103 protein-coding genes, 1 tRNA gene, 1 pseudogene and 1 riboswitch (1 of these 106 cut by a window edge) are annotated in these 114,025 nt (G+C 57.0%); of the genes and pseudogenes, 51 read left to right on the top strand and 54 right to left on the bottom strand.

Annotated features, from left to right (window positions below; all coding sequences use genetic code 11):
- From baeS to yegS, 4 genes are all read left to right on the top strand, one after another.
- Nucleotides 1-1,356, top strand: the 3' portion of a protein-coding gene (baeS, locus tag E0L20_RS17320) for an envelope stress sensor histidine kinase BaeS (RefSeq protein WP_131635033.1). It extends 48 nt beyond the left edge of the window; 1,356 of the gene's 1,404 nt are visible here — the last part of the coding sequence; its start codon lies beyond the left edge, outside the window; it ends in the stop codon at nt 1,354-1,356.
- Entirely contained in the window at nt 1,353-2,075 is a 723-nt protein-coding gene (gene baeR, locus E0L20_RS17315) for an envelope stress response regulator BaeR (protein ID WP_131635032.1), read from the top strand. Before baeS ends, baeR begins: the two co-directional genes overlap by 4 nt.
- Before the next feature lie 210 nt (nt 2,076-2,285).
- Entirely contained in the window at nt 2,286-3,647 is a 1,362-nt protein-coding gene (gene trhP / locus E0L20_RS17310; protein WP_131635031.1) for a prephenate-dependent tRNA uridine(34) hydroxylase TrhP, read from the top strand.
- Between the two features lie 248 nt (nt 3,648-3,895).
- Nucleotides 3,896-4,795, top strand: a complete 900-nt coding sequence (yegS, locus tag E0L20_RS17300) for a lipid kinase YegS (RefSeq protein ID WP_131635030.1) — start codon at nt 3,896-3,898, stop codon at nt 4,793-4,795.
- Between the two features lie 80 nt (nt 4,796-4,875).
- Here yegS and E0L20_RS17295 read toward each other — a convergent pair whose 3' ends face one another.
- The 7 genes from E0L20_RS17295 to fbaB all read right to left on the bottom strand — a co-directional run bounded on the left by E0L20_RS17295 (nt 4,876) and on the right by fbaB (nt 12,588).
- Complete coding sequence (locus tag E0L20_RS17295; RefSeq protein WP_131635029.1) at nt 4,876-5,649, bottom strand: ABC transporter ATP-binding protein; 774 nt, start codon at nt 5,647-5,649, stop codon at nt 4,876-4,878.
- A 9-nt stretch (nt 5,650-5,658) separates the two neighbouring features.
- Entirely contained in the window at nt 5,659-6,519 is an 861-nt protein-coding gene (locus E0L20_RS17290; protein ID WP_131635028.1) for an ABC transporter ATP-binding protein, read from the bottom strand.
- Nucleotides 6,491-7,396 carry an ABC transporter permease gene (locus E0L20_RS17285; RefSeq protein ID WP_131635027.1) on the bottom strand — a complete coding sequence of 302 codons (906 nt, stop codon included), beginning with the start codon at nt 7,394-7,396 and terminating at the stop codon, nt 6,491-6,493. The genes E0L20_RS17290 and E0L20_RS17285 overlap by 29 nt, the downstream gene beginning before the upstream one ends.
- Entirely contained in the window at nt 7,393-8,430 is a 1,038-nt protein-coding gene (locus E0L20_RS17280; protein WP_131635026.1) for an ABC transporter permease, read from the bottom strand. The genes E0L20_RS17285 and E0L20_RS17280 overlap by 4 nt, the downstream gene beginning before the upstream one ends.
- The gene (locus E0L20_RS17275; protein WP_131635025.1) at nt 8,427-10,043 is read right to left on the bottom strand and encodes an ABC transporter substrate-binding protein; all 1,617 of its coding nucleotides are present in this window, start codon (nt 10,041-10,043) and stop codon (nt 8,427-8,429) included. Before E0L20_RS17275 ends, E0L20_RS17280 begins: the two co-directional genes overlap by 4 nt.
- Nucleotides 10,044-10,076: 33 nt before the next feature.
- Nucleotides 10,077-11,231 carry a mandelate racemase family protein gene (locus E0L20_RS17270; protein WP_131635024.1) on the bottom strand — a complete coding sequence of 385 codons (1,155 nt, stop codon included), beginning with the start codon at nt 11,229-11,231 and terminating at the stop codon, nt 10,077-10,079.
- Between the two features lie 304 nt (nt 11,232-11,535).
- Nucleotides 11,536-12,588 (bottom strand): class I fructose-bisphosphate aldolase, encoded by a 1,053-nt coding sequence (gene fbaB / locus E0L20_RS17265; RefSeq protein ID WP_131635023.1) that lies wholly within the window; start codon nt 12,586-12,588, stop codon nt 11,536-11,538.
- 250 nt (nt 12,589-12,838) lie between these two features.
- On the opposite strand from fbaB, the gene E0L20_RS17260 reads away from it, so the two are divergent.
- From E0L20_RS17260 to E0L20_RS17250, 3 genes are read left to right on the top strand one after another with little or no spacing between them, the layout of a single operon-like run.
- Nucleotides 12,839-14,116, top strand: a complete 1,278-nt coding sequence (locus E0L20_RS17260) for a nucleoside permease (RefSeq protein ID WP_131635022.1) — start codon at nt 12,839-12,841, stop codon at nt 14,114-14,116.
- Nucleotides 14,113-15,117, top strand: coding sequence for an ADP-ribosylglycohydrolase family protein (locus tag E0L20_RS17255; protein ID WP_131635021.1), 1,005 nt, complete (start codon nt 14,113-14,115; stop codon nt 15,115-15,117). The genes E0L20_RS17260 and E0L20_RS17255 overlap by 4 nt, the downstream gene beginning before the upstream one ends.
- Entirely contained in the window at nt 15,114-16,067 is a 954-nt protein-coding gene (locus E0L20_RS17250) for a PfkB family carbohydrate kinase (protein WP_131635020.1), read from the top strand. The genes E0L20_RS17255 and E0L20_RS17250 overlap by 4 nt, the downstream gene beginning before the upstream one ends.
- Here the strand turns inward: E0L20_RS17250 and E0L20_RS17245 are convergent.
- The 3 genes from E0L20_RS17245 to thiM are packed head-to-tail and all read right to left on the bottom strand — an operon-like array spanning nt 16,041 to nt 18,398.
- Nucleotides 16,041-16,787 (bottom strand): GntR family transcriptional regulator, encoded by a 747-nt coding sequence (locus E0L20_RS17245; RefSeq protein WP_131635019.1) that lies wholly within the window; start codon nt 16,785-16,787, stop codon nt 16,041-16,043. The two genes, E0L20_RS17250 and E0L20_RS17245, sit on opposite strands and share 27 nt — an antisense overlap.
- Nucleotides 16,788-16,830: 43 nt before the next feature.
- Nucleotides 16,831-17,631 (bottom strand): bifunctional hydroxymethylpyrimidine kinase/phosphomethylpyrimidine kinase, encoded by an 801-nt coding sequence (gene thiD, locus E0L20_RS17240; protein WP_131635018.1) that lies wholly within the window; start codon nt 17,629-17,631, stop codon nt 16,831-16,833.
- Entirely contained in the window at nt 17,628-18,398 is a 771-nt protein-coding gene (gene thiM / locus E0L20_RS17235) for a hydroxyethylthiazole kinase (protein ID WP_131635017.1), read from the bottom strand. Before thiM ends, thiD begins: the two co-directional genes overlap by 4 nt.
- Before the next feature lie 35 nt (nt 18,399-18,433).
- Nucleotides 18,434-18,531: riboswitch (TPP riboswitch) on the bottom strand.
- A gap of 602 nt (nt 18,532-19,133) precedes the next feature.
- Here thiM and E0L20_RS24100 point away from each other — a divergent pair.
- The 4 genes from E0L20_RS24100 to E0L20_RS17215 all read left to right on the top strand — a co-directional run bounded on the left by E0L20_RS24100 (nt 19,134) and on the right by E0L20_RS17215 (nt 23,980).
- Nucleotides 19,134-20,180 carry a YadA C-terminal domain-containing protein gene (locus E0L20_RS24100; protein WP_242673416.1) on the top strand — a complete coding sequence of 349 codons (1,047 nt, stop codon included), beginning with the start codon at nt 19,134-19,136 and terminating at the stop codon, nt 20,178-20,180.
- A 187-nt stretch (nt 20,181-20,367) separates the two neighbouring features.
- Nucleotides 20,368-20,805, top strand: coding sequence for a hypothetical protein (locus E0L20_RS17225; RefSeq protein WP_131635016.1), 438 nt, complete (start codon nt 20,368-20,370; stop codon nt 20,803-20,805).
- A gap of 313 nt (nt 20,806-21,118) precedes the next feature.
- On the top strand, nt 21,119-22,495 hold the full coding sequence (locus E0L20_RS17220) for a diaminobutyrate--2-oxoglutarate transaminase (protein WP_131635015.1): 1,377 nt from the start codon (nt 21,119-21,121) through the stop codon (nt 22,493-22,495).
- Between the two features lie 18 nt (nt 22,496-22,513).
- The gene (locus E0L20_RS17215) at nt 22,514-23,980 is read left to right on the top strand and encodes a pyridoxal phosphate-dependent decarboxylase family protein (protein WP_131635014.1); all 1,467 of its coding nucleotides are present in this window, start codon (nt 22,514-22,516) and stop codon (nt 23,978-23,980) included.
- A 36-nt stretch (nt 23,981-24,016) separates the two neighbouring features.
- On the opposite strand, the gene E0L20_RS17210 is transcribed toward E0L20_RS17215, so the two are convergent.
- Nucleotides 24,017-24,532, bottom strand: coding sequence for a protein disulfide oxidoreductase (locus E0L20_RS17210; RefSeq protein WP_131635013.1), 516 nt, complete (start codon nt 24,530-24,532; stop codon nt 24,017-24,019).
- Between the two features lie 70 nt (nt 24,533-24,602).
- Nucleotides 24,603-25,523, bottom strand: coding sequence for a LysR family transcriptional regulator (locus E0L20_RS17205; protein ID WP_131635012.1), 921 nt, complete (start codon nt 25,521-25,523; stop codon nt 24,603-24,605).
- 122 nt (nt 25,524-25,645) lie between these two features.
- Here E0L20_RS17205 and E0L20_RS17200 point away from each other — a divergent pair, with 122 nt between their 5' ends.
- Both E0L20_RS17200 and E0L20_RS17195 read left to right on the top strand, forming a co-directional pair.
- Entirely contained in the window at nt 25,646-27,424 is a 1,779-nt protein-coding gene (locus E0L20_RS17200; RefSeq protein WP_131635011.1) for an adenine deaminase, read from the top strand.
- A gap of 20 nt (nt 27,425-27,444) precedes the next feature.
- Nucleotides 27,445-28,788 carry an NCS2 family permease gene (locus E0L20_RS17195; protein ID WP_131635010.1) on the top strand — a complete coding sequence of 448 codons (1,344 nt, stop codon included), beginning with the start codon at nt 27,445-27,447 and terminating at the stop codon, nt 28,786-28,788.
- Here E0L20_RS17195 and E0L20_RS17190 read toward each other — a convergent pair.
- Genes E0L20_RS17190 through E0L20_RS17180 form a run of 3 tightly spaced genes read right to left on the bottom strand, consistent with a single transcriptional unit; the run spans nt 28,785 to nt 32,568 of the window.
- Nucleotides 28,785-30,980 carry a polysaccharide biosynthesis tyrosine autokinase gene (locus E0L20_RS17190; protein ID WP_131635009.1) on the bottom strand — a complete coding sequence of 732 codons (2,196 nt, stop codon included), beginning with the start codon at nt 30,978-30,980 and terminating at the stop codon, nt 28,785-28,787. The genes E0L20_RS17195 and E0L20_RS17190 overlap by 4 nt on opposite strands.
- Nucleotides 30,980-31,429 carry an arsenate reductase/protein-tyrosine-phosphatase family protein gene (locus tag E0L20_RS17185; protein ID WP_131635008.1) on the bottom strand — a complete coding sequence of 150 codons (450 nt, stop codon included), beginning with the start codon at nt 31,427-31,429 and terminating at the stop codon, nt 30,980-30,982. The genes E0L20_RS17190 and E0L20_RS17185 overlap by 1 nt, the downstream gene beginning before the upstream one ends.
- Nucleotides 31,429-32,568 carry a polysaccharide export protein gene (locus E0L20_RS17180; protein WP_131635007.1) on the bottom strand — a complete coding sequence of 380 codons (1,140 nt, stop codon included), beginning with the start codon at nt 32,566-32,568 and terminating at the stop codon, nt 31,429-31,431. Before E0L20_RS17180 ends, E0L20_RS17185 begins: the two co-directional genes overlap by 1 nt.
- 466 nt (nt 32,569-33,034) lie before the next feature.
- Between E0L20_RS17180 and E0L20_RS17175 the strand changes: the two genes are divergently transcribed.
- Together E0L20_RS17175 and E0L20_RS17170 are read left to right on the top strand one after the other, a co-directional pair.
- Entirely contained in the window at nt 33,035-33,367 is a 333-nt protein-coding gene (locus E0L20_RS17175; protein WP_131635006.1) for an RcnB family protein, read from the top strand.
- Nucleotides 33,312-33,797, top strand: coding sequence for a GNAT family N-acetyltransferase (locus E0L20_RS17170; RefSeq protein WP_131635094.1), 486 nt, complete (start codon nt 33,312-33,314; stop codon nt 33,795-33,797). Before E0L20_RS17175 ends, E0L20_RS17170 begins: the two co-directional genes overlap by 56 nt.
- A 97-nt stretch (nt 33,798-33,894) precedes the next feature.
- On the opposite strand, the gene apbC is transcribed toward E0L20_RS17170, so the two are convergent.
- On the bottom strand, nt 33,895-35,004 hold the full coding sequence (apbC, locus tag E0L20_RS17165) for an iron-sulfur cluster carrier protein ApbC (RefSeq protein ID WP_131635005.1): 1,110 nt from the start codon (nt 35,002-35,004) through the stop codon (nt 33,895-33,897).
- A gap of 137 nt (nt 35,005-35,141) precedes the next feature.
- Between apbC and metG the strand changes: the two genes are divergently transcribed.
- A complete protein-coding gene (gene metG / locus E0L20_RS17160) occupies nt 35,142-37,175 on the top strand; it encodes a methionine--tRNA ligase (RefSeq protein ID WP_131635004.1) in 2,034 nt (677 codons plus the stop codon).
- A gap of 105 nt (nt 37,176-37,280) precedes the next feature.
- Here the strand turns inward: metG and E0L20_RS17155 are convergent, their stop codons facing one another.
- The 3 genes from E0L20_RS17155 to E0L20_RS17145 are packed head-to-tail and all read right to left on the bottom strand — an operon-like array spanning nt 37,281 to nt 40,197.
- A complete protein-coding gene (locus E0L20_RS17155) occupies nt 37,281-37,751 on the bottom strand; it encodes a YehS family protein (protein ID WP_006176388.1) in 471 nt (156 codons plus the stop codon).
- Between the two features lie 47 nt (nt 37,752-37,798).
- Nucleotides 37,799-38,518: a two-component system response regulator BtsR gene (btsR, locus tag E0L20_RS17150; RefSeq protein ID WP_131635003.1), complete on the bottom strand. Its 720-nt coding sequence runs from the start codon at nt 38,516-38,518 to the stop codon at nt 37,799-37,801.
- Entirely contained in the window at nt 38,512-40,197 is a 1,686-nt protein-coding gene (locus tag E0L20_RS17145; RefSeq protein ID WP_131635002.1) for a sensor histidine kinase, read from the bottom strand. Before E0L20_RS17145 ends, btsR begins: the two co-directional genes overlap by 7 nt.
- 217 nt (nt 40,198-40,414) lie before the next feature.
- On the opposite strand from E0L20_RS17145, the gene mlrA reads away from it, so the two are divergent.
- A complete protein-coding gene (gene mlrA / locus E0L20_RS17140) occupies nt 40,415-41,155 on the top strand; it encodes an HTH-type transcriptional regulator MlrA (protein WP_131635001.1) in 741 nt (246 codons plus the stop codon).
- Between the two features lie 69 nt (nt 41,156-41,224).
- On the top strand, nt 41,225-41,338 hold the full coding sequence (locus tag E0L20_RS17135) for a protein YohO (RefSeq protein WP_010433613.1): 114 nt from the start codon (nt 41,225-41,227) through the stop codon (nt 41,336-41,338).
- On the opposite strand, the gene E0L20_RS17130 is transcribed toward E0L20_RS17135, so the two are convergent.
- From E0L20_RS17130 to bglX, 5 genes are all read right to left on the bottom strand, one after another.
- Complete coding sequence (locus tag E0L20_RS17130) at nt 41,313-42,050, bottom strand: ABC transporter permease (RefSeq protein WP_131635000.1); 738 nt, start codon at nt 42,048-42,050, stop codon at nt 41,313-41,315. The genes E0L20_RS17135 and E0L20_RS17130 overlap by 26 nt on opposite strands.
- Nucleotides 42,034-42,984, bottom strand: coding sequence for an ABC transporter ATP-binding protein (locus tag E0L20_RS17125; protein ID WP_131634999.1), 951 nt, complete (start codon nt 42,982-42,984; stop codon nt 42,034-42,036). Before E0L20_RS17125 ends, E0L20_RS17130 begins: the two co-directional genes overlap by 17 nt.
- Nucleotides 42,977-44,134, bottom strand: a complete 1,158-nt coding sequence (locus E0L20_RS17120; protein ID WP_131634998.1) for an ABC transporter permease — start codon at nt 44,132-44,134, stop codon at nt 42,977-42,979. Before E0L20_RS17120 ends, E0L20_RS17125 begins: the two co-directional genes overlap by 8 nt.
- 12 nt (nt 44,135-44,146) lie before the next feature.
- Nucleotides 44,147-45,064, bottom strand: a complete 918-nt coding sequence (gene osmF / locus E0L20_RS17115) for a glycine betaine ABC transporter substrate-binding protein OsmF (protein WP_131634997.1) — start codon at nt 45,062-45,064, stop codon at nt 44,147-44,149.
- A 146-nt stretch (nt 45,065-45,210) separates the two neighbouring features.
- The gene (bglX, locus tag E0L20_RS17110; protein WP_131634996.1) at nt 45,211-47,508 is read right to left on the bottom strand and encodes a beta-glucosidase BglX; all 2,298 of its coding nucleotides are present in this window, start codon (nt 47,506-47,508) and stop codon (nt 45,211-45,213) included.
- A gap of 190 nt (nt 47,509-47,698) precedes the next feature.
- Here bglX and dld point away from each other — a divergent pair, with 190 nt between their 5' ends.
- Nucleotides 47,699-49,447 (top strand): D-lactate dehydrogenase, encoded by a 1,749-nt coding sequence (gene dld / locus E0L20_RS17105; protein ID WP_131634995.1) that lies wholly within the window; start codon nt 47,699-47,701, stop codon nt 49,445-49,447.
- Nucleotides 49,448-49,559: 112 nt separating this feature from the next.
- The gene (locus E0L20_RS17100) at nt 49,560-50,114 is read left to right on the top strand and encodes a GNAT family N-acetyltransferase (RefSeq protein WP_131634994.1); all 555 of its coding nucleotides are present in this window, start codon (nt 49,560-49,562) and stop codon (nt 50,112-50,114) included.
- A gap of 96 nt (nt 50,115-50,210) precedes the next feature.
- Here the strand turns inward: E0L20_RS17100 and pbpG are convergent, their stop codons facing one another.
- Complete coding sequence (pbpG, locus tag E0L20_RS17095) at nt 50,211-51,134, bottom strand: D-alanyl-D-alanine endopeptidase (RefSeq protein WP_131634993.1); 924 nt, start codon at nt 51,132-51,134, stop codon at nt 50,211-50,213.
- A gap of 166 nt (nt 51,135-51,300) precedes the next feature.
- On the bottom strand, nt 51,301-51,888 hold the full coding sequence (locus tag E0L20_RS17090) for a Yip1 family protein (protein WP_131634992.1): 588 nt from the start codon (nt 51,886-51,888) through the stop codon (nt 51,301-51,303).
- A gap of 157 nt (nt 51,889-52,045) precedes the next feature.
- On the opposite strand from E0L20_RS17090, the gene E0L20_RS17085 reads away from it, so the two are divergent.
- Nucleotides 52,046-52,618 carry a DedA family protein gene (locus E0L20_RS17085; protein WP_131634991.1) on the top strand — a complete coding sequence of 191 codons (573 nt, stop codon included), beginning with the start codon at nt 52,046-52,048 and terminating at the stop codon, nt 52,616-52,618.
- A gap of 105 nt (nt 52,619-52,723) precedes the next feature.
- Here E0L20_RS17085 and E0L20_RS17080 read toward each other — a convergent pair whose 3' ends face one another.
- Nucleotides 52,724-53,488, bottom strand: coding sequence for an SDR family oxidoreductase (locus E0L20_RS17080; RefSeq protein ID WP_131634990.1), 765 nt, complete (start codon nt 53,486-53,488; stop codon nt 52,724-52,726).
- Between the two features lie 50 nt (nt 53,489-53,538).
- Complete coding sequence (gene mdtQ / locus E0L20_RS17075; RefSeq protein WP_131634989.1) at nt 53,539-54,957, bottom strand: multidrug resistance outer membrane protein MdtQ; 1,419 nt, start codon at nt 54,955-54,957, stop codon at nt 53,539-53,541.
- Between the two features lie 204 nt (nt 54,958-55,161).
- Between mdtQ and yohP the strand changes: the two genes are divergently transcribed.
- Nucleotides 55,162-55,245: a small membrane protein YohP gene (gene yohP / locus E0L20_RS24330; protein WP_015572324.1), complete on the top strand. Its 84-nt coding sequence runs from the start codon at nt 55,162-55,164 to the stop codon at nt 55,243-55,245.
- Between the two features lie 37 nt (nt 55,246-55,282).
- Here yohP and E0L20_RS17065 read toward each other — a convergent pair whose 3' ends face one another.
- The 5 genes and pseudogenes from E0L20_RS17065 to dusC form a co-directional block, all read right to left on the bottom strand.
- Nucleotides 55,283-56,677: a glycoside hydrolase family 1 protein gene (locus tag E0L20_RS17065; RefSeq protein ID WP_131634988.1), complete on the bottom strand. Its 1,395-nt coding sequence runs from the start codon at nt 56,675-56,677 to the stop codon at nt 55,283-55,285.
- A gap of 12 nt (nt 56,678-56,689) precedes the next feature.
- Nucleotides 56,690-58,655, bottom strand: a pseudogene (gene bglF, locus E0L20_RS17060) (PTS beta-glucoside transporter subunit IIABC).
- A 24-nt stretch (nt 58,656-58,679) separates the two neighbouring features.
- Nucleotides 58,680-59,513, bottom strand: coding sequence for a transcriptional antiterminator BglG (gene bglG / locus E0L20_RS17055; protein WP_131634986.1), 834 nt, complete (start codon nt 59,511-59,513; stop codon nt 58,680-58,682).
- A gap of 155 nt (nt 59,514-59,668) precedes the next feature.
- Nucleotides 59,669-61,015, bottom strand: a complete 1,347-nt coding sequence (locus tag E0L20_RS17050) for a carbohydrate porin (protein ID WP_131634985.1) — start codon at nt 61,013-61,015, stop codon at nt 59,669-59,671.
- Between the two features lie 300 nt (nt 61,016-61,315).
- The gene (gene dusC, locus E0L20_RS17045; RefSeq protein WP_131634984.1) at nt 61,316-62,248 is read right to left on the bottom strand and encodes a tRNA dihydrouridine(16) synthase DusC; all 933 of its coding nucleotides are present in this window, start codon (nt 62,246-62,248) and stop codon (nt 61,316-61,318) included.
- A gap of 167 nt (nt 62,249-62,415) precedes the next feature.
- On the opposite strand from dusC, the gene E0L20_RS17040 reads away from it, so the two are divergent.
- From E0L20_RS17040 to E0L20_RS17020, 5 genes are all read left to right on the top strand, one after another.
- A complete protein-coding gene (locus tag E0L20_RS17040; RefSeq protein ID WP_119937011.1) occupies nt 62,416-62,811 on the top strand; it encodes a CidA/LrgA family protein in 396 nt (131 codons plus the stop codon).
- Nucleotides 62,808-63,503, top strand: a complete 696-nt coding sequence (locus E0L20_RS17035; protein ID WP_131634983.1) for a CidB/LrgB family autolysis modulator — start codon at nt 62,808-62,810, stop codon at nt 63,501-63,503. The genes E0L20_RS17040 and E0L20_RS17035 overlap by 4 nt, the downstream gene beginning before the upstream one ends.
- A gap of 129 nt (nt 63,504-63,632) precedes the next feature.
- Nucleotides 63,633-64,517: a cytidine deaminase gene (gene cdd / locus E0L20_RS17030; protein WP_131634982.1), complete on the top strand. Its 885-nt coding sequence runs from the start codon at nt 63,633-63,635 to the stop codon at nt 64,515-64,517.
- Nucleotides 64,518-64,643: 126 nt separating this feature from the next.
- Nucleotides 64,644-65,363: an outer membrane permeability protein SanA gene (gene sanA / locus E0L20_RS17025; RefSeq protein ID WP_131634981.1), complete on the top strand. Its 720-nt coding sequence runs from the start codon at nt 64,644-64,646 to the stop codon at nt 65,361-65,363.
- 16 nt (nt 65,364-65,379) lie between these two features.
- Nucleotides 65,380-65,658 (top strand): hypothetical protein, encoded by a 279-nt coding sequence (locus E0L20_RS17020; protein ID WP_131634980.1) that lies wholly within the window; start codon nt 65,380-65,382, stop codon nt 65,656-65,658.
- Nucleotides 65,659-65,720: 62 nt separating this feature from the next.
- On the opposite strand, the gene mglC is transcribed toward E0L20_RS17020, so the two are convergent.
- The 7 genes from mglC to E0L20_RS16985 form a co-directional block, all read right to left on the bottom strand.
- Nucleotides 65,721-66,731 (bottom strand): galactose/methyl galactoside ABC transporter permease MglC, encoded by a 1,011-nt coding sequence (gene mglC / locus E0L20_RS17015; protein ID WP_119937015.1) that lies wholly within the window; start codon nt 66,729-66,731, stop codon nt 65,721-65,723.
- 15 nt (nt 66,732-66,746) lie between these two features.
- Complete coding sequence (mglA, locus tag E0L20_RS17010) at nt 66,747-68,267, bottom strand: galactose/methyl galactoside ABC transporter ATP-binding protein MglA (RefSeq protein WP_131634979.1); 1,521 nt, start codon at nt 68,265-68,267, stop codon at nt 66,747-66,749.
- A gap of 79 nt (nt 68,268-68,346) precedes the next feature.
- The gene (gene mglB, locus E0L20_RS17005) at nt 68,347-69,345 is read right to left on the bottom strand and encodes a galactose/glucose ABC transporter substrate-binding protein MglB (protein WP_119937017.1); all 999 of its coding nucleotides are present in this window, start codon (nt 69,343-69,345) and stop codon (nt 68,347-68,349) included.
- 296 nt (nt 69,346-69,641) lie between these two features.
- On the bottom strand, nt 69,642-70,664 hold the full coding sequence (gene galS, locus E0L20_RS17000) for an HTH-type transcriptional regulator GalS (protein ID WP_131634978.1): 1,023 nt from the start codon (nt 70,662-70,664) through the stop codon (nt 69,642-69,644).
- 155 nt (nt 70,665-70,819) lie between these two features.
- Nucleotides 70,820-71,977: a DUF418 domain-containing protein YeiB gene (gene yeiB / locus E0L20_RS16995; RefSeq protein ID WP_131634977.1), complete on the bottom strand. Its 1,158-nt coding sequence runs from the start codon at nt 71,975-71,977 to the stop codon at nt 70,820-70,822.
- 18 nt (nt 71,978-71,995) lie between these two features.
- A complete protein-coding gene (folE, locus tag E0L20_RS16990; RefSeq protein ID WP_131634976.1) occupies nt 71,996-72,664 on the bottom strand; it encodes a GTP cyclohydrolase I FolE in 669 nt (222 codons plus the stop codon).
- A gap of 102 nt (nt 72,665-72,766) precedes the next feature.
- Nucleotides 72,767-73,915, bottom strand: coding sequence for a YbfB/YjiJ family MFS transporter (locus E0L20_RS16985; protein ID WP_131634975.1), 1,149 nt, complete (start codon nt 73,913-73,915; stop codon nt 72,767-72,769).
- A 138-nt stretch (nt 73,916-74,053) separates the two neighbouring features.
- On the opposite strand from E0L20_RS16985, the gene fghA reads away from it, so the two are divergent.
- Nucleotides 74,054-74,881: an S-formylglutathione hydrolase gene (gene fghA / locus E0L20_RS16980; RefSeq protein WP_131634974.1), complete on the top strand. Its 828-nt coding sequence runs from the start codon at nt 74,054-74,056 to the stop codon at nt 74,879-74,881.
- Nucleotides 74,882-74,992: 111 nt separating this feature from the next.
- On the opposite strand, the gene cirA is transcribed toward fghA, so the two are convergent.
- The 3 genes from cirA to yieE form a co-directional block, all read right to left on the bottom strand.
- Nucleotides 74,993-76,963 (bottom strand): catecholate siderophore receptor CirA, encoded by a 1,971-nt coding sequence (cirA, locus tag E0L20_RS16975; RefSeq protein WP_131634973.1) that lies wholly within the window; start codon nt 76,961-76,963, stop codon nt 74,993-74,995.
- Between the two features lie 227 nt (nt 76,964-77,190).
- Entirely contained in the window at nt 77,191-78,657 is a 1,467-nt protein-coding gene (locus E0L20_RS16970; protein WP_131634972.1) for an amino acid permease, read from the bottom strand.
- A 223-nt stretch (nt 78,658-78,880) separates the two neighbouring features.
- Nucleotides 78,881-79,747: a DNA-binding transcriptional regulator YeiE gene (gene yieE, locus E0L20_RS16965; protein ID WP_131634971.1), complete on the bottom strand. Its 867-nt coding sequence runs from the start codon at nt 79,745-79,747 to the stop codon at nt 78,881-78,883.
- A 98-nt stretch (nt 79,748-79,845) separates the two neighbouring features.
- Between yieE and E0L20_RS16960 the strand changes: the two genes are divergently transcribed.
- Nucleotides 79,846-80,892: a YeiH family protein gene (locus E0L20_RS16960; protein WP_131634970.1), complete on the top strand. Its 1,047-nt coding sequence runs from the start codon at nt 79,846-79,848 to the stop codon at nt 80,890-80,892.
- 63 nt (nt 80,893-80,955) lie between these two features.
- Nucleotides 80,956-81,813, top strand: a complete 858-nt coding sequence (gene nfo, locus E0L20_RS16955) for a deoxyribonuclease IV (protein ID WP_131634969.1) — start codon at nt 80,956-80,958, stop codon at nt 81,811-81,813.
- Between the two features lie 47 nt (nt 81,814-81,860).
- Here nfo and fruA read toward each other — a convergent pair whose 3' ends face one another.
- The 3 genes from fruA to fruB are packed head-to-tail and all read right to left on the bottom strand — an operon-like array spanning nt 81,861 to nt 85,631.
- A complete protein-coding gene (gene fruA, locus E0L20_RS16950) occupies nt 81,861-83,546 on the bottom strand; it encodes a PTS fructose transporter subunit IIBC (RefSeq protein ID WP_131634968.1) in 1,686 nt (561 codons plus the stop codon).
- Between the two features lie 16 nt (nt 83,547-83,562).
- Nucleotides 83,563-84,501, bottom strand: coding sequence for a 1-phosphofructokinase (gene fruK, locus E0L20_RS16945; RefSeq protein WP_131634967.1), 939 nt, complete (start codon nt 84,499-84,501; stop codon nt 83,563-83,565).
- Nucleotides 84,501-85,631, bottom strand: a complete 1,131-nt coding sequence (gene fruB / locus E0L20_RS16940; protein WP_131634966.1) for a fused PTS fructose transporter subunit IIA/HPr protein — start codon at nt 85,629-85,631, stop codon at nt 84,501-84,503. Before fruB ends, fruK begins: the two co-directional genes overlap by 1 nt.
- A 358-nt stretch (nt 85,632-85,989) precedes the next feature.
- Between fruB and setB the strand changes: the two genes are divergently transcribed.
- Nucleotides 85,990-87,171 carry a sugar efflux transporter SetB gene (setB, locus tag E0L20_RS16935; protein WP_131634965.1) on the top strand — a complete coding sequence of 394 codons (1,182 nt, stop codon included), beginning with the start codon at nt 85,990-85,992 and terminating at the stop codon, nt 87,169-87,171.
- Here the strand turns inward: setB and E0L20_RS16930 are convergent.
- Complete coding sequence (locus E0L20_RS16930; protein WP_131634964.1) at nt 87,168-87,422, bottom strand: YkgJ family cysteine cluster protein; 255 nt, start codon at nt 87,420-87,422, stop codon at nt 87,168-87,170. The genes setB and E0L20_RS16930 overlap by 4 nt on opposite strands.
- Before the next feature lie 164 nt (nt 87,423-87,586).
- Here E0L20_RS16930 and yeiP point away from each other — a divergent pair, with 164 nt between their 5' ends.
- Complete coding sequence (gene yeiP / locus E0L20_RS16925; protein ID WP_006176435.1) at nt 87,587-88,159, top strand: elongation factor P-like protein YeiP; 573 nt, start codon at nt 87,587-87,589, stop codon at nt 88,157-88,159.
- A 116-nt stretch (nt 88,160-88,275) separates the two neighbouring features.
- On the opposite strand, the gene uxuA is transcribed toward yeiP, so the two are convergent.
- On the bottom strand, nt 88,276-89,466 hold the full coding sequence (gene uxuA / locus E0L20_RS16920) for a mannonate dehydratase (RefSeq protein WP_131634963.1): 1,191 nt from the start codon (nt 89,464-89,466) through the stop codon (nt 88,276-88,278).
- A 205-nt stretch (nt 89,467-89,671) separates the two neighbouring features.
- Between uxuA and E0L20_RS16915 the strand changes: the two genes are divergently transcribed.
- The 9 genes from E0L20_RS16915 to yejF all read left to right on the top strand — a co-directional run bounded on the left by E0L20_RS16915 (nt 89,672) and on the right by yejF (nt 101,254).
- Nucleotides 89,672-91,138 carry a mannitol dehydrogenase family protein gene (locus E0L20_RS16915; protein WP_131634962.1) on the top strand — a complete coding sequence of 489 codons (1,467 nt, stop codon included), beginning with the start codon at nt 89,672-89,674 and terminating at the stop codon, nt 91,136-91,138.
- Between the two features lie 123 nt (nt 91,139-91,261).
- Nucleotides 91,262-92,248, top strand: coding sequence for a CobW family GTP-binding protein (locus tag E0L20_RS16910; RefSeq protein ID WP_131634961.1), 987 nt, complete (start codon nt 91,262-91,264; stop codon nt 92,246-92,248).
- Nucleotides 92,249-92,281: 33 nt separating this feature from the next.
- Nucleotides 92,282-92,995: a phosphatase PAP2 family protein gene (locus E0L20_RS16905; RefSeq protein ID WP_131634960.1), complete on the top strand. Its 714-nt coding sequence runs from the start codon at nt 92,282-92,284 to the stop codon at nt 92,993-92,995.
- Between the two features lie 416 nt (nt 92,996-93,411).
- Nucleotides 93,412-93,981: a bifunctional murein DD-endopeptidase/murein LD-carboxypeptidase gene (mepS, locus tag E0L20_RS16900; protein ID WP_131634959.1), complete on the top strand. Its 570-nt coding sequence runs from the start codon at nt 93,412-93,414 to the stop codon at nt 93,979-93,981.
- A gap of 126 nt (nt 93,982-94,107) precedes the next feature.
- Nucleotides 94,108-95,664 (top strand): cyclic di-GMP phosphodiesterase, encoded by a 1,557-nt coding sequence (locus tag E0L20_RS16895; protein WP_131634958.1) that lies wholly within the window; start codon nt 94,108-94,110, stop codon nt 95,662-95,664.
- Nucleotides 95,665-95,728: 64 nt separating this feature from the next.
- Nucleotides 95,729-97,534 carry an extracellular solute-binding protein gene (locus E0L20_RS16890; protein ID WP_131634957.1) on the top strand — a complete coding sequence of 602 codons (1,806 nt, stop codon included), beginning with the start codon at nt 95,729-95,731 and terminating at the stop codon, nt 97,532-97,534.
- A gap of 9 nt (nt 97,535-97,543) precedes the next feature.
- Nucleotides 97,544-98,638 carry a microcin C ABC transporter permease YejB gene (locus E0L20_RS16885; protein WP_131634956.1) on the top strand — a complete coding sequence of 365 codons (1,095 nt, stop codon included), beginning with the start codon at nt 97,544-97,546 and terminating at the stop codon, nt 98,636-98,638.
- Nucleotides 98,638-99,663, top strand: a complete 1,026-nt coding sequence (locus tag E0L20_RS16880; protein WP_131634955.1) for an ABC transporter permease — start codon at nt 98,638-98,640, stop codon at nt 99,661-99,663. Before E0L20_RS16885 ends, E0L20_RS16880 begins: the two co-directional genes overlap by 1 nt.
- 1 nt (nt 99,664) lies before the next feature.
- Complete coding sequence (gene yejF, locus E0L20_RS16875; protein WP_131634954.1) at nt 99,665-101,254, top strand: microcin C ABC transporter ATP-binding protein YejF; 1,590 nt, start codon at nt 99,665-99,667, stop codon at nt 101,252-101,254.
- A gap of 3 nt (nt 101,255-101,257) precedes the next feature.
- Here the strand turns inward: yejF and E0L20_RS16870 are convergent, their stop codons facing one another.
- From E0L20_RS16870 to rsuA, 3 genes are all read right to left on the bottom strand, one after another.
- Entirely contained in the window at nt 101,258-101,602 is a 345-nt protein-coding gene (locus E0L20_RS16870) for a YejG family protein (RefSeq protein WP_131634953.1), read from the bottom strand.
- A 278-nt stretch (nt 101,603-101,880) separates the two neighbouring features.
- Entirely contained in the window at nt 101,881-103,077 is a 1,197-nt protein-coding gene (locus E0L20_RS16865; RefSeq protein ID WP_131634952.1) for a Bcr/CflA family multidrug efflux MFS transporter, read from the bottom strand.
- Nucleotides 103,078-103,092: 15 nt separating this feature from the next.
- Entirely contained in the window at nt 103,093-103,800 is a 708-nt protein-coding gene (gene rsuA, locus E0L20_RS16860; protein ID WP_131634951.1) for a 16S rRNA pseudouridine(516) synthase RsuA, read from the bottom strand.
- Between the two features lie 151 nt (nt 103,801-103,951).
- Between rsuA and radD the strand changes: the two genes are divergently transcribed.
- Together radD and rplY are read left to right on the top strand one after the other, a co-directional pair.
- Nucleotides 103,952-105,712 (top strand): DNA repair helicase RadD, encoded by a 1,761-nt coding sequence (gene radD, locus E0L20_RS16855; RefSeq protein ID WP_131634950.1) that lies wholly within the window; start codon nt 103,952-103,954, stop codon nt 105,710-105,712.
- A gap of 125 nt (nt 105,713-105,837) precedes the next feature.
- Entirely contained in the window at nt 105,838-106,122 is a 285-nt protein-coding gene (rplY, locus tag E0L20_RS16850) for a 50S ribosomal protein L25 (protein ID WP_022648733.1), read from the top strand.
- 52 nt (nt 106,123-106,174) lie between these two features.
- Here the strand turns inward: rplY and yejK are convergent, their stop codons facing one another.
- Nucleotides 106,175-107,182: a nucleoid-associated protein YejK gene (gene yejK / locus E0L20_RS16845; RefSeq protein ID WP_131634949.1), complete on the bottom strand. Its 1,008-nt coding sequence runs from the start codon at nt 107,180-107,182 to the stop codon at nt 106,175-106,177.
- Nucleotides 107,183-107,316: 134 nt separating this feature from the next.
- Here yejK and E0L20_RS16840 point away from each other — a divergent pair, with 134 nt between their 5' ends.
- From E0L20_RS16840 to E0L20_RS23895, 8 genes are all read left to right on the top strand, one after another.
- Entirely contained in the window at nt 107,317-107,544 is a 228-nt protein-coding gene (locus E0L20_RS16840; RefSeq protein WP_001135586.1) for a YejL family protein, read from the top strand.
- A gap of 19 nt (nt 107,545-107,563) precedes the next feature.
- Entirely contained in the window at nt 107,564-109,324 is a 1,761-nt protein-coding gene (yejM, locus tag E0L20_RS16835; RefSeq protein ID WP_131634948.1) for an LPS biosynthesis-modulating metalloenzyme YejM, read from the top strand.
- 72 nt (nt 109,325-109,396) lie between these two features.
- Nucleotides 109,397-109,473: transfer RNA gene (locus tag E0L20_RS16830), tRNA-Pro, on the top strand.
- 212 nt (nt 109,474-109,685) lie between these two features.
- Entirely contained in the window at nt 109,686-109,925 is a 240-nt protein-coding gene (locus E0L20_RS16825; protein ID WP_097535544.1) for a DinI family protein, read from the top strand.
- Between the two features lie 225 nt (nt 109,926-110,150).
- Nucleotides 110,151-110,822: an SOS response-associated peptidase gene (locus E0L20_RS16820; RefSeq protein ID WP_131634947.1), complete on the top strand. Its 672-nt coding sequence runs from the start codon at nt 110,151-110,153 to the stop codon at nt 110,820-110,822.
- A 105-nt stretch (nt 110,823-110,927) separates the two neighbouring features.
- Nucleotides 110,928-111,281: a helix-turn-helix domain-containing protein gene (locus E0L20_RS16815; protein ID WP_063157297.1), complete on the top strand. Its 354-nt coding sequence runs from the start codon at nt 110,928-110,930 to the stop codon at nt 111,279-111,281.
- Between the two features lie 17 nt (nt 111,282-111,298).
- The gene (locus E0L20_RS16810) at nt 111,299-111,781 is read left to right on the top strand and encodes an ImmA/IrrE family metallo-endopeptidase (protein WP_063157296.1); all 483 of its coding nucleotides are present in this window, start codon (nt 111,299-111,301) and stop codon (nt 111,779-111,781) included.
- Nucleotides 111,782-111,959: 178 nt separating this feature from the next.
- Nucleotides 111,960-112,109, top strand: coding sequence for a hypothetical protein (locus tag E0L20_RS23895; RefSeq protein ID WP_154816095.1), 150 nt, complete (start codon nt 111,960-111,962; stop codon nt 112,107-112,109).
- A gap of 31 nt (nt 112,110-112,140) precedes the next feature.
- Here the strand turns inward: E0L20_RS23895 and E0L20_RS16805 are convergent, their stop codons facing one another.
- Nucleotides 112,141-113,409: a Y-family DNA polymerase gene (locus E0L20_RS16805; RefSeq protein ID WP_131634946.1), complete on the bottom strand. Its 1,269-nt coding sequence runs from the start codon at nt 113,407-113,409 to the stop codon at nt 112,141-112,143.
- A gap of 2 nt (nt 113,410-113,411) precedes the next feature.
- Nucleotides 113,412-113,831, bottom strand: coding sequence for a translesion error-prone DNA polymerase V autoproteolytic subunit (locus E0L20_RS16800; protein ID WP_131635093.1), 420 nt, complete (start codon nt 113,829-113,831; stop codon nt 113,412-113,414).
- Between the last annotated feature and the right edge of the window lie 194 nt (nt 113,832-114,025).

Genomic DNA, 114,025 nt, shown 5'->3' with positions numbered 1-114,025 from the left:
TTTGCCACCTGTATCGTCCTGCTGATCACCATGCACTGGGCGGTGCGGGTCAGCTTTGAGCGCGGGTTTATTGACTACATCAAGCACGGCAACGAGCAGCGCCTGCAGGGCCTGAGCGATGCGCTGGGCGAGCAGTATACGCAGCACGGCAACTGGCGGTTTTTGCGCAATAACGATCGCTTCGTCTTTCAGATCCTGCGCTCGCTGGAGCACGACAATGACGACGACCGCCCGGGCCCCGGCATGCCGCCGCACGGCTGGCGCACCCAGTTTTGGGTGATCGATCAGGATATGCGCGTACTGGTTGGCCCACGCGCGCCGGTGCCGCCGGACGGCACGAAGCGCGCCATCGTCTCTAACGGAGCTACCGTGGGCTGGGTAATCGCCTCGCCGGTCGAGCGGCTGACGCGCAACACCGATATCAACTTTGACCGCCAGCAGCGCCAGACCAGCTGGCTGATTGTCGCCCTCTCGACGCTGCTCGCCGCGCTCGCCACCTTCCCGCTGGCGCGCGGCCTGCTGGCGCCGGTTAAGCGGCTGGTGGAAGGCACGCACAAGCTGGCCGCAGGCGATTTTTCCACCCGCGTCGACACCCGCAGCCAGGACGAGCTGGGCAAGCTGGCGCAGGACTTCAACCAGCTCGCCAGCACGCTGGAGAAGAACCAGCAGATGCGCCGCGACTTTATGGCCGATATTTCGCACGAGCTGCGCACCCCGCTGGCGGTGCTGCGCGGCGAGCTGGAGGCGATACAGGACGGTGTGCGCCAGTTCACCCCCGAGTCCGTGGCCTCGCTGCAGGCGGAAGTGGGCACGCTCACCAAGCTGGTGGACGACCTGCATCAGCTCTCCATGTCCGACGAAGGCGCGCTGGCCTACCAGAAGGCGCCGGTAGACGTCATCAATATTCTGGAAGTGATCAGCGGCGCGTTCCGCGAGCGCTTCGCCAGCCGCAACCTGACCATTGACCTCTCCCTGCCGGACAGCGCCGTGGTGTTTGGCGACAGGGACCGCCTGATGCAGCTGTTCAATAACCTGCTGGAGAACAGCCTGCGCTACACCGACAGCGGCGGCGGGCTGCATATTTCGGGCAGGCAGGAAAACGGGCGCTTCGCCCTCACCTTCGCGGACTCCGCCCCCGGCGTACAGGACACGCAGCTGGAGAGACTGTTTGAGCGCTTCTACCGCACCGAAGGGTCGCGCAATCGCGCCAGCGGCGGCTCCGGGCTGGGGCTGGCGATCTGCGTTAACATCGTCGAAGCCCACAACGGCACCCTTCGCGCCGCCCATTCGCCTTTTGGCGGGGTTAGCATTACAGTAGAGTTACCTCTGGAACGGGATTTATCGAGAGAAGCATGACCGAATTACCGATTGACGAAAACACGCCGCGCATTTTGATTGTGGAAGACGAGCCTAAGCTTGGGCAGCTGCTGATCGACTATCTACGCGCGGCCAGCTACGCCCCGTCGCTGATTAATCATGGCGATCGGGTATTGCCCTATGTGCGCCAGACGCCGCCGGATCTGATCCTGCTGGACCTGATGCTGCCGGGCACCGACGGCCTGACCCTGTGCCGGGAGATCCGTCGCTTTTCCGACGTGCCGATCGTCATGGTCACCGCAAAAATTGAAGAGATCGACCGCCTGCTGGGCCTCGAAATTGGCGCAGACGACTACATCTGCAAGCCGTACAGCCCGCGCGAGGTGGTGGCCCGCGTGAAGACCATTCTGCGCCGCTGCAGGCCGCAGCGCGAGCTGCAGGTGCTGGATGCCGAAAGCCCGCTGATTGTCGACGAAAGCCGCTTCCAGGCGAGCTGGCGGAGCAAGCTTTTGGATCTCACTCCTGCGGAGTTCCGCCTGCTGAAAACCCTCTCCCACGAGCCGGGAAAAGTGTTTTCCCGCGAACAGCTGCTGAACCACCTGTATGACGACTACCGCGTGGTCACCGACCGCACCATCGACAGCCACATCAAAAACCTGCGCCGCAAGCTGGAGGCGCTGGACGCCGACCAGTCGTTTATCCGCGCGGTGTACGGCGTGGGGTATCGCTGGGAAGCGGATGCGTGCAGGATCGCCTAATGAACCCCCCCCTCACCCTAACCCTCTCCCCAAAGGGGCGAGGGGACTAAAACACCCTCTCCCCTTTGGGGAGAGGGTAGGGTGAGGGGTAAGGACTCTTTACCTGTCTTCTCCGCAGCGCTACAATGCCCGCCCTTAAAGTGGGGGATCTCCCCTTACCGCTGCACCAGGTGCACGCGGATCTGACCTGTCATCAGAACGAGAACAAACATGTTTAAACCGGAACTCCTTTCCCCGGCGGGAACGCTGCAAAATATGCGTTACGCTTTCGCTTATGGTGCCGATGCGGTGTACGCGGGCCAGCCGCGCTACTCGCTGCGCGTGCGCAACAACGAATTCAACCACGAGAACCTGCAGCTCGGCATCAACGAAGCGCACGCCCTGGGCAAAAAATTCTACGTGGTGGTGAACATCGCGCCGCACAACGCCAAGCTTAAAACGTTCATTCGCGACCTGAAACCGGTGGTGGATATGGGGCCGGACGCGCTGATCATGTCGGACCCGGGTTTAATCATGCTGGTTCGGGAAAACTTCCCGGAGATGGATATTCACCTTTCCGTACAGGCCAACGCCGTCAACTGGGCGACGGTGAAGTTCTGGAAGCAGATGGGGCTCACCCGCGTCATTCTGTCTCGCGAACTGTCTCTGGAAGAGATCGAAGAGATCCGCACCCAGGTGCCGGATATGGAAATCGAGATTTTCGTCCACGGCGCGCTGTGCATGGCCTACTCCGGCCGTTGTCTGCTCTCTGGCTATATCAACAAGCGCGACCCGAACCAGGGCACCTGCACCAACGCCTGCCGCTGGGAATATAACGTTCAGGAAGGCAAAGAGGATGACGTGGGCAACATCGTGCACAAGCACGAGCCGATCCCGGTCACCAACGTCGAGCCAACGCTGGGCGTCGGCGCGCCAACCGACAGCGTGTTTATGATTGAAGAAGCCAAGCGTCCGGGCGAGTACATGACCGCCTTTGAAGACGAGCACGGCACCTACATCATGAACTCGAAAGACCTGCGCGCCATCGCGCACGTAGAGCGCCTGACGCAGATGGGCGTGCACTCGCTGAAAATCGAAGGCCGAACCAAGTCATACTACTACTGTGCCCGTACCGCGCAGGTGTACCGCAAGGCCATCGACGATGCCGCTGCCGGTAAACCGTTCGATACCACCCTGCTGGAAACCCTGGAAGGCCTGGCGCATCGCGGCTATACCGAAGGCTTCCTGCGTCGTCACACCCACGACGATTATCAGAACTACGAGCACGGCTACTCCATTTCTGAGCGCCAGCAGTTTGTCGGCGACTTCACCGGCGAGCGTAAAGGCGCGCTGGCGGCCGTGGCGGTGAAAAACAAATTCACCAAAGGCGACAGCCTGGAACTCATGACCCCACAGGGCAACATGAACTTCCGTCTGGAGCATCTGGAAAACAAAAAAGGTGAAGCGATCGACGTCGCGCCGGGCGACGGTCACGTCGTCTGGCTGCCGGTTCCTGAAGAAGTGGAGCTGGAGTTTGCGCTGCTGATGCGCAATTTTGAAGGCGAAAACACCCGTAATCCGCACGGTAAATAGTCAATCAACGGGATTTTTTCACGGTGGGATAATTCTTAGAATCGGATCACATACCGCTTCGTTCAATACGGGTATTATCCCCCCGCTGAAAAACATAACCCATAAATGCTAGCTGTACCAGGAACCACCTCCTTAGCCTGCGTAATCTCCCTTACGCGGGCTTATTTTTTGCCTTTCATCCTGTTCTTACCCGCTTTTTACTTCTCTGGGATACACTCTTTCTAAAGCAAAAAAAGGGAGCAACCCGGATGGCAACCTATCCAGACAGTTTATTGATTCTCAATGGCAAAAGCGCGGGCAACGATGTGCTTCGCCAGGCCATTACCGATTTACGGGAAGACGGCGCGCGCATACACGTGCGGGTGACGTTTGAAAAAGGCGACGCGGCGCGTTATATCGATGAAGGTATACGCCTGGGCGTCGGGACCATTATTTCCGGCGGCGGCGACGGGACCATCAACGAGATCGCCAGCGCGCTGATTGAGCTTGATCCGGCAGTGCGCCCGGTGATGGGTATTTTACCGCTCGGCACCGCCAATGATTTTGCCACCAGCGCCGGTATTCCGGAGGACCTGGGGAAAGCGCTGCAGCTGGCGATCCTCGGTAAAGCAACCGCCGTTGATATTGCGCAGGTGAATGATAAAACCTGTTTTATCAATATGGCGACGGGCGGCTTCGGTACGCGCATTACCAGCGAAACGCCGGAAAAGCTGAAGGCGGCGCTGGGCGGCGTGTCGTATCTGATCCACGGCCTGATGCGCATGGATACCCTGAAACCCGACCGCTGCGAAATCAACGGTGAAAACTTCCACTGGCAGGGCGACGCGCTGGTGATTGGCATCGGCAACGGGCGTCAGGCGGGCGGCGGGCAGCAGCTTTGCCCCGAGGCGCTGATTAACGACGGTCAGCTCCAGCTGCGCATTTTCACCGGCGACGGGCTGCTGCCCGCGCTGTTCACCACCCTCACCCAGCCGGAAGAAAGCCCAAACATCATTGACGGGAAATCCGCGTGGTTTGAGGTGATCGCCCCGCACGGCATGACCTTTAACCTTGATGGCGAACCGCTGAGCGGAGAGAAATTCCGCATTGAGGTTGTTCCGGGCGCGCTGCAGTGCAGGCTGCCGCCGGACTGTCAGCTCTTGCGCTGAGGTTTTGTCGGGTGGCGGCTACGTTTTTCTCCCTCTCCCTGTGGGAGAGGGCCGGGGTGAGGGCACCAAACCGCACAACCCTAATAAATCGCCACCTCCCGCGCCATCTCGCGCGAATACTGCTGGCTGGCATTGACCAGCATCCGCGTATAGTCGGTTTTGGCCTGCCCGGCGACCAGCGCGTCGACGGTCAGGCTTTCGAGGATTTTACCGTACTGCATCACCGCCACCTTCTGGCACAGGTGGGCAATCACGCCCAGATCGTGCGTCACCATCAGGTAGGTCAGATTCGACTCGCGCTGAAGCTCCGCCAGCAGGTTGAGGATTTCCGCCTGCACGGAGACGTCCAGCGCCGAGGTCGGCTCGTCCAGCAGCAGCACCTGCGGCTCCAGAATTAACGCCCGGGCAATCGCCACGCGCTGGCGCTGGCCGCCGGAAAGCTGGTGCGGATAGCGATCGCGAAACGCCCGGTTCAGCCCCACCTTGTCCAGCAAGGTATAAATGCGCCGCTCCCGATCGCCGATGCCGTGGATCTGCAGCGGCTCCTCCAGAATATCCCCGATGGTGTGGCGCGGATGCAGCGAGCCGTACGGGTCCTGAAACACCATCTGCACCCGACGGCACCGTTCCCGGCTAATGCGCTTTTCCAGCGGCCTGCCGTCAATGGAAAGCTCGCCGTCCCAGTGGGTAAACAGCCCGGCCAGGCATTTGAGCACCGTGGTTTTGCCCGAACCGGACTCTCCCACCAGGCCATAAATCTCGCCCTCCTTCACGCTGATGTTTACGTCATCCAGCACCTGATTGCGCTTCTCGCCCTCGCCGAACGCCAGGTTGAGGTGGTTAATCTCGATCATCTTTGCTCCTTAGTCGGTGAGCCAGCTGGCCTGACGCTGTAATACCGGCAGCGTCGGGCGGCGATGGTTGATTTCCGGCAGCGCGCTGATTAACCCCTGCGTGTACGGATGCTTCGCGTTGTGCAGGTCTTTCGCGGCAATGGACTCCACCACGCGCCCGGCGTACATCACCAGCACCCGATCGCAGAAGCTGCGCACCAGGCTGATGTCGTGGCTGATAAAGATCAGCCCGAGCCCGCGGGACTGCACCAGGTCGTCGAGCAGTCCGAGCACCTGTAAACGCACCGACACGTCCAGCGCCGAGGTCGGTTCGTCGGCAATCACCAGCTCCGGCTCAGCGATCAGCATCATCGCAATCATGATGCGCTGCCCCTGCCCGCCGGAAATCTCGTGCGGATAGAGGTGATACACCCGCTCGGGCTGGCGAATGCGCACGACGTCGAGCATCTCCAGCACTTTGGCCCTGGCTTCGGCCCTGCGCCCCGGATGATGCGTCAGCCAGGCTTCAGCAATCTGATCGCCCACGCAGACCACCGGGTTGAGCGAGTATTTCGGGTCCTGCATGATCATCGAGATACGCTTGCCGCGAATGCCGCGCATCTGCGCCTCGCTGACGGCCTGTAAATCGACGTCGCCAAACTGCATCCGCGCGGCGTTGATTTGCGCTTTGGCCGGATGCAGGCGCAGCAGCGCCCGCCCGACGGTAGATTTGCCGGAGCCGGACTCGCCGACGATCGCCAGCTTTTCGCGTCCAAGCTGGAAGGAGACGCCGCGCACCGCGTGGGTGACCGCGCCGCCGTTGATGAAATCGACGTGGAGATCGCGCACGTCGAGCAGAGGGTTATTCGCTGCGAGGATCGAGGATGTCACGGAGGCCATCTCCTAAGAAGTTGAACGCCAGGCTGTTGATCAGGATCGCCAGCCCCGGAATAGTCACTACCCACCAGCACTCCATCATGTAGGTGCGGCCGCTTGAGATCATCGCGCCCCACTCCGGCTCCGGCGGCTGGGCGCCGAGGCCGAGGAAGCCCAGCCCGGCGGCGGTGAGAATGATGCCCGCCATGTTCATGGTGATGCGGATAATCACCGACGGCAGGCACAGCGGCACGATGTGGCGCCACAGCACGCGGGCCGGTGACGCCCCCTGCAGGCGCACGGCGGAGATAAAATCGGCCTGTCGCAGGGAGAGCGTTTCGGCGCGCGCCAGACGGGCGATCGGCGGCCAGGCGGTGAGCGTAATCGCTATCACTACGTGCTCCAGCCCGGGACCGAGCGCCGCCACAAACGCCAGCGCCAGCACCAGGCTCGGGAAGGAGATAAAGATATCGGTCACGCGCATCAGCACAGCATCCACCTTGCCGCCAAAATAGCCTGCGGTGACGCCCAGCAGCAGCCCCAGCGGCCCGACGGTCACGGAGACCAGCAGCACGATATAGAGCGTGATGCGCGAGCCGTACACCAGGCGGCTGAAGATGTCGCGGCCAAACTCGTCGGTGCCGAACCAGTGCCGCGCGTTCGGGGCGGCGAGCGCGTTGCTAAGGTCCTGAACCAGCGGGTTGTACGGGGCAATCAGCGGCGCAAAGGCCGCCACGATCAGCAGCAGCAGGATAATCCCGCCGCCGATGGCGGTGAGCGGGTTGCGCGCCATCTTGCCGACAAAACCGGCGGCGCGGCCCAGCGCGCGCCTGATACGCTGGCGGCTTTCGGACGGCCCTGCCCCCAGCGGCGTATCCAGAGAAACGGTCATGATTTCGTCCTCGGGTCAAAGAGTTGATACAGCATGTCGGAGAGCAGGTTGAGCATCACGAAGATAACCCCCACCAGCAGCACGCAGCCCATCACCGCGTTCATATCCCCGAGCAGCAGGCTGCCGGTGAGATACGAGCCGAAGCCCGGCCAGGAGAAGACGGTCTCGATCAGCACTGCCCCTTCCAGCAGCGAGCCGTAGGCCAGCGCCACCACCGTCAGCAGCTGCACGAGGATGTTGCGAAACGCGTGGTTCCAGATCACCTGACGTTCGGTCAGGCCTTTCACCCGCGCGGTGATGATGAACTCCTGCAACAGCTGCGCCAGCATAAAGCTGCGGGTCATGCGGCTGATGTAGGCCAGCGAGTGGAAGCCAAGCAGCGAAGCGGGCAGCACCAGATGGTTAACGGCGTTCCAGAACACCGCGCCGTTCCCGGCCAGCAGCGCATCCACCGTCATCAGCCCGGTGCGCCGCGGGACTAAGCCCTCCAGCCCCAGATCCAGACGCCCTGCGCCTCCCACCCAGCCAAGCCAGGCGTAGAACAGCAGCAGCCCCATCATCCCGACCCAAAAGATCGGCGTCGAGTAGCCCGCCAGGCTGATGATCCGTACCACGTAGTCGGAAACGCTGTTACGCCGCGCCGCCGCCAGCACGCCGAGCGGAATGCCCAGGCCCGCGCCGACGATAATCGCCATCGTCGCCAGCTCCAGCGTCGCCGGGAAGACGCGCAGGATATCGGCGGTCACCGGTTTGCCCGTCAGCAGCGCGTTGCCCAGATCGCCGTGCAGAAGGTTGCTAAGGTAAATGCCGAACTGCGTCAGCAGCGATTTATCGAACCCCAGCTGGTGATACACCTGCTGGTAGGTGCCGTGGTCGGCATCCGGGCCGACGATCGCCAGCACCGGGTCGACGGGCATCACGCGGCCAATGAAAAAGGTCAGCAGCAGCAGGCCGAACAGCGTTACCAGCACCTGCGTCAGCCGCTTTGAGAAGCGCCGGGTCCGGGAGCCGGGAGAGAGGATCGCCACGCTCATTTTTCACCTCCGGTTTTGTAGACGTCGCGCAGGAAAGTGGTGGCCGACGGGTGCGACTGGAAGTTCTTCACCTCGTTACGCACCACCACCGAATCGACCATCTGCGACAGGGGGATCATCGCCGGGATCAGTTCGTCGTAGCGCACCTGGATCTGCTGGTACTCGGCAATCTGTTTCTTCGGATCGCGCTCCAGCAGGGCCTTGTCGATCATCTCGTTAAGCGGCTTATCGTAAAAGCTGGTGCGCCAGCCCTGGAAGTTGGTTAGACGCGCTTCGTCGCTGTTGTCCGGGTTGTAGACCAGCGCGCGCAGGCTGGAGTGCGGGTGCGGCTCTACCCCGCTGCCGCCGCGCCCGACCAGCATGTCGAACCTGCGTTCGCGCATCGCGCCGTAAATCTGGTTCCCGGTGCCGGTGATGATTTTGGCGTTGATCCCCGCCTGCATCATCGTCGACTGCACGGCGATAGCGATGTTGAGGAACGGCTGATCCGCCAGCACCCGCAGGGTGGTATCAAACCCGTCCGGGTAGCCCGCCTCCGCCAGCAGCTTTTTGGCGCGCGGGATATCGAGCCTGTAGCCCGGGTCCGGTAGCGTGGAGGGCATTCCGGCTTTAATCGGGCGCTGGTGCAGCACGCCGTAGCCCGGCATCAGGGCGTTGTTGATGCCCTGATAGTCAATCAGGTAGCGCACCGCCTCGCGCACCTTCGGGTTGGCAAAATGGGCCTCCTTCATGCTCATCGCCACGTAGTAGACCGTGCCCTTTTGCACGGCCTCGACGGTAAGCTGCGGGTCCTTGCGCAGGGCGTTGATGTCCGCCACCGCCATGTTGTTGGCAACGTCGAGGTCGCCCTTTTCAATCATCAGGCGCAGGGTTTGCGACTCCTGGAAATGGCGCAGCACCACGCGGCTCATCTTCGGCGTTTCCCGCCAGTAGTGCGGGTTGCGCTGCATGCGCAGCACGTCTTTCGCCTGCCAGGTTTCCAGCATAAACGGCCCGGAACCGGCTTCGTTGGTGGTCAGCCAGCGGTTGCCCCAGTCGTTGTTGACCGCGTGCTGCTGCACCGTTTTGCTGTCGAGCACGCCGAGGTTGCCGAGCGCGCCAAGGGAGTAGATCACCAGTTGCGGGTCGTTGGCTTTGGGCAGGACAATCTGCACCGTATACGCATCCGGGGCGCTGATTTGGCTATCGATATTTTTCTTTGAAAACCCGTAGGATTTCCACACCGAGGCCTGCGCCAGGTTGAGGTGCAGCAGGCGGCGCATCGACCAGACCACGTCCTCCGCCGTCAGCGGATTACCGGAATGGAACGTTACGTCATTGCGCAGGTGGAAGGTCAGGGTTTGACGGTCCGGAGAAATATCCCAGGACGTCGCCAGCGCGGGCCTGACGTGGGTGAGTTCGTTCGGGTCAAGCTCCACCAGCGAGTCGTAGAGATTGACCACAATACCGACCACCTCGTTACCGGTCATCGCTGCCGGATCGAGGGTCAGAAGGTTGTTCATATTCATGCCGATGATGAGCTGGTCGGGCGGCGTTTTTGCGTATGCCGCACCGCTCCCCATCATCAGCGAGAGCGCGAGCAGGCACGCCCCGGCTAAAGGAGATCGTTTCATGTATATATCGCCTGTAGGGTACGTTTTTATCTGTCAGTCGTGGCTGACGGTATTGGCTTCGATATATGCAAAATTAATGTCTTCGCCCAGTCCCGGGCGGGTCGGCAGGCTGACCATGCCGTGCTCGTCCATCGGGTCGACCAGGCTGTTGAGGTAGGCCGCCGGCTGGTCGTAGTCGAGGAACGGATGCAGCAGGCCGCGCTCGTACCAGCGGCAGTTTTTGATGGCGCCAATCACCGCCAGGCTCGCCGCACCGTTGCCGTGCACTTCGCAGTCCATGCCAAATGACTCCGCCAGGTTCGCCACCTTCAGCGTCGGTGAAATGCCGCCCACGCCGTTTGCCCCCGCACGCAGGATGTCGCACGCTCCGGCTTTGATCCAGTCCGCGCGGCTGTGATGCTTTCCGCCCAGGCTTTCCGGCCCGATAATCGGGATCGACAGGTTTTCCGCCAGCCAGGCGTAGGAGGCCATGCTCTCCTCTTCCATTGGCTCTTCGAACCAGGCGAAGTTGAGTTTCTCCAGCTCTTTGCCGATGTACAGCGCCTCGGTGCGGCTGTACCAGTGGTAGCCGTCGATCATGAGATCGATATCCGGGCCCACCGCCTCACGCACGGCGGCACAGGCCTTGACGTCCATCTTCGGATTGGGCGCAAAGGAGACGGGCGGCATCCAGGTGTGCAGCTTGATGGCCTTATAGCCACGCGCCACCAGCGTCTCGGCAAAGCTGGCGTACTCGTCCGGCGTGGATAAGCCACCGGGCAGATCGTCCCCGCACATGGTGCTGCCGTAGGCCGGAACCGTGTCGCGGTAGCCGCCCAGCAGCTTCCAGACCGGCATATTGAGCTTGCGGCCAATCAGATCCCACAGCGCCTGTTCGACGAAGCCCAGCGCGCGCTCGGTCAGCTGATGCGCGCTGCCCCGCTGCCAGTGCGCCAGATCCTGCCAGATGCGCTCGCGGTTGAACGCGTCCTGGCCGACCAGCACTTTGCGAAAGAAGGTGTTGACCACAAAGGGGCGCACCACTTCCGGCGGCGCGAAGGAGTATCCGCGGGTGCCATCCTCTGCCGTGATGGTCAGCATCGCCATTTTGGCCATGCTTTCCGGCCCCGGATGCGAATGCCCGGCGGCGTCAGAAACCCGGCGCGTCGGATACTGAAAGACGGTGACGTTTACAGATTCAATTTTCATTATCGGTCCTTAACACTACGGAGGTTCAGCGCAACGTTCATTTTGAAAAGCTGTTTCGAAATAAACTTTAAGCGCAAAATTCATCCGCTGCCTTAGACAAATTCCGCTAAGCGCCGACCATTTTTTGTGCATATGCACGGTAAGAAGTGACAGTTTTCACAAAAGGGAGGGGAAGTGTGAGGTGGATCGGGAGAAATAAAATGCGGTATTTATTGCCCCTCACCCCGACCCTCTCCCGGAGGGAGAGGGAGCAAACCATCCCCTCTCCCCTGCGGGGAGAGGGTTAGGGTGAGGGGGACATGTCTTAAGCAATCGTCACTTTACTGTCCAGATACACATCCTGAACCGCATTAATCAGCTTCACGCCGTCGGCCATGGTTTTCTTAAACGCCTTACGGCCCAGAATCAGCCCCATGCCGCCCGCACGTTTGTTGATCACCGCCGTGCGCACCGCGTCGGACAGGTCGGTATCGCCGCCTGCCGCCCCGCCGGAGTTAATCAGACCCGCGCGCCCCATGTAGCAGTTCGCCAGCTGGTAACGCACCAGATCGATCGGGTTTTCGCTGGTCAGCTTGCTGTACACGCGATCGTCGGTGTAGCCAAAGTTCACCGCCTTATAGCCGCCGTTGTTTTCGGCCATTTTCTGCTTCACGATATCCGCGCCGATGGTCGCCGCCAGGTGGTTCGCCTGGCCGGTCAGATCGGCTGACACGTGGTAATCCACGCCGTCTTTCTTGAACGCGTTGTTACGCAGGTAAGCCCAAAGCACCGTCACCATCCCCAGCTCGTGCGCGCGCTCGAACGCCGCAGAGATCTCTTCAATCTGACGACGCGACTGCTCGGAGCCGAAATAGATGGTCGCTCCCACCGCCACCGCGCCCATGTTGAACGCCTGCTCCACGCTGGCGTACAGGGTCTGGTCATATTCGGTCGGGTAGCTCAGGGTTTCGTTGTGGTTAAGCTTAACGAGGAACGGAATGCGGTGGGCGTAGCGGCGGGAAACGGAGGCCAGCACGCCGTAGGTAGACGCAACGCAGTTACAGCCCGCCTCAATCGCCAGTTCAACAATGTTCTTCGGATCAAAATAGAGCGGGTTGGCCGCGAACGATGCGCCAGCAGAGTGCTCAACGCCCTGGTCAACCGGCAGAATCGATAGGTAGCCCGTGCCGGCCAGTCGTCCGGTATTGTAAAGCGTCTGCATGTTTCGCAGCACGGCAGGCGGACGGTTGTTATCCATCATCACGCGGTCTACGTAATCGTGGCCGGGCAGGTAAAGCTGGTCGGCTGGAATGGTCATACAACGATGCTGTAAAAGGCTGTCGGCGTCTTTGCCAAGCAACTGCGCAATATCAGTCATAGTGATGCTCCCGTAAGTCCGACGAGAAGTCGGAGCGTGTAATCCAAACCTACAAATTGCAGGCAGACTAAGCCTGGTACCGACTTAACAGATTTTCCACCGTCTGCAACTTTTTTAAGCACAATCTGCTGGCTCGTTTCATGTACAACAATTTTGTTACACTGATCAAACAATCGCCTCAAAGGTATTTAAAAGGTATTATTAGATGGTATGTTAAAGGCGTACCCTCTCTGACATGCAGGATTAAAAAATGAAAACGAAAGTCCAACTGTCATTCATGATGTTTGTTGAATGGTTTATCTGGGGCGCCTGGTTTGTGCCGCTGTGGCTGTGGCTGAGCAAAAGCGGCTTCACCGCCGGGGAAATCGGCTGGTCCTATGCCTGTACCGCCATTGCCGCGATCCTCTCGCCTATTCTTGTCGGCTCGCTGACCGACCGCTTCTTCGCCGCGCAGAAAGTGCTGGCGGTACTGATGTTTGCCGGCGCCATTCTGATGTACTTCGCCGCACAGCAAACCCAGTTCAGCACCTTCTTCCCGCTGCTGCTGGCCTACTCGCTCACCTATATGCCGACCATCGCGCTGACCAACAGCATCGCCTTCGCCAACGTGGACGACGTCGAGGCCGATTTCCCGCGCATCCGCGTGATGGGCACCATCGGCTGGATCGCCTCGGGCCTGGCGTGCGGGTTCCTGCCGCAGATGATGGGCTATAGCGATATCTCCGACACCAACATCCCGCTGCTGATGACCGCCGCCAGCTCTGCGCTGCTGGGCGTGTTCGCCCTGTTCCTGCCAAACACACCGCCGAAGAGCACCGGCAAGCTGGACGTCAAGGTAATGCTGGGGCTGGACGCGCTGATCCTGCTGCGCGACAAAAACTTCCTGGTTTTCTTCTTCTGCTCGTTCCTGTTCGCGATGCCGCTGGCCTTCTACTACATCTTCGCCAACGGCTACCTCACCGAAGTGGGGATGAAAAACGCCACCGGCTGGATGACCCTCGGCCAGTTCTCCGAAATCTTCTTTATGCTGGCCCTGCCGTTCTTCACCAAACGCTTTGGTATTAAGAAGGTCTTACTGCTGGGCCTGATCACCGCCGCTATCCGCTACGGTTTCTTTGTTTACGGCGGCGCGGATCAGTACTTCACCTACGCCCTGCTGTTCCTCGGCATACTGCTGCACGGCGTGAGCTACGACTTCTACTACGTGACCGCGTACATCTACGTGGACAAAAAAGCGCCGGCGCACATGCGCACCGCGGCGCAGGGCTTGATTACGCTGTGCTGTCAGGGCTTCGGTAGCCTGCTGGGTTACCGCCTGGGCGGCGTGATGATGGAAAAAATGTTCGCTTACAAAGAGCCGGTGAATGGGCTGACCTTCAACTGGGCCGGAATGTGGACGTTTGGCGCAATCATGATTGCCGTGATTGCCGTGCTGTTTATGCTGTTTTTCCGCGAATCGGATAAAGAGATCGCCGCAATTGAGGTGGTCGATAGCGATACCGCGCTGACACAAGGGGAAGTTAAATGAAACAAGAACGTATTCTCGGTGCTCTTTACGGGCAGGCGTTAGGGGATGCGATGGGCATGCCGTCGGAGCTGTGGCCGAGAAAGCGCGTTAAGGCGCACTTCGGCTGGATCGACCGTTTCTTACCCGGCCCGGCAGAGAACAATGCGGCCTGCTATTTCAACCAGGCCGAGTTCACCGACGATACCTCGATGGCGCTCTGCCTGGCGGATGCGATTATCGAGTGCGACGGGCAGATTAACGCGGACGTTATCGGCAAGCATATTCTTAACTGGGCGCTGGATTTTGACGCGTTCAATAAGAACGTGCTTGGCCCCACCTCGAAAATTGCCCTCAACGCCATTCGCGACGGCAGGCCGGTGAGCGAGCTGGAAAACAACGGCGTGACCAACGGGGCGGCGATGCGCGCCTCTCCGCTGGGCTGCCTGCTCCCGGCAACGCGTCTGGAGCACTTTGTCGAGCAGATCGCGCTGGCCTCCAGCCCAACGCATAAATCGGACCTCGCCATTGCCGGTGCGGCTGTTATTGCGTGGGCAATTTCACGCGCCGTCGACGGCGAACGCTGGCAGAACATCGTTGATGCCCTGCCGGGGATCGCCCGCTATGCGCAGGAAGCGAAAACCACCACCTTCAGCGCATCGCTTGCGGCGCGTATCGAGCTGGCACTGAAAACCGTACGAGAAGCCAACGGGATTGAATCCGCGAGCGAGGCGGTGTATCAGCTCGTCGGCGCGGGCACCAGCACCATCGAATCCGTTCCGGCGGCGATTGCAATGGTCGAACTGGCGGGAACCGATCCGAACCGCTGCGCCATTTTATGCGCCAACCTGGGCGGCGATACCGATACCATTGGCGCGATGGCAACGGCAATCTGCGGCGCGCTGCACGGCGTGCAGGCGATCGATCCGGCTCTGAAGGCCGAACTCGACGCCGTAAACCAGCTCGATTTTGGCCACTATTGCGAAAAGCTCCTGCACTATCGGGAGCAAAGGGAGGGCGTATGAGTTCGTTTGCCCAACGCCTTGAAGCGCTGCGCGCCACGCGTCCGGTGACGGTGCTGGGCGCGGCGGTGATTGACGTTATCGCCGACGCCTACGCCCTGCCCTGGCGCGGGTGCGATATCGAGCTTAAGCAGCAGGGCGTCAATATCGGCGGCTGCGCGCTGAATATTGCTATCGCCCTGAAGCGGCTCGGCATTTCGTCACAAAACGCCCTGCCCGTCGGACACGGCGTGTGGGCGGATATTATCCGCAACGCGATGGCGAAGCAGGATCTGCACAGCGCCGTAGAGGCCGAAGCTGGCGATAACGGCTGGTGCCTGGCGCTGGTGGAGCCTGACGGCGAGCGCACCTTTATGTCCTTTAGCGGCGTGGAGAACCAGTGGCAGCCGAGCTGGCTTGACGGGCTTAACGTTCCGAAGAATAGCCTGGTTTCGTTGTCCGGCTACCAGCTGGCCTCGCAGTGCGGAGAACTGCTGACGGCCTGGCTGGAAGGACTGCGTGACGTGACGGCCTTTATCGATTTCGGCCCCCGCATCGCGGACGTTCCCGACGCGCTGATGGCGCGGATTATGGCCTGCGGGCCGATCGTATCGCTCAATCGCCAGGAAGCAGAGATTGCCGCTGAAAGATTCGGATTCGTCGTGGATACCCTGGGCGCACAGTGGCAGCAGCGCTTTGGTGCTCCGCTGATAGTGCGCCATGATAAAGACGGCGCAGCCTGGTACGACGGTGACGCCTCTGGCGTTGTTCCGGCGTTTCCTGCCACGGTTGTGGATACCATTGGTGCGGGCGATAGCCACGCGGGAGGCACGCTCGCGGGGCTGGCGGCGGGATGGACGCTTCCAGATGCGGTGCTGCTGGGGAATGCGGTAGCCGCCTGGGTGGTCAGCCACCGCGGCGGCGACTGTGCGCCAACCCGCGAGGAATTACTCCTCGCACACGAAGACGTATAGATCGCTGCGGCAGTAGCTGATGCTGTACTCAATCGGCCGGTGCTGTTGGTCAAGCGCAACCTGCTTGATCACCAGCACCGGTATTTTTTCGTCCATCTTAATGTGCGTCTGAAACTCGCTGTCCGGCATGCGGGCGCTCACGCGGGAGCGGGTGCGCTGAGGAAAGATATTCTGGCTGCGGAAGTAATCGTACAGCGAGACGCCGATCGCATCGGGATCGTGGATGAATCCCGTCGGCACCCAGGACTCTTCAATGGAGACCGCATCATCATCAACGTAACGAATGCGCTTGAGCAAAAAGACCTCGCTGTCCGGCGCGATCGAAAGATGATTAGCCACCTCTTGGGGGCATTTCACCACCCGCTTGTTGACCCACAGGGTGTTGGGCTTTTTGCCCCGCAGCACCACCTGCTGTGAGAACCCGCGCGCCTCCTTCAGCGAATACTCGAAGATGTTATTGATTTGCGTCCCGTAGCCGCGGGAGCGCGTGACCACGCCCTCCTCCTCAAGCGCCTGCATTGCCTTACGCACTGTGATGCGCGACACGCCGGTTAACTGGCTCAGATCTCGCTCGCCGGGCAGGATATTCCCGTGCTCCAGCACGCCGCTGCGTACCGCGTTTTTTACCGTTTCGGCAAATTTCAGGTACAGCGGCGTCTTGTCTGCTGCTGAGATCCGTTCATTCAGCTGAGCGATTAGCCGGGTATGCGCTTGTTCCATCTCTGTTTTTCTCAGGCGTGGTGTTTACAGCCATTATACTGAGTTACCACCATGCATGAAAATGGTGAACCGGTCCAATACCGTGACCGACCTCCAGAGTATCGGCTTTTGCCAGCGCCGCCGAGAGCCAACTCTTGGCTTCCTGCACCGTATCTGCCCAGCCGCTGTGCCGCGGTCGCAGCGCCGCCAGCGCGGCAGAGAGCGTGCAGCCCGTGCCGTGGGTGTTTTTGGTCTGCACGCGCGGGGCGGTAAAGCGCGTTTCACCGTCGCGGGTGAAGAGCCAGTCCGGGCTTTCGGCGTCGTCAAGATGCCCGCCCTTCATCAGCACTGCGCCGCAGCCCATCGCCAGCAGCGCCCGCCCCTGCTCTTTCATTTCACGTTCCGTTTGCGCGTGCGCAGCGTCCAGCAGCGCCGCGGCTTCCGGCAGGTTTGGCGTAATCAGCGCCACCTGCGGCAACAGCTTTTTGCGCAACGTCTCAACGGCAGAGGCGGAGAGCAGCGGGTCACCGCTTTTTGCCAGCATCACGGTATCGAGCACCACGTTTTGCACCTGATAGCGTTTAAGACGCTCGGCCACCGCGTCGACGATATCCGTCTCGGCCAGCATGCCGATTTTGGTGGTATCAATGCGCACGTCGCTAAACACCGAATCCAGCTGCGCGGCGACAAAATCCGGTTCGATATGGTAGACCGACTGTACGCCGCGCGTATTTTGCGCCACCAGCGCGGTAATCACGGAACAGCCGTATGCGCCAAGCGCGGAGAAGGTTTTCAGGTCAGCCTGGATGCCTGCGCCGCCGCTTGGGTCGGTGCCGGCAATGGTGAGTGCGTTGATTCGCTTCATGCCTGCTCCTCCAGCGTATAAAGCGCGTCGAGAAACGCGCTTGCGAAGCTGCCGGGACCGCGTGACTGCGCCACGGCGACCGTTCCGGCGCGCTTCATCCATCCGCAGGCGGCGGCGATGTTATCCAGCCGGTCGCCGGGCAGTGAACAGCTGGCTGCCACGACTGCCGAGAGCGCGCAGCCTGTGCCGACGACGCGGGTCATTAGCGGATCGCCACCCGTAACGGTGCGTATCCTCTGTCCGTCAGTGACGTAATCCACTTCTCCCGTCACGACCACGATGGTATTGACCTGGCGCGCCAGCGCCTGTGCTGCGGGAAGCGCCGTAGAAGCGGTATCGGTCGTATCGACCCCGCGACCGCCCGCGCTCATTCCGGCAAGGGCGAGAATTTCCGACGCATTGCCGCGAATGGCTGCAGGTTTGAGGGTGAGGATTTGATGGCAGAAACGGGTGCGGAACGCCAGCGCGCCTACGGCGACCGGGTCGAGCGTCCAGGGTTTGCCCGCGTCCACCGCGCTTTCAATTGCACGACGCATCGACTGGGCGCGCGGCGCGGTCAGCGTGCCGACGTTGATCAGCAGCGCATCGGCTAGCGCCGCAAACTGTTCAGCCTCTTCGGCTTCGATCACCATCGCCGGAGAGGCACCCAGCGCGAGCAGAACGTTGGCCGTAAAGGCCTGAACGACGTCGTTAGTCATACAGTGGGTGAGCGGAGAACGGGTACGGAACTGATGTAAAACGTGTAGATCGAGCAGGTCAGGCTGCATGGTTTCGCTCCTGCCGTGCGGAAAGAAGCGATGACCGGGAAGGCATCTGACTTCCCTACGCTGGCATTATCCAGATCAGGTAATACGGGTATTTCTCAGCCTTCAACGAAGAAGGGCACCCCGAGTCAAATTACTGATAAAACAATTAGTTAAAATCAATTAACCTATCAATACCTAGTTTAACCGGGGCCGTAGGCAAGGTGCAAGGTGTTTCGAGGTATCACCGGGTTTATCAGGCAGAAAATCCTTATGCGTTTTTCACTCATTATCCTGCTTACATTGAGATTACGTTAATTGTGTTTTTTTATAGTTATTTGCTCATTACAAAACTATTATTCCAGGCTTTGTTATATTTATATTTTTTTGATTTGTCATTTGTTTTATTAGATGCGAAATATTCTTTCGTACGAAACCCAAAAAGAAAATCACTTTAAATTATTAAGGCAAACAACATCATTCCCATCAATAGCTTAACATTCGGCCTTCACTGGTCATTCCAGAAATAACCTAATGTATACATTAAATAAAGTCTCCCGGCACCACCCCCGACCACTTAGTATATTCAGATCATTTATGATTTAGATCAAAATCATTACTTTGGCTTTAATTGATAGTTTATTCCCGTTACTAAAAAAGAATGTGCAGCGATTAGCAGACACTGACATAACTTTCTGCTTAATGAAACCCAAACTATTTTATTAATTTTTTAATACCTTAATGATGTGAGTTCTTCAAATGAAAGCTTTTAATAAATCTGCAGTTTCAATTGTTGTTGTAAGCGTTGTGTTAGTGGGTTCATTCGATGTGGCGAGGGCGGCCGTTATAAGTACCGATGACGTTCAGGATTCATTAGGCTGGACGCAAACGCAGATTAATAAACAATTCGGCGATCAAACTCAAGGTAATTACGACCGCATTTCTAACGTTGACGGCGATGTTATTAAGATCAAACAAGAAAACTTGCTGCGTGATGATGCAATACTTCTGGCTGGCAATAAAGCAGGCCAGGCGTTACAGCAGAACGTGGTAAATGGCTCTAATATCCTTACTCTGCAGAATGATGTCGGAAACTTAAAGGGCGATATTGCAAACGTTGACCGTGAAGCCAAATTGGCCGGAGTGCTGGCAGACACCGCCAACAAAAAAGGGGATGCTGCTTTAACAGGCGTTGCGGCTAACGGTAATGCCATTATCACCGTTGAACGCATCAATGGCGTTCAGGATAGCCGCCTTGACGCCCTGGAAAAAGCCCCCAAAGCCACCAACGGTATCAACGGCAAAGACGGCGCGAAAGGCGATAAAGGCGATACCGGCGCACAGGGCGCTACCGGGCTGAATGGCCGCGACGGCCAAAAAGGCAAGGACGGCGTGACGACCACCGTTACTAAAATGCAAGTTGATACCGTTACGCAGGCGAAAGTCGTCAAAAACAGCCAGACGATTACCACTACTGCGCAGGATTTGCAGGCAACGAAGCAAACGTTGCAGGCCATAAATAACAATTCTAACCAGCAGTTTAAATCGCTGCATGATGAGGTGGATAATAACCGAAAACAAGCCAACGCCGGGATTTCAGGAGCAATGGCGATGGCGGGCCTGCCCCAGGTACAGACCAATCAGCACGTCATGTTTTCTGCTGGCGGTGCGACCTACAATGGTGAAAGCGCTCTTGCGGTAGGTGCCTCCGTTAATTTCAATGCCAATGTTATCGCAAAAGTGAGTTTCTCTGATGACACCGCGAATAATATGGGCGCGTCGGTAGGCATAGGTATGGGCTTTTGAAGATTCAGTTCAGAGAGCAGCTTTATATAATGCCCTCTCATCTCAGATGAGAATAATGATAATAAGCCATAGCATGTCCAAATACATTTTTATTTCTGCCGTTCTGTACCTGATGCTTATTTCTGTCGGGGTGTGGATTGGCGTAATGTACGTTTCCTATAACCTGTGTCATTATTAAGGTTTTGCAATGAAAACAAAATTAGCCCTGATTGCGCTGTTATTCACCGTCGCGGCGGCTCCGGCCCATGCCATTAACGCTCACTATCGCGCGCAGCTGGAGCGCTCCGGATGTACCCAGCTTAGCGATGGCGACGGCTCGTGTGATATTCACAAAACCAAAGCGGAAAACGCGGCGGGGCACCAGCAGACAACGGCTATCCACGATCCCATGCGTGAGGCGTCCTTCTCTTCTGGCACCGTTAATGCCACGATTTCAAACGGCTTTTTTAACGCCACGGTGAATGGCAAAAAAGCGATCGTCAAACGCCTGAATGCTAACTTCTATGAAATACAGGGAGACGGGTTTGTTATATCCATTAGCCTCGATGCAAAGGGTATTACGGATGCAAGCTGGAATAAAACCAAAGGTCGCGAGAACGGCATTTTGCAGGTAACGCAGAAATAACGATCGCAAGGAGGTTTTTCGCCTCCTTTTCTCCTGGAAAAAGGCACGATTTGTAACACTCTTCCGTCTACTTTTACAGTCTGCGAAAAGGTACCGTAAGCGCCTGTTTTCATTGTACAGAACGCGTACTTTTATCGCCGAAAAGCGGGATATCTCACCTCCTGCACGCTATGTAACAAAACAGTAAACAAATTAACCATTGAGCCCCGTCTAAAAAGGCTCTATATTGGCGGCGTTTTTTAGACACCCCCATCTGTTTTTTAACTTTTTATTCAATCGTGGCGCATAACGAAGCCGCGGTTGTAGGAGTGATATGATGACGGATAAAGTCCGTATTGACACCGTAGATGCCCATAAAAGCAACGAAACCTATCTGGCCCGTCAGGCCGAGTTTGAATCTAACGTCAGGAGTTATCCGCGCAAGCTGCCTTTAGCGATTACTAAAGCAGATGGCGTGTGGATCACCGATGCAGATAATAAAGAATACCTTGACTGTTTAGCCGGCGCTGGCACCCTTGCGCTTGGCCACAATCATCCTGATGTGCTGAAAAGCATCCAAAATGTCATTACCAGCGGCTTGCCGTTACATACATTGGATCTGACTACGCCTCTGAAAGACGCGTTTTCCGAATATTTGCTGTCTCTGCTGCCTGGTCAGGGCAAAGAGTATTGCCTGCAGTTCACCGGTCCATCCGGTGCTGACGCCGTTGAAGCGGCGCTGAAGCTGGCGAAAAAAGTGACCGGTCGCAGCGGTATCATCAGCTTCTCTGGTGGTTACCACGGCATGACCCACGGCGCGCTGTCCGTCACCGGCAACCTGTCTCCGAAAGAAGCGGTTGACGGTATGATGCCAGAAGTCCAGTTCATGCCTTATCCGCACGAGTACCGCTGCCCGCTGGGTATCGGTGGTGAAGCGGGCGTGAAAGCGCTGACTTACTATTTCGATAACCTGATCAACGACGTTGAAAGCGGCGTGCGTAAACCTGCTGCGGTGATCCTGGAAGCGGTTCAGGGCGAAGGCGGCGTGAACCCGGCTCCGGCTGAGTGGCTGCAGCGCATCCGTAAAGTGACTCAGGAACACGGCATTCTGCTGATCCTCGACGAAGTTCAGGCGGGCTTTGCGCGTACCGGTAAATTCTTCGCCTTCGAACACGCCGGCATTGAGCCAGACATCATCGTGATGTCTAAAGCTGTCGGTGGCGGCCTGCCGCTGGCCGTGCTCGGTATCAAAAAGCAGTTCGACGCATGGGCGCCGGGGCACCATACCGGCACCTTCCGCGGCAACCAGCTGGCGATGGCAACCGGTCTGACGACCCTGAAAATCCTGAAAGACCAGAACATCGCGGGCAAAGTGGCTGCACAGGGCGAATGGCTGAAAGACCAGCTGAAAGCGCTGGCTAAACGCTACCCTGTTATCGGTCACGTTCGCGGTCTGGGCATGATGATCGGTATTGAAATCGTTAAGCCAAACGAAGCGGCTGACCATATGGGCTGCTTCCCGGGCGACGGCGAGCTGTCTGCGCTGATTCAGAAGAAATGCTTCGAAAACGGCCTGATTCTGGAGCGCGGCGGCCGTAACGGCATCGTTCTGCGTCTGCTGCCGTCTCTGCTGATTAGCGATGACGAGCTGAAGATCTTCCTGGATAAATTCGAGCAGGCGCTGCTTGCTGCGGGCGTTCGCCCGGCGTAACCGGAGTTGTTGATTACGATGTCTGATTCAAACCCAATTTTGTTCTCCTCTGCGCGGAGCATTGACGCTTACCAGCAGGCGATTGAACAAAGCACTCAGGCTGTGATGCAGTGGCTGAAACAGCCTGAGATGTACCAGGGCAAAACGGTCGCGGAACTGCGCGACCGTATTAAGCTGGATTTCAATCCGAAAGGGCTGGGCAACGACGCGGCGATTGAACGCGCCGTGGAGTTCTTCCTGAAAGACAGCCTGTCCGTTCATCACCCACAGTGCGTGGCGCATCTGCACTGCCCAAGCCTGGTCGTCAGCCAGGCGGCGGAAGTGCTGATCAACGCCACTAACCAGAGTATGGACTCCTGGGATCAAAGCCCGTCCGCAACCATCATCGAAATTAAGCTGATCGAATGGCTGCGTACCCGCGTGGGTTATCAGGCTGGCGACGCGGGTGTCTTCACCAGCGGCGGCACCCAGAGCAACCTGATGGGCCTGATGCTGGCGCGCGATGCGTTCTTCGCGCGTCAGGGTCACTCCGTTCAGCAGGACGGCCTGGTGGGCGATCTGCGCAAAATTCGCGTGCTGTGCTCCGAGAACGCACACTTCTCCGTGCAGAAAAACATGGCGCTGATGGGTCTGGGCTACCAGTCCGTGGTGCAGGTGAAAACGGACGAATTCTCCCGCATGGATCTGACCGATCTGGCGGCGAAAATTGAGCAGTGCAACGCGAACGGCGAACAGATTCTGGCGATCGTCGCGACGGCAGGTACCACCGACGCCGGTGCTATCGATCCGCTGCGTGCCATTGCTGAACTGGCGGCCAAGCAGAACATCTGGGTACACGTTGATGCGGCCTGGGGCGGCGCGCTGCTGATGTCCGAGCAGTATCGTCACTACCTGGACGGTATCGATCTGGTGGATTCCATTACCCTGGACTTCCACAAGCAGTTCTTCCAGACCATCAGCTGCGGCGCGTTCCTGCTGAAAGAAGCGCGTCACTATGAGCTGATGCGCTACCAGGCGGCCTACCTGAACTCTGAGTTTGACGAAGAAGCAGGCGTGCCTAACCTAGTGTCCAAGTCTCTGCAGACCACCCGTCGTTTCGACGCGCTGAAGCTGTGGATGAGCCTGGAAGCGCTGGGTCAGGAGCAGTACGCGGCGATCATCGATCACGGCGTGACGCTGGCGCAGCAGGTCGCGGCCTACGTGAAAGAGCAGCCTGCTCTGGAGCTGGTCATGCAGCCGCAGCTGGCGAGCGTGCTGTTCCGCTTCCGTCCTCAGGCGCAGATGGATGATGCAGGTATCGCCCTGCTGAACCAGAAGATTGGCGATGCGCTGCTGGAGTCTGGCCGCGCCAACGTCGGCGTGACCGAGCATAACGGCATCACCTGCCTGAAGCTGACGCTGCTGAACCCAACCGTGACGCTGGAGGATGTTAAAGTCCTGCTGTCTCTGGTTGAGCGTACCGCACAGGAAGTTCTGGCGAAGTAATGCGTATCCCCTCTTCCGCTGGAGGAGGGGATATTTTTAGACCCCAGCCCACCACATTCTCATTTTCATTCCCCAGTAGCTTGTCCAGCCCGTGGTCGTACTGACGACGTTGCCCTTAGACACTATCACCAGCGTCGGCGTTACGCTCACCTGCCACTGTTGCGATAGCGCGCCATTGATGTCATTCACGATCGGCATTGTCAGCTGTTTCTTTTCACGCCAGCGTTCCAGCTTTGCATCGTCGCCCGAACGCATCGCGATGCTGACGACATTCCCGCCCTCGCCTGCCAGCTTATCCACCGACGGGGTCGTAAAACGGCAGATGCTGCACCAGGTCGCCCAGACGTAAATCAGCAGCGGCCGCTCCTGGCTGAGCGCCGTCAAATCGTAGGTTGTCCCGTCGATACTTTGCATCGGCATCGCACTGAAGTTGTCGGGCAGCGTCGGCTGACGGTACCGATCTACGCCCCACATTACGGCCAGCGCCAGCAGAATAAAAATAATCCCTTCCCGCGCCCAGCGGCGCAGCTTGCTGCATGTACGGTTTTCCATCGTGGCCTCATGAATTAACGAAGGTCATCTTAGCGAGCAACGGACGGCGGCGCTGTAAAGAAGTGTCGCCCTAGCGGGCGCGCAGGGTCTCGACCATCAGCGTAAAGCAGGATTCAATGAGGGGAGGAAGCGTCTGCGGCGCGCGCATGAGCGCCACCGTTCGCGCCAGCGCCGGCTGCTGTAGCTGCGCCACCTTGAGCTGCGGGTCCTGAAGATGCGTGGTATAAAGCTGCGGTAATATCGCTACGGCCAGCTTTGAGCGCACCAGCCCGTACAAGGTTTCGATGTAGTCGACCTGATAACGCGCCTGCAATGACAAACGATGGCTTTCAGCGAGCGCGCCGACCAGGCGCTGAATATTGCCTTTTGAGAACACGGCAATATCGCGCCCTACCAGCTGCTTCCAGGGCAAATGTGCTGACGTGGCCGCAGGATCGTCACGGTGTACCACCGCAACGAAAGGGTCCTCCTGCAGCGGGAATACATCCAGCTGTTCCGGAACCGAGCTGTCCAGCGCGCCAATGCCAAAGTCGATTTGACCTTTCAGCAGCTGTGCCACCAGCGCATCATTCGTTTGATCGTGAAACTCCACCTTCAGCCGCGGGAAAGCCTGCGCGAGCGTCTGGGGCAGCAGGGGAAACAGTAGCGAACTTACGGAAGGGATTAATCCGATACGCACCGTGCCGTCGCCGCCCGCCTGAACGATTTGCTGCATATCCTCAAAGGCGAGCTGGGCGACGCTGAGCACCCGCTGCGCGTGCGGCAGAATGGCGTTACCCAATTCCGTTAGCGTCACCGCAGAGGCGGTACGATTTACCAGCTTGCCGCCCAGCACCGTTTCGATTTGCCGCAGCGCGCTGCTGAGCGCGGGCTGGCTGATCGCCAGCCTGCTGGCGGTATCGGTAAAATGGCGCAGCTGCGCCAGAGTGACAAAATACTGCAGTTGTCGAAGGGAGAGCGCGGGCAGGCGCTGCCAGGGTTCCGTCGTCATTTTCTCTTTCACGCGTTACAGAATAAGCCGGAGTTATCGGCTGATAAGTTTTATCAGCTGGGCAAACGTTTGCCGGGTGCTTAGAGTAACGTCAATATTTGATTTCTGGAACGGTTAATTGCATGACTGCTGAAACCCGACGCCGCGCCGTACAGGCTGCGCGAGGCGAAACGCCTTTTGATCTGCTGCTGACGCATACCCGCATCGTCGATATGGCAACCGGTGAGATCCGCGACGCGGACGTGGGCATCGTTGGCTCGCTTATCGCCAGCGTCCACCCGCGCGGCAGCCGTACCGATGCGGCCGAGACGCAGGATCTGCACAACCGGTTCCTCTCCCCCGGGCTGATGGATACGCACGTTCACCTTGAAAGTTCGCATCTGCTGCCCGCCCGCTATGCGGAGATTGTGCTGGCCCAGGGCACCACGGCGGTATTCTGGGATCCGCACGAGCTGGCGAACGTTTTGGGCATCGAGGGCGTGCGTTTTGCCATAGACGCAAGCCGGGACCTGCCTCTGCAGGTGATGGTTGCCGCGCCCTCAAGCGTGCCGTCGACCCCCGGCCTGGAAATGTCCGGGGCGGATTTCGCCGGGGAAGAGATGAATACCCTGCTCGGCTGGCCTGAAGTGCGCGGCGTGGCAGAAGTGATGGACATGCACGGTGTGCTCAACGGCAGCCAGCGTATGCTGGAGATCCTCGACGCGGGACTGAACAGCGGCAAGCTGATTGAGGGCCACGCTCGCGGGCTTAGCGGCGCCGATTTACAGGCTTATCTGGCCGCGGGCGTGACCTCGGATCACGAACTGACCTCTGCCGATGACGCCCTGGAAAAACTGCGCGCCGGGCTGACGCTGGAAATCCGCGGATCGCACCCTTATCTGCTGCCCGATATCGTTAGCGCCCTGAAAACCTTACCGCACCTCTCCTCACAAATTACGGTCTGCACCGACGATGTCCCGCCAGATATGCTGATGGAAAAAGGCGGCATCATCGCGCTGTTGAACCTGCTTATTGAGCACGGCCTGCCAGCAACGGACGCGCTGCGCTTTGCCACGCTGAATGCCGCCATTCGCCTGCAGCGCAACGATCTCGGGCTGATCGCCGCCGGGCGGCGCGCGGATCTGGTGGTGTTTGACTCGCTGGAAAAGCTCACCGCACGCCAGGTCTACGTGGCAGGAAAATTGATTGCCCGGGATGGGGCAATGTTAGAACCGATCGTGGAAAAGCCGTTGCCGCTCCCGCGTGATACCGTGCAGCTGTCTGAACTGGCCGCGAGTGATTTCCGTATGCTTATTGCCAACGCGAACCACGGCGTTGCCCGCCTGCGCCATATTAGCGGCGCTCGCTTTACCCGCTGGGGAGAAACCGACGTGCGGGTGGGCAACGGGCAGGTAGAGATACCGGAAGGATTTAGCCTCATTTGGGTGCAGCATCGCCACGCGCGCCATGCGGCGAAACCGCAAATTGCGCTGCTGGAAGGGTGGGGAGAACTGCGCGGTGCCATTGCGACCAGCTACTCTCACGACTCGCACAATCTGGTGGTGCTGGGACGCGATCCTGATGAGATGGCGCTAGCCGCCAACGCCCTGATCCAAAGCGGTGGCGGAATGGCGCTGGTGCAAAACGGCAGGATTATCGCCCACGTCGCCATGCCGATTGCGGGTATGCTCTCCGAGCTGCCGCCGTCTGAGCTGGCAGCGCAGTTCCGCGAGCTGCGCGACCGCAGCAGCCTGATTGCCGACTGGGAGCCGCCGTACCGGGTGTTTAAGGCCATCGAAGGAACCTGCCTGGCCTGTAACGCCGGGCCGCATTTGACCGATCTTGGACTGACCGACGGCAGCACGCGCCAGATTGTCGATCCGCTGATCTCTTACCGGGAAACCCCGGACACAACACAATAAGACTGAAGGAGAGCCGGATAATGGCCGACAACACCGTGAATTCGCCAGCACCAGGGAGCTGGCTTGAACGTCGTTTTGCACTGCACACCCGTGGAAGCACCGTACGTACCGAGTGCCTGGCAGGGATCACCGGATTTCTCGCTGCCGCCTATTTACTGGTCGTGATCCCGGGGCTGCTGGCCGTCGGCGGCATGGATAAAGGGGCGGCAACCACCGGCACCATTCTGGTGTTTGTCGCCGGTACGCTGCTGATGGCATTTTACGCTAACCTGCCCTTTATCGTCGGGCCAGGCATCGGCGGTTCGGTGCTGGTAGGCGTTACCCTCGCAGGCAGTGAAGGCATTGGCTGGCAAATTGGTCTGGGCATAGCCTGCTGGTCAGGGATCTTATTCTTCCTGCTGACCCGCTTTGGCCTGCGTGAAGTGGTCACCCGCTCCGTCCCACAATCCATCAAGCTGGGGCTCACCGCCTCCATCGGGCTGTTTGTCGCCGTTCTCGGCTTCCGCAACGCCGGGCTGGTGCTGGCGAATGCGAAAACGAACGCGTTAATGCTGGGTGATTTTCTGTCGCCAGGCGCGCTGGTGGCGCTGGCCGGCCTGTTTTTAGCCATCGCGCTGCAGGCTCGCCGTATTCCGGGGGCGATTTTATGGGCAATTCTGTTTGCCACCCTCATCGGCATCCCGCTTGGGGTGACAAAATTACCCGCCAGCTTTATCGATGTGCCTCACTCACTGGCGCCGGTACTGGGCCACGTCGATATGCTGGGCGCACTCAACATTGCCTTCCTGCCGTTCCTGTTTGTCTTTTTTGCCTCCGAGTTTTTCTCCACCATGGGAACAACCCTGGCGGTTGGCGGCGAGGCGGGTTTGCTGGATGAGGAAGGCAATATGCCACACATTAATCGTCCGTTTATGGTGGACTCGATTGCCGCCGCGATTGGCCCCTGGGTGGGTATTCCTGCCGCCACGGCGCTGATTGAATCATCGGCAGCGGCTGAGGCCGGCGGCAAAACCGGTATGACCGCGCTGGCCGCCGCCGTGATGTTCCTGCTGATGCTGCTGTTTACGCCCGTAGCGCTGATGATCCCGAAGGAAGCCACGGCCCCAGCCCTGATCCTGATTGGGCTGAATATGTTCAGCGGCTTACGTAAGGTTGATTTGGCGAATTTCACCGACGGGCTGCCGGTGCTGATGATGGTAATGATAACGCTCATTTCAAACAGCTTCGGCACGGGCATTGCCGGAGGACTGCTGTTTTACATCGTCATTAAGGCGATTGCCGGAAAATGGCGAGAAATCCCTGCAGGTCTTTGGGTCCTCGCCATTCCACTGGTGTACTACTTTGCGACGCTGGTCAGGCACTAACCTTTGCGCGTCTTCTTCGGGGTATACCCGTAGCTATACTGGCTATACCCCGAGGTGTAGTAAAGCGCGGCAGATTTCACAATATCATTGAGGATCGTACCGCTCACCTTGCCTCCCATTTGCTGAAGCCGCTTGCTGCCATTCACGATCTCTTTCACGCTGGTTTTATCAAAACGGGCTACCAGCAGGGTTGTTGCCGCCATTCTGGCAACCAACGACGCATCCGTGACGGCAAGGACCGGCGGCGTGTCGATAATCACAATGTCGTAGCGTTCGTTCATACTCGCCATGATGCTCTGAAAGCGCTCCCCTATGAGGAGTTCTGATGGATGCGCAGGCTGTGGACCGCAGGTTATAACGTCAATGCCCCCCTTCTCGAAACGCTGAACGGTATCCTGCCACTGACCGTCTCCCTGCAGCACGTTGGACAGCCCACGGTGGTTGTTCAGCTTAAAGACGTTATGCACATACCCCATCCGCATATCCGCATCGATAAACAGCACCCGCAGTCCGGCCTGTGCGGCAACCACCGCCAGCGAGGTACTGACCAGCGTTTTACCGCAATCCGGCGTCGGGCTGGAAATCATCACCATCCGATTCGCAGCATCCATCATGGTAAAGTGCAAACTGGTGCGCAGCCCCCGTACCGCTTCAACAAACATATCAGCAGGCCTGTCCACGGGCAGAAAAGGCACGTTCGCCGTTTTATGCTGCCAGTAAGACGCGAACGGATTCATTCTGCGCAGATGGGTTTGTTTCCAGAGCCATTCCGATCGCGGCAAGGTCGCCAGAACCGTCATCCCGCACGCCTCGAGCTGTTCCGTTGCGGTAACACCCCGCTTCAGCGCTGCGCGAACCAGCACCCATCCCACAGCGAGCATCAGCCCGAACAGCATCCCCATGATAATAATAACCGCTTTTCTCGGCTGGATTGGCTTAGGCTGCGTCACCGCAGTATCGATAATCCGCACGTTCCCGATCGCGCTTGAGCGAGAAATATTCAGCTCCTGCTGGCGGGTTAACAGCTGCAGGTAAATGGTGCGCCCGGACTCCACATCCCGACTCAGGCGCAGAATTTCCTGCTGCGTAGAGGGCATCGACGACACGCGATTGTTGAGGCGCGTGCGCTGCTGCTCAAGCGTTTGCCGTTTTTCCCGTAAGGCCCGGTAGGTCGGATGGTCCTTTTTGAAGAGCTGAGAGATCTCGGCTTCGCGGAACGTCAGTTCGTTAAGCTGATTCTCCACGTTGACGACCTGGTCAAGAACCGACTTCGCCTCCAGGGATAGGTCGACAGAATCTCGCTTCTCGCGGTAGGCATTGAGTCGCGCTTCAGCCTCGTTCAGCTCGTTGCTGATTTTCGGCAGCTGGTGCTGTAAGAAAGCGAGGCTACGGGCGTCCTGCGCTTCCTGACGCGCGATATTCTGGTTGAGATAATTGTCTGCGATCGTGTTGAGAACCACGGCAATTCTGGCTGGATCTTTCCCCGTGAGGGTTAACATTATCATGCCGCTCTGCTTCGCCGATTCCGCTACCGTCAGCCTTTTTTGTAGCGCATTGATCGCTTCAAGCCGGGTGAAGGCTTTCAGGACATATTGCGTATCCGGTTCAGAGGTGAGCGAGGTAACCAGAACAGAAACGCCCCCCTTTGCCAGAGTTTGTCCGACAATGCCCTCGGCCTGGAAGGCGTCTCCCTCCAGGCGATACTTCCCCTGCCCCAGCACGGTGAGCACAAGCTCTTGCGGCTGGCCTTCCAGCAGCGGAATACTCAGCTCGCCCAGGGTCATTTCGTCCGATTGGGCTCCCCGCCCGCGCTCCCACAGGCGGCCAAACACAGGGAAAACGCGCCGTTCAACCTGATACTGTAAACCCAGCTTATCGACCGTCTCCCCGAGGATCATGCGCGATTTAAGCAGCAAAAGTTCGGGCGCCACATCGGGCGAAAGATCGGAGCCCAGCTGGCTTAAATTTTTAAGCAGCGTGTTGTCCTGCTTACCTTCTATTTGCACAAGGGCATCAGCCTGATAAATCGGCGTGGTCGTGAAGGCATACAGCGCAGCACACAACGTGAACAGAAGCGTGATCAACACTATTTTTGTACGGTGATCGTACATTTCAGCCAGGAGCTGAATGAGATCGATTTCATTCTTTTGAGGTGCGGCAGCACCATAATTGTCTGATGAGTATGACGGCATTAATGCTGAATTCCTTTTTGACCCAGGCGACGCGCCCATTCCTGACTGGCTTTGCCCAACAGTTCGAAAACGTACTCAAAGGCTTCACTGCTTTTCCGATACGGATCGGGAATGTCCTGCTGTTCCAGCCAGTGTCCGAACAACAGCGATCTTCCCCGCAGCTCAGGCGCGACAGCAGCAATGAAGTGAAGATGCTGGGGCTCCATCGCGAGAATAAGGTCAGATTTAACCATCTGGCTGCGAGTCAGCTTGCGGGCAACGTGGCCATCAAGCGAAAGACCGTGGCGCCAGGCAACGTTCAGTGCGCCTTCATCCGCCGGGCGCCCCTCAAGTCCGTGGATACCCGCCGAGGTGACCAGCTTACCGGGCAGCTGCTGGCGTAACAGCCGCTCGCCAATCGGGGAGCGGCAAATATTACCGGTGCACACCACCAATATTGAATTGAACATTATTGCGGCCACGATCGGATGTAACGCACGGTTTCGGTCAGGTCGTGCACGCCCGCGATTGTCGGCACCAGCTGCGTGATGACGCGATTCCAGCGCGACAGCGGCGCCGTGGTGACATACACAATATCGTACGGCTCAAGCTGGAATTCCGTGCCCAGCACCATTGCCGAGGCATCCTGCGCATTGAGCTGATAAATATTGGCGATTTTCCCGGTATTCCCGGATTTGCGTACCGAACGGATAACAAAAATCCCCGTAGCATCCGCCATATTCTGATTCAGCCCCCCGGCATTCCCCAGCGCTTCGGCGAGGGTCATGCCGCTACGGTCCATCTTCAGCGTGCTCTGCTTGATGACCTCCCCCATCACGAACACTTTCAGCGCATCGTTGCGAGGAACAAACAGGATATCGCCAGGATAGAGCAGCTTATTTTGAGTGAGATCGCCTTGCTGCATCAGGGCATACAGTGAAATACGAGAATCCTGACCGTTGTGGGTGAGCACCACGTTGCGCCAGTCGGCGTCGGCAGAAAGCCCACCGGCGGCATTAACGGCATCCATTACCGTCAAGGGAATATTGGTGATGGCCTGCTGTCCTGATTTCGCCACCTCTCCGGTCACATAGGCTTTTTGCGACCGGAACGAGGCCACGCTGACGTCCACCTGCGGGCTTTCAATGACGTTATCCAGCCGAGCGGTGATCTCCTCGCGTACCTGGGAAACCGTTTTTCCCGCGACGTGCAGTTTGCCCACGTAGGGATAGAAGAGCGTACCATCGGCATTTACCCAGTTGCCCGCATCGCTTGCGCTACGGTACTGCCCGGCGGGCGTCGTAAGCTCAGGGTGATCCCAGACGGTGACCGTCAGGATGTCACCGGTCCCAATGCGGTATTCCCAGTTTTTCACCTGCTCATCCAGATTAGGATTTGCCTGAGATTTAGCGGCCGCAGGGCGCAGTTTTTCGATAAGCGCGGGGGTGAGTGGATAAATATCTACCTGGTTATCCAGGTTATTATTTTGATCCGCAGAAACAATTATTTGTTTCCCTGACGTATTAAGCGTTTGCCCGGGAGAAATTACGCACCCGGTTAACTGACTTATTGATAAGAATATTACAGAAATTGCCGTTGTGTTTTTCATTTATATAAATTTATTATCCATGCTCGCGGGAAACGCGTACAGTACATCAAGCCCGCGCTCACCAGTCCCTAGAACTACTTAGCTTTCAATTCATCATAAAAAATATAATGTTACGCAACGATGAAGTAAAACATGCGCCACCTCACGTTGGCCCGCAATGAATTAAAAGGATTCACTATTAAAAATAGTAAATCCTCGTCCAATAAAATGCACGCCATACTGAGTCCAAACTTATATTAATAATGTATTTTCAGAATTAATCCAGCAAAGCCATAGTTCAAATGAATTATTCCCACGATAATGCATTCACGTAAAAAATAGCATTAACCTTTCGCACTACACAAAGCCGTCCAGTTTTGTTACATTTTTTTTCGAACATACTCTGCTGTGGCACTTAAAATGGGCTGTCATGCTGTCAACGAAACAGCAGGCTGAGAGTATCAGTAACGGTATAACTGGAGAAAAAATGGCTAAGCGTAAATGGCTGCTTCTGGGTGTCGTCATGTCTCTGGCGAGTGCGGCTTATGCTGCTCCGCAAACGGCGTCCGCACCTTCTGGCATCAAGGCCTATGAAGAACAAGAGTTCATTGCCGATTTCACAAAGTTCAAGATTGGTGACACGGCTCCGGCGCAGTACCAAACGCCTGAGTACACTATTAAACAGTATCAGCTGCGTAATCTACCGGCGCCTGATGCCGGTACCCACTGGACCTATATGGGCGAAAACTACGTTCTGATTGGCGATACTGACGGCAAAATCTACAAAGCCTACAACGGAGATATCTTCTATCACCGCTGATGCGATCCTGATCCGTCCGTGGCAGGAGAGCGATCGTCCTTTCCTGCGCACGCTCTATCTGCATGCCCGTCGCGCTGCCTGGCCCTGGATGAACGATGCCGAATGGCAGCTAGAGGACTTCGACGCGGTAACCCGTGACGAACAGATTTGGGTGGCGGTTCAGGACGGGCATCGGCTTGGCTTCGCCTCCGTCTGGACGAACGATAATTTTCTGCACAATCTGTTTGTCGATCCGCAGTATCAGAGCCAGGGCGTGGGTAAGCGATTGCTGGAGCAGGTGCAAAAGACGTTTACCAGCACCGGTGCGTTGAAATGCCTGGTGAAGAATGAGCGGGCGGTTGCGTTTTACCAGCGTAACGGCTGGCACATTGAGGCAACAGGGGTTTCTCCGGACGGAGAGTACTATCTGATGCACTATCGGTTGGGTTAAAGTCGGGTGGCGGCTTCGCCTTACCCGACCTACGTGATGGTGCCATTTGTAGGCCGGGTAAGGCGAAGCCGCCACCCGGCACTATCGCGCAGAGACGTTACACCGCGCGGAACGCAATCTCGCTCGGAATGACCTCACCCTGCCAGTAAAGCTGCGCCGCAACGCGCCCTGCCAGCTGGCGATACATATCCGCAAATTCGCTGTCCGGACGGCTCACCACCGTTGGCTTACCGCTGTCCAGATCTTCACGCAGCGTGATGTGCAGCGGCATCTGGCCCAGCAGTTGGGTGTGATACTGCGCCGCCAGCTTTTCCGCACCGCCGGTGCCAAAGATAGGCTCATGGTGTCCACAGTTGCTGCAGATGTGCATGCTCATGTTCTCGACGATACCCAGCACAGGCACTTCCACCTTCTCGAACATCACGATGCCCTTTTTGGCGTCGATCAGCGCGATATCCTGCGGCGTGGTGACGACGACAGCGCCCGTCACGGGAATGTTCTGCGCCAGCGTCAGCTGAATGTCACCGGTGCCCGGCGGCATGTCCAGCACCAGATAATCGAGATCCGGCCACATGGTTTCCTGCAGCATCTGCATCAGCGCCTTGCTGGCCATCGGCCCGCGCCAGACCATCGCGTTATCGTCGGTTACCAGATAACCGATGGAGTTAGTCGCCAGCCCGTGCGCCATGATGGGCGCCATGTGGGTGCCGTCCGGCGAGGTTGGGCGCTGGTTTTCCGCCCCCAGCATGTTTGGAATGGACGGGCCATAAATGTCCGCATCCAGAATACCGACTTTTGCCCCTTCGGCTGCCAGCGCGAGCGCCAGGTTTACCGCCGTGGAGGATTTACCCACCCCGCCCTTGCCCGAGCTGACGGCGATGATGTTTTTCACGCCGTTCACGCCAGGCTGGTTTTTCACCCGCTTCAGCGTGGCGATGCTGTGGCTCAGCTTCCAGTCGATGGCTTTTGCGCCAGTAATGCGCAGCAGCTCAGAGCTGGTTTGCTCTTTCAGCGCGTCGAAAGCGCTGGTCCAGACGAACGGCATCTGCAGCTCAACGTGCAGCGTATCGTCCAGCCAGGCGACGTGGTGAAGCGCTTTCAGCGTCGTGAGATTGTGCTTCAGGGTTGGATGCTGAAAATTAGCCAGCGTCCCGGCGACCATTGCTCGTAAGGCTTCCGGTGATTTGGCCTGGGATTGAGAACTCATCCCGACTCCTTTGTTCTTGTGAATAAGACCTTAGATGAACAAGTTTACCTGAAAGGCCGTGGTTTGTGCTTACTTAATAATGCCCCTTTTGGTAATATCAAAAACCCTTTTCACAGTTAAAAGAAGTAATGCCTACTATGACTCAAGTCGCGAAAAAAATTCTGGTAACGTGCGCACTGCCGTACGCCAACGGCTCAATCCACCTCGGCCACATGCTGGAGCATATCCAGGCTGATGTCTGGGTCCGTTACCAGCGAATGCGCGGCCACGAGGTTAACTTCATCTGTGCGGACGATGCCCACGGCACGCCGATCATGCTGAAAGCGCAGCAGCTGGGGATTTCCCCGGAGCAGATGATTGCCGAAATGAGTCAGGAGCATCAGACCGATTTTGCTGGCTTTGACATCAGCTATGACAACTATCACTCCACCCACAGCGACGAAAACCGCGAGCTGTCGGAGCTGATCTACGGCCGTCTGAAAGAGAACGGTTTTATCAAAAACCGCACTATCTCTCAGCTGTACGATCCGGAAAAAGGCATGTTCCTGCCGGACCGTTTCGTCAAGGGCACCTGTCCGAAGTGTAAATCCCCGGACCAGTACGGCGATAACTGCGAAGTGTGCGGCGCGACCTACAGCCCGACCGAGCTTATCGAGCCGAAATCCGTGGTTTCCGGCGCCACACCTGTGATGCGTGACTCCGAGCACTTCTTCTTCGACCTGCCGTCCTTCAGCGAAATGCTGCAGGCGTGGACCCGCAGCGGCGCGCTGCAGGAGCAGGTGGCGAACAAGATGCAGGAGTGGTTCGAATCCGGCCTGCAGCAGTGGGATATTTCCCGCGATGCGCCCTACTTCGGCTTTGAGATCCCGAACGCGCCGGGCAAATATTTCTACGTCTGGCTGGATGCGCCTATCGGCTACATGGGCTCCTTTAAGAACCTGTGCGATAAGCGCGGCGACACCACCAGCTTCGACGAATACTGGAAGAAAGATTCCGACGCCGAGCTGTATCACTTCATCGGTAAAGACATCGTTTACTTCCACAGCCTGTTCTGGCCGGCGATGCTGGAAGGCAGCAACTTCCGCAAGCCAACCAACCTGTTCGTACATGGCTACGTGACGGTGAACGGCGCGAAGATGTCCAAATCTCGCGGAACGTTCATCAAGGCCAGCACCTGGCTGAACCACTTCGATGCGGACAGCCTGCGCTATTACTACACCGCGAAGCTCTCTTCCCGCATCGACGATATCGACCTGAACCTGGAAGATTTCGTGCAGCGCGTGAACGCGGACATCGTCAACAAGGTGGTGAACCTGGCGTCCCGTAACGCGGGCTTTATTGCCAAGCGCTTCGACGGCGTGATGGCCGCTGAGCTGGCCGATCCTGCCCTGTACCAAACCTTCACCGACGCGGCGGCCACCATTGGCGAAGCGTGGGAAGCGCGCGAGTTCGGTAAAGCGGTGCGTGAAATCATGGCGCTGGCTGACCTGGCAAACCGCTATGTGGACGAGCAGGCGCCGTGGGTAGTCGCTAAGCAGGAAGGCCGCGATGCCGATCTGCAGGCCATCTGCTCCATGGGCATCAACCTGTTCCGCGTGCTGATGACCTACCTGAAGCCGGTTCTGCCGCAGCTGGCAGCCCGCGCTGAAGCGTTCCTGAACGCTGAACTGACCTGGGATGCAATTGCGCAGCCGCTGCTCGGCCACAAGGTGAACACCTTCAAGGCGCTGTATAACCGCATCGAGATGAAGCAGGTTGAAGCTCTGGTAGAAGCATCCAAAGAAGAAGTGAAGGCGGCTGCTGCGCCGGTCACCGGCCCGCTGGCGGACGATCCGATTCAGGAAACCATCACCTTTGATGATTTCGCCAAAATCGACCTGCGCGTGGCGCTGATTGAAAACGCGGAGTTCGTGGAAGGTTCTGACAAGCTGCTGCGCCTGACGCTGGATCTGGGCGGCGAGAAGCGCAACGTCTTCTCCGGCATCCGTTCAGCGTATCCGGACCCGCAGGTGCTGATCGGTCGCCAGACCGTGATGGTGGCAAACCTTGCGCCGCGCAAAATGCGCTTCGGCATCTCCGAGGGGATGGTGATGGCCGCAGGCCCTGGCGGAAAAGATATCTTCCTGTTAAGCCCTGACGAAGGCGCGAAGCCGGGCCAGCAGGTGAAATAACAAAAAAGCCGGATTCTTATCCGGCTTTTTTTTGCCGGGTGGCGGCTTCGCCTTACCCGGCCTACAAAACCCGTAGGCCCTGCAAGCGCAGCGCCGCTGGGCAAATCACGCCTTCGGATGATGCACCCGGTGGGTCAGCCCGCGCAGGAAATTACGCAGAAACTGATCCCCGCACTCGCGGTAGTTTTTATGATCCGGCGCGCGCATCATGGCGGTCACTTCCGGCACGGATACGCGGTATTTTTGCTCCGTCATGATCGCCACAATATCGTCCGTTTTCAGCGAGAACGCGATGCGCAGCTTTTTCAGCACCGTGTTGTTGTTCACGCGACGCTCAAGCGCCAGCTCTGGCGCAGACTCATCTTTGCCGCGCTTATCGTAGATAAGGCCGTTCAGGAAGCCAGAAAGGATAATATCCGGGCAGCGAACAAAGCCCTCTTCATCTTCTTTGGTCATCCAGGTATCGAAACCTGCAGACGTGGCTTCCATATCGGACAACGCAAGAATGCGCACCATGTCGTTATTGTTTGCTTTCAGGGTGTAGCGCAGGCTACGAAGAATGTCATTACTAATCATGAGTGCCTTTAACTGTCGATGTTGCAATGGCGCGCAGTGTACCAGTTTTACAGGCCAATCGCCTCTTTCAAACTCTTCAGATAGCGACGGCTGACGGGTACCGTTTGCCCGGCACGCAGCACCAGCTCGGCCTGGCCGTTATCCTCCAGGCGGATCTCCTTCAGGTGCGCCATGTTCACCAGATACTGGCGGTGGCAGCGGATCAGCGGCGTTCGGCTCTCCAGCGTGCGCAGGGTCAGCTCGGTAAACCCTTCGTTTCCCTCCGCGCTGGTGACGTACACCCCGCTCAGACGGCTGCTGACAAAGGCCACGTCATCCATCTGCAGGAGATAAATGCGGCTGTGCCCGGTGCAGGGGATAAACTTCAGCGGCTGCTGGTTTTCCGGCAGCAGGGTAACGTCCTGGACGGTACGCTCCTGGCGTAAACGCGTCAGCGTCTTTTCAAGACGTTTTTCTTCGATCGGCTTTAGCAGATAGTCAAACGCGTGCTCTTCAAACGCCTTCACGGCGTATTCATCAAACGCCGTCAAAAACACGATATAGGGGCGATGTTCCGGGTCAAGCATCCCGACCATCTCCAGGCCGCTGATGCGCGGCATCTGGATATCCAGAAAAAGCACGTCCGGGCGCAGCTTATGCACCGCGCCAATCGCTTCAATGGCGTTTGCACACTCGCCCACCACCTCAATATCACTCTGCTCCTGCAGCAGCACGCGCAGGTTTTCCCGTGCTAACGGCTCATCATCCACAATCAGCACTCTCAGCATGCGTTTTCCTCCAGCGGCAGTCGTAAGGTAATACGGGTAAAGCGGTCTGGCTCACAGGCGACGGTAATACCACACCCATCGCCAAAGTGCGCGCGCAGGCGCTTATCCACCAGGCTCATGCCTAATCCGCCCGACGCGGAAGCAACGTAAAGCCCGGCATTGTCTTCTATATCCAGCACCAGGTGATGGTTAAAGCGGCTGGCGGAAATCGCGATCTCCCCTGTCCCCAGCAGCTGCGAGGTGCCGTGCTTGATGGCGTTTTCCACGATAGGCTGCAGGGTAAAGGCCGGAAGATGCTGGTACGCCAGTTCATCCGGGATGGAGAGCGACACCTGCAGCCGCGACTGAAAGCGCGCCTGCTCAATTTGCAGATAGGCGTTCACGTGCTCAATTTCGTCCGCCAGGGTGACAATCTCCGACGGGCGCTTGAGGTTCTTGCGGAAAAAGGTCGACAGAAACTGCACCAGCTGCGCGGCCTGATCGCTGTCGCGGCGGATCACCGCCTTCAGCGTATTGAGCGCGTTAAACAGGAAATGCGGATTCACCTGGGCGTGCAGGAGTTTGATCTCAGACTGCGTCAGCAGCGCTTTCTGGCGCTCATACTGCCCGGCGAGGATTTGCGCGGACAGCAGCTGGGCAATCCCCTCCCCCAGCGTGCGGTTGATCGAGCTGAACAGGCGGTTTTTCGCTTCGTAGAGCTTGATCGTTCCCATCACCCGCTGGTTTTCACCGCGCAGGGGAATGACCAGCGTGGAGCCGAGCTTACACTGCGGATGCAGCGAGCAGCGGTACGGCACTTCGTTACCGTCGGCGTACACCACCTCGCCGGTCTCTATGGCGCGCAGGGTATAGGTTGAGGAGATCGGTTTGCCCGGCAGATGGTGATCGTCCCCCGTACCGGTAAAGGCCAGCAGCTTCTCGCGATCGGTAATGGCGACGGCGCCGATATCCAGCTCCTTATAGAGCACCTGCGCCACCTTCATGCTGTTCTCTTCGTTAAATCCCTGGCGCAGAATGCCCTCGGTCGAAGCCGCGACCTTCAGGGCCGTAGCGGAAAATGCGGAGGTGTACTTCTCAAACATGGCGCGCTTGTCGAGCAGAATACGCATGAACAGCGCCGCGCCCACCGTGTTGGTCACCATCATCGGCGCGGCAATGCTGCTGACAAGGTGCAGCGCATCTTCAAACGGGCGGGCAATCAGCAGGATAATCGCCATCTGCGCCATTTCCGCCACGAAGGTAATGGCCCCCGCGGTCAGCGGGCTAAAGACCTTATCCGGGCGACCGCGCTTGACCATATAGCTATGGACCAGCCCGCCGAGCAGCCCTTCAACGATGGTGGAGATCATACAGCTCAGCGCCGTCATGCCGCCCATCGAATAGCGATGCAGACCCCCGGTTAACCCGACAAGGCCACCGACGACGGGACCGCCCAGCAGCCCGCCCATCACCGCGCCGATGGCGCGCGTATTGGCAATAGAGTCTTCGATATGGAGGCCAAAGTAGGTCCCCATGATGCAAAAAATAGAGAAGGTAACGTAGCAGAGCAGCTTGTGCGGCAAGCGGACGGTGACCTGCATCAGCGGGATGAACAGGCGCGTTTTACTCATCAACCAGGCGATGACAAGGAACACGCACATCTGCTGAAGCAGCAACAGCACCAGATTAAACTCGTACATACTAACAACCGCACATTCTAAAAACGCGTAACATACACTGATGACGGTTAACTTTCTTTGAAGCTGTCCAAAAAAGCTGTAAATCGTGTCCGCCATCACACCTTTTGCCGAACGTCATCCGTGCTTCGCATTATTTGTGCAAAAAACAACCATTTCTTCCTGGTTCGACAAACTGGGTCTACAGTTAAGCTGGGGACGCGTAAGCCAGGGGGCGAATATGGCGCTTTACACGATAGGCGAAGTGGCACTCCTTTGTGATATCAATCCCGTTACGCTACGGGCGTGGCAGCGACGATACGGATTACTCAAACCGCAGAGAACCGACGGCGGGCATCGTCTTTTTAATGATGCGGACATCGATCGAATCCGCGAGATCAAAAGCTGGATCGACAACGGCGTACAGGTCGGTAAAGTAAAGTCGCTGCTCAGCCAGGACGATCCCGACACGCTGCGCCTCTGGCGCGAACAGCAGGAAACGCTGCTGCGGCTCCTTCAGGCAGGTAATCTGCAGCGGCTTCGCGCGTGGATTAAAGAGCAAGGGCGCGACCACCCCGCGCAAACCCTCATCACAAACCTTTTTATTCCGCTGCGTCGACGCTTACAGTGCCAGCAGTCCACTCTGCAGGCGCTGCTCAGCATGCTGGATGGCGTACTGATCAATTACATTGCCGTCTGTCTTGCCTCGGCGAGAAGTAAAAGCGGAAAAGACGCGCTGGTTGTCGGCTGGAACGTTCACGACACCACCCGCCTCTGGCTGGAAGCCTGGATCGCCACCCAGCAGGGCTGGCGCGTTGACGTCCTCGCCCATTCGCTGGCTCAGCTCCGCCCTGAATTTTTTGACGGCCAGACCCTGCTGGTGTGGTGTGGGGAAGTGCCCACGGCCTCGCAGCAGCAGCTCCTGACCGAATGGCGCGAGCACGGCTATCCCGTTTACCCGCTTGGGCCAAATGAGCTGTAACGGCATTTAATGGTTCATTAACAGCTGCGCTTCACCGTATAATTGTTCCGTTAACAACAGGAGCACATGATGAAGGCAACCAAACTGGCCGTAATTACCTTATTTGTTCTGATGGCCGTAAGCGGTATCGGTGGCGTGATGCTTGCAGGCTATTCGTTTATCGTTCGCGGCGGTGTCGGCTGAGGTACAGCGCAAAACGCTCGAAGACGCGATCGACCACGATTGCTGCCAGCGCCACCAGTACCGCTCCCTGAATAATATAGGCCGTATTAAATCCGCTTAGGCCGATAATAATCGGCGTTCCCAGCGTGTTGGCGCCTACCGTCGACGCAATCGTCGCGGTCCCGATATTGATAATCACCGACGTTCTGATCCCCGCGATGATAACCGGCGCCGCGAGCGGCAGCTCAACCTTGCGCAGCCGCTGCCCGCTGCTCATCCCCATTCCTTCGGCGACGCTCAGCACCGACGCAGGCACTGCCGCAAGCCCGGCTAGCGTGCCCTGAAGGATCGGCAGTACGCCATATAAAATCAGCGCAATAATGGCCGGCTGCTGACCAAATCCCATCACCGGTACGGCGATGGCCAGCACCGCCACGGGCGGGAACGTCTGACCGATCGCCGCAATCGTCTCCACCAGCGGGCGAAACTCCCGGCCCCAGGATCGCGTGACCGCTATACCCGCCCCTACGCCCAACACAATGGCAATCACGCTTGAGATCGCCACCAGCCAGGCGTGCGCCAGGGCGAGGTTAATGAAGCTTTCCTGCTGGTACACCGGCCTCGGCAGACCGGGGAACAGCGAGCTAAAGAGCGTCGCGCTGTGCGGCATCAAAAACAGCAGCGCCAGGAAAAGCCCTACCAGCCAGAGCAACGGATCACGCACTGCCTTCACGCGCCACCTCCCCAGCCAGCAAATCGCGAAAATGCAGCGTGCCGCAGGGTGCGCCCTGGGCATCCGAAACGGGCAGCACCTCACACTGACGCGCCACAAACGCGGAAAGCGCATCCCGCAGGGTCATCTGCGCCTGCAGCGGTTCGCCGCCCACCGGCATGTCCTCACGGCGCATGTAGTCGCTGACGGTTCGCAGGGAAAGCAGCCTGACGCCCAGCTCGCTGCGGCCAAAAAACTCGCGCACAAAGTCGTTCTCCGGCTGCGTCAGCAGCTCCAGCGGCGTGCCCTGCTGCACCACTTCGCCATGATCCATCAACACCAGATGGTCGGCCAGGCGTAGCGCCTCATCGATGTCGTGCGTAACAAGAATAATCGTGCGCCCGAGAATGCGATGAATGCGGGTCATCTCAACCTGCAGCGCCCCGCGCGTGACCGGGTCGAGCGCACCAAAGGGTTCATCCATCAGCAACACCTGCGGATTAGCCGCCAGCGCCCGTGCGACCCCCACGCGCTGCTGCTGTCCGCCGGAAAGCTGGTGCGGAAAACGATCGCGCAGAGCGGGTTCTAAGCCGAGCAGCGCCATCAGTTCATCCACGCGCTCGTTAATTTTTGCCCGCGACCAGTTTTCGAGCTGCAGCACGGTGGCGATATTCTGCGCCACCGTCCAGTGAGGAAACAGGCCGATGGACTGTATGGCGTACCCCATACGCCGACGCAGTTCGAGCACCGGCAGGCTGCGGATCTCCTCCCCGGCGAAGCGGATTAGGCCGCTGTCGTGTTCCACCAGCCGGTTGATCATCTTCAGGGTGGTGGATTTTCCCGATCCCGACGTCCCGATCAGCACCGAGAACGCCCCTTCCGCAAAATGCAGGTTCAGGTTGCTCGCCGCCGGACGGCCCGCAAAAGTTTTACTGACATCGTGAAATTCAATCATTGGCTCTTCTCCTGAGCAGCGCGAGCCACAGGGCAAACAGCGCATCCAGCACCACCGCCAGCGCAATGGTAGGAATGACGCCCAACAACACCAAATCCAGCGCGCTGCTCAGCAGCCCCTGGAACACCAGCGCACCGAAGCCGCCCGCGCCGATGAGCGCCGCAATTACCGCCATGCCCACGGTTTGCACCGTCACCACGCGCAGGCTGCGCACCAGCAGCGGTAGCGCAAGCGGCAGCTGTATTTTCCAGAAGCACTGTCGGGCGCTCATCCCCATCGCATGGGCGCTTTCAAGCACATCGGGCGAAACCTGGCTTAAGCCCGCCACTACGCCGCGCACCAGCGGCAATAGCGCGTACAGCATCAGTGCGATGAGCGCGGGCGTGAGCCCGGTCCCGGCGATCCCTATCACCCCCAGCGCGGGAAATGACTTCACCAGACCGGCCAGCGGCGCAATCAGCAGGCCAAACAGGGCAACGGAAGGCACCGTCTGGATCACGTTGAGCACGGCAAAAATACTGCCCTGACGCGCGGGATGGCGGTAGCACCACATGCCCAGCGGCACGCCGACCAGCAGCGCCGGGAAAAGCGTGCCGAGCAGGATCGTCAAATGCTGCGCCAGCGCGTCGTTAAACACCTCCTGACGGTTGGCGTACTCTTTCAACAACGAAAGTTGATTCAGTTCACCGCTAAAGAGCAGCCACAGGGGAATAATCCAGATTTGCGCATTCAGCAGCCAGCGCCAGACGGGCTTTGGCACAAGTCGGCGAATAATATCGCTGCAGGCCAGCAGACACAGCGCCAGCCACAGCCAAAGCCCGCTGCCAACGGAGGTCCGCGCGAGGGGGCTTTCAACGGACACCATCTGGGCCGCCGCCAGCCCCGCGCTCCAGACCAGCACGATGAACAACGCTTCACAGAGGATAAGCGTCAGCCACTGCGCCCTGCGCGCAGGCCAGAACGACAGCGCAACAGGCACGCCGAGCGCGGCAGCCAACAGCACGGGCGTATACGGCCAGATCTGCCAGACAGCGCGCCCCTCCCCCGACATAAGGCGGTTGGGCGCGACGTTCACGAAAGGTAGCGCGACCGCTGCGATGGCGATGCAGGCCAACAGCAGCAGCACGCGGTTATGACATTTTATTGGCACAGCCCTGTCCCGTTACTTCACAAGCCCTTGCTGCTTCAGGAAATCGGCGGCCACTTTTTTGGCGTCCAGCCCCTCAACGGCAATGCTGGCGTTCAGCTGCTGCAGCGTTTTTTCATCCAGCTTTTCGAAGACCGGTTTAAGCCAGTCGGCAATCTCCGGGTAGGCTTTCAGCACCGCTTCGCGCACCACCGGGGTCGGGGCGTAAATCGGCTGGACGCCTTTCGGGTCGGTCAGGGTTTGCAGACCGAGCGCCGCCACCGGGCCGTCGGTACCGTAGGCCATGGCCGCGTTAACGCCAGAGGTTTGCTGCGCCGCCGCCTTGATGGTCACCGCAGTGTCCCCGCCCGCCAGCGAAAGCAGCTGCGCCTGGTCGAGCTTGAAGTCGTACGCTTTTTCGAACGCCGGGAGCGCGTCAGGACGCTCGATAAACTCCGCGGACGCAGCGAGCTTAAAGTCGCCCTTCTCTTTCAGATAGCGGCTGAGATCCGCAAGCGAGGTCAATTTTCCCTTCTCCGCAATATCTTTGCGTACCGCGATGGTCCAGGTGTTGTTGGCCGGGGCCGGCGTCAGCCAGACCAGCTTGTTCTGCTCCGCATCCAGCTTTTTGACCTTCTCATAGCCCGCTTTGGCGTTTTTCCATGCCGGATCGTTTTCTTGTTTGAAGAAGAACGCGCCGTTGCCGGTGTATTCCGGATAAATATCCAGCTCGCCGGAGGTGATCGCGCCGCGCACGACGGGCGTGGTGCCGAGCTGGACTTTATTGACGGTTTTCACGCCGTGGCTGTCCAGCACCTGCAGGATAATATTGCCGAGCAGCGCCCCCTCGGTATCAATCTTCGAACCCACCTTTACCGGCTCCGCAGCCTGTAGCGGCAGGCTTAGCGCCGCCAGTAACGCCGCAGAGACCACCAACCCCTTTTGAATCGTCATTCCACTGTCCTCATTTTTTTATCGCCTTTTTCAGAGGCTTGAGAGAAAAGCGTAGCTTAAAACGGCCGAATTAACCGTCAAAATGCCTTTTTAGCATAAGGTAAGACGCATCCCCCGCAGAACGGGGGATGCAAAGGAGGGAAAGGTTACTGCAGTTCGAACTCGCCTTGATTTACGCGGGCGGAGTCCACGCCGATGAAGACGTTAAACTTGCCCGGTTCCGCATCATATTTCATCTGCTGGTTCCAGAACTTCAGCGCGTCGACGTCGATCGGGAAGCTGACGGTTTTGGTTTCGCCGGGCTTGAGGCTGACCTTATCGAAACCGCGCAGCTGCTTCACCGGGCGGCTCATGGAGGCGGTGACGTCCTGAATGTACATCTGAATCACCGTCGCACCGTCGCGCTTGCCGGTATTGGTCACGTCCACGCTGGCGGTGACCTTGCCGTCACGCTTCATCGTTGGCGCCGACATCTTCACGTCTGAAACCTTAAAGGTGGTGTAGCTGAGACCGTAACCAAACGGATACAGCGGGCCGTTGGCTTCGTCGAAGTAGCGGGACGTGTACTTGTTCGGCTTGTCGGCGTTGTACGGGCGACCGGTGTTCAGGTGGCTGTAGTAGACCGGGATCTGCCCGACGGAGCGCGGGAAGGACATCGGCAGCTTGCCCGACGGGTTGTAGTCGCCAAAGAGCACGTCGGCAATGGCGTTACCGCCTTCGGTACCGGCGAACCAGGTTTCCAGAATGGCGTCAGCCTGCTGATCTTCCTTCACCAGCGCCAGCGGGCGACCGTTCATCAGCACCAGCACCAGCGGCTTGCCCGTCGCCTTGAGGGCGGCGATCAGATCGCGCTGGCTCTGCGGGATGGTGATGTCGGTGCGGCTGGAGGCTTCGTGCGCCATACCCTGCGCTTCGCCCACGACCGCGACAACCACGTCGGACTGCTTCGCCGCGTTCACCGCTTCGTCGATCATCTCTTTCGGCGTGCGCGGATCGACCTTCACCGCTTCCTCGTACTGGTTGAGGAAGGTAACGATGTCTTTGTCGTCGGTGACGTTCGCCCCTTTGGCGTACACCACTTTTGCATTCTCACCCACGGCGCTCTTAATCCCGGTCAGCACGGTGACGGACTGATCGGCCACGCCCGCGGCTGACCAGCTTCCCATCACGTCGCGCTTGCTGTCGGCCAGCGGCCCCACCACGGCGATGGTGCCGGATTTTTTCAGCGGCAGCGTGTCGAGGCGGTTTTTCAGCAGCACCAGGCTTTCGCGCGCCACTTCACGCGCCTCTTTGCGGTGCAGACGGCTTTCGGCATTGGTGTCAGCCGGGTCAGAATCTTTCGGGCCCAGATGGCTGTACGGATCGTTAAACAGCCCCATGTCGTATTTCACGTTCAGCACGTGGCGCGCGGCATCGTCCAGCTCCGCCATCGTCACCTTGCCGTTCTTCACCAGCCCCGGCAGGTACTTGCTGTAGTACTCGTCGCTCATGCTCATGTTGATGCCGGACTTGAGCGCCACGCGCACCGCGTCTTCCGGATCGGACGCCGTACCGTGCTTGATCAGCTCTTTAATCGCGCCGTGATCGGAAACGGTGATGCCCTTAAAGCCCCACTGGTCGCGCAGCACGTCTTTCAGCAGCCAGGAATCGGAGGTAGCCGGCGTGCCGTTCAGCGAGTTAAGCGCCACCATCACCGCGCCGCTGCCCGCGTCCAGCCCCGCCTTGTACGGCGGCATGTAGTCGTTGAACAGGCGCTGCGGGCTCATGTCCACGGTGTTGTACTCTTTACCGCCTTCAACCGCGCCATACGCGGCGAAGTGCTTGACGCTGGTCATCACCGAGTAGCGATCCGCCGGGCTTTTGCCCTGCATCGCTTCCACCATGGTTTTACCCATTGTGGCCGTTAAATAGGTATCTTCACCAAAGCCTTCCGACGCGCGGCCCCAGCGCGGATCGCGGGAGACGTCCACCATCGGCGCCCAGGTCATATTCAGGCCGTCATCTGCCGCTTCATAGGCGGACACGCGCCCAACGGTTTTCACCGCGTCGAGGTTAAAGGAGGACGCTAAGCCGAGGCTAATCGGGAAAACGGTGCGCTGGCCGTGCAGCACGTCGTAAGCGAAGAACAGCGGAATTTTCAGGCGGCTGAGCTCCATCGCCTGATCCTGCATTTTGCGGATATCCTGGCGGGTGACGGTGTTAAAAATCGCCCCCACCTGGCTCTCTTTGATCATCTCACGGATGGCCTCTTTCGGGTTGTCCGGGCCGACGCTGATTAGACGCAGCTGGCCGATTTTCTCATCGACCGTCATCTTCTTGAGCAAATCCGTGACGAACGCGTCGCGGGCTTCAGGCGTGAGCGGATGATTTCCAAACAATTCTTCTGCCAGCGCAGGCTGCAGTGCCAGGCTGACGGCGACACCTACAGAACATAGCCATTTCATGTCGTTTTTACTCTCTCATCAATAACCGCGGGAAGCACCCGGCCATACCGTGCGAAAAGCGCAGTGTGCCACAAACCCTCTGAACGTTGCAGGGTTATTCTCTGATTTTTCTCGTGAATACTCGACCGCTTAACGGTTAATCGCGCTATGCTTTACAGCGAGAAATTTGCCCCACCACAAGGAGTGGAAGATGTCTTCTGTTCGAACTGACGATAACAATACTTTTATTAACGAACTGTCGCGCCTGGTTGGTCACTCTCACCTGCTTACCGACCCGGCCAAAACGGCGCGCTACCGCAAGGGCTTCCGTTCCGGCCAGGGCGATGCGCTGGCGGTGGTCTTCCCCGGCACGCTGCTGGAGCTGTGGCGCGTGCTGAGCGCCTGCGTCGCCGCCGATAAGATTATTTTAATGCAGGCCGCCAATACCGGCCTGACCGAAGGCTCCACGCCGAACGGTAATGACTACGATCGCGACATCGTGATTATCAGCACCCTGCGCCTCGACAAGCTTCACCTGCTGGACAAAGGCGAACAGGTGCTGGCCTTCCCGGGCACCACGCTCTACACGCTCGAAAAAGCGCTTAAGCCGCTGGGACGCGAACCGCATTCGGTGATCGGCTCGTCGTGCATTGGCGCCTCGGTGGTTGGCGGGATTTGCAATAACTCCGGCGGCTCGCTGGTGCAGCGCGGCCCGGCCTACACCGAGATGTCGCTGTTTGCGCGTATCGATGAAAACGGCAAGCTGACGCTGGTGAACCATCTGGGTATCGATCTCGGCGTGACGCCGGAGCAGATCCTCAGCAAGCTCGACGACGATCGCGTGAAGGATGAAGACGTTCAGCACGATGGCCGCCACGCGCATGACCACGACTACGTGACCCGCGTGCGCGATATCGACGCGGATACCCCGGCGCGCTATAACGCCGACCCGGATCGCCTGTTTGAATCCTCCGGCTGCGCGGGCAAGCTGGCCGTCTTCGCGGTGCGTCTGGATACCTTCCCGGCGGAGAAAAAGCAGCAGGTGTTTTACATCGGCACCAACCAGCCGGAGGTGCTAACCGAAATCCGCCGTCATATTCTGGGGGAATTTACCCACCTGCCGGTGGCGGGCGAGTACATGCACCGGGATATTTACGACATCGCCGAGCGCTACGGGAAAGACACCTTCCTGATGATCGACAAGCTCGGCACCGATAAAATGCCGTTCTTCTTCACCATGAAGGGGCGCACGGATGCGATGCTCGATAAGGTGTCGCTGTTCAAGCCGCACTTCACCGACCGCTTCATGCAGAAGCTGGGCAACGTTTTTCCGGCGCACTTACCGGAGCGGATGAAAACCTGGCGCGATAGGTACGAACACCACCTGCTGCTGAAAATGGCCGGTGACGGCATTGCCGAAGCGCAGGCCTGGCTGACCGAGTACTTCAGGACGGCTGAGGGTGATTTCTTTGCCTGTACGCCTGAAGAGGGCAGCAAAGCCTTCCTGCACCGTTTCGCCGCGGCGGGCGCGGCCATTCGCTATCAGGCCGTTCATTCTGAAGAGGTGGAAGATATTCTGGCGCTGGATATTGCCCTGCGCCGTAACGACACCGAGTGGTTTGAACACCTGCCGCCTGAGATCGACAGCAAGCTGGTGCACAAGCTCTATTACGGCCACTTTATGTGTTACGTCTTCCACCAGGATTACATCGTTAAGAAAGGCGTTGATGCCCACGCGCTGAAAGAGCAGATGCTGGCCCTGCTCAGCGAGCGCGGCGCGCAGTACCCTGCGGAACATAACGTGGGACATCTGTATAAAGCGCCCGAAACGCTTAAGGCGTTTTATCGCGAGAATGACCCTACAAACAGTATGAATCCCGGCATTGGCAAGACCACGCGGAAGAAATACTGGAAAGAGAGCGAGGAATCGGAGCAGCACAATACGCAAGCTGCTGATTAATTCCTACAGCCAAATTTAAGAGATTGTTAAGCACGCCTCAAACGTACTAGATTAAGTGCCTGTTGCCAGAGAAACGTTTCTCTGACTTTCCATGACGAGGAGCAGGCACATCATGTCGGCTATTGATGTTTTATCCGAAACCGAAGTGGAAGTGCGCGATGCGCTTCCCGACGATGCGCATGCTATCTCGGCCATCTACGCGTGGCATGTGCTTCACGGACGCGCCTCTTTCGAAGAAGTGCCCCCCACCGTTGACGAGATGCGCAAGCGCATAAAAAGCGTGACCGACGGCGGCATGCCGTGGCTGGTGGCGCTGTATCGCGGCATCGTTGTTGGCTACTGCTATGCCACGCCGTATCGTCCTCGACAGGCTTATCGCTATACGCTGGAAGAATCTATCTACGTGGATGCCAGCACTACGGGCCGCGGGTTTGGCTCAACGCTGCTGAGCGCGCTGATCGCACGCTGCGAGCAGGGCCCGTGGCGGCAGATGATTGCGGTGGTCGGTGACGGTAACAATAACTCGGGTTCGCTGCGCCTGCACAAGAAGCACGGTTTTGAAGTCGTGGGTCAGCTGCGAAGCGTCGGGTACAAAAAAGGCGACTGGCGGGATACGTTGATAATGCAGCGCCCGCTCAACGACGGTGACTGGACGCTGCCGGAGTAAAACGCGATGCGGTCTGGTGCCCTCACCCCGCCCCTCTCCCACGGGAGAGGGAGAAAACATAAAAAACGGTAACCTGGGTTACCGTTTTGCATTTACCTAATCGTTCTGCGCCGTCGCCATCTGTTCCGCTTTCTGCTTTTTATACGTCAACGCGGCGGCCGGAACGGGCTGCACCTTCCCGGTCTCAATCCACGTACGCAGGCGGCTCGCATCCGCAAAGTGGGTGTATTTGCCGAAGGCATCCATCACCACCAGCGCCACCGGCTTACCGTTGAACACGGTGCGCATCACCAGGCAGTGCCCCGCCGCGTTGGTAAAACCGGTTTTGGTTAACTGAATATTCCAGTTCTCGCGATACACCAGATGGTTGGTATTGCGGAACGGCAGCGTGTACGGCGGATTTGAGAAGGTCGCCATGTCCTCACGCGTGGTGCTCAGCTGACCAATCAGCGGGTACTGCTTGCTGGCAATCAGCATCTTTGTCAGGTCGCGCGCCGTTGAGACGTTATGAATCGACAGCCCCGTCGGCTCGACGTAATGCGTGTTGGTCATCCCCAGCGATTTGGCTTTGGCGTTCATCGCCCGAATAAAGGCATCATAGCCGCCCGGATAATGGTGCGCCAGGCTCGCCGCCGCGCGGTTCTCGGAGGACATCAGCGCCAGCAGCAGCATATTCTTACGGCTGATTTCGCTGTTCAGGCGCACGCGAGAGTAGATCCCCTTCATCTCCGGCGTGTGGCTGATATCGACCTTCAGCTTTTCATCCAGCGGCAGACGTGCATCAAGCACCACCATCGCGGTCATTAATTTGGTTATCGAGGCGATCGGACGCACCAGATCGGGATGGCTGGCGTAGATCACCTTGTTGGTATTCAGATCGACAATCATCGCGCTGCCGGACGCAATCTGCGGCTGCGCAGCGGCGGTGGTCACGGCGGGCGTTTTGGCCATCACGGGTGCGGCAGCGGATGCCCCCAGGATAAGCGCAAGGCTAAGTATTGAAACTCGGAATTTCAGCATGGTGAGACTTCTGATAATTATTCACGCACGTAATACGTACACCGCCTGCATCGACGGATAAACGCAGGCTGGCTTCGGCATCATAGCGGGCACCGTACGTTGTCGCCAGCGGAGAATCGTGAACAGATGCTGCATTGCTGGCATTTACGCCAGCAATGCAGTGAGCTTAGAACAGACGGTATCCATAACCCCAAAGAATAACCGTCAGCGCCAGTAGCGCCTCCAGGACCAGCACGCCGATGGCGAGCGTTGAGCTGGAGAAGCTCAGGCCCTCTTCTTTATTGATATTCAGGAAGGTGGGCACGCCCAGATACAGCAGATATCCGGTGTAAAAGAGCGCAACCGTACCGATCAGCGCGCACAGCCAGACCAGTGGATAGAGCGCGACAATACCGCTTAAAAACAGCGGGGTCGCGACATATCCGGCGAAAATCATACAGTGGGCGAGCGACGGGCGCTGCGGATAGTTACGCGCCATCCAGTAGATAACCCGTCCCATCACCGCCACCCCGGCGAGCATGACGCCGTAAAACAGAATGGCAAGGTATAAACCCGTAAACCAGGAGAGCTGAACCACGTTACCATCACCGAAGTTCCAGCCGATTTGTGTTGTACCGATGAATGCGCAGATCACCGGCACCGCTGCCATGAGCAGCACATGGTGCGTGTAGTGATGCGCGACCGTTTCGTTCTCGCTTCTGATTACGTGCATTTCACGATCGGGATGGGAGAAGAGTCCCCAGACATGGTTCATAGCGCCCCCTTGTTGTCGGCCCGTCAGCGATACCCTAAGTATAATGCAGGCTGTAGATTATTTTCTATACAGTGGGAAATTTCCGTTGATTGCCGCGCGGTTGATTCATGGGGTATATGATTAACGGAGGCTTGCACAGGGAGAAAACAGAGACGTAATGGATATCAACGGACTTATTGAACAATATGGATACGCCGCGCTGGTGGTTGGCAGCGTGGCTGAGGGCGAAACGATCACCCTGCTGGGGGGCGTCGCGGCGCATCAGGGGCTGCTGAAATTCCCGCTGGTGGTGGCCGCCGTCGCGCTGGGCGGCATGATTGGCGATCAGCTGCTCTACTTTCTCGGGCTGCGCTTTGGGCCAACGCTGCTCAAGCGTTTCGCAAAGCACCAGAAGAAAATTAAGCGCGCGCAGCGGCTAATTCAGCACCATCCCTATCTGTTCGTCATAGGCACCCGCTTTATGTACGGCTTTCGCATCATCGGGCCGATTCTGATCGGCGCCAGCCGTTTGCCGCCTAAAATCTTCCTGCCGCTGAATATTCTGGGCGCGATCGCCTGGGCGCTGATCTTTACGACCCTCGGCTACGTGGGCGGCGAGGTGATTGGTCCGTGGCTGCATAATCTCGATCAGCATATTAAGCACTGGGCGTGGCTGATTCTGGTGGTCGTGGCGGTGATTGGCGTGCGGCTGTGGATGCGGCATCGGGAGAAGAGGCGGGATGAGGAGTGAGTGCGGCCTGATGCCCCCTCACCCTAACCCTCTCCCCAAAGGGGAGAGGGGACTTTATACACCCTCGCCCCTTTGGGGAGAGGGCCGGGGTGAGGGGTAAAACACTTATCCCTCCGGCTTAAACTGCGGGTTCGCCAGCATAAATCCCCCGTCGACGATAAAGGATTGCCCGGTGGTGTAGCTGGCGTCGCTGTCGCACAGCCAGGCCACCAGGCTGGCAATCTCTTTGGTGTGGCCCGGCCTCGCCAGCGGGATTGACGGCATTGAGCCTTCTTTCACCTCGCTGTCGTCCATATCGTTCATGGGCGTGGCAATGGCCCCAGGCGCAACGGCGTTCACCAGGATTTTGTGCTTCACCAGCTCCAGCGCCATCGACTTCGTTAGCCCACCGAGCGCATGCTTCGCCGCCGTGTAGGCGCTGGCGTCCGGGAGGGGCGTGTGTTCATGTACCGAGGTGATGTTCACGATCCGGCCCCCTTCCCCCTGCTGCACCATCTGGCGGGCGGCAATTTGTGAACAGAGAAAGGCCCCGTCAACGTCAACGGTAAAAATGCTCCGCCATTCGTCAAACGGCATATCGAGAAACGACGCTTTGGTCATCGCCCCCGCATTATTGACCAACACGTCCAGCCTGCCAAAGCGCGCGATCAGCGTTTCGATAGCCTTCGCGCCGTCTGGCAGCGAGCTTAAATCAAGCTGAATAGCCTCCGCGCGCTGCCCTCGCGCTTCAACCTCGCGGCAGGTCTCCAGCGCGCCTTTCTCATCAGAATGCCAGGTTACGCCGATATCAAACCCGCGCTCGGCCAGCATCAGCGCCGTGGTTTTACCGATCCCGGAATCCGATGCGGTCACAATCGCGACTCGGTTCATACTTACCTCCTGCACATGGGCAAAGAGGTAAGTATAGATAATGACCGTTTTTAGCCATGATGATAGCCGCCGCCCAGCGCGGACGTGAGCTGCAGCGTGGCGTCAACGTACTGCCCTTTCAGCGTCAGGGCGGCGATGCGTTCCCTGAGCGCGGGAATTTTAGCCTCACTCACGCGGGAACCGGCAATAATCCCGGCGCTATAGCGCGCCTGCGCCAGCGCAACCACGCGCGCGGCATCCTTTTCGACCTGCCGCTGCTGCTGATTTTTAGCGGTTAAGGTTTCCACTTCGCTGGCCGTGCGCGCCACCTGGTTGACGGCATCCACCACCGCCTTGTTGTAATTCGCCACCGAAAGATTGCTTTGCGCCTGGGCGATATCCAGGTTCGCGTTGAGCCTGCCGCTGTCAAAAATCGGCAGCGTCAGCCCGGCGGTGACGCCCATTTGCTGCGCGGAGGATCGGAACAGATCGCTCAGGTGCAGGGCATCCTGCTGCAGGAACGCCATCAGGTTCACATCCGGGTAGAACGCCGCTTTGGCGGCCTCCACCTCGCTCATGGACGCTTCAATATACCAGTGCGCCTCCTGCAGATCGGGGCGGCGGGCCAGCAGTTCGTAGCCCAGCGTGGCCGGTAGTGCCGCTTCCGCAGTCGGTAACGCGTGGCGCGTAAGCGTCATGGAAGCGCTGTTGGTCAAGGCTTCCAGGCGGGCCTCAACGGCCTTCATTTTGCCTCTGACCTCAGCCAGCTGCTCTTCCGTTTTGCTGGCGTTGATATCCGTTTCGACGCCTTCTACGGAGGAGGTGATCCCGTGCTGATACAGCTCGCGATCGGCGCCAATAATGTTGTCCTGCTCGTGCTTAATCTGGGCGAGCACGTCCCCCACGGCAGCCTGGGTCTGCCATTCCCAGTAGAGTCGCGCGACGCTGCTGGCCAGCAGCTGGCGGGTTTGCTCCATCTCGGCGTTTTGCGCGTTAACCTTGCCGATTCGGGCTTCAACCTGCGCGCGATTTTTGCCCCACAGATCGAGATCCCAGCCCGCGGTCAGGCCGAATGTACCGTTGGTGTACCACGGCCCGGTGGTGCCCGCTGCCGGATCGGTAATCGCAAAGGGCCCCATCAGACCTTCAGCCGACATTTTCTGCCGCTCCGCATCGGCTGAAAAATCAACCTGCGGGCCGTCGGCCGCCATCGTCGCTCTTGCCTGCGCTTCGGCGAGCGTGATGCGCTGGCGGGCGATTTGCATATCCGGCGCATCGTTCAGCGCCTTAGCAATCAGCGAATTAAGCGCGGGATCGTTGTAGTCTTTCCACCACTCATTTTTCGGCCAGTCGGTATGGCGAAGCTGCGTATTCACCGCTGCCGCCGTGGTTTGCGCCGTAATGGGAGATACCGTGGCATGTTCAGGCGCACAGGCCGCCAGAATAAAAACGAGGGGAGCACTCAGAGATATAATAAAAGAACGTTTCATGACGCCATAAACTCAAAAAAATAAAGGCGCACGTTACGCCCGAAGCCGTTCCTTTTTTTAGTAACGCGTGGCAATCCGCAAATTGTCATACATTTTCATACCCGGAAAATTATTCCCAAAGATAATGAATAAATTCAATGCATTCATGTCAATTATAAATACGCTGCTACACTTATTCAGGACATACATGAGCAGGAGAAGGGAATGAAAATATTACTGTGGGTTATTTTGATTATATTTCTGATAGGGCTGTTGGTGGTGACCGGCGTATTCAAGATGATTTTCTGATTTATTTGCCCGGCTCCGCGCCGGGCACCGTTCCTTATCAGGCCTTCAGCGACGCCCCCTTCGTGGCAATCACCTCTTTATACCAGTGGAAGCTTTTCTTGCGGCTGCGTGCTAGCGTGCCTTTTCCGCTGTCGTCACGGTCTACATAAATAAAGCCGTAGCGCTTGGACAGCTCCGCTTTGGAGGCGCTGACCAGGTCGATCGGCCCCCAGCTGGTGTAGCCCATCACCTCCACGCCGTCGTCAATCGCCTCGCGCACCTGCACCAGGTGGTCGTTAAGGTAGCTGATGCGGTAATCATCCTGCACCACGCCGTCCGCGTCCGGTTTATCCTTCGCGCCCAGGCCGTTTTCGACGATAAACAGCGGCTTCTGATAGCGATCCCAGAGCACGTTCAGCAGGGTACGCAGGCCCACCGGGTCAATCTGCCAGCCCCACTCGGAGCTTGCCAGATGCGGGTTAGGCACCATGCTCAGGATGTTGCCCCGCGCCTGATGGTTCAGTTCTTCATCGGTGGTCACGCAGCCGGTCATGTAGTAGCTGAACGAGATAAAATCGACGGTGGATTTTAGCGCCTCGCGGTCGGCGTCGGTGATATCAACCTGAATTCCGTTATCGCGGAAGAAGCGCAGCATATAGCCCGGATAGGCTCCACGGCACTGCACGTCGCCAAAGAACTGCCAGGCGCGGTTCTCCTGCAGGGCCTCCAGCACGTCTTCTGGCTTACAGGTCAGCGGGTACATCAGGCCGCCCAGCAGCATGTTACCGATTCTGGCGTCCGGGATAATCTCGTGGCAGGCTTTTACCGCCAGCGCGCTGGCCACCAGCTGGTGGTGAATAGCCTGATACACCTCGCCCTTGCTGCTGGTTTCCGGCAGGCCGACGCCGGTCATCGGGGCGTGCAGCGACATGTTGATTTCGTTAAAGGTCAGCCACAGCTTCACCTTCTCCCGGTAGCGCGCAAACACGGTGCGGGCGTAGCGCTCAAAGAAGGTAATAGTCTGACGGCTGCCCCAGCCGCCGTACTGCTTCACCAGCCCCCACGGCATTTCGTAATGCGACAGCGTCACCAGCGGGGTGATGTTATGCGCGGCCAGCTCGTCAAACAGCTTATCGTAATACGCCAGGCCCGCCTCGTTTGGCGCCTGCTCGTCGCCGTTCGGGAAGATGCGCGTCCAGGCAATGGAGACGCGCAGGCAGCTAAAGCCCATCTCGGCGAAGAGCTTAATGTCCTCCGGGTAGCGATGATAGAAGTCGATGGCCACATCCTTGATGCCGCTGTCCCCCGCCACGCGCTCCACCACCGGGCCAAAGACCCCCTGCGGCTGAACGTCAGACGTGGACAGCCCTTTGCCATCCTCCAGATACGCGCCTTCTACCTGGTTCGCGGCAACCGCGCCGCCCCATAAAAAATCATCCGGGAAAGTTTTCATCACGTTCTCCTGTTATTGATGGCTTACGCTGAGCAGCGGTGCACCGGCGGTCACGGACGTTCCCGCCACGGTCGCTACCTCGCGATACTCGTCGCTGTTACTGATAATAATCGGGGTCGCCAGGTCGTATCCGGCATCGATAATCGCCTGACGGTCAAACTCCAGCAGCAGATCGCCCGGCTGCACCCTGTCGCCCACGTTGACATGGGCGGTAAACGGCCTGCCGTCCAGCTTCACGGTGTCAATTCCCACATGAATTAACACTTCAATTCCGCTGTTGCTGAGCAGGCCGATGGCGTGTTTGGTCTGGAACAGAGAGGCAACCTCACCGGCAAACGGCGCAATCACCCTGTTATCGGAGGGAATAATCGCCACGCCGTTGCCGAGCAGGCCGCTGGCGAAGGTGGTGTCCGGCACCTGGTCAAGCGCCAGCACGGTGCCGGTCATCGGGGAGAGCACGTCATTTTCGCCCACGGTCGTCACCGCTTCCGGCTCGGCCTGCCCCGGCATCCCCGCCACCAGCGTCAGTCCGCAGCTCAGCACCAGCGCCACCACGGTGCCGATAATGCCGCCCCACAGCGTGGCGTCCACGCCGCCCGGCGGGATCATCTGGGCGATGGTAAAGATATTGGCAAAGCCGAAGGAGTAGACGTGGGTATCGCTGAAGCCGACAATCGCGCCGCCGACGGCGCCCGCCACGCAGCCAAAGATAAACGGACGGCGCAGCGGCAGGTTAACGCCGTAGACCGCCGGTTCGGTGATGCCGAAAATCCCCGCCGTCACTGACGAGCCGGCCAGCATTTTCTGACGCGCGTCGCGGGAGCGCAGGAAGATCCCCAGCGCCGCGCCGACCTGGCCAAACACCGCCGGGAGCAGCATCGGCAGCATGGAGTCATGGCCCAGCACCGCCAGATTGTTGATCATCAGCGGCACCAGCCCCCAGTGCAGGCCGAAGATCACGCACACCTGCCACAGCGCGCCCATCGCCGCCCCCGCCAGCCACGGCGCCAGGACGTAAATCCACTGGTAGCCGTTGGCCAGCAGCTGGCTGAGCCAGGTTGCCAGCGGGCCAATCACCAGGAAGGTCAGCGGCACGGTCACGCCTAAGCAGATCAGCGGCGCGAAGAAGTTTTTCATTGAGGACGGCAGCAGCCTGGTGCTCTGCTTTTCCAGCCAGCAGCTTACCCACGCGGCGAGAATGATCGGGATCACCGAGGAGCTGTAGTTGAACCAGGTCACCGGTATGCCGAGAAACGCCTCGGAAACCGCCCCCGGCTGCTGGCTGGCGTTAAAGGCGGCAATCATCATCGGGTGGGTGAGCGCCCCGCCGATCACCATGGTAATAAACGGGTTGCCGCCAAATTTTTTCCCGGCGGTATAGCCCAGCACCAGCGGAAAGAAGAAGAACAGCGCGTCGCTGGCGGCGAACCAGATTTTATAGGTGCCGCTTTCAGGGGTGAGCCAGCCGCAGACCACCGCCAGCGCCAGCAGGCCTTTCAGGATCCCGGAGGCCGCCAAAATGCCGATAAACGGAGTGAAAATCCCTGACACGATGTCGATCAGGCGGCCCAGCAGGTTTCCCTTTTCCCCTTTGTCTTCAACAGCCGGCGCGTCGTCGGTAAGCCCGGCTTCGCTGCGCACGGCCTGCCAGACGTCGTGAACGTGGTTGCCAATTACCACCTGGAACTGGCCGCCGCTCTCGACCACCATAATCACGCCCGGGTTTTTCTTCAGCCCTTCGGCGTCCGCTTTCTGGTTATCTTTCAGTTTAAAGCGAAGCCGGGTCGCGCAGTGCACGAGGCTAACAATGTTCTCTTTTCCGCCAACGTGGCCGAGAATATCCTTCGCTAACGCCTGGTATTCCATCTCGATTTCCTTACATCCGATGCCCGCAGGCACCTGTTGACTGAGTCTAAAAATAAAAAAACCCGAGGGCGTCCTTCTTGCGAAGGCCGCGCTCAGGTTTTGCCTGCGTTATGCAGTAACAATCCAGATTTGAGGCTTAACGCCCCTCTTTTCTCACCCGTTCAATATGAATGGCGAGGAACATAATTTCTTCGGTTGTCAGCTCGCGCTGGTAGCTTTTGTTCAGGTGCTGCGCGATTTTCTCGGCGCACTTCCACGCCTTCGCGTAGTTGTCTTTTACCGCCGTATGCAGCGAGACATCGTCATCTTCCACCACGGTGCGGGTCAGCATCCGCTGGGCAAAAAACTTCAGGTGCGTCACGAAACGCTGGTAGCTGAGCGACTCTTCGTCGTACTCCAGCTGCAGCTGATACTTCACCAGCTGCAGGATCTCCTGCATGACGCGCGTCACGTGCATCACTTCCGGCATTTCGCTGTTCAGCTGCGCGGTGACCAGATGCAACGCGATAAACCCCGCTTCGTCCTCGTCCAGCTCGACGTTCAGGCGTTTGGCGATAATGGCCCTCGCCTCCTGCCCCAGCTCGAACTCCTTCGGATAGAGACGCTTGATATCCCACAGCAGCACGTTCCTGATCGCCAGCCCGTTCTTCTGCCGCTCAATCGCAAAGTAGCAGTGATCGGTCAGGGTGATATACAAACTCTCCTGCAGCTTGCCCAGCCGCTGCGCCGCCAGCCCAATGATGCGGTCGCAGGTGGTCATCACCTCCAGCGGGATCTGGCTCAGCAGCTCTCCCAGTCGACGCACCAGCTCGTCGCTTTGCAGCGCGAACACCTTTTCAATCAGCGCGGCGTCCAGCGCGTCATTCACGCGCTTCTGAAAGGCCAGCCCGCGGCCCATCACCACCTGTTCACGCCCGCGCTCATCCAGAACAACCACCACATTATTATTAAGAATTTTGGCGATTTTCATCGGAACTCCAGAAACAAAAAAACCTGACCTCCGGCAGAAGCCAGAAAATCAGGTTTTGCCTGCCGAAGCAGTAACAATCCAGTTCTGGCACTCTAACAGTTTCATTCGTAGCCTCAATGCGTCACGAGTAAAAAACGTGACGCAGATCGTACTTGCTAGAAGGTCACGACGGTTTTCAGCTCCGTGACCCAGGCATCCTGGGTGCGCGATACGCCGCCCGGACGGTGCCAGTACTGAATGCCCGGCTGCAGCTCCAGCCACGACACCGGACGGAAGCGATAGTAAAACTCCCCGTTCAGGGAGTGGCCCGGCACCGGGCGATACGCCGGATCGTTATAGTCCGACACGCCGCTCAGGCTGTTCATATAGCGCTGGCTGCGGGCGTACTGGCTGCTCATATCGATCCAGGTCAGCCCGAAGCCAATCCAGTCTTCCGGGCGGGCGTCAAACAGCCCGCGATAGCGCAGCGAGGCGGCGTATACCTGGTGCATATAGTTGCTGCGCTGATCCGCAAGGCTCATGCTGACCGAGGTGCTCAGCCCGCGGTTCGGGTCGTCCGCGTGCTGCGTGAGCTGCTGGTTAAGCCCGGCGTACATGAACCACGTGCGGTTATGCTTCTCGTAACCCTCCGGATCGCTCGCCCCCGCCCCGCCGGATTTCCCACGATAGAGATCGGCCTGCGGCGCGTTGGTGAACACCACGCCAAGGTTGTACGCCCCCGGCAGGCCGTTGATCAGCGGCCGCGCTTCGATTTCGACCGGGAGTAAGACCCCTTTACTGCCCTTTGTCGACCAGCTCCAGGCATGGTTACGGCTGGAGGCATCCGGGTTTTGCTCCATCACGCCGCCTTTTAAGGTGACGGTCGGCGTGACCTTATACGCCAGCGTGGTGCCCCAGGTGTGAACGTTCCAGTTATTCCAGGTCAGCGAGTTGGCCGATTTCCCGCCGCACTGGGTGAGCAGCTGAAAGTCACAGGGGATAATCTGGTCGAAGGTCTGCACCTTGTTCATCATCCCGATGCGCCAGGTAAGGCGGCGGTCGTCAAAGCTGCGGGCAAACGTCAGCCAGCCCAGGCGGGTAATGGACTGTCCGCCCCAGCTCTCCTGGGTCAGGTCGTTGAAGTTCACGCGCGGGTCCTGCACGCGTTTGGTGGTCAGATCGTCATTGTGGTTACGGTTGACGATATTCCCTTCGATACGCGCATCCGGGATGCCCGTCCAGCGCTCCAGATCCTGGTTGAAGGTCAGCGCGAACTGATCGATATAGGCCACGTGGGAGTCGTGGTTGTAACCGCCTCCGCCGTTCCAGCCAATTTCATTCAGGTAACCGAGATTGTAGGTAAAACCGTTATCGTTAAGGATTTGACGAATGCCGAGCATCTCGCCAAAAATGGGGGCCGGCGGAGCTTCAAAACCTAATACCGTTCCGTTCCAGTCCTGCGCCGCTGAAAGCGGGGAAATCGTCAATAGCGCGAGTGCGTAGAGTTTATTTTTATATGCCATTTTAGCAACCTGTGACTGAGTATTTAGTGCGTAACCGGTCGCAGGAAATTTTTCTATTTCCTGTCGTGTTGTCTTTATTAGTTCGAGCGAAAAACGTTAGGCCAAACTTATCTCCTGCGTAAATGACAGGCAAAAAAAAACCTAAGTGCTCCACAGCGGCTAATGCTGTGAAACGCTTAGGTTTTGCCTGTTAGCCAGTAACAATCCTGCGTTAAAACAGTGGCACCTTAACACCGTTGTGCCACCTTGAAAACCTGCATCGTTTTCTATTTTAAAAAAGTGTGAGCAAATTAACGCTTATTATTTTGACTGGATCACCCGCGCAATATCCGCAGAGGTTTGCAGCGTGCGGATCTCCTGGAATAATTCCAGCGCCTCGCTATATTCTTTGCGTAAATAACTGAGCCACTGCTTAATACGTGCGACGTGATATAACCCGGTATCGCCCTGTTTTTCCAGACGGCTGTATTTTTGCAGCAGCGTGACCACGTCGGCCCACGGCATACGCGGTTCATTATATTTCACTACCCGGCTGAGGTTCGGCACGTTCAGCGCACCGCGGCCGATCATTACCGCATCGCAGCCCGTCTCTTTCAGGCAGGCCTGCGCGCTGGCGTAGTCCCAGATTTCACCGTTGGCGATAACCGGAATGGTGAGCCGTTTGCGGATCTCACCGATCGCCTGCCAGTTAATGCGCTCGGCTTTGTAGCCATCTTCTTTGGTACGCCCGTGCACCACCAGCTCGGTGGCACCGGCCTGCTGCACCGCATCGGCAATTTCAAACTGCCGCGCGTCGCTGTCCCAGCCCAGACGCACTTTGACCGTTACCGGCAGGTGCGACGGCACGGCCTCACGCATCGCCTTCGCGCCGCGATAAATGAGTTCAGGATCTTTCAGCAGCGTCGCCCCGCCCCCGCTACCGTTCACCATTTTCGACGGGCAGCCGCAGTTGAGATCGACCCCGTAAGAGCCCAGCTCAACCGCGCGGGCGGCGTTTTCCGCCAGCCATTCAGGGTACTGGCCCAGCAGCTGGACGCGCACCAGCGTGCCGGAGGAGGTTCGGCTCTGGTTATGCAGCTCCGGGCAGAGCCTGTAAAAGGATTTTACCGGCAACAGCATATCGACCACGCGCAAAAACTCCGTCACGCAGAGATCGTAGTCGTTCACCTCGGTCAGAAGCTCGCGCACGAGTGAGTCGAGCACGCCTTCCATTGGGGCCAGTAAAACACGCATAGCAGTACCTGTGAAAAAAGACGCGCTATAGTATCTGCTCCGTATGGTTGAGGAAAGCACGGCGTTCCATTCAGGAATGTCTGGTATGCTCAAAATTCATGATGTGATCCGTGGCACATTTCCGGGTTTAATTGTATGATGAATACGTTTCATCAAGGACTTTCACCATGAGCAAATCACTGAACACCGTCTGGCAATATCTGCGCGCATTCGTCCTGATTTACGCCTGCCTGTACGCCGGGATCTTTATCGCGTCGCTGCTGCCGATCGTCATTCCGGGCAGTATTATCGGCATGCTGATCCTGTTCGTCCTTCTGGCGCTGCAGGTGCTGCCCGCGAAGTGGGTTAATCCCGGCTGCTTCGTCCTCATCCGCTATATGGCGCTGCTGTTCGTGCCCATCGGCGTGGGGGTCATGCAGTATTACGATGTGCTTAAAGCGCAGTTCGGCCCGATTGTCGTCTCCTGCGCGGTCAGTACGCTGGTGGTGTTCCTGGTGGTGAGCTGGAGTTCGCATATCGTGCATGGCGAACGTAAAGTCGTCGGGGAGAAAACAAAAAAATGATGGCTAATATCTGGTGGTCGCTGCCGTTAACCCTGGTGGTATTCTTTGCCGCACGCAGGCTCGCTATCCGTTTTAAGATGCCGTTGCTCAACCCGCTGCTGGTGGCGATGGTGGTCATTATTCCTTTCCTGCTCCTTACCGGCATTCCCTACGAACGCTACTTTTCCGGGAGCAAAATTTTAAACGATCTGCTGCAGCCTGCCGTGGTGGCGCTGGCGTTTCCTTTATATGAACAGCTGCACCAGATCCGCGCCCGCTGGAAGTCCATCATCACCATTTGCTTTATCGGCAGCCTGGTGGCGATGGTCACCGGAACCTCGGTGGCGCTGCTGATGGGCGCGTCGCCGCAAATTGCGGCCTCTATCCTGCCGAAGTCCGTTACTACGCCGATTGCAATGGCCGTGGGCGGCAGCATCGGCGGTATTCCCGCGATCAGCGCTATGTGCGTGATTTTCGTCGGTATCCTGGGCGCGGTGTTTGGCCATACCCTGCTGAATCTGATGAAAATTCGCACCAAAGCCGCCCGCGGTCTGGCAATGGGAACGGCATCCCACGCGCTCGGCACCGCGCGCTGCGCCGAAGTGGATTATCAGGAAGGGGCGTTTAGCTCGCTGGCGCTGGTGATCTGCGGAATTATCACCTCCCTGATTGCGCCGTTTGTGTTCCCGATAATTCTGGCGGTAATGGGCTAAAATTTGCGATGCGTCGCGCAAATTTCATTTTGTTTTCATAAGTTGCATACATAATGAGAAGTGGATCACATATAAAGCCCTAACGGCTCCGTACACTACCGATCCATTAACCTTCATGAGGCACACGCCATGCATCCACGTTTTCAAACTGCTTTCGCCCAGCTCGCAGAGAATTTGCAATCAGCCCTGGCTCCGGTTCTGGCGGATGCGCATTTCCCCGCCCTGCTGACGGCGGAGCAGGTCACGACGCTGAAACAGGCAACGGGACTGGACGAAGACGCGCTGGCATTCGCACTCCTGCCGCTGGCCGCCGCCTGCGCCCGGGCAGATCTTTCCCACTTTAACGTCGGTGCCATTGCACGCGGCGTAAGCGGAACCTGGTACTTCGGCGGAAATATGGAGTTCCTCGGTGCGACCATGCAGCAAACCGTCCACGCCGAGCAGAGCGCCATCAGCCACGCCTGGCTGCGCGGTGAAAAAGCGCTGAGCGCGATTACCGTTAACTACACCCCGTGCGGCCACTGCCGCCAGTTTATGAACGAGCTGAACAGCGGGCTGCAGCTGCGCATCAACCTGCCGGGCCGCGCGCCGCATACGCTGGGCGACTATCTGCCGGACGCCTTCGGCCCGAAAGATCTCGAGATCAAAACGCTGCTGATGGACGAACAGGATCACGGTTTCGCCCTGTCCGGCGATGACCTGAGCCAGGCCGCTATCACCGCCGCCAACAAGAGCCACACGCCGTACAGCAAATCGCCGAGCGGCGTTGCGCTGCAGTGCCGCGACGGTCGTATCTTCACCGGCAGCTATGCGGAGAACGCCGCGTTCAACCCGACGCTGCCGCCGCTGCAGGGCGCACTCAACCTGCTGAGCCTGAACGGCTATGATTATCCGGACATTCAGCGCGCGATTCTGGCAGAAATTGCCGATGCACCGCTGATCCAGTGGGACGCCACCGCCGCGACGCTGAAAGCGCTGGGCTGCACCACAATCGACCGCGTGCTGCTTGCCTGAACCTTCCGGCGGGCAGAAATGCCCGCCCGTTTGCTGAAAAAGCCCTCAGTTGATTCACCGTTTCTTGCGCTAACCAGGCGGGTACAGTAGCCTGAGTAAACTTTCATCCACGAACGAGCCATCTGCATGTTAAAGCGCGTGTTTTACAGCCTGTCTGTCCTGATCGGCATACTGCTGTTGATCGTGCTCGGCCTCGACCGCTGGATGAGCTGGAAAACGGCCCCCTACATTTTTGATGACCTCCAGGATCTGCCCTATCGTCAGGTTGGCGTGGTGCTTGGTACCGCCAAGTATTACCGCACCGGCGTCATCAATCAGTATTACCGCTACCGCATTCAGGGCGCGCTGAACGCCTATAACAGCGGCAAGGTGAATTACCTGCTGCTGAGCGGCGATAACGCGCTGCAGAGCTATAACGAACCGGTGACCATGCGCAAGGATCTGATTGCGGCTGGCGTCGATCCGGCCGATATCGTGCTCGACTACGCCGGATTCCGCACGCTCGACTCCATCGTTCGCACCCGTAAAGTGTTCGACACCAACGATTTCATCATTATCACCCAGCGCTTCCACTGCGAGCGCGCGCTGTTTATCGCCCTGCACATGGGCATTCAGGCACAGTGCTACGCCGTGCCGTCGCCGAAAGATATGCTGAGCGTGCGCGTGCGCGAGTTTGGCGCCCGCTTCGGCGCGCTGGCCGACCTGTATCTTTTCAAGCGCGAACCGCGTTTTTTAGGCCCGCTGGTGCCAATCCCGACGATGCATGAAGTGCCGGAAGACGCGCAGGGTTATCCGGCGGTGACGCCGGAGCAGCTGCTCGAACTGCAGAAAAAACAAGGAAAATAATGGCAGGAGCCAGATTATGCAAACAGAGTATGTATTATTTACAGTGGCCGTAGAGATTGTCGGTTTCTTGTTGCTTTTCCAAAATTTCAGAGACTGGAAAAAAGGTATCACTCACATTCGTTACTACCCTTTTTTTGGTGCCAGGAGGCTTGAACCTATTTATCGTCGTGACGAACCAATAATTTTTCACCTAGTCCTGATATGGGAAACGTTGATGATAGTTGGACTGATGGCAACGATGCTTTATTGCACCTTGTGGCTATATCTTCACGAAATAGGCTTTTTGCAAAAGTAAGATATATCTAAAACAAAAAACCCGTCGCAGCACAAACTACGACGAGCTTTTTCTTACTTCTATTACTTCTTACGCGCGTACTTCAGTGAATCCAGGGCAACCGCGAAGATGATGATGGCGCCCTTGATGATGTACTGCCAGTACGGGTTCACGCCGATGTAGGTCAGACCGTAGTTGATCACGGTGAAGATGATCACACCGGTTACCACGCCGAGCACGGTACCCACCCCGCCGCTGAAGGAGACGCCGCCCACCACGCAGGCCGCAATCGCATCCAGTTCATACATAAAGCCGAGGTTGTTGGTCGCTGAGCCGATACGGCCCGCTTCCAGCATCCCGCCGAAGGCGTAGAACACGCCGGACAGCGCATAAATCATCAGCAGGTTCAGGGCAACGTTAACGCCGGACACTTTCGCCGCTTCCGGGTTACCGCCGATTGCGAAGATGTTTTTACCGAAACGCGTTTTGTTCCACAGCACCCAGACGAAGGCCACGGCGATCAGCGCATAGAAGGTGATATACGACAGGCGGAAGCTGCCCATCGCGATAAACCCTTGCGTGAACGTCGAGAAGCCGCTGTCGAAGCCCGAAATGGGGGACGCGCCCACGAAGTCGTAGTACAGGGAGTTGATACCGTAAACGATGATCATCGTACCCAGCGTGGTGATGAATGGCGTCACGTTCAGGTAAGCAATGATGATGCCGTTAATCAGGCCGATGACCGCGCCGATGGCGCAGACGATCAGGATCACCACGAAAATCGGCATGGTTGCCATTTCCGGGAACACCTTGTTGGCGTTTTCCATCGACTGCAGCATGGTTGCCGCGATAACCGCCGCCAGCCCCACCTGACGACCAGCGGAAAGGTCGGTGCCCTGGGTAACAATCAGACCCGCAACCCCCAGCGCAATAATAATACGCACGGAAGACTGGGTAAGGATGTTACTCAAGTTCAGCAGGCTTAAGAACGTAGGGTCCTGGAAAATAATAATGGCCAGCAATACTAAAAGAACAACGTAAATACCGCCTTCTTTCAGATAAGTGAGAAAACTTTTCTTATTCAACGCACTCATGAGGAGCCCCTGATCTTAAAGGTGCAAAGACGCAAGACGCAAAATTTCGTTTTGCGTAGTCGTTTTGGTGTCAACAATACCGGCAACGAGCCCATTGCTCATCACCAGAATACGATCTGTGATCCCTAACAATTCCGGCATTTCGGAAGAAATAATAATGATCCCTTTATTCTTTTTCGCCAGCTCGGCAATCAGCTGGTAAATCTCAAATTTTGCACCCACGTCGATCCCACGGGTTGGTTCATCCAGCATTAAAATTTCCGGCTGGGTTAACAACCAGCGGCCGATAATGACCTTTTGCTGGTTACCGCCCGAGAGCGATCCAATCTGAGTACGGTGGCCCGGCGTTTTTACGCGCATGGAGTCGATAACCCACTGGGTATCACTCTTCATGCGGGAATTATCCAGCAGGCCGATTTTGCTCTTATAGTTACGGATATTTGAGATTAGCGAGTTAAAGTTAATATCCAGATACGCATAAATACCGGTTGAGCGGCGCTCTTCCGTCACCAGCGCAAAACCGTGGTTTATGGCTTCGTTGGCGTTGTGGTTATTAATTTTCTTCCCGTGCAGCGTAATAGTACCGCCCGATTTTTCGCGAATGCCAAACAGGGTTTCCACGATATCGGTACGTTTGGCCCCCACCAGCCCGGCAATCCCCAGGATTTCGCCTTTGTGCAGGTCGAAGGAGACGTCGCGAATGGACGGCTGACGCAGGGAGGTCAGATTGCGCACTTCCAGAATCACTTCGCCCGGCTTGTTTTCACGGTCGGGGAAGCGCTGGTTCAGGGAGCGGCCAACCATCATGGCGATGATCTTGTCCATGTCCAGCCCTTCCAGCGGCTGGGTGGCAATCCACTGGCCGTCGCGCAGGATGGTGATTTCATCGCACAGCTGGAAAATCTCTTCCATCTTATGCGAGATATAGACAATACCGCAGCCTCGGTCTTTGAGTTTGCGAATAATGGTAAAGAGGTGGTTAACCTCTTTTTCCGTTAATGAGGATGTCGGTTCATCCATGATGACGATTTTCGCGTCATAGGAGAACGCTTTTGCAATTTCGATCATCTGCATCTGGGATACGGATAATGTTCCCACGCGGGCGCGCGGATCGATATCAATATCCAGCTCGTCGAATATCGCTTTGGTGTCGCGATACATTTTGTCCTGATCGACAAAGACGCCTTTGGTTGGATAACGCCCCAACCACATATTATCCATTACCGAACGTTGCAGTACCAGGTTTAATTCCTGGTGAACCATCGAGATACCGTTTTCCAGTGCTTCTTTCGCTGAATGGAAATCGATCTCTTTCCCCTGAAATAGAATGCTGCCAGAATCTTTTTGATAGATCCCAAAAAGACATTTTAATAATGTTGATTTACCCGCACCGTTCTCCCCCATCAGGGCGTGAATAGAGTGAGGACGCACTTTTAAATTAACATTATCGAGTGCCTTAACTCCGGGAAAAGACTTGTTGACGCCTGTCATTTCCAACAAGTATTCACCGGACGACTGAGTAGTTGTGCTGACCATAATTATACCTTGTTGGCCTCGCATATCGCGTTATAAAAGGGCGCAACGAATTGCGCCCAGTGAAGACAAAACAAAGATCTTATTTACCGATAAACTCAGCCAGGTTGGACTGGTCTACGCCCACGTATGGCACGCGAACGATTTTGTTTTCAATTTTCCAGCTGGTGCCGTCAGCAGCACCTTTACCGTCGGCCAGGTTTTTCGCCAGGTCGAAGGTGGCTTTCGCCTGGTTGTTAGCATCGTTCAGAACGGTACCGGCCATTGCGCCAGACTTCACCAGCGCCAGGGCTTCCGGCAGGGCATCCACGCCGAAGACAGGAATGGACGATTTGTTGTGCGCTTTCAGCGCTTCTACTGCACCCATTGCCATCGCATCGTTGTTGGCGATAACCACTTCGATTTTGTTCGCGTTCGGGCCGGACAGCCACGCGTCCATCTTGTCTTTCGCCTGAGCGGTATCCCACATTGCGGTATCTAACGCCAGCTGCTGGGTTTTCAGACCCTTGTCGTTCAGCTCTTTAATCACGTAGGTGGTACGTGCTTCGGCATCCGGGTGGCCCGGTTCGCCTTTCAGCAGAACGAACTGAATCTGACCGTCTTTGTTCAGGTCCCAGTTCGGGTTCGCCGCCCAGTGCTTAGCAATCAGGTCGCCCTGGATAATGCCGGATTCTTTGGAATCAGTACCTACGTAGAACGCTTTGTCATAGCTATCCAGCGCTTTACGGGAAGGTTCTTTGTTGAAGAAGACGATAGGTACGTTCTGGCCACGCGCTTTCTCAATGACGGTGCCTGCTGCAGCCGGGTCAACCAGGTTGATGGCCAGTGCTTTTACGCCTTTCGCCAGCAGAACGTCGATTTGGTCGTTCTGTTTGGACTGATCGTTCTGGGAATCATTCATCAGCAGCTGAACGTCCGGCGCTGATTTACCGTCTTTCTCGATTGCTTTACGCACAACGGACATGAAGTTGTCGTCGTATTTATAGATTGTCACGCCAATACGGGTATCCGCAGCGTGCGCTGCTGCACCAAAAAGCATGCTTGCCATTACAGCAGACAGAGTCAACACCTTCTTATTCATGGTATCTCCGGTTTTTTTTATGCAGGGTAGTTCTTGTGAATTAACGGTCGGCGGGCAGGTGTTAATAAAACGTTACTGATCGCCGAAGTTCACTTATAAAATTTCTATCTTCCGTGTTCGGTAACGCTCCAGAAATGCGTTTTATTCGTCGTTTGCGGCACTTTGACTATAGTGAAAGTGAATAATCACCGTTACATAGCGTTTCAGCCCCTAAAACGCTGACATCATAGTCAGCGCCTTGTTAAGATACTGTGAATTTACTCACAGATTGAAAACGGTTACATCACGCAGTGTAATCAGTTAGTGATCGGAACCACAGTTTGCCGCCCCGATACTGAATGGCGACGCACTAAAGTCGGCATGAAACAGTGAGTTGCATCAGGATCTAACAGCCCCGCCGCCCCCTGTAGCGCCAGCTCTGTCGCCAGTTTTGCCATGGAGGCTATCGGGTAACGCACCGTGGTGAGCTGCGGGTCGGTGTAACGGGCAATGGGGATATCGTCGAAGCCAATCAGCGATAAATGCTGCGGCACAGCAATGCCGTTGTCTTTCAACGCCGTCAGCGCTCCCGCGGCCATGCTGTCGTTGTACGCAAATACGGCAGAGAGCTGCAGGTTGCGCCCCAGCAGCTCGACCATTGCCGCCTCTCCCCCCTGCATATCCGGCGAACCGGTTCCCACCCAGCTCTCAGGCGGCACGATGCCGTGCTCTTTCAGCGCGTTTTGCCACCCTTCCCGACGCATTTCGTCGTCTTCAATACGGTGGCTGGAGGCAAGATAACCGATGCGCTGATGGCCGTTGTTGATGAGCATCCGGGTCGCCATCATCGCGCCGCTGACGTTATCCAGCCCAACGCAGCGGTGCGCATAGCCCGGCACAATCCGGTTGATAAGCACCATGCCGGGGATCTGCTCCATAAATCCGGAAAGCTCTTCATCGCTGAGTGCTTTTGAGTGGACGATCAGGGCGTTACAGCGCTGGCGAATCAGCACCTCGATGGCGTGACGCTCTTTTTCAGCCTCGTGATAGCTATTGCCGATCAGCACGTATTTATGATGCTGCTGGGCAACGACGTCCACGGCTTTGACCAGCGCGCCGAAGAAGGCATCAGATACATCCATCACCACCACGCCGATGGTGTCGCTGACCTGCGTCGCCAGCGCCTGCGCATTGGCGTTTGGCCGGTATCCCAGCTGGGTCACGGCTTTCATTACGGTTTCACGGGTTTCAGGGCTAACCAGCGCGCTGCTGTTCAGCACGCGAGAAACGGTCGCCACGGAAACGCCCGCCAGACGGGCGACGTCACGAATGGTGATCATATTCACCATCCTTCAAAGGATTGCAGCAGCTCACAGACACCCCCTGTGTTTAGCAAGGTGGCTATTCTGGCAGCGAGAGAGAGGGGACTACGTGAAGAAGCTCACACAGATGAAAACGCTTACATCCGTTTTGTTAATGATTGTGATCCAGATCGTTATCTGGATGTATTACGCAATGATACACCCGAAGCAAGTGCGGTTAATTGTCGCCACATCCACTCCAGCGGGCCCTGACGGAAGAATCGCAGCCAGATAACGGAAAACATCACGTTAACAATCCAGACCGGGACAACAAACGCCAGCAGCGTCAGGCGGTCGAACTTCATAAACAGGCCAAATCGATAGAAAAGCATGGTGCAGATCAGCGTCTGCATAATGTAGTTGCTTAATGCCATGCGGCCAACGCAGGCCACCGCGCTGACGATCCACAGGCGCGACAGCTGCGGCCAGAAGCCATAGATCAGCGCCGCGTAGCCGATAGTCTGGAACGGCGCGCTTAGCTCGCGCGGTACCTGCAGCAGGAACGCGCACCAGCGGTAATCCCACTGGAGGTGCCACTGCGCAACCACCGCCGGAAGATTAATCAGCACGCCCAGCAGCACCAGCCCTGCCCCGGTGCGGCGGTAGTGGCGCAGGCTGAATTCGCCCTTCAGCCAGCCGGTGCGCATCAGCGACGCGCCCATCAGCATCATTCCCGCCAGCTGCCAGCCGTACTGCGCGCCCAGCGCGAGGAGATTATCGCCCAGCATATCCGCACGATTGCTGATGGCTTCCGTACCGCCTTTCAGCTTCCAGAACTGCTCGTACTGCAGGTTGGCCGCATCGGGTATCCACGAACGGTTCGTCGACTCACCGGAGATCATCCCCAGCAGCAGCAGTACGGCCAGCCCCATGACGTACAGCATCACCCCGGTATTAAACAGACTTTTCACGCCGGGCGCATCGCGGATAAGCCGCCAGCAGATCAGCCCGACTAAACCATAGGCCAGCAGAATATCGCCATCCCAGAAGAGCAAACCGTGAATAAAACCGAGGATGACCAGCAGCGTTAAGCGCGACTGGATCCAGCGCGTGCCGCGCTTGAGTAACAGCTGAAGCCCTGCGCCAAAGAGCAGCGCAAAGAGGGTGAGGAATTTTACCTGCGCAAAGAGATCGAGGATCGCCCACGTCCAGGCATCGCTGCGGGTGATATCGCCATACCAGGCGGGATTAAGGTACGCCGCCTTCGGCAGGCCGAAGGCGCTGATGTTCAACAGCAGGATACCGAGGATCGCGACGCCGCGGACAAAATCGAGCGTGACGTTTCGCTCCATGGTCCCTGCCCTGTCTTATTAGTTGTGGTGACGCACGGCGCGCAGGAACTCCTGGCGGGTGTTCTGGCTCGACTTAAACAGGCCGCCCAGAGAGGTGGTGGTGGTCGCGCTGGTCGCGTCGCGTACGCCGCGGGCCTTCACGCAGTAGTGAACCGCGTCGATAGAAACCGCCACGTTATTGGTGCCCAGCAGGGTTTGCAGCGCGGTCAGGATCTGCTGCGTCAGACGCTCCTGCACCTGCGGACGCTGGGAGAAGAACTGCACGATGCGGTTGATCTTGGAGAGACCAATCACCGTGTCTTTTGGAATATACGCCACCGTAGCCTTACCATCGATAGTCACGAAGTGATGCTCGCAGGTGCTGGTCAGCGTGATATCGCGCACCGTTACCATTTCATCGACCTTCATCTTGTTTTCGATGACGGTGATTTTCGGGAAGTTCGCGTAATCGAGGCCAGAGAAGATCTCATCGACGTACATTTTTGCGATGCGGTGCGGCGTCTCCATCAGGCTGTCATCGCTCAGATCGAGATTCAGCAGTTGCATGATCTCGGTCATATGCCCGGAAATCAGACGCTTACGGGTTTCATTATCCAGTTCCTGAACCGGTGGACGCAGCGGCGTTTCGAGACCGCGCGCAACCAGGGCTTCATGGACCAGGGCAGCTTCTTTACTGAGTGATGGCATTCTTTTCTCCTGCAGGTGTGGCGTCTTTTGCCCTCGTTGTGGCAAAAGTGTGCGCTCATTGTGCGTGAGGCGGCGCACATAATCCAGTATTCACGACGATAATTATTGCAATTGCTGCTGCCTTTCGGCCTGGCGGTTCCAGACTAACGCCCCGCCGACAAACAGCGCGATGCCGGCCAGCCCCAGCGCGGGCTCCAGCTGATGGGTAAGCCAGGTTGAAAGCGCCGAAGTAACGGGGCCAACCAGCTGGCCAATGGCGTAACCCGTGGTGAGCAGTCCCGCCATATAGCGCGTGTGGTTTGGCGCCAGCTCGCGACCGTATAAAAGAGAGAGCTGCACGGCACATAAGAAGCCGCCGCCCACCAGCAATCCGCCGATAAGCAAGCCGCCAACGCCCGGCAGCAGCCAGGCGGCGAGCACGCCAACGGCCTGTAGCCAGAGCACGATCGCCAGCCTGCGGTTAGAGGTAGAGGCGTGGCGCAGCGCGATACTCAGCGCAATGCCGAGAACGGACGCAGCGCCAAAAATCGGCCAGACAAACTGGGCGAACAGGCTGCCGGGAAAACGCGCCGCCGCCATCTGTGATAAAAAGGTTGCCGGAAGGATATAGCCAAATCCCGCCAGGCTGTAGCTCCAGACCAGGCGCTTTAAATCCGTCGTCAGCACCAGCGGTTCCGGCGCTGTTCCCGGTCGATGCAGCTGGCCTGAACGCGGCAAGTATCGCGCGACCAGCACAACCAGCACCAGCGCCAGCACGCCGTAGATTTGCCATGCCGCTCCGGCAGAGAGTGACCTCGCCTGAATGTAGACGGCAAGCAGCCCGCTGAGGGCGATACCAGCCCCCGGCCCGGCAAACACGGCGGCGCTGAGTCCAGGTTTACCCAGTTGCCCCAGCCGTTCGTTGGTCCAAGCGGCAATTAGCACCATTGACCACCCGCTCATGCAGCCAATCACAAAGCGCAGCAATCCGTGTATGACCGCATTGTCAGCAGCCGCCGAGAGCAGCGTCAGCGCTACGGCGCCAAAGATACCCAGCCAGAGGCGTGTTTCCACAAAACGGTGAGCGCGCATGGCATCCCACGCCCCCACCAGATAGCCCAGATAGTTCATCGCCGCCACCAGACCCGCGCTGGTAAGCGTGAGTTGCCCGGCGGCAATCATCAGCGGCACCTGAGGCGTAAAGGCAAAGCGCCCTATCCCCATCGCCACCACCAGAACCACAAATCCGCTGAGCGCGATACGCAGCGCCATGACCGCTCCAAATGTTAAAGAAAAGTAAATTTATGATGCAGCATCTGACCGCAAGGGGGAAGTGAAAGTTACTCACAGGTCAATGAAAACTCTGTATTATGGATTGTGTGAATAGCAATACGTTTAAAGGAGCCCTGCATGGAACTGCTCGAAGAGCACCGTTGTTTTGAAGGTCGACAGCAGCGCTGGCGGCACGACTCCACCGTTCTGAACTGTGCCATGACGTTCAGCATTTTTCTGCCGCCGACGGACAATCCGCCGGTTCTGTTCTGGCTTTCCGGCCTGACCTGTAATGACGAAAACTTCACCACCAAAGCGGGCGCGCAGCGTGTTGCGGCCGAGCTGGGCATTGCGCTGGTTATGCCCGACACCAGCCCGCGCGGCGATGATGTGGCCGACGATGCCGGGTACGATTTAGGTAAAGGCGCCGGTTTCTATCTGAATGCCACCGAGCAGCCGTGGGCGAGCCACTACCGCATGTATGACTATATTCGCGACGAGCTGCCTGCGCTGGTTCACTCTGAATTCGCGGTGAGCGACCGCTGCGCGATTAGCGGGCACTCTATGGGCGGACATGGCGCGTTAATCATGGCGCTGAAAAACCCAGGGAAATACGTCAGCGTGTCGGCTTTTGCGCCGATCGTGAACCCTTCTCAGGTGCCGTGGGGACAGAAAGCGTTTACGCACTATCTTGGAAATGATGAGCAAACGTGGCAGGAATGGGACAGCTGTGCCCTGATGCTGGCAAGCCATGCCGGGAATGCGATCCCGATGCTTATCGATCAGGGCGATGCGGATCAGTTTCTCGCCGGGCAGCTACAGCCCGCGGTGTTTGCCGAAGCCGCGCGCCAGAAGGACTGGCCGCTGACGCTGCGCATTCAGCCGGGATACGACCACAGCTATTACTTTATGGCGTCCTTTATTGAGGATCATCTCCGCTTCCATGCGGAGCATTTGTTCGGGTAAGTGCGAGTGTGTGCGCTCTGATGCCCTCACCCTGACCCTCTCCCACAGGGAGAGGGAACAAACACTAAAAACGGCAACTTACGTTGCCGTTTTGCTTTCACCCTGGCCTCATCAGAACTTATAATCCACGCCCACAAAGTAGCGACGGCCATCTTCCGTGTAGCTGTAATCGTCACGGCTCAGATCTTTATCCAGCAGGTTCTGCACGCCCGCGCGCAGCTTAACCGCTTTCGTTACCTGCCATGCCGCACCGGTATTCCAGATCACGTAGCCGCCCGGCGTCGGTTCGCCGCTGGTCAGCGCGCGTTTCTCGCCCTTATAGTTGCCCTGCACGTAGAAGGACCAGTCCTGCGTTGCCTTCCAGTCAACGGTTCCGTTGGCGGTGTGGAACGGCAGTTCGGACAGCGGTTTGTTGCCGCCGTTGCTGATGTCACGCCCGTCGTTATAGGTGTAGTTCAGCGTCACCTTCCAGTCTTCGGCAACCGGGAACTTCACCTCGGTTTCCACCCCGCGGATGCGCGCCTTGTTGACGTTGTAATACCGGAAAATAGGCTCGCCGTCGGCATTCAGCCCGACGTAGTTCGGGTAGCTTTGCGCCTGATTCACATTGGCCGTACGGCTGATGCTGATGCGGTCATCCACATCGTTCTGGAAGGTGGTAATGCTGGCCTGGACGCCCTCTAACCAGCCCTCTTCCCCGCTGTAGTACAGTCCGAGCTCAAAGCTTTCGCTGGTTTCTGGTTTCAGATCCGGGTTACCCACAATTTCACAGGCGCCGCGGCACGAGCCGGTCACCCAGTCCGGGCTAAGCTGCAGCAGAGACGGGGCCTTAAACGCGGTCGCCCAGCCGCCTTTCACCGTTACGGTATCGGTCGCGTTGTAGACCAGATAGGCGCGCGGGCTCCAGTGATCGCCATAGGTTTCATGGTCATCCATACGGATGCCGGTTGTCAGCGCCAGAGGTTCAAAGATACGCCACTCATCTTCCAGGAACAGCGCGTACTGGCTTGCCGAGGTCGTGCTGCTGGAGCCGCCCGTCAGGTTAACGGGGTCCTTCAGCTTGTCGTGGCGCCACTCGCCGCCGAAGGTCAGCATCTGGTTGATTTCGCCGAGCGGGAGGATGTATTTCCCATCCACCGCGTTGCTCTCGGAGGTGATCGGACTGCTGTTACCCGGGTTTTTGTTATCGACCTTCTCGCCGTAGACCTTCAGCTCGCTGTTGCCCACGTCCCAGCGGCCGTTGTGGCTGAGGGAGTAGTTCTGACGCTCAAGACGGTTTTTGTCGAGGGAATCGGATTCGCGATCCTGCCGGTCAAAGCCATAGCCCGCGGTGAAGTCGTGGTTTTCCGTCGGCGTCCAGGCGAATTCAACGTTGGCATCGCGGCTGGTGAAGCCCTCAATGCGCGGCGTTTCACCGGTCGCGGTGGAAGAGGATTTTTGCTGATCGTCTTTTTCGCGCTTAGAGACGCTGCCGTAGGCCTTAAGCCCCAGCACGCCATCGACCAGCGGGCCGCTGGTGTAGAACTGGCCGTTGTTGGTATCACCGCGATCGCGGTGTTCCTGAATAGTGGAATCGGCACTCAGGGTTCCGGTCCATTTCTGGCCGATTTTTTTGGTAATAATGTTGACCACGCCGCCTAGGGCGTCGGAGCCGTAGAGGGAAGACATCGGTCCGCGCACCACTTCGATACGCTCAATGGCGTCAACCGGCACCCAGTTCAGGTCAAAATCATTATGGCGGAATACGGCGTTGCGGGAGTTAACGCGCTTGCCGTCAACCAGGATCAGCGTATAGCTGCTGTCCAGACCGCGAATACTTACCCCTTTGCGGTTGTCACCTTCGTCAGTGAGCTGTACGCCCGGCACATCCTGTAACACATCTTTCAGGTTCTGAACGGGTTTACGCTGCAAATCTTCCTGGGTGATGACGCTGATGCTCGCCGGTGCGTCTTTCAGGTTTTGCTCGGTCGCGGAGGCCGTTACAACCATTGTGTCGCCGGATTCCGCAGCGATGACAGGCAGTGCCAGGGACATTGCGGATGCACAAAGCCCTCCCCTGACGATGGGATTCAACCTAAACATTCCATATCTCCATGAGGTAAATACAACTAAATCAGATAATTATTACTCACAATGTGTTTCTGCCCGCCTGCTTCTCTGGCCGGTCGGGTACCTACTCATTTTCCCGTAACGATAAAGCAAACGATAACTATTATCAATTTAATTGTTAATAAATATATCCGTTCTTCATACTGTGGAGACAAAAAAGCCCGCTCGAATGAGCGGGCTGAAGAGAGGACGTGCGGTTATTATTTAAATCGTTCCGGGAAATCCATTTCACCGTAGCGAACGAAGCGGGTTCCTTTCGTCAGCTTGTAGCCAAACCAGATGATCAGGAACAGCGGAATACCAATGTAGGTGGCCGTCACCGCGCCCCAGTCAATGGAATCCGCAAGGAAGGCTTCATAGTTCTGTCCCAGGGTAATAATCAGGCACAGAATGAAGGCAAAAATCGGCCCCAGCGGGAAGAATCCTGAGCGGTACGGCAGGTTGTTCAGGTCATGACCCTGCATCACGTAGCCGCGACGGAAGCGGTAGTGGCTGATGGCAATCCCCAGCCAGGCGATAAAGCCCGTCATGCCGGAGGTATTCAGCAGCCACAGGTACACCGTCTGGTTGCCGAACATGGAGGTCAGGAAGCACAGACCCGCAATCACCGTGGTCGCATACAGCGCGTTGCGCGGGACGCCCCCACGCGACAGTTTGGCAAAGATACGCGGCGCTTTACCGTCGCAGGCCAGGGTGTAGAGCATACGGGTGGACGCATACATACCGGAGTTACCCGCCGACAGCACCGCCGTCAGGATCACCGCGTTCATCACCGCTGCAGCCGAGAGCAGGCCCGCGTGCTGGAAGACCAGCGTGAACGGGCTGACGCTGATGTCTTTCACATCGTTGCGCAGCAGGCTCGGATCGGTATACGGAATGATCAGGCTGATAATCAGGATGGCGAACACATAGAACAGCAGGATACGCCAGAACACCTGACGCACCGCGCGCGGAATGTTCTTCTCCGGGTTTTCAGACTCACCGGCGGCGATACCGATAAGCTCGGTGCCCTGGAAGGAGAAGCCAACGATCATTGCCACGCCAATCATCGCCGAGAAGCCCCCGGCAAACGGCGCATCGCCTATCGTCCAGTTACTCCATCCGGCAGGTTCGGCCCCTTTGAAAATACCCACGATCATCGCCACGCCGACAACGATAAAGATGATGACGGTAGCCACTTTAATTAAAGAGAACCAGTATTCAGCTTCGCCGAAGCCGCGCACGGAGATGTAGTTCAGCAGGAAGATGACGGCAAGGAACAGTGCGCTCCAGATCCAGCCCGGCGTATCCGGGAACCACCAGTTCATCACCAGCTGCGCAGCGACCAGGTCAACGGCGATGGTCACCGCCCAGTTGTACCAGTAGTTCCAGCCCAGCGCGAAGCCGAAGCCTTCTTCAACGTATTTTTGGCCGTAGGTGGAAAACGAGCCGGACACCGGCATGTACGCCGCCAGTTCGCCCAGACTGGTCATCAGGAAGTACACCATCAGGCCAATCAGCATATAAGAGAAAAGTGCCCCGCCCGGGCCTGCTGCCGAAATCGTTGCGCCAGAGGCAACGAAAAGACCTGTACCGATTGAACCGCCGATAGCGATCATCGTCAGGTGACGCGCCTTAAGTTCGCGACGTAGCGCGGGCGCTTCTGTGGTTTTAGTTTCTGAAACCATGTGAAAATGCTGTCCATTTAATAAATGAGGCGCGATTGTAGCAGACGATCTGCGTTCCTTCCGGCAGAAATCCCCAGTTATAAGAGAGCTTCATGACTCGGCCAGGATTATAAGTAAAGCAGAAATAGGGTCGTTCCCCTCACCCTGACCCTCTCCCCAAAGGGGAGAGGGGACTTAAAACACCCTCTCCCCTTTGGGGAGAGGGCTGGGGTGAGGGGCGCTTTCACATTTCGCAGTAGCGCAGAAAACGCTGCAGAGAGCTGGAAAGATGCTTCTGGCGGTGATGGATGCACCACAGCGTGCGCACCAGCTTCGGCAGCGGGACGGGGATTTCTACCAGCGAGCCGGTTTCCAGCTGTTCAGCAATCACGCGTCGGGAAAGACAGCTGATGCCCAGCCCGTGACGCACCGCATGCTTGATGGCTTCTGAGTTTCCCAGCTCCATGCCCAGCTGGAACTTCGGCAGGTGCGAGAGCAGTAAATAATCAACAATCTCGCGCGTGCCGGAACCCTGCTCGCGCAGGATCCACTGCGCCTGCGCCAGCCGCTCCAGCGTCACCTCGCCCTGGAGTAAAGAGGAGGCCGGGGATGCAAAGACCACCAGCTCATCCTCCAGCCAGGGCTCGGCGATAATATCCACGTTGTGGCATGGCCCTTCGATCAGCCCGATGTCCACGCGGAAATCGATCACCGCATTGATGACGTCCTGGCTATTGCCGACGCTCATTTCCAGCGGCAGGGTCGGGAAATCCCGGCGGTAGCGGGCAATCACTTCCGGCAGGATATAGTTGCCGATGGTGCTGCTGGCAAAGACGCGGATCGCACCGTTGTCTTCGCGGAACAGCTGTTCTATCTCGATGGCCTGCTCCAGCAGCGCCAGCGCGCGCGGGTACAGGAGACGACCGTGCTCGTTGACCACCAGCCGCTTCCCTACCCTGTCGAACAGCTGCACGCCCAGCTGGCCTTCAAGATCGGTCAACGCGGCGCTAACCGCCGACTGGGAGAGAGACAGCATCTGCGACGCCTGGGTTGTCGAGCCGCTTTTCAGCACTTCAGCAAAGACTTCCAGCTGGCGCAATGTAATGTGCATGAGGAGTTACCACTTATATAGATTAATTATAAATATATAATCAATTTTATTTTTAAGCCAGCACGCCGTAACCTTTTAGCCAGACAAAGGAGAAGGTTATGTCCGAAATTACCTTACAGCATCATCGTACAGTGTGGCACTTCGTGCCGGGTCTTGCCCTCAGCGCCGTGGTTACCGGCGTGGCGTTATGGGGCGGCAGCATCCCCGCCGTCGCGGGAGCGGGTTTTAGCGCGTTAACGCTGGCCATATTGCTCGGCATGGTGGTCGGGAATACCGTTTACCCGCACATCTGGAAATCCTGCGACGGCGGCGTGATCTTCGCCAAGCAGCATCTGCTGCGCCTCGGGATCATCCTTTATGGCTTCCGCCTCACCTTTTCGCAGATTGCGGACGTGGGCGTCAGCGGCATCGCCATCGACGTCCTGACCCTCACCAGCACCTTCCTGCTGGCCTGCTTTATCGGCCAGAAGATCTTTGGCCTGGACAAGCAAACCAGCTGGCTCATCGGCGCGGGGAGCAGCATTTGCGGTGCGGCGGCAGTGCTGGCTACGGAACCCGTCGTTAAAGCAGAGGCCAGCAAGGTGACCGTGGCGGTGGCGACGGTGGTGATCTTCGGTACGCTGGCGATCTTCCTCTATCCCGCCATGTATCCGCTGGTGGCGCACTGGTTTAGCCCTGAAACCTACGGCATCTATATCGGCTCTACCATGCACGAAGTTGCGCAGGTGGTGGCAGCGGGTCACGCCATCAACCCGGAAGCGGAAAACGCGGCGGTGATTGCGAAAATGCTGCGCGTCATGATGCTGGCCCCGTTCCTGATTTTCCTGGCCGCCCGCGTTAAGCAGCTGGCGCCGGCTGGCGGCAACGAGAAGAGCAAAATCACCATTCCGTGGTTTGCGATCCTGTTTATCGTGGTCGCGATTTTTAACTCCTTCCACCTGCTGCCGAAAGCCGCTGTGGATATGCTGGTGACGCTGGATACCGTGCTGCTGGCGATGGCGATGGCGGCGCTGGGGGTGACCACCCACGTCAGCGCCCTGAAAAAAGCCGGTGCGAAACCGCTGCTGATGGCGCTGGTGCTCTTCATCTGGCTGATTGTCGGCGGCGGCGCGATTAACCTCGCGGTGCACAGCCTGATGGCATAAACCATCTCGTCCTTCTCCTGCTAACCCGCTATCATATGCGTTTCGGGTTAGCAGGAGTTTTTTATGAAATATGTTGGAGCGCACGTTAGCGCTGCAGGTGGCCTTGCGAATGCCGCCATTCGCGCCGCCGAAATCGAGGCGACCGCTTTCGCCCTGTTCACCAAAAATCAGCGCCAGTGGCGCGCCGCGCCGCTCACCGCTGAAGTCATTGATGATTTCAAAGCCGCCTGTGAGAAATACCGCTACGGGCCAGGGCAGATCCTCCCCCACGACAGCTATCTGATTAACCTCGGCCATCCGGTTCAGGACGCGCTGGATAAATCCCGCGAGGCGTTTCTTGATGAAGTGCAGCGCTGCGAACAGCTGGGGCTGACGCTGCTGAACTTCCACCCGGGTAGCCATCTGATGCAAATAGATGAAGACGCCTGCCTGGCGCGCATTGCCGAGTCCATTAACATTACGCTGGATAAAACCAAAGGCGTCACCGCAGTGATCGAAAACACCGCCGGTCAGGGCAGCAACCTCGGCTTTAAGTTTGAGCATCTGGCGGCGATTATTGACGGCGTAGAGGATAAATCCCGCGTGGGGGTGTGCATTGACACCTGCCACGCGTTTGCGGCCGGGTATGACCTGCGCACCACCGAGGCGACGAAGCACACCTTCGATGAGTTTGAGCGCATTGTCGGCTTTCAGTACCTGCGCGGGATGCACCTGAACGATGCGAAAAGCGCGTTCGGCAGCCGCGTTGACCGCCACCACAGCCTGGGCGAAGGCAATATTGGCCACGATGCGTTCCGTTTTATCATGCAGGACACCCGCTTCGACGGCATTCCGATGGTGCTGGAAACCATTAATCCGGATATCTGGGCGGAAGAGATTGCCTGGCTGAAGGCTCAGCAAACCGCTGAACAGGCGGCATAAAAAAAGCCGGGTGCATAATGCAACCCGGCTTTTTTGTTGTTTATCGCTTACGCTGCTTTTGCCACGACTTCCGCTTCCGGACGCTTCAGCACCGCGTAAGACAGACCCGCCACCAGCGTACCGGCAACGATTGCCAGCAGATAGCCCAGCACCGGGGTGATAGCGCCTGGGATCAGCAGTACGAACAGACCGCCGTGCGGCGCCATCAGCTTCGCGCCCACCGCCATTGAAATAGCACCCGTTACCGCGCCACCGACGATACAGCACGGCAGAACGCGCATCGGGTCGCGGGCCGCAAACGGAATCGCACCTTCGGTGATGAAGCACAGGCCCAGCACCAGCGCCGCTTTGCCGCCTTCCTGCTGCGCTTTATCGAACTTGCGACGGGCAATAATCGTCGCCAGGCCGAGCGCCAGCGGTGGCACCATGCCTGCCGCCATGATCGCGGCCATCGGCGCGTAGGTCTGGGTACTCAGCAGGCCAACGCCAAACGCGTACGCCGCTTTGTTCACCGGACCACCCATGTCGGTACACATCATTCCGCCGAGGATCGCACCCAGCAGGACCGCGTTCGCCGTTCCCATGGTTTGCAGCCAGTGGGTCAGACCCGCCAGGATGCCCGCAACCGGCTTACCGATCAGGTAAATCATCGCCAGGCCGACCACCAGGCTGGAGATCAGCGGGATAATCAGAATCGGCTTCAGCGCTTCCATACTCTGCGGCAGCTTCAGCTTAGAGCTGATGAGCTTCGCAACGTAACCCGCGAGGAAGCCGGCAATGATACCGCCGATAAAGCCGGAACCGGTGCTTACCGCCAGCATACCGCCGATCAGACCCGGCGTCAGGCCAGGACGGTCAGCAATGGAGAAAGCGATAAAGCCCGCCAGCACCGGCACCATCAGCGCGAACGCTGAGCCGCCGCCGATCTGCATCAGCGCAGCAGCCAGCGTGCCTTCTTCTTTAAATGCGGTGATACCGAACGCAAAGGAGAGCGCGATACACAGGCCGCCCGCCACCACCATCGGCAGCATGTAGGAGACGCCGGTCAGCAGATGACGATATGCCCCCGCAGACTCCTTTTTCCCTTCGGTAGCGGTTTTCGCGGCACCGGTCGCCTGATACGGTTTCGCTTCAGCCAGCGCCTTATCAAACTCCTGCGCGGTCTTTTTCAGCGCCAGTCCGGTAGAGGTGCGGTACATCGGCTTGCCGGCAAACTTCGCCAGATCCACTTCGATGTCCGCGGCAACGATCACCAGATCGGCCTCCGCCACTTCTTCAGGAGTTATGGCATTGCCCGCGCCAACGGAGCCGCGCGTTTCAACTTTTACCCACCAGCCGCGTTTTTTCGCTTCGGTTTCAATGGCTTCAGCCGCCATAAAGGTATGTGCGACGCCCGTAGGACAGGCGGTAATCGCAACGATGCGTTTCGGACCAGCCGCCGCAGCCGGAGCCGCCGCGACAGGTGCGCTGTAGGCCGTCGCGTGGCCTTTCGCTTCGCTCAGAAACAGTTCAGGATGTGCCACGGCGCGATTAATATCGCCCAGCCACACTTTTTTGCCGTTCAGCGCGCTGTCGGCCGGGATTTTATCGCCCAGGACAATCGCCAGTTCGGCATCGCCCGGATTATCGATAATCTCCAGGTGTGCTTTTTGTGCCGCCGCGCCCAGCAGGGTCTTCGCCATATAGGCGCGAGCCTGTCCGAGACCGGAGTCAATGATCAGCAGCGTTTTCATTATTCCTCTCCTGCTGTTAGTTAAAAGGTTTTAAGTCAACGCGCGCCATCATCGCGGCCAACTGGGTACGATCGGTAATACCGACATTGCTCTGGCTCACGGCCAGGGCAGCAACGGCGGTGGCAAGACGTAACGTATGTTCACTGGATTCACGCATCAGCAGGCCATAAATCAGGCCGCCAACCATGGAATCCCCGGCGCCAACGGTGCTGACAACTTCCATTGACGGCGGTTTGGCGATCCATTCGCCAGACGCGTTAACCCACAACGCCCCTTCTGCGCCAAGAGAAATCACCACGTGAGCGATACCCTGCTCGCGAAGCGCATGGGCAGCTTCAATGACATCTTTTAATTCTGGCAGCTTACGGCCCGCCCAGATCTCCAGCTCACGGCGATTTGGCTTCACCAGCCACGGCGCGGCTTTCAGGCCGGCGACCAGCGCATCGCGGCTGCTGTCAAAGATGATGCACGGACACTGGCTGCGCAGGCGCGTCATCCAGTCGGTGAAGGCTTCCGGGCTCACGCCGGACGGCAGGCTGCCGCTGACGCACACCATATCGAACTGGCCCAGCCAGGTCAGGGAATCGTTAACGAAACGCTCCCAGTCGGACGGGGTGACTTCAAAGCCGGAGAAGTTCAGATCGGTCACTTCGCCGTCTTTCTCGGTCAGCTTAACGTTGATGCGGGTACGGCCCTGCACCACCTGGAAGCGGTTAGCAATCCCTAGCTCGCTGAACAGCTGCTGGAATCCGTCCTGGTTATCTTTACCGAGGAAGCCGCCAACGGTGACGTCAATACCGAGGTCTTTCAGCACCTTCGCGACGTTAATCCCTTTACCTGCCGCATGCAGGCCGGTGGTGCGCACGAGGTTTACTTCGCCGCGTTCGATTTCCGGGCAAAAACCCACCAGATCGTAAGCCGGGTTCAGCGTAATGGTTGCAACACGTCTGCTCATTATGCGCCCTCCCCCAGGCCCGCCGCGATGGCATCGCCAATGGCTTTCAGCGCCTGTTCAGCATCGGCACCCTGCGCGGTGAAGCGCAGACGGTGGCCCTTCTTCACGCCGAGCGCGACGACTTTCATCAGGCTGCGGCCGTTGGCCGGCTTGCCAGATCCATCCAGGTTGGTCACGGTGATCTCGCTTTCAAATTGTTTAATGGTGTTCACCAGCATGGTGCCAGGACGGGCATGCAGACCGTGTTCGTTACGCACCACGTACTCGGCGCTCAGCACATCGTCGGTCAAGGCATCATCGCTGGTCAGCAGCGCCAGCACGGTTGCGGCATCGGCGTTCAGCAGCTTTTCAGCTTTGTTGTTCAGCAGGAGATCGCTCAGACGCTTCAGCACGGCAACCGGCTGGTCGTCGACCATCGCAACGGTCACCAGCATCGCGGCGCTAACGCCGTCTACGTCGAATGCGCTTGCCGCGCGGCTCACCGCAACGGCGCTGCGCAGGTTGCCTTCAGCGCTGTCGTTCAGCCAAATGCCCTGACCCAGGTTCAGGGGCATATCATTAATGACGCGCGTGACGAAGGTCGCATCTGCTGCACCGGCTTCTTTAAGACGGCCCGCGTTAAGCGCCTGCAGCGTCACCAGATCGGAAGCGACAACGTCCAGCGTCAGGGTTTCATTATCCAGCTTCAGCGCTTCGCTCTGCTTTTCGCCCATCAGCAAGGCGCGCAGTTCTTCAGCGGTGGTCGCAGATTTCAGCTGCTCAGCTACGGAGTCATCGCTCAGCACGTGCGTCAGCTGGCGCAGTAGACCTAAGTGCTCGTCGCTGCTGGCGGCAATACCGATAGCGACATAAGCCACCTGACCATCACCCCAGAGCACGCCCTGCGGAAACTGATAAACCTGAACGCCGGTTTTCAGCACCTGGTCGCGGGTATCGGTCGTGCCGTGCGGAATGGCGATACCGTTGCCGAGGAAGGTTGAGGTCTGCTGCTCGCGCGCCAGCATGCCGTTGACGTAGCCATCTGCCACGTTGCCGGCCTGCACAAGGGCAGCTGCAACCTGGCGAATAGCCTCTTCTTTGTCCCCGGCCTGAGCACCCGGGTGGATATCCTGTACAGATAACTGGAACATGGTTCTCCTCTCCTGCTGAACTTGAATCGTTTCAGCCTTAATGAGAAAAAATGCGCTAACCTGCTCCGTCAGTTAAAACAAGAAAGCGCTGAAACGTTTCAAGAAGTCTTGTCCTTTCTGCAAGGCGTTGCAAGAAAAGTTACATTTCTCATTTCAGAATTTTGAGATACAGCACATTTCTTCATCGTTCAGCTGAAACCTGCTGACGTTCAGCAAACCATTTTCAGCTAAGATCAGCCATAAGCTGAAACTGAAATGCCATTTTGATTTTTTGTAGCGAAATTGACCGCACCACCTGTTTATTTTCTGACAAGCGGCGTACACTCCGCCTCTCTCTGTTACTCGCTAATCAATGACCATGCATAACACCCCCGCTGCCGCCTCTCCAAAGCCTTTTGATCTGACGTCAACGGCGTTTTTGATTGTTGCCTTCCTCACCGGGATCGCCGGTGCGTTACAAACGCCAACGCTGAGTTTATTTCTGACCAACGAAGTCCACGCGCGCCCGGCGATGGTTGGCTTCTTCTTTACCGGAAGCGCCATCATCGGCATCCTGGTGAGCCAGTTTCTGGCGGGACGCTCCGACAGAAAGGGGGACCGCAAAAGCCTGATCGTGTTTTGCTGTCTGCTGGGCGTATTCGCCTGCGTGCTGTTTGCCTGGAATCGCAACTACTTTGTTCTGCTGTTTGTTGGCGTGTTCCTGAGCAGCTTTGGTTCGACCGCTAACCCGCAGATGTTCGCCCTTGCCCGTGAACATGCCGACCGCACCGGGCGTGAAGCGGTTATGTTTAGCTCGATTCTTCGTGCTCAGGTGTCGCTGGCGTGGGTGATAGGCCCGCCGCTCGCCTACGCGCTGGCGATGGGGTTTGGCTTTACGGTGATGTACCTGAGCGCGGCCATCGCCTTTGTGGTGTGCGGCGCAATGGTGTGGTTCTTTTTGCCGTCGATGCGCAAAGAGCCGAAGCTGGCGACGGGCACGCTGGAAGCGCCGCGTCGTAACCGCCGTGATGCGCTGCTGCTCTTTATTATCTGTACGCTGATGTGGGGCACCAACAGCCTTTATATCATTAATATGCCGCTGTTTATTATTGACGAGCTGCACCTGCCGGAGAAGCTGGCGGGCATCATGATGGGCACCGCAGCGGGTCTGGAAATACCGACCATGCTGATTGCGGGCTATTACGCGAAGCGCTTTGGGAAACGTTTTTTGATGCGCATCGCGGCGGTCGCCGGTCTGCTGTTTTATGTCGGTATGCTGACGGTTCACACGCCGGGCTTACTGCTGGCCTTACAGCTGCTGAACGCCATCTATATCGGCATCCTGGCAGGTATCGGTATGCTCTATTTTCAGGATCTGATGCCGGGTCAGGCAGGGGCAGCCACCACCCTTTATACTAATACTACGCGCGTGGGCTGGATCATCGCAGGCTCCATGGCGGGCGTGGTTGCAGAGATCTGGAACTATCACACGGTGTTCTGGATTGCGCTGGTGATGTGCGCCCTGACGATCGGCTGCCTGACGCGCATCAAGGACGTTTAGGGCGCGGTGAGCGCTTCCAGCTCAAGAAGATATGTTATTGCCTGCGCCCGCGTGCTGCCGCACATGTCTGCAGAAGGCTGAAGCCCGGCGCACACCTTCGGGCGCAGCGGCGAACCAAAGATCATGCACAGATTGGTTGCAGAGAGCTGAACGCAGCGGGTGTTGGCAGGCTTGCCCTCCGGCATTCCTGGAATGGGGCTTGAAATGGACGGTGCGGTACAGCACGCGCCACAGTCTGGACGACAATCCATACATGCTCTCTGTTGGTGATAAACACCCGCGCAGTCGGGCATTGCGCGCACAGTAACACCTTTTATGTATTGATAGCAAAAGCCACGAATTCCTCTTGCCTGAAAGGCCGCGCGCGAGTAATTTGGCGCGATATTTTTTACCTCCCGTAGACAGGATTACTGCAATGCCAAGAGCGAACGAAATTAAGAAAGGTATGGTACTGAATTACAACGGCAAGCTGCTGATTGTGAAAGATATCGATATTCAGGCCCCGAGCGCCCGTGGTGCAGCAACGCTGTACAAGATGCGTTTCGCCGATGTCCGTACCGGCCTGAAGGTTGAAGAACGCTTCAAGGGTGACGATATCGTTGATACCGTCACCCTGACCCGTCGCTATGTTGATTTCTCTTACATCGACGGCAACGAATACGTGTTCATGGATAAAGAAGATTACACCCCGTATATCTTCACCAAAGATCAGATTGAAGAAGAGCTGCTGTTCATTCCTGAAGGCGGTATGCCGGACATGCAGGTTCTGACCTGGGACGGCGTGCTGCTGGCGCTGGAACTGCCGCAGACCGTCGATCTGGAAATCGTGGACACGGCGCCGGGCATCAAGGGTGCGTCTGCGAGTGCGCGCAACAAACCCGCTACCCTGACCACCGGTCTGGTTGTGCAGGTGCCTGAATACCTGTCAGCCGGAGAGAAAATCCGCATCCATATCGAAGAAAAACGCTATATGGGTCGCGCTGACTGATTGCGGCATTTGTCGGGTGGCGGCTTCGCCTTACCCGACCTACAAAAACACAAAAACCGGCTCTCAGGCCGGTTTTTTATTGTAGGCCCGGTAAGCGCAGCACCGGGCAACAGAGCTTACAGAAGCTCCGGATACTTCAGCATCTTCAGCGTCAGCTCAACGCCGCGCACTTCAGCCATCCCTTTCAGGCGGCCAATCGCCGAATAGCCAGGGTTAGTTTTCTTGCGAAGATCGTCGAGCATCTGGTGCCCGTGATCCGGACGGAACGGGATAGGACGCACGTCGCCCGCCTGCTTACGACGCACCTCTTCCGCCAGAATGGCATCCACCACCGCAACCATGTTCACATCGCCGCCCAGGTGCGCCGCCTCGTGGAAGGTTTTCGGGTTATCTTCGCGGCAGGTCGCACGCAGGTGCGTAAAGTGAATGCGATCGCCAAAGGTTTCAATCATCCGCACCAGGTCGTTATCCGCGCGTACCCCGTATGAGCCCGTGCACATCGTGAAGCCGTTATAGATGCTATCCACCGTCTCTTTCAGCCACTGCATATCTTCAATAGTAGAAACAATACGCGGCAGGCCGAGGATTGGACGCGGAGGATCGTCCGGATGCACGGCCAGCCGCACGCCCGCTTCTTCCGCAACCGGCACGATAGCGCGCAGGAAGTGAGCCATGTTTTCACGCAGCTGGTTTTTATCGATATCTCCGTATTCCGCCAGACGCGCGCGGAACTGGTCCAGGGTGTAGCCTTCTTCTGCGCCCGGCAGCCCGGCGATGATATTGCGGGTCAGCTTTTCGACATCCGCTTCACTTGCCGCGTGGAACCACGCGAGCGCCTGCTCCTGCTCTTCTGCGGTATAATCCGCTTCAGCACCCGGGCGCTTCAGAATGTGCAGCTCAAAGGCTGCAAAGGCAATCTGATCGAAACGCAGCGCTTTGGAGCCATCCGCCATCTGGTACTCAAGATCGGTTCGCGTCCAGTCCAGAATAGGCATAAAGTTATAGCAAACGGTATCAATGCCGCAGGCCGCCAGGTTCCGAATGCTCTGCTGATAGTTGGCAATCCAGGTCTGGCAGTCGCCTGAATGGGTTTTAATGTCTTCGTGAACGGGAATGCTCTCCACGACAGACCAGGTTAACCCTTTTTCCGCCAGTACCGCCTGACGCTTTTGAATTTCGTCTATTGGCCACACCTGACCATTAGGAATGTGATGCAGTGCCGTTACGACGCCCGTTGCGCCAGCCTGACGCACATCATCAAGAGAAACCGGATCGTTCGGCCCGTACCAACGCCAGGTTTGTTCCATTGCCCCACCCTCTCAAGTTGTTATACCAATATGTGTTAATGCAATGACGACTACCATACATGTTTAACCGTAAGGGTCAACTCACCGCCACGCATTGATTGATCAAACTCACAGAACAGCGATATTTACGGCTTACCAATTCAATTTGTTGTCATATAACTTTACACTGCCATTGTTAATTAATGGTTAATCAGGTGTGTATTTAATGAAGACAATTGCCTCTATAACGCTTCCTGCGCACGTTCAGCAGCCTCGCTATGACCGCAGCCAGCTGCGCTCCCGCATCGTCCACTTCGGCTTCGGGGCTTTTCACCGCGCGCACCAGGCGTTGTTAACGGACCGGGTGTTGAATGCAAACGGAGGCGACTGGGGTATTTGTGAGATTAGCCTCTTCAGCGGCGACGTGCTGATGAGCCAGCTGCGCGCGCAGGATCATCTGTTTACCGTGCTGGAAAAAGGCGCGGAGGGTAATCATCCCATTATTGTCGGTGCCGTACGTGAATGCCTGAATGCAAAACTCGACTCGCTTGCCGCCATCATTGAGAAATTTTGCGAACCGCAGGTGGCGATTGTCTCACTCACCATTACCGAAAAAGGCTATTGCATCGACCCTGCGACCGGCAGGCTGGACATGCAAAACGCGCGCATTATTCACGACCTGGAACATCCGTCCGAGCCGCACTCCGCGCCGGGGATCCTGGTTGAAGCACTCCACCGCCGTCGCGAGCGCGGCCTGCCGGCCTTCACCGTGCTCTCCTGCGACAATATTCCCGACAACGGCCACGTGGTGAAAAACGCCGTGCTCGGCATGGCGCAGAAACGCTCTGCCGCGCTGGCGGAGTGGATTAAAGAGCAGGTGAGTTTCCCGGGAACGATGGTTGACAGAATTGTGCCTGCGGCAACGGACGCCTCGCTTGCAGAAATCACGCAGGAGCTTGGCGTTGAAGATCCGTGCGCCATCAGCTGCGAACCCTTCATTCAGTGGGTCGTGGAGGACAACTTCGTTGCCGGGCGCCCGGAATGGGAAGTCGCTGGCGTGCAAATGGTGAAGGACGTCCTGCCCTGGGAACAGATGAAGCTGCGAATGCTCAACGGCAGCCACTCCTTCCTCGCTTACCTGGGTTACCTTGCTGGCTACGCGCATATTAATGAATGCATGGAGGACGCCTGTTTCCGCGACGCCGCGCGACGCTTGATGCTTAACGAACAGGCTCCCACCCTGCGCATTACCGATGTGGATCTCACGGCCTATGCCGACAGCCTGATTGAGCGTTTTGCCAACCCGGCGCTGCAGCACCGCACCTGGCAAATTGCGATGGACGGCAGCCAGAAGCTGCCCCAGCGAATGCTGGACGGCATTCGCGTGCATCTTGAGCGGCAAAGCCCGTGGCCCCTGCTGGCGCTGGGCGTCGCGGGCTGGATACGCTACGTAAGCGGTACGGACGATCGCGGTAACGACATTGATGTTCGCGACCCGCTTAGCGGTAAGATCCGCGCTATCGTTGACGCCAGCGGTGACGCCGATCGCGTTAACGCCCTGCTGGAGCTGAGTGAAGTGTTTGGTCAGGATCTTGTGCAAAACGGCCGCTTTGTGGAGGCGGTGAATCAGGCATACCAGCGTATCGTCCGTCACGGCGCGCGTCAGGCTGTTATTGAAACGTTAAATATTTAGCGATTATTGCGGTTAAGGCGAACGGAAAAGGTCTTCGTTCGCCCCTCCTCTTCTCAATACGCTCTTTTTTCGTCAGGATGATGGATAATTGTTACAGCATCACAATTATCTCCCGGAGCGCATGTGACCAAAACCAACCTCATCACCGGTTTTCTCGGCAGCGGTAAAACCACCTCAATTCTGCACCTGCTGGCAAATAAAAACCCGGCGGAAAAATGGGCCGTGCTGGTCAATGAATTCGGCGAGGTGGGTATCGATGGCGCGCTGTTGTCCGACAGCGGCGCGATGATTAAGGAGATCCCGGGCGGCTGCATGTGCTGCGTGAATGGCCTGCCCATGCAGGTTGGCCTGAATACGCTGCTGCGCCAGGGGAAGCCAGACCGCCTGCTGATTGAGCCTACCGGCCTTGGACACCCGAAACAAATACTCGATTTATTGACCGCGCCGGTTTACGAACCGTGGATCGACCTGTGCGCCACGCTGTGTGTTGTCGATCCGCGCCAGCTGCTGGATGAAAAGGCCGTGGCTAACGAGAACTTCCGCGACCAGCTCGCCTCGGCAGACATCATCGTGGCAAATAAAGCCGACCGCGCCACGGCTGAAAGCCGTGCGGCACTGGAGGCCTGGTGGCAGCACTTCGGTGGCGATCGTCAGCGTATTGAAGCCACGCAGGGGAATATTGACGTTGCCCTGCTCGATCTCCCTCGTCGCAATTTGGCCGAACTTCCTGCAAGCGCGGAACATTCGCATAGCCATCCGGCGAAACAAGGTCTGGCCGCGCTGAGCCTGCCGGAACACCAGCGCTGGCGTCGCAATTTGAACAGCGGTCAGGGATATCAGGCCTGCGGATGGATTTTTGACGCTGATACCGTTTTCGACACGATCGGCATTCTTGAGTGGGCCAGACTCGCCCCGGTCGATCGCGTGAAAGGGATCATGCGCACTCCGGACGGACTGGTGCGGATTAATCGTCAGGGAAGCGATTTCTTTATCGAAACGCAAAACGTTGCCCCGCCGGACAGCAGAATAGAGTTAATTAGTGCGGTTAACGCCGACTGGAACGCACTGCAGTCCAGCCTGTTGAAGCTTCGTTTAAGTTCGGGCGGCTAACGTTGCCCCTGATTTAATTGTATGCTGAATGTTATGAAAACTCGATTTCCCTTGATATTGCTACTGAATGCCGCCGGCCTGGCGCTGTTTTTCTCCTGGTATCTCCCGGCGAATCACGGCTTCTGGTTTCCGCTGGATTCCACCCTCTTTCATTTCTTCAACCAGGAGCTGGTGAAGAGTGAAGCCTTCCTGTGGCTGGTTGCTATCACCAACAACCGCGCGTTTGACGGCTTTTCACTGCTGGCTATGGGCTGCCTGATGCTCTCTTTCTGGCTGAAGGAAGACAAAACCGGGCGTCGTCGCATTATGATTATCGGCCTGGTGATGCTGCTTGCCGCAGTGGTGATTAACCAGCTGGCGCAGCATCTGATGCCGGTAAAACGTGCCAGCCCGTCGCTCTATTTCCCGAATATTCACCGCGTGAGTGAACTGCTGCATATTCCAACCAAAGATGCCTCTAAAGACAGTTTCCCGGGCGACCACGGAATGATGTTGCTTATATTCTCCGCGTTCATGCTGCGCTATTTCGGCAAAAAAGCCTTTGCCGTCGCCCTGCTGATTGTGGTGGTATTCGCGTTTCCGCGCGTCATGATTGGCGCCCACTGGCTGACGGATATTGTTGTCGGCTCGCTCACAGCGGTGCTGATTGGTGCGCCCTGGGTTCTGATGACCCCGCTCAGCGATCGGTTAATTGCCCTTTTCGATCGCTATTTACCCGGCAAAACGCAACAAATTAGAAACAAATAAACAACCTGAATTAACACAATCCATCAGAGATCGTTTTCGATCTCTGATGGATTTTCATTCATTTTCCCCTCTCCCTGTCATCCTCTTGTCATACTATTCACGATATAAATGAATGCATTGCGCGATTTGCACTCAGATCTGCTGCTATTTCAGGCAATCCCGCAAATTCACTTTCTGTATCACAATTTCTTATAAAAAAATGGTTATTTTTACTCGCAATGACCTACGCAATCGGTTAATCTCGAACTCGTTTTGCCCCACTGAGAGAGTTATTTTCGTGGTGAATAAATTTGTGCGCTGCGCCACAAATCTGACCAGAAAGAATTGTCTCATTGTGAACAGATAATTAGTCTCGTCACGGTTGGCATTTTTATAACGATATTTATCGTTAAGGACTTCAAGGGAAAATACATAAAATGGTCAAATCTCAACCGATTTTGAGATATATCTTGCGGGGGATCCCGGCGATAGCAGTTGCGGTTCTGCTTTCGGCATGTAGTACATCGAACACCGCTAAGAATATGCATCCTGAGACGCGTGTTGTGGGAATAGAAGATTCCTCGTCACTGCAAGCCTCTCAGGATGAATTTGAAAATATGGTACGTAATCTGGACGTGAAGTCCCGCATTATGGACCAGTATGCTGACTGGAAAGGCGTGCGCTATCGCCTGGGCGGCAGCACGAAAAAAGGTATTGATTGTTCCGGTTTCGTACAGCGTACCTTCCGCGAGCAATTTGGGTTAGACCTTCCGCGTTCAACCTATGAACAGCAGGTCATGGGCAAGTCGATTTCACGTACCAAACTGCGCACAGGTGATTTAGTCCTGTTCAAAGCGGGTTCTACAGGTCGACATGTTGGCATCTATATTGGTAACGACCAGTTTGTACATGCCTCCACCAGCAGCGGTGTGACCATTTCCAGCATGAATGAACCGTACTGGAAGAAGCGCTACAACGAAGCGCGTCGCGTACTGACCCGCAGTTGATATCATGTTCGTATCGTTGGTTATCCCTTGGCTGGCGATACGATAAAAAAAGCACTGCTTCGGCGGTGTTTTTTTTTGCCCGTTACACTGTAAATATTAAGCGGCAATTCAGGAACCACGACGTCTATGTTCACCCGCTACTTCTCCAGCAATCGCAAGATCCTGCTCATCAGCATTCTTTCAGGACTTTTTGTCGCCCTGCTCCTGGGCTCGCTACAGTTTTTTTGGAGTTACCACAAGCGAGAAGTCAGGTACGACACCCTGATAAAAGACGTGAACATCTACATGCAGAGCTATTTCGACGAGCTGAAAACCTCTATCGATATCCTCCAGCCGCTGACCCTCAGCAATTGTCATGACGTCAACGCCGAACTGACCTCGCGCGCCGCCTTCAGCCTCAACGTGCGCGCCTTCCTGCTGGTCAGGGACAAAATGGCCTTTTGCTCATCCGCCACCGGCCCGATGAATGCCCCGATTGAGGAGCTTATTCCCGAGCTTCACATTAACAAGCCGATCGACATGGTGCTGCTGCCCGGTACGCCAATGCTGCCCAACAAGCCGGCCATCGCCATCTGGTACCGTAATCCGCTGGTAAAGGAGGGGGGCGTCTTTACCTCGGTAAATCTCAACCTGACCCCCTATCTGCTCTACACCGCGCGCCAGGACGATTTTGCGGGCATTGCCATCATCATTGGCGACCATGCGCTATCGACCATGTCGAGCAACCTGATCGGCGCGAACGACCTGCATGAAGTGCCCGCTCGCACGGCCACGCTGAAAGATGTCCCGCTGACCATTAACCTCTATGCCGATGCGTGGACAAGCGATGAAATACTCTACGCCCTGTTCTTCGGCCTGGTGTGCGGTATTGCCGCCGGTTCGCTCAATTTTTATATCCTCACCATTCGTCAAAATCCGGGCAAAGAAATTTTAAGCGCGATCAAGCGAGGTCAGTTTTACGTGGTGTATCAGCCCGTTGTCGATGCCACCACGCTCAGGATGACCGGACTTGAAGTGCTGATGCGCTGGAAACACCCTACGATGGGTGAAATTCCCCCCGATGCTTTTATCAATTTTGCCGAAGCGCAAAAGCTGATTGTCCCGTTAACGCTGCATCTTTTTGACCTCATAATTGCCGATGCACCGGTGCTTGAAGGCGTGTTACCGCCGGGAGCCAAAATGGGCATCAATATTGCCCCGGGGCACCTGCATTCAGAAAGTTTTAAAGACGATATGCGCACCTTCAAGTCTCTGTTACCGCCCGATCATTTCCAGATCGTGCTGGAAATCACCGAGCGCGATATGCTTAACCATCACGAAGCCAATAACCTGTTCGAATGGCTGCATAACGAAGGCTTTGAGATAGCGATTGATGATTTTGGCACCGGACATAGCGCGCTGATTTACCTGGAGCGCTTCACGATGGACTACCTCAAAATCGACCGGGGGTTTGTCAACGCGATTGGTACAGAAACCGTCACCTCGCCGGTGCTCGACGCGGTACTGACCCTGGCGAGACGACTCAACATGCTGACCGTGGCGGAAGGCGTAGAAACGCCCGAGCAGGCGGCCTGGCTGCGCGAGCATGGCGTCAATTTCCTGCAGGGCTACTGGATTAGCCGCCCGATGCCGCTTGAGCAGTTCAGGATCTGGAAGCCTGATTTGCCGCCCGCAGGTGAATAATTTCACAATGCTTGCGACGTCACTTATTATTCAGCTTAATTGAGAACGAGGGAGACGCCGCAAGATGCTTATGCGCTTCATAGTGTTGCTGTTGGCATTAACCAGTCTGTCCAGCCAGGCGCAAACCATCAAAGAAAGCACCGCGTTCGCCGTGATTGGCGAACCCAAGTACGAGGTCAACTTTACGCACTTCGACTACGTCAATCCTGCCGCTCCCAAAGGCGGACAGGTGACGCTTTCCGCCACCGGCACCTTCGACAACTTCAACCGCTACGCCCTGCGCGGCGTAGCGGCGGCACGGACTGAATCTCTTTACGACACCCTTTTTGTCACCTCAGATGATGAGCCCGGCAGCTACTATCCCCTGGTCGCCGATAACGTCCGTTATGCCGATAACTTTGCCTGGGCTGAGGTTTCGATTAACCCGCTGGCGCGTTTTCATGATGGCACCCCGGTGAAAGCCAGCGACGTGGCCTTCACGTTCCATAAGTTTATGACGGAAGGCGTCCCCCAGTTCCGTCTGGTGTATAAAGGCGCAACGGTAAAAGCCATTGCCCCGCTCACCGTACGCATCGAGCTGAGCAAGCCGAACAAAGAAGATATGCTGAGCCTGTTCTCGCTCCCCGTGATGCCGGAGTCGTTCTGGAAAAATCACAAGCTGAGCGACCCGCTCTCCATACCGCCGCTGTCGGGCGGCCCGTACCGCATCACCGACTGGCGTATGGGGCAGTACGTCGTCTATTCCCGCGTTAAGGATTACTGGGCAGCCAACCTGCCGGTAAACCGTGGTCGCTGGAACTTCGACACCCTTCGCTATGATTACTACCTCGACGATAACGTCGCCTTTGAGGCGTTTAAAGCCGGCGCTTTCGATTTGCGGGTTGAGAGCAGCGCCAAAAACTGGGCGACGCGCTATATTGGCAAAAACTTCGCGAAGGGTTACATCGTCAAGGATGAACAGAAAAACGAATCGGCTCAGGACACGCGATGGCTGGCGTTTAACGTTCAGCGCCCGGTATTTTCCGATCGTAAAGTGCGCGAGGCGATCGCCCTGGCGTTTGATTTCGAATGGATGAATAAAGCGCTGTTTTACGGTGCCTACAGTCGGGCGAACAGCTATTTCCAGAATACGGAATACGCCGCCCGCCATTATCCGAACGCTGATGAACTGGTTCTGCTGGCGCCCTTTAAAGCAGAACTCCCGCCCGAGGTATTCACCAGCGTGTTTGCACCACCGAAATCTGACGGTAACGGCTTCGATCGCGCAAATCTTCTCAAAGCCAGCGCCCTTCTGGACGAGGCGGGCTGGGTGCTAAAAAATCAGAAACGGGTCAATGCTCAAACCGGCAAGCCGCTCAGTTTTGAACTGCTGGTCTCGTCGGGTGCCAATAATCAGTGGGTGCTGCCGTTTAAACAAAATCTTGACCGCCTGGGGATTACCATGAACATCCGCCAGGTGGATAACGCGCAAATCACCAACCGCATGCGCAGCCGCGACTACGATATGATGCAGCGCCTGTGGCAGGCACAGCCGTGGCCAAGTTCAGACCTGCAAATCTCCTGGGCATCCAGCTATATCGACTCTTCCTACAACGCGCCGGGCGTCAAGAGCCCGGTTATCGATGCGCTAATCGCAAAAATCGTGGCGGCGCAGGGCGATAAAGAGAAGCTTCTGCCGCTTGGCCGCGCGCTCGACAGGGTCTTAACCTGGAACTATTACATGCTGCCAATGTGGTATATGGGCGAAGATCGCGTTGCCCGCTGGGATAAGTTCTCACAGCCCGCCGTGCGCCCCGTCTATACGCTGGGCTTTGATACCTGGTGGTATGACGTGAATAAAGCTGCAAAACTGCCGGCCGAGCGGCGTTAAGGAATTACGATGGGTGCTTATCTGATCCGCCGCCTGCTGTTGGTTATCCCAACGCTGTGGGCCATCATTACGATTAACTTTTTTATCGTGCAAATCGCGCCCGGCGGGCCGGTCGATCAGGCCATTGCCGCGGTTGAATTTGGTAACAGCGGCGGTATGCCCGGCGGCGGGGGCGAGGGAATGGGCGCAAGCCATGCCAGAACCGGCGTGGGTAATATCAGCGAAAGCCACTATCGCGGAGGACGCGGGCTCGATCCCGAGGTGATCGCCGAGATCACGCAGCGTTACGGTTTCGATAAACCGCTTCACGAGCGTTATTTCAACATGCTCTGGAATTACGTCCGCTTTGATTTTGGCGATAGCCTGTTTCGCAGTGCGTCAGTGTTAACCTTAATCAAGCAAAGCCTGCCGGTGTCGGTGACGCTCGGTCTGTGGGGCACCCTGATAATCTATCTGGTCTCCATTCCGCTCGGCATCCGCAAGGCGATCGACAACGGCAGCCGGTTTGATATCTGGAGCAGCACCTTTATCATCATCGGCTATGCCATCCCGGCATTTCTGTTTGCCGTCCTGCTGATCGTCTTTTTTGCGGGCGGCAGTTATTTCGATATTTTCCCGCTGCGCGGGTTAGTGTCTGCCGATTTCAGCTCCCTGCCGTGGTATCAAAAAATCACCGATTACTTCTGGCATATCACGCTGCCGGTTCTTGCGACGGTGATCGGCGGTTTTGCCGCGCTGACCATGCTGACCAAAAACGCGTTCCTTGATGAAATCCGCAAACAGTACGTTGTCACCGCGCGCGCGAAAGGCGTGGGTGAAAAACAGATCATGTGGAAGCACGTTTTTCGCAACGCCATGCTGCTGGTGATTGCCGGATTTCCCGCCACGTTCATCAGCATGTTTTTTACCGGCTCGCTGCTGATCGAGGTGATGTTCTCGCTTAACGGTCTGGGCCTGCTGGGCTATGAAGCCACCGTGTCGCGCGATTATCCGGTGATGTTTGGCACGCTCTACATATTTACCCTGATTGGCCTGCTGCTGAATATCATCAGTGATATCAGCTATACGCTGGTCGATCCCCGCATCGACTTTGAGGGCCGCTGATGCCGCGTTTAAGCCCCGTCAATCAGGCCCGCTGGGCCCGTTTTCGCCACAATCGCCGCGGCTACTGGTCGCTGTGGATCTTTGCCGTTCTGTTTGTCCTGAGCATGTGCTCGGAGCTGATAGCCAACGATAAACCCCTGCTGGTGCATTTTAACGATCGCTGGTACGTACCCGTACTCGCCAACTACAGCGAAAGCGACTTTGGCGGCCCGTTTGCGACCCCTGCAGAGTATCAGGACCCGTGGCTGCGCAAGCAGATCGAGCAGCATGGGTGGGCGCTCTGGGCACCGGTGCGCTTTGGGGCGAACAGCATTAACTTCGCCACCATCAGCCCCTTCCCTTCTCCGCCCTCCGCGCAAAACTGGCTGGGAACGGACGCTAACGGTGGCGATGTGCTGGCGCGCATTCTTTACGGCACGCGCATTTCCATCCTCTTTGGGCTGATGCTGACGCTCTTCTCCAGCGTGATGGGCGTGGTGGCTGGCGCCGTTCAGGGCTACTACGGCGGAAGAATCGATCTCTGGGGCCAGCGCGTGATTGAGGTGTGGTCAGGGATGCCGACGCTGTTTCTGATCATCCTGCTTTCAAGCGTGGTGCAGCCAAGCTTCTGGTGGTTGCTGGGGATCACCGTTTTGTTTGGCTGGATGGCGCTGGTCGGGGTTGTGCGCGCAGAGTTTCTGCGCACGCGTAACTTCGATTATATCCGTGCGGCGCAGGCGCTGGGGGTCAGCGACCGGGGGATTATTTTCCGCCATATGCTCCCTAACGCCGTGGTGGCGACGCTCACCTTCCTGCCCTTCATCCTGTGCAGCTCCATCACCACCCTCACCTCGCTCGATTTTCTCGGGTTTGGGCTACCGCTCGGCTCACCGTCGCTCGGCGAGCTGTTGCTGCAGGGCAAGAACAACCTGCAGGCGCCGTGGTTAGGTATTACCGCGTTTCTCTCTGTGGCAGTGCTGCTTTCGCTGCTGATCTTTATTGGTGAAGCCGTGCGCGACGCCTTCGATCCCAATAAGGCGGTATAAAATGACGCAGCCCCTTCTCAGCATTGATAACCTGTCGATTGCCTTTTCAACGCAGGGTGAAATGCGTACCGTGGTCAGCGATCTGTCGCTGCAGATCCAGCGCGGAGAAACGCTGGCGCTGGTGGGCGAGTCGGGTTCAGGCAAGAGCGTCTCGACGCTGTCGGTCCTGCGCCTGCTTCCTTCCCCGCCGGTCAGCTACCCGCAGGGAGATATTCTGTTTCACGGCAGCTCGCTGCTGCATGCCGACGAGCAGACGCTGCGCGGCATCCGCGGCAATAAAATCGCCATGATTTTCCAGGAGCCGATGGTTTCCCTGAATCCGCTGCACACCCTGGAAAAACAGCTGTACGAAGTGCTTTCTCTGCACCGAGGCATGCGCAGGGAGGCGGCGCGGGGTGAGATCCTCGACTGCCTCGAACGCACCGGCATTCGCAACGCGGCCAAACGGCTGAGCGATTTCCCGCACCAGCTGTCCGGCGGCGAACGTCAGCGCGTCATGATTGCTATGGCCCTGCTCACGCGGCCAGAACTGTTGATTGCCGACGAACCCACCACCGCGCTGGACGTGACGGTGCAGGCGCAAATTTTGACGCTGCTGCGGGAGCTGCGTGACGAGCTGAACATGAGCCTGCTGTTTATCACCCACAATCTGAGCATTGTGAGAAAGCTGGCCGACAGCGTCGCGGTCATGCAAAACGGACGATGTGTAGAGCAGAACGCGGCAGCTACGCTGCTCAACGCGCCTCAGCATCCCTATACGCAGCGGCTGCTCGATAGCGAACCCTCCGGCGACCCGGTTCCCCTGGACGCTGGCAGCGAGCCGCTGCTGCGCGTTGACGACCTGCGCGTTTCCTTCCCCATCCGCAAAGGCATTTTGCGGCGGGTGGTCGACCAAAATCCGGTGCTAAAAAATATCCGCTTTTCCCTTCGTCCGGGAGAATCACTCGGGCTGGTGGGCGAATCGGGTTCGGGTAAAAGCACTACCGGGCTGGCGCTGCTGCGTCTGATTGCCTCTGAGGGCGAAATCCTCTTTGACGGTATGCCGCTGCAGGGCCGAAACCGCCGCCAGATGCTGCCCATCCGCCCGCGGATGCAGGTGGTTTTCCAGGACCCGAACTCATCGCTCAACCCAAGGCTAAGCGTGCTGCAGATTGTCGAAGAGGGCCTGCGCGTCCATCAGCCTGCGCTGACCGCTAAGCAGCGCGAAGACGAGGTGGTGCGCGTGATGACGGAAGTCGGGCTGGAGCCCGACGCGCGGCATCGTTATCCGGCCGAGTTTTCCGGCGGGCAACGCCAGCGCATTGCCATCGCCCGCGCGCTGATCCTGAAGCCGGAGCTGATTATTCTGGATGAACCTACGTCATCGCTGGACCGCACCGTTCAGGCGCAGATCCTAACGCTGTTAAAAGGATTGCAGGCAAAACACAGGCTGGCCTATATCTTCATCAGCCACGACCTGCAGGTCGTTCGGGCGCTATGCCATCAGGTGATTGTCTTGCGGCAGGGAGAAGTGGTCGAGCAGGGAGAGTGCCAGCGCGTATTTGCTGCACCGACGCAGAGCTACACGCGCCAGCTATTATCAGCGGACTAGCGCTTAGAAGGGATACTGCCCGGAGAAGGGTTCGGCGATAGCCACGCCAAAGTTTTTCAGGCGGCAGGTAGCGGCGAACTCGTCCTGGCTGTTCACAAACAGGCACGGCTCCCCTTCACACTCCACGACGGAGCTATCCACTTCGATATCGGTCAGCGCCTGGCTGAGACGCTCCATCACAGGCCATGCGTTTTCGTCGCTCGGGCTAAGCAGCTTGAGTGCAACCAGACAATTCTCGCACCCGGCAGCGCTTTGCGGAATCGGTTCAACTTTCGAACCTGCAAAACCCGTCGACCAGCGATAGCTCTGGGGCAAGCGATGGACAATGGAGAGTTGTAATGTATTCACGTTCGTTCCCCGGAAGCAAATTTACTTCACAATTTATTTACATTTATAGTAACACATCATCGCAAACCTGCACTCATCGGCGGTTTTTATAGGCGTTACAGGTTCGCGTCGGCGCTATATGTACCCGTTTCTGCGATCTAACTCAACCTTTTTAAATACAATGATGTGACTTTTTACATAAATAGATTTTACATAAAAGAAACAAACACAGGGTAAACGAACGCGGGTTTGGTTGATATGCATCAACAAAAAGGCCCGTATCGGGCCTTAGGTGGGGGTTAGTTAGCCGCTTTACGCGGCCGGCTGGCATAGAGATAGAAAAGAATAGAGCTGGTCGCGCAAAATCCGATCGCCCACAGCATTGGCCAGGCGGTGTTAAACGTCGCCATGGAGAGCAGCGCACCCACGACAGCACCAATGCCGAAGCGGAACGTCCCGGCCAGCGACGATGCCGTCCCCGCCATATGCGGGAACTCGTCGAGGATCACCGCCATCCCGTTGGACGATACCATCGAGACGCAGCCGACAAAGGCGGCCACGCCGACCACCAGCGCCCAGAATCCCACGTCGAAAAACGCGCTCACCACCAGCCAGATGGCCATCACAAACTGTATCCACAGCCCGGCGCGGAACATATTGATCGCCCCGACTCTGCGGACAAAGCGGCTGTTAATGATGGTCATAACGAACAGGAAGACGATGTTCAGCGCAAAGTAGTAGCCAAAGTGCTGAGGCGAAACGTGGTTCAGCTCGATGTAAACAAACGGCCCGGCGCTCAGGAAGGAGAACATCCCGGCAAAGCTGAAGCCGCTTGCGAGCATGTAGCTCAGCACGCGCTTGTGGCGGAACAGCGAGGCAAAGTTGCCGAGCGTGGTGCGGATATGGAATTTCTGCCGACGCTCAACGGGCAGCGTTTCATCAATAAAGAAGAAGATCATCGCCGACGCCAGCAGCGCGGCTATCGCCAGTATCCAGAAAATCGCATGCCAGCTAAACCACACCAGCACCGCCCCACCGGCCATCGGGGCCACCAGCGGCGCAATGGTCGTTACCAGCATGACGAACGACATCATGCGGGAGAACTCTTCTTTCGGGTAAATATCGCGCATCAGGGCGTTGATCACCACGCTTGCCGCTGCCGCCGCCAGACCGTGGAAGAAGCGCATAACGATCAGCTGATCGATGCTCTGCGCCAGCGCGCAGGCTACGGCTGCGCCCGCAAAGATCAGCGTACCGCCCAGGATGACCGGCTTACGCCCAAGGCTGTCGGCCATCGGGCCATAAAACAGCTGGCCAATGGCAAAACCGAGAATATAGGTACTGAGCGTCATCTGCGCGCTGCCTGCCGGAACGCCAAACTGCGCGGAAATCACCGGGAGCGCAGGCAGGTACATATCGATAGACAGCGGCATCAGCATGGCCAGCAGGCCAAGAATGAAGACGATTTTGAAAGACGAGTGTGGCCTGGTGGTCACAGAGTTCTCCTGAAATTAATGCGAAGGCAGACCGACGCTCGCGATCTCTTCTTCCGTCAGCGGGCGATATTCGCCAGGTTCCAGATCCGCGTCGAGTTCAATCGCCCCGATACGTTCGCGGTGCAGGCCCACGACGTGATTGCCCACCGCGGCAAACATGCGTTTCACCTGGTGATAGCGCCCTTCGCTGATGGTCAGACGCACTTCCGTCGGGGTAATGACCTCAAGTACTGCCGGTTTGGTCAGATCTTTTTCATTATGCAGCTGAACGCCTTTGGCGAATTGCTCTGCCGTGTCATCCGCAACAGGCGACTCCAGCGTCACCCGATAGGTTTTTTCACAATGATGACGCGGGGAGGTAATGCGGTGCGACCACTGGCCGTCATCGGTCATCAGCACCAGGCCGGTGGTATCGATATCCAGACGCCCCGCGGCATGCAGCTTGTGCGCCACCGGTTCGTCGAGGAAGTAGAGCACCGTAGGATGATCCGGATCGTCCGTTGAACAGACGTAGCCTTCCGGCTTATGCAGCATGAAATAACGCGGGCCGTGCTGCTGGGTCAGCGGATTGCCGTCATACTCGACCTGATGCTCAGGCTGAAGTTTGAAAGCGGTGTCTTTCACAATGTCGCCATCCACGGTAACGCGGCTGGCGCGAATTTCGCGCCCGGCAATAGCGCGGCTTACGCCGAGTTGCTGAGCGATAAACTTATCAAGTCGCATGAAATCTTTTTAGCCTTAATGGTGCTGAGAGTCGGACAACGCATCCGAAAAAGAAGCAGTCAAGAACGGTTCAGTATAATGGTCTGGTTGCGCCACTCAAGGGAAAAAGTTTCGTGGCATACTATACGCGGAATAACGAAACCGAGATCTCATGACTTTTACACTCCGTCCCTATCAGCAGGAAGCCGTTGACGCCACCCTCGCCTGGTTCCGTAAGCATCGGGAGCCTGCTGCCATTGTGCTTCCGACCGGCGCAGGCAAAAGCCTGGTGATTGCCGAACTGGCGCGTCTGGCGCGCGGGCGCGTGCTGGTGCTGGCGCACGTCAAAGAGCTGGTGGCGCAAAACCATGCCAAGTATTGCGCGCTTGGACTGGAGGCCGATATCTTCGCCGCCGGGCTAAAGCGCAAAGAGAGCCACGGTAAGGTGGTGTTTGGCAGCGTGCAGTCCGTCGCGCGCAATCTGGACCTGTTTCGCAGCGAATTTTCGCTGCTGATTGTCGATGAGTGCCACCGCATCAGCGATGACGACGACAGTCAGTACCAGCAAATCCTCTCTCATCTAAAGGAAGTAAACCCTCACATTCGCCTGCTCGGCCTGACGGCAACGCCGTTTCGTCTGGGGAAAGGCTGGATTTACCACTTCCACTATCACGGCATGGTGCGGGGAGACGCGAAAGCGCTGTTCAGCGACTGCATTTACGAGCTTCCGCTACGCTACATGATTAAACACGGCTACCTGACGCCGCCGGAGCGCCTGGATATGCCCGTCGTTCAGTACGACTTCAGCCGCCTGCAGGCGCAAAGCAACGGCTTGTTCAGCGAAGCGGATCTCAATCAGGAGCTGAAAAAGCAAAAGCGCATTACGCCGCACATCATCAGCCAGATTGAGGAGTTCGCGCAGACGCGCAAAGGGGTGATGATTTTTGCGGCTACCGTTGAACACGCGCGCGAAATCACCGGCCTGCTGCCCGCTGACGACGCCGCGCTGATTACCGGCGAAACGCCCGGCCCGGAACGCGATCGTCTGATTGAAGCGTTCAAGGCACAGCAGTTTCGCTATCTGGTTAACGTCTCGGTATTAACCACCGGGTTTGACGCCCCGCACGTCGACCTGATTGCGATTTTGCGCCCCACCGAATCCGTCAGCCTGTATCAGCAGATTGTTGGCCGCGGACTGCGCCTGGCACCGGGGAAAACCGACTGCCTGATTCTGGATTATGCGGGCAACCCGCACGATCTCTACTCCCCTGAAGTGGGCACGCCTAAAGGCAAAAGCGACAACGTGCCCGTTCAGGTCTTCTGCCCTGCCTGCGGGTTTGCCAACACCTTCTGGGGCAAAACCACCGCCGACGGTACGCTGATCGAACATTTTGGCCGCCGCTGTCAGGGCTGGTTTGAAGATGATGACGGGCATCGCGAGCAGTGCGATTTCCGTTTCCGCTTTAAAAACTGCCCACAGTGCAACGCCGAAAACGATATTGCCGCCCGCCGCTGCCGCGAATGCGACACGGTGCTGGTCGACCCTGACGACATGCTGAAAGCGGCGCTGAAGCTGAAAGATGCCCTGGTACTGCGCTGTTCCGGCATGGCGCTGCAGCCCGGCGCCGATGAAAAAGGCGAGTGGCTAAAAATTACCTATTACGACGAGGACGGCGCGGACGTTAGCGAGCGCTTCCGGGTCCAGACGCCGGCCCAGCGGACGGCCTTCGAACAGCTGTTTATCCGCCCGCACACCCGCACGCCGGGCGTGCCCCTGCGCTGGATAACCGTTGCCGACATCGTTCATCAGCAGGCGCTGCTGCGCCATCCTGATTTCGTCGTCGCCCGTAAAAAAGGTCAGTTCTGGCAGGTGCGTGAGAAGGTCTTTGACTACGAAGGACGCTTCCGCCGGGCGAATGAATTACGCGGTTAACGGGACTTTTCGTTGATGTGCGGGGCATTTGAGTATAAAATGCCGCCCGCTTCACATCCGTGAGGCAGAACACTCGCCTGCTGCTGGGTCGCCTGTAGCAGGGTTTTAAATACAGAGAGAAATCAATGTTCACTATCGAAGCAGAAGTACGTAACGTGCAGGGTAAGGGTGCGAGCCGCCGCCTGCGTAACGCTAACAAGTTCCCGGCTATCGTTTACGGTGGCGAAGCTGCTCCAGTTGCTATCGAACTGGATCACGACAAAGTGTGGAACATGCAGAACAAAGCTGAATTCTACAGCGAAGTTCTGACCATCGTTGTTGGCGGTAAAGAAGAAAAAGTGAAGGTTCAGGCTGTTCAGCGTCACCCGTTCAAGCCAAAACTGTCTCACATCGACTTCGTTCGCGCGTAATCGCAAACCTGTCGAAAAAAAACCCCGCGTCTGCGGGGTTTTTTTATGCCTGCTATTTACCGCCGGAGGTGCGGCGCTGCAGCTGATCGCGCAGGTTCGGCGGCGTGCCCTTGATGGTCAGGGTGTCGGTGGCCGGATCCCAGAAAATACGCTCACCGAGCAGCATGGCGTCAAAGTTCACGGTTAGCCCACCGCCGCTGCCGGCAAATTTGGTTAACTGACGCAGCGTGCTGCGATCCGCCGGGAAGCTCTCTTCCAGCTCGTAGCCTTTCTCCGCGGTGAATGCCTGGAAGCTGACTTCGCTCACGCCCGCCAGCTCTTTAGACAGCGACTCCAGCTCAATCTCTTCGCCCGCCTGCAGCTGTTCGTTGCAGTAGCTGTAAACCTGCTGACGCACGGTCTGACGCTCGGATTTATCGAGCTGCGCCTCTGCGGTGAAGTCATCTACCGCCTGCAGCAGACCTTTGTTCTGCGCTTTAGCGTTGAGGCCTTCGCTGGCACCGAGGAAGTCCATAAAGAAATCCGCCACTTTACGACCCACCCGCCCTTTCAGGAAGGTCAGGTAGCGGGTCGATTCCGGATTGGTTTCCCACTCGGTCAAATCAATACGCGCCACGATGTCGGCATGGTTAATATCCAGATAGTGCGTAGAGCTGATATCCAGCTGCTCGTTCACGCGCATGCTGCTTAAGTTATTCAGCACGGTGACCAGCAGATACTCCACCGCCAGGTAGCGATAGTGACAAAACAGGACGATACCGCCATCGGCAAACGGATATTTCGCCAGCTCGTCGCGCAGGCGACCGGCGGCAGCACGGCTAAACGCCAGGAAATCCTCTTCACCCTGACGTTGCAAACGCAGGCTGTCCGCCAGCTCGCTCTCATCGCTGAACAGGCCGTAGGCTTTATTTTTCGCGCTGTAGACGCGGTGCAGCTCCGCCATCATTTCTACAACGGTAGCAGTGGGTTCAAGCAACGAATCGCGCAGCACCACCTCAAGGGTTTGCTCATCGCGTTTGATAAGCTGGTGCAAGGCAATCTGGTTGATTTCCAGACTCATGATAAACTCTCCTTTTAGACCGGGCGGTATTCAACCACCACCAGCGCATGTGTGCAACAGAAGATAAAAAAGGGGAAAAAAAGCTGTTGCTACGGTAATATGTCGCCCTTCTCTCAACAAACTGATTTTGATTTATGCCACAACATTCCCGCTACAGTGACGAACACGTTGAACAATTGCTCAGTGAGCTGGTCAACGTACTGGAAAAACATAAAACGCCGACCGATCTTTCCCTGATGGTATTGGGAAATATGGTCACCAACCTTATCAATACCAGCGTTGCTCCGGCTCAGCGTCAGGCGATCGCCAAATCTTTCGCCCAGGCACTGCAGTCTTCCGTTAGCGACGACCAGGCACACTAAGGGAAACGAACAACAGTTTATGGTGACGAACCGTCAGCGCTACCGTGAAAAAGTCTCCCAGATGGTCAGCTGGGGGCACTGGTTTGCCCTGTTCAACATTCTGTTGGCGACGGTCATTGGCTGTCGTTATCTGTTTGTGGCGGACTGGCCAACGACGCTAACCGGGCGTATTTACTCCTGGATGAGCGTGGTCGGCCACTTTAGCTTTCTGGTTTTCGCCACCTACCTGCTGATTCTGTTCCCTCTGACGTTTGTCGTGATGTCGCAGCGCCTGATGCGCTTCTTGTCCGCGATCCTCGCGACGGCGGGCATGACGCTGCTGCTGATCGACAGCGAAGTCTTTACCCGATTCCACCTTCATCTCAACCCTATCGTCTGGGAACTGGTGATTAACCCCGACCAGAACGAGACGGCACGCGACTGGCAGCTGATGTTTATCAGCGTTCCGGTCATTCTGCTGATTGAGATGCTGTTTGCCACCTGGAGCTGGCAAAAACTGCGCAGCCTGACCCGGCGGCGCCATTACGCGAAGCCCGTTGCCGCGCTCTTTTTCGTCTCATTTATCAGTTCGCATATCATGTATATCTGGGCGGATGCGAACTTCTATCGCCCCATTACCATGCAGCGCGCTAACCTTCCGCTCTCTTATCCAATGACGGCGCGTCGTTTCCTTGAGAAACACGGCCTGCTGGACGCGCAGGAGTATCAGCGTCGTCTGGTGGAACAGGGGAATCCCGAAGCGGTCAGCGTCCAGTATCCGTTGAGCGAGCTGCGCTATCGCGATATGGGTCGCGGTCAAAACGTTCTGCTGATCACCGTCGACGGGCTTAACTATTCGCGTTACGAGAAGCAGATGCCTGCGCTGGCCGATTTCGCCAGGCAGAACGTCGCGTTCACGCAGCATATCAGCTCCGGTAACTCAACCGATGCAGGCATTTTTGGCTTGTTCTACGGGATTTCAGCCGGATACATGGACGGCGTGCTTTCTGCACGCATTCCTGCGGCGCTGATCACCGGGCTGAACCAGCAGGGCTACCAGTTAGGGCTGTTCTCCTCGGACGGCTTTAACAGCTCGCTGTATCGCCAGGCGCTGCTGTCTGATTTCTCGCTTCCGGCCGCACAAAGCCAGTCGGATGAGCAGACTGCAAATCAGTGGATCAACTGGCTTCAGCGCTATGCACAGGAAGATAACCGCTGGTTCTCATGGGTTGCCCTTAACGGCACCACCCTGGATGACAGCAACCAGAAAGGTTTTGCACGCCGCTACGGTCGTGCAGCAGCGGATGTGGATGCGCAAATCGGGCGCGTGCTGGATGCATTGCGCGAGTCGGGCAAGCTGGACAGTACCGTAGTGATTATCACTGCAGGTCATGGCGTACCGCTGGGCGATCGGTCGAAGGAGATGGAGTGGTCGCGACCTAACCTTCATGTTCCGCTGATCGTCCATTGGCCGGGCACGCCGGCGCAGCGCATTAATATGCTGACCGAACATAAAGACGTGATGACCACCCTGATGCAACGCCTGCTGCACGTGAGCACACCGGCAAACGAGTATTCTCAAGGGCAGGATCTCTTCAACGCCACGCGCCGCCATAACTGGGTTACCGCGGCAGGCAATAATTCGCTGGTGGTTACCACGCCAGAGCAGACCCTGGTGCTGAACAGCAACGGTAATTACCAGACGTATAACCTGCAGGGCGAGAAGATTAAAGATCAGAAACCCCAGTTAAGCCTGCTCCTCCAGGTGCTAACAGATGAGAAACGCTTCATCGCTAACTGATTAATTTTAAATCAGTTAGCGACACGTGCCCTTGCATTCAAAAAGGAATCGAGTAGTATTCTTTTTATGCGTCGGCACGTAGCGCAGCCTGGTAGCGCACCGTCATGGGGTGTCGGGGGTCGGAGGTTCAAATCCTCTCGTGCCGACCAAAAACATATTGAAAACCAGCCACTTATGGCTGGTTTTTTTATTGGTAGTTTTCTTACGGGGAAATATTGGGGAATAACTGGGGAATAACTACCGGTAATTACTGTTCAATCGGACGAAAAAATCCCATCGTGTAGATTGTATCACTCGCTTGACACTGTATATATTTACAGTAAAAATATAGCTTCCTCTCACAGAGATTAAGGAGACTGTTGTGTTTGTTGAGTTGGTTTACGATAAGCGAAATGTCCAGGGCTTGGATGGCGCCAGAGAAATTATTTTGGCTGAGCTGACGAGGCGAGTTCATAACATATTCCCTGATGCTGAAGTGAAGGTGAAACCTATGCAGGCTAACGGATTGAATAGTAATGCCAGCAAAAGTGACCGTGAAAAGTTGAACCGTATGCTGGAGGATATGTTTGAAGAGTCTGATATGTGGCTTACTAATGAATGAATTTCCATATTGTCATCACAGCGAACCCGGATCCCCTACCGGGTTTAGCTTTCTCTTTTGGCATTGTCGCAACTTTGCGTAGCTCCTTCCAGTTTCACAACGCATCGCTTTACGCATTTCATCATCATTAGCATAATCAGCGCGAATCCGTTTGTAGGACTTAACCAGCGCGCACTACTTTTTCTCCCTGCCCTATACTTTCAGTCTGACTGACTGGAGGTTCCTATGTGTGGACGTTTTGCACAAGCCCAAACCCGTGAAGAATATCTGACATACTTGGCCGATGAAGCCGATCGTGACATTGCGTATGAACCGGAACCTATAGGCCGGTACAACGTCTCGCCCGGTACCAAGGTGCTGCTCCTGAGCGAACGCAACGAGCAGCTGCATCTTGATCCAGTCCTGTGGTCTTACGCGCCCGAGTGGTGGGATAAACCGCCACTGATTAACGCACGCGTCGAGACGGCGGCCACCAGCCGAATGTTCAAGCCTCTCTGGCAACATGGCCGGGCGATCTGCTTTGCGGATGGCTGGTTCGAATGGAAGAAGGAAGGAGACAAGAAACAGCCCTACTTCATTCACCGGGCCGAGGGCCAGCCAATATTTATGGCGGCTATCGGCAGCACACCATTTGAGCGTGGAGACGAAGCTGAAGGTTTTCTCATCGTGACATCTGCAGCTGATAAAGGTCTGGTCGATATTCACGATCGCCAGCCACTGGTTCTGTCACCGGAAGCGGCTCGCGAGTGGATACGTCAGGATATAGGCGGGAAAGAAGCTGAAGAGATAGCAGCCGACGGCGCAGTGCCTGCCAACAAGTTTATCTGGCACGCTGTTACACGCGCGGTTGGAAACGCCAGAAATCAAGGAAAAAATCTAATAGAAACAATAAATTAACCTTTTTGGTTAATTTATTTTTCTTGATGGGTTTACTTTTTTTATGGTTAGAGTATATTTAGAACATCTGGCGTAAGCCACAATGAAAGCACTGAGGATATGACTATGGCTCTTACTGATTTCGGAAAGGCCGTAAGGAAAGCTCGGATCGATACTGGTTATACTTTGCTTACAATGGCAAAGGCTTTAGGAACAACACCTGCTTTTCTAAGCGGGCTCGAAACAGGGACTAAAAAAATACCAGAGAAATGGGTAACGGCAATCAATGAACTTTTTGCAGCGCAAGGTTATTACATTGATGATCTCGATGTTTTAGCTTCTATCGCGAATGAATTGGTACCTATTGAAGGTTTACCAAAGCAACAACAAATGCTTGTTGCTGGTTTTGCAAAATCGGAATTCACCCATGAAGAATTAAAAAAATTTGCAGAATTACTTGCAGAAATCAACAAAAAATAACTGCTTAGGAAACTGTTATGCATTTAATGCGCGGTACACGTGTTCGTCCTCTGAGTGAAATGGAAATTAAAGCGATAGCTGTAAATGCTTGCTTTGCACTCGGATTTACTAGTAAGTATAAATACCGGCGTAGACCGCGCAGATTTGACGTAGCGCTGGAAACATTATCTCAATGGAATATTGTCCTCGATCCAATGGATGATGACGAATGGTTTCAGGAAACGCTGGGTCTAACGATTGGACACTGTGAACCTGACAAACTGACTATCAGGGTTCCAAACCATATCTATGAAATGGCATGTGGCGGTGAACGATCAGCGTTATTTGTTATATTCCATGAGCTCGGGCACTTGCTACTACAACATAAGCCAGCCTTACACTTTGCGAATGCCATGCCGGAACAAAATGAAGATTCTGAATGGCAGGCGGATCTTTTCGCAGAAACGATGCTCGATAAATTGGGCTATCAAACAGCACAGCTTTGCTTTGAATTTTATTGAAAAAAGCCCTGTTGACGCAGGGCTTCTTAGGGGGCGAGCTATGTTGACGCATAACTCGGTGTGTATGGAGAAATCTACCGCTACACAAAATGCTTGACGGCTAAAAGTATAGTGGTTCTCCTAACAAGGTGCAATCTGTTTAGATTTACAGGCTGTACATTTACATAGGAGATCTCACATGAAAACTGGCTATTGTCCAAAATGTGGGAATTCGTGTGAAGTAACCTTCACGCCCTATGTAATGAAGGATGGTAAAATCATCCGCCCTAAAAAGGCGAAAGTTTTTGTTATCCCTCATTGCAAATGCAGCGAGAAAAAAGCTGCTTAATTAACTAAAAAGGCTGCGTAAAGCAGCCTTTTTACTTCACAATTAATAAATCTGATATGCGAGTAGTATATCGGGGTGAAAGCAACTGCCGCTTCATCTGCCACTGCTGTTGAATGCCCTGCCCGGCAAAGAAGAGTGTTCCTTTCCCTTCTTTCGCGTTCAAGTGATCGAGCACATCCATCAACTTATCGCTTCCAGCGCGCGGCGCGTGCTCATCGAAAAGGTTCAGCTGTGCCACCCCTTGACTGAAAAAATCTCCCAGCATAATTCCAGCCTTTTGATAGCGGTGCCCATCCTTCCAGATTTTGTCCAGGCACTTTACCGCGGCGTTGATGATGTCGCGGGAATCCTGAGTGGGGGTGAGAAGCTTCACTGACGCGCTGTTGCCGTAATACGGCTCGTTCAGGGCAAAAGGTGACGTCTTCACGAACGCAGAGATAAAACGGCAATACTGGTGTTCGCCGCGAAGCTTTTCAGCACCACGCGCCGCATAGCTGCAAATAGCCTGCCGCATCTGTTCGTATTCGGTAACGCGTTCACCGAACGACCTGCTACAGACAATTTCCTGCTTAGCTGGTGCAAACTCCTCCAGATCCAGACATGGTTCGCCGCGCAGCTCCCGGACAGTTCGCTCCAGGACGACATTGAAGTGCTTTCGAATAATCCACGTACTCTGCTCAGAGAGGTCCAGAGCCGTTTTGATTCCCATAGCGTTCAGCTTCTTACTGATGCGCCTGCCAACGCCCCATACATCTTCTACAGGCACGATAGCCAACAACCGACGTTGCCGATCGATATTGGACAAATCGACCACCCCGCCGGTCTGCCTCTGCCATTTCTTCGCTGCGTGGTTTGCCAGCTTAGCGAGTGTTTTTGTCTGCGCGATGCCAACCCCAACGGTCAGGTGCGTCCGCTTCAGAACGGTAGCGCGGATCTCTTTGCCGAACTCCGTAAGGTCCCGGCAGTTGCGAACACCTGTCAGGTCGCAAAAAGCTTCATCGATACTGTAAATTTCGACGCGGGGGCTCATTTCCTCAAGCGTCGTCATTACCCGGTTCGACATGTCTGCGTACAGCTCATAGTTGCTGCTGAAGCAAACAACCCCAGCGCGACGAAATAAGTCCTTTTGCTTGAAGAAAGGCTCTCCCATTGTAATTCCAGCGGCCTTGGCCTCGGCGCTGCGTGCGATTACACAGCCATCGTTATTTGAGAGAACAACAACCGGCCGCCCTCTCAGGTCCGGCCTGAATACAGTCTCGCATGATGCATAGAACGAATTCACATCACAGAGAGCAAACATATTCAGCTCGCAGATTTAACGATGAAAGTCACGACGCCGAAAACGTCCAGCGTGTCTTCGCTGCCAACAACAATCGGGCTGTAGGCGCTGTTCATAGGGTTGAGTTGTACGGTCGGGCGCAGCTGCAGGCGTTTAACAGTGAACTCCCCTTCCACCGCGGCGATCACAATGTCACCATGCTCAGCAGTCCTGGAGCTGTCCACCACCAGCAGATCGCCGTCACTTATCCCGGCTTCGATCATAGAATCGCCCGCGGCTTTGACGAAATACGTTGAGCTCGGGTGAGCGACAAGTAACTCATTGAGATCAATGCGCTGTTCAACGTAATCAGCCGCGGGGCTTGGGAAACCACACTGCACTAAGTAACTGAAAAGCGGGAGAGCAATAATTTCTCGCAGTTCTGCAGGCCTGATAAACTCCATAATGCACACCTCAAATACTGTTTTTATATACAGTAGTTTCATTTGGGTATGCATGCAAGACATAGGGTCTGTCATGCCTGATTAAAGCTTCGCCGTTTCGTTTCTAAGTTTCTATGTCGCTTCGAATTATGAGTTTTGTAAATTTTATGGCCGCAACTCTATGTCAGCAGATTTAAGCCTGTTTTGAAGCGGGG

Origin of the sequence: Enterobacter wuhouensis, from assembly GCF_004331265.1 — a bacterium.
In the GTDB taxonomy this organism is placed as follows: domain Bacteria; phylum Pseudomonadota; class Gammaproteobacteria; order Enterobacterales; family Enterobacteriaceae; genus Enterobacter; species Enterobacter wuhouensis.
The sequence above is the reverse complement of the archived record's forward strand: the minus strand, read 5'-3'. Positions and strand labels throughout refer to the sequence as shown.

What these genes read in the sequence shown, in the direction of transcription:
- baeR (WP_131635032.1), top strand. Translation starts at nt 1,353, where the DNA reads ATGACCGAATTACCGATTGACGAAAACACGCCGCGCATTTTGATTGTG.
- trhP (WP_131635031.1), top strand. Translation starts at nt 2,286, where the DNA reads ATGTTTAAACCGGAACTCCTTTCCCCGGCGGGAACGCTGCAAAATATG.
- yegS (WP_131635030.1), top strand. Translation starts at nt 3,896, where the DNA reads ATGGCAACCTATCCAGACAGTTTATTGATTCTCAATGGCAAAAGCGCG.
- E0L20_RS17295 (WP_131635029.1), bottom strand. Translation starts at nt 5,649, where the DNA reads ATGATCGAGATTAACCACCTCAACCTGGCGTTCGGCGAGGGCGAGAAG.
- E0L20_RS17285 (WP_131635027.1), bottom strand. Translation starts at nt 7,396, where the DNA reads ATGACCGTTTCTCTGGATACGCCGCTGGGGGCAGGGCCGTCCGAAAGC.
- E0L20_RS17280 (WP_131635026.1), bottom strand. Translation starts at nt 8,430, where the DNA reads ATGAGCGTGGCGATCCTCTCTCCCGGCTCCCGGACCCGGCGCTTCTCA.
- E0L20_RS17275 (WP_131635025.1), bottom strand. Translation starts at nt 10,043, where the DNA reads ATGAAACGATCTCCTTTAGCCGGGGCGTGCCTGCTCGCGCTCTCGCTG.
- E0L20_RS17270 (WP_131635024.1), bottom strand. Translation starts at nt 11,231, where the DNA reads ATGAAAATTGAATCTGTAAACGTCACCGTCTTTCAGTATCCGACGCGC.
- fbaB (WP_131635023.1), bottom strand. Translation starts at nt 12,588, where the DNA reads ATGACTGATATTGCGCAGTTGCTTGGCAAAGACGCCGACAGCCTTTTA.
- E0L20_RS17260 (WP_131635022.1), top strand. Translation starts at nt 12,839, where the DNA reads ATGAAAACGAAAGTCCAACTGTCATTCATGATGTTTGTTGAATGGTTT.
- E0L20_RS17255 (WP_131635021.1), top strand. Translation starts at nt 14,113, where the DNA reads ATGAAACAAGAACGTATTCTCGGTGCTCTTTACGGGCAGGCGTTAGGG.
- E0L20_RS17250 (WP_131635020.1), top strand. Translation starts at nt 15,114, where the DNA reads ATGAGTTCGTTTGCCCAACGCCTTGAAGCGCTGCGCGCCACGCGTCCG.
- E0L20_RS17245 (WP_131635019.1), bottom strand. Translation starts at nt 16,787, where the DNA reads ATGGAACAAGCGCATACCCGGCTAATCGCTCAGCTGAATGAACGGATC.
- thiD (WP_131635018.1), bottom strand. Translation starts at nt 17,631, where the DNA reads ATGAAGCGAATCAACGCACTCACCATTGCCGGCACCGACCCAAGCGGC.
- thiM (WP_131635017.1), bottom strand. Translation starts at nt 18,398, where the DNA reads ATGCAGCCTGACCTGCTCGATCTACACGTTTTACATCAGTTCCGTACC.
- E0L20_RS24100 (WP_242673416.1), top strand. Translation starts at nt 19,134, where the DNA reads ATGAAAGCTTTTAATAAATCTGCAGTTTCAATTGTTGTTGTAAGCGTT.
- E0L20_RS17225 (WP_131635016.1), top strand. Translation starts at nt 20,368, where the DNA reads ATGAAAACAAAATTAGCCCTGATTGCGCTGTTATTCACCGTCGCGGCG.
- E0L20_RS17220 (WP_131635015.1), top strand. Translation starts at nt 21,119, where the DNA reads ATGATGACGGATAAAGTCCGTATTGACACCGTAGATGCCCATAAAAGC.
- E0L20_RS17215 (WP_131635014.1), top strand. Translation starts at nt 22,514, where the DNA reads ATGTCTGATTCAAACCCAATTTTGTTCTCCTCTGCGCGGAGCATTGAC.
- E0L20_RS17210 (WP_131635013.1), bottom strand. Translation starts at nt 24,532, where the DNA reads ATGGAAAACCGTACATGCAGCAAGCTGCGCCGCTGGGCGCGGGAAGGG.
- E0L20_RS17205 (WP_131635012.1), bottom strand. Translation starts at nt 25,523, where the DNA reads ATGACGACGGAACCCTGGCAGCGCCTGCCCGCGCTCTCCCTTCGACAA.
- E0L20_RS17200 (WP_131635011.1), top strand. Translation starts at nt 25,646, where the DNA reads ATGACTGCTGAAACCCGACGCCGCGCCGTACAGGCTGCGCGAGGCGAA.
- E0L20_RS17195 (WP_131635010.1), top strand. Translation starts at nt 27,445, where the DNA reads ATGGCCGACAACACCGTGAATTCGCCAGCACCAGGGAGCTGGCTTGAA.
- E0L20_RS17190 (WP_131635009.1), bottom strand. Translation starts at nt 30,980, where the DNA reads ATGCCGTCATACTCATCAGACAATTATGGTGCTGCCGCACCTCAAAAG.
- E0L20_RS17185 (WP_131635008.1), bottom strand. Translation starts at nt 31,429, where the DNA reads ATGTTCAATTCAATATTGGTGGTGTGCACCGGTAATATTTGCCGCTCC.
- E0L20_RS17180 (WP_131635007.1), bottom strand. Translation starts at nt 32,568, where the DNA reads ATGAAAAACACAACGGCAATTTCTGTAATATTCTTATCAATAAGTCAG.
- E0L20_RS17175 (WP_131635006.1), top strand. Translation starts at nt 33,035, where the DNA reads ATGGCTAAGCGTAAATGGCTGCTTCTGGGTGTCGTCATGTCTCTGGCG.
- apbC (WP_131635005.1), bottom strand. Translation starts at nt 35,004, where the DNA reads ATGAGTTCTCAATCCCAGGCCAAATCACCGGAAGCCTTACGAGCAATG.
- metG (WP_131635004.1), top strand. Translation starts at nt 35,142, where the DNA reads ATGACTCAAGTCGCGAAAAAAATTCTGGTAACGTGCGCACTGCCGTAC.
- E0L20_RS17155 (WP_006176388.1), bottom strand. Translation starts at nt 37,751, where the DNA reads ATGATTAGTAATGACATTCTTCGTAGCCTGCGCTACACCCTGAAAGCA.
- btsR (WP_131635003.1), bottom strand. Translation starts at nt 38,518, where the DNA reads ATGCTGAGAGTGCTGATTGTGGATGATGAGCCGTTAGCACGGGAAAAC.
- E0L20_RS17145 (WP_131635002.1), bottom strand. Translation starts at nt 40,197, where the DNA reads ATGTACGAGTTTAATCTGGTGCTGTTGCTGCTTCAGCAGATGTGCGTG.
- mlrA (WP_131635001.1), top strand. Translation starts at nt 40,415, where the DNA reads ATGGCGCTTTACACGATAGGCGAAGTGGCACTCCTTTGTGATATCAAT.
- E0L20_RS17135 (WP_010433613.1), top strand. Translation starts at nt 41,225, where the DNA reads ATGAAGGCAACCAAACTGGCCGTAATTACCTTATTTGTTCTGATGGCC.
- E0L20_RS17125 (WP_131634999.1), bottom strand. Translation starts at nt 42,984, where the DNA reads ATGATTGAATTTCACGATGTCAGTAAAACTTTTGCGGGCCGTCCGGCG.
- osmF (WP_131634997.1), bottom strand. Translation starts at nt 45,064, where the DNA reads ATGACGATTCAAAAGGGGTTGGTGGTCTCTGCGGCGTTACTGGCGGCG.
- bglX (WP_131634996.1), bottom strand. Translation starts at nt 47,508, where the DNA reads ATGAAATGGCTATGTTCTGTAGGTGTCGCCGTCAGCCTGGCACTGCAG.
- dld (WP_131634995.1), top strand. Translation starts at nt 47,699, where the DNA reads ATGTCTTCTGTTCGAACTGACGATAACAATACTTTTATTAACGAACTG.
- E0L20_RS17100 (WP_131634994.1), top strand. Translation starts at nt 49,560, where the DNA reads ATGTCGGCTATTGATGTTTTATCCGAAACCGAAGTGGAAGTGCGCGAT.
- pbpG (WP_131634993.1), bottom strand. Translation starts at nt 51,134, where the DNA reads ATGCTGAAATTCCGAGTTTCAATACTTAGCCTTGCGCTTATCCTGGGG.
- E0L20_RS17090 (WP_131634992.1), bottom strand. Translation starts at nt 51,888, where the DNA reads ATGAACCATGTCTGGGGACTCTTCTCCCATCCCGATCGTGAAATGCAC.
- E0L20_RS17085 (WP_131634991.1), top strand. Translation starts at nt 52,046, where the DNA reads ATGGATATCAACGGACTTATTGAACAATATGGATACGCCGCGCTGGTG.
- E0L20_RS17080 (WP_131634990.1), bottom strand. Translation starts at nt 53,488, where the DNA reads ATGAACCGAGTCGCGATTGTGACCGCATCGGATTCCGGGATCGGTAAA.
- mdtQ (WP_131634989.1), bottom strand. Translation starts at nt 54,957, where the DNA reads ATGAAACGTTCTTTTATTATATCTCTGAGTGCTCCCCTCGTTTTTATT.
- yohP (WP_015572324.1), top strand. Translation starts at nt 55,162, where the DNA reads ATGAAAATATTACTGTGGGTTATTTTGATTATATTTCTGATAGGGCTG.
- E0L20_RS17065 (WP_131634988.1), bottom strand. Translation starts at nt 56,677, where the DNA reads ATGAAAACTTTCCCGGATGATTTTTTATGGGGCGGCGCGGTTGCCGCG.
- bglG (WP_131634986.1), bottom strand. Translation starts at nt 59,513, where the DNA reads ATGAAAATCGCCAAAATTCTTAATAATAATGTGGTGGTTGTTCTGGAT.
- E0L20_RS17050 (WP_131634985.1), bottom strand. Translation starts at nt 61,015, where the DNA reads ATGGCATATAAAAATAAACTCTACGCACTCGCGCTATTGACGATTTCC.
- dusC (WP_131634984.1), bottom strand. Translation starts at nt 62,248, where the DNA reads ATGCGTGTTTTACTGGCCCCAATGGAAGGCGTGCTCGACTCACTCGTG.
- E0L20_RS17040 (WP_119937011.1), top strand. Translation starts at nt 62,416, where the DNA reads ATGAGCAAATCACTGAACACCGTCTGGCAATATCTGCGCGCATTCGTC.
- E0L20_RS17035 (WP_131634983.1), top strand. Translation starts at nt 62,808, where the DNA reads ATGATGGCTAATATCTGGTGGTCGCTGCCGTTAACCCTGGTGGTATTC.
- cdd (WP_131634982.1), top strand. Translation starts at nt 63,633, where the DNA reads ATGCATCCACGTTTTCAAACTGCTTTCGCCCAGCTCGCAGAGAATTTG.
- sanA (WP_131634981.1), top strand. Translation starts at nt 64,644, where the DNA reads ATGTTAAAGCGCGTGTTTTACAGCCTGTCTGTCCTGATCGGCATACTG.
- E0L20_RS17020 (WP_131634980.1), top strand. Translation starts at nt 65,380, where the DNA reads ATGCAAACAGAGTATGTATTATTTACAGTGGCCGTAGAGATTGTCGGT.
- mglC (WP_119937015.1), bottom strand. Translation starts at nt 66,731, where the DNA reads ATGAGTGCGTTGAATAAGAAAAGTTTTCTCACTTATCTGAAAGAAGGC.
- mglA (WP_131634979.1), bottom strand. Translation starts at nt 68,267, where the DNA reads ATGGTCAGCACAACTACTCAGTCGTCCGGTGAATACTTGTTGGAAATG.
- mglB (WP_119937017.1), bottom strand. Translation starts at nt 69,345, where the DNA reads ATGAATAAGAAGGTGTTGACTCTGTCTGCTGTAATGGCAAGCATGCTT.
- galS (WP_131634978.1), bottom strand. Translation starts at nt 70,664, where the DNA reads ATGATCACCATTCGTGACGTCGCCCGTCTGGCGGGCGTTTCCGTGGCG.
- yeiB (WP_131634977.1), bottom strand. Translation starts at nt 71,977, where the DNA reads ATGGAGCGAAACGTCACGCTCGATTTTGTCCGCGGCGTCGCGATCCTC.
- folE (WP_131634976.1), bottom strand. Translation starts at nt 72,664, where the DNA reads ATGCCATCACTCAGTAAAGAAGCTGCCCTGGTCCATGAAGCCCTGGTT.
- E0L20_RS16985 (WP_131634975.1), bottom strand. Translation starts at nt 73,915, where the DNA reads ATGGCGCTGCGTATCGCGCTCAGCGGATTTGTGGTTCTGGTGGTGGCG.
- fghA (WP_131634974.1), top strand. Translation starts at nt 74,054, where the DNA reads ATGGAACTGCTCGAAGAGCACCGTTGTTTTGAAGGTCGACAGCAGCGC.
- cirA (WP_131634973.1), bottom strand. Translation starts at nt 76,963, where the DNA reads ATGTTTAGGTTGAATCCCATCGTCAGGGGAGGGCTTTGTGCATCCGCA.
- E0L20_RS16970 (WP_131634972.1), bottom strand. Translation starts at nt 78,657, where the DNA reads ATGGTTTCAGAAACTAAAACCACAGAAGCGCCCGCGCTACGTCGCGAA.
- yieE (WP_131634971.1), bottom strand. Translation starts at nt 79,747, where the DNA reads ATGCACATTACATTGCGCCAGCTGGAAGTCTTTGCTGAAGTGCTGAAA.
- E0L20_RS16960 (WP_131634970.1), top strand. Translation starts at nt 79,846, where the DNA reads ATGTCCGAAATTACCTTACAGCATCATCGTACAGTGTGGCACTTCGTG.
- nfo (WP_131634969.1), top strand. Translation starts at nt 80,956, where the DNA reads ATGAAATATGTTGGAGCGCACGTTAGCGCTGCAGGTGGCCTTGCGAAT.
- fruA (WP_131634968.1), bottom strand. Translation starts at nt 83,546, where the DNA reads ATGAAAACGCTGCTGATCATTGACTCCGGTCTCGGACAGGCTCGCGCC.
- fruK (WP_131634967.1), bottom strand. Translation starts at nt 84,501, where the DNA reads ATGAGCAGACGTGTTGCAACCATTACGCTGAACCCGGCTTACGATCTG.
- fruB (WP_131634966.1), bottom strand. Translation starts at nt 85,631, where the DNA reads ATGTTCCAGTTATCTGTACAGGATATCCACCCGGGTGCTCAGGCCGGG.
- setB (WP_131634965.1), top strand. Translation starts at nt 85,990, where the DNA reads ATGCATAACACCCCCGCTGCCGCCTCTCCAAAGCCTTTTGATCTGACG.
- E0L20_RS16930 (WP_131634964.1), bottom strand. Translation starts at nt 87,422, where the DNA reads ATGGATTGTCGTCCAGACTGTGGCGCGTGCTGTACCGCACCGTCCATT.
- yeiP (WP_006176435.1), top strand. Translation starts at nt 87,587, where the DNA reads ATGCCAAGAGCGAACGAAATTAAGAAAGGTATGGTACTGAATTACAAC.
- uxuA (WP_131634963.1), bottom strand. Translation starts at nt 89,466, where the DNA reads ATGGAACAAACCTGGCGTTGGTACGGGCCGAACGATCCGGTTTCTCTT.
- E0L20_RS16915 (WP_131634962.1), top strand. Translation starts at nt 89,672, where the DNA reads ATGAAGACAATTGCCTCTATAACGCTTCCTGCGCACGTTCAGCAGCCT.
- E0L20_RS16905 (WP_131634960.1), top strand. Translation starts at nt 92,282, where the DNA reads ATGAAAACTCGATTTCCCTTGATATTGCTACTGAATGCCGCCGGCCTG.
- mepS (WP_131634959.1), top strand. Translation starts at nt 93,412, where the DNA reads ATGGTCAAATCTCAACCGATTTTGAGATATATCTTGCGGGGGATCCCG.
- E0L20_RS16895 (WP_131634958.1), top strand. Translation starts at nt 94,108, where the DNA reads ATGTTCACCCGCTACTTCTCCAGCAATCGCAAGATCCTGCTCATCAGC.
- E0L20_RS16890 (WP_131634957.1), top strand. Translation starts at nt 95,729, where the DNA reads ATGCTTATGCGCTTCATAGTGTTGCTGTTGGCATTAACCAGTCTGTCC.
- E0L20_RS16885 (WP_131634956.1), top strand. Translation starts at nt 97,544, where the DNA reads ATGGGTGCTTATCTGATCCGCCGCCTGCTGTTGGTTATCCCAACGCTG.
- E0L20_RS16880 (WP_131634955.1), top strand. Translation starts at nt 98,638, where the DNA reads ATGCCGCGTTTAAGCCCCGTCAATCAGGCCCGCTGGGCCCGTTTTCGC.
- yejF (WP_131634954.1), top strand. Translation starts at nt 99,665, where the DNA reads ATGACGCAGCCCCTTCTCAGCATTGATAACCTGTCGATTGCCTTTTCA.
- rsuA (WP_131634951.1), bottom strand. Translation starts at nt 103,800, where the DNA reads ATGCGACTTGATAAGTTTATCGCTCAGCAACTCGGCGTAAGCCGCGCT.
- radD (WP_131634950.1), top strand. Translation starts at nt 103,952, where the DNA reads ATGACTTTTACACTCCGTCCCTATCAGCAGGAAGCCGTTGACGCCACC.
- rplY (WP_022648733.1), top strand. Translation starts at nt 105,838, where the DNA reads ATGTTCACTATCGAAGCAGAAGTACGTAACGTGCAGGGTAAGGGTGCG.
- yejK (WP_131634949.1), bottom strand. Translation starts at nt 107,182, where the DNA reads ATGAGTCTGGAAATCAACCAGATTGCCTTGCACCAGCTTATCAAACGC.
- E0L20_RS16840 (WP_001135586.1), top strand. Translation starts at nt 107,317, where the DNA reads ATGCCACAACATTCCCGCTACAGTGACGAACACGTTGAACAATTGCTC.
- yejM (WP_131634948.1), top strand. Translation starts at nt 107,564, where the DNA reads ATGGTGACGAACCGTCAGCGCTACCGTGAAAAAGTCTCCCAGATGGTC.
- E0L20_RS16820 (WP_131634947.1), top strand. Translation starts at nt 110,151, where the DNA reads ATGTGTGGACGTTTTGCACAAGCCCAAACCCGTGAAGAATATCTGACA.
- E0L20_RS16815 (WP_063157297.1), top strand. Translation starts at nt 110,928, where the DNA reads ATGGCTCTTACTGATTTCGGAAAGGCCGTAAGGAAAGCTCGGATCGAT.
- E0L20_RS16810 (WP_063157296.1), top strand. Translation starts at nt 111,299, where the DNA reads ATGCATTTAATGCGCGGTACACGTGTTCGTCCTCTGAGTGAAATGGAA.
- E0L20_RS23895 (WP_154816095.1), top strand. Translation starts at nt 111,960, where the DNA reads ATGAAAACTGGCTATTGTCCAAAATGTGGGAATTCGTGTGAAGTAACC.
- E0L20_RS16805 (WP_131634946.1), bottom strand. Translation starts at nt 113,409, where the DNA reads ATGTTTGCTCTCTGTGATGTGAATTCGTTCTATGCATCATGCGAGACT.
- E0L20_RS16800 (WP_131635093.1), bottom strand. Translation starts at nt 113,831, where the DNA reads ATGGAGTTTATCAGGCCTGCAGAACTGCGAGAAATTATTGCTCTCCCG.